113 protein-coding genes, 1 tRNA gene, 1 other RNA gene, 3 pseudogenes, 3 riboswitches and 1 other annotated feature (1 of these 122 running past the window's edge) are annotated in these 106,593 nt (G+C 29.9%); of the genes and pseudogenes, 9 read left to right on the forward strand and 109 right to left on the reverse strand.

From position 1 onward, the window contains the following. The 22 genes and pseudogenes from HBE96_RS21630 to HBE96_RS27040 form a co-directional block, all read right to left on the reverse strand. Window positions 1-229, reverse strand: partial view of a sigma 54-interacting transcriptional regulator gene (locus HBE96_RS21630; RefSeq protein WP_169299776.1) — the beginning only. The gene continues 2,804 nt to the left of window position 1, outside the view; 229 of the gene's 3,033 nt are visible here — the first part of the coding sequence; its start codon is at window positions 227-229; its stop codon lies beyond the left edge, outside the window. Window positions 230-625: 396 nt separating this feature from the next. Next, window positions 626-1,504, reverse strand: coding sequence for an ROK family protein (locus tag HBE96_RS21635; RefSeq protein WP_169299777.1), 879 nt, complete (start codon window positions 1,502-1,504; stop codon window positions 626-628). Window positions 1,505-1,650: 146 nt separating this feature from the next. After that, window positions 1,651-2,517: a ketose-bisphosphate aldolase gene (locus HBE96_RS21640; RefSeq protein ID WP_169299778.1), complete on the reverse strand. Its 867-nt coding sequence runs from the start codon at window positions 2,515-2,517 to the stop codon at window positions 1,651-1,653. 50 nt (window positions 2,518-2,567) lie between these two features. Beyond that, window positions 2,568-3,419, reverse strand: a complete 852-nt coding sequence (locus tag HBE96_RS21645) for a class II fructose-bisphosphate aldolase (RefSeq protein ID WP_169299779.1) — start codon at window positions 3,417-3,419, stop codon at window positions 2,568-2,570. 14 nt (window positions 3,420-3,433) lie between these two features. Then, window positions 3,434-4,513 (reverse strand): PTS fructose transporter subunit IIC, encoded by a 1,080-nt coding sequence (locus HBE96_RS21650; protein ID WP_169299780.1) that lies wholly within the window; start codon window positions 4,511-4,513, stop codon window positions 3,434-3,436. Between the two features lie 48 nt (window positions 4,514-4,561). After that, a complete protein-coding gene (locus HBE96_RS21655) occupies window positions 4,562-4,873 on the reverse strand; it encodes a PTS fructose transporter subunit IIB (RefSeq protein ID WP_169299781.1) in 312 nt (103 codons plus the stop codon). Between the two features lie 50 nt (window positions 4,874-4,923). Further along, a complete protein-coding gene (locus HBE96_RS21660; RefSeq protein ID WP_169299782.1) occupies window positions 4,924-7,317 on the reverse strand; it encodes a BglG family transcription antiterminator in 2,394 nt (797 codons plus the stop codon). Window positions 7,318-7,537: 220 nt separating this feature from the next. Further along, window positions 7,538-8,077, reverse strand: coding sequence for a DODA-type extradiol aromatic ring-opening family dioxygenase (locus HBE96_RS21665; protein WP_342590215.1), 540 nt, complete (start codon window positions 8,075-8,077; stop codon window positions 7,538-7,540). A 135-nt stretch (window positions 8,078-8,212) separates the two neighbouring features. After that, window positions 8,213-9,322, reverse strand: a complete 1,110-nt coding sequence (locus HBE96_RS21670; protein WP_169299783.1) for an ABC transporter ATP-binding protein — start codon at window positions 9,320-9,322, stop codon at window positions 8,213-8,215. Window positions 9,323-9,394: 72 nt separating this feature from the next. After that, the gene (locus tag HBE96_RS21675; RefSeq protein WP_169299784.1) at window positions 9,395-10,132 is read right to left on the reverse strand and encodes an HAD family hydrolase; all 738 of its coding nucleotides are present in this window, start codon (window positions 10,130-10,132) and stop codon (window positions 9,395-9,397) included. Further along, on the reverse strand, window positions 10,125-11,639 hold the full coding sequence (locus tag HBE96_RS21680) for a CehA/McbA family metallohydrolase (protein WP_169299785.1): 1,515 nt from the start codon (window positions 11,637-11,639) through the stop codon (window positions 10,125-10,127). The genes HBE96_RS21675 and HBE96_RS21680 overlap by 8 nt, the downstream gene beginning before the upstream one ends. A gap of 11 nt (window positions 11,640-11,650) precedes the next feature. Then, window positions 11,651-12,964, reverse strand: coding sequence for an ABC transporter substrate-binding protein (locus tag HBE96_RS21685; RefSeq protein ID WP_169299786.1), 1,314 nt, complete (start codon window positions 12,962-12,964; stop codon window positions 11,651-11,653). 80 nt (window positions 12,965-13,044) lie between these two features. Beyond that, window positions 13,045-13,929, reverse strand: coding sequence for a carbohydrate ABC transporter permease (locus HBE96_RS21690; protein ID WP_169299787.1), 885 nt, complete (start codon window positions 13,927-13,929; stop codon window positions 13,045-13,047). 32 nt (window positions 13,930-13,961) lie between these two features. Then, a complete protein-coding gene (locus HBE96_RS21695; protein ID WP_243187028.1) occupies window positions 13,962-14,843 on the reverse strand; it encodes a carbohydrate ABC transporter permease in 882 nt (293 codons plus the stop codon). A gap of 226 nt (window positions 14,844-15,069) precedes the next feature. After that, window positions 15,070-15,834, reverse strand: coding sequence for a DeoR/GlpR family DNA-binding transcription regulator (locus tag HBE96_RS21700; protein ID WP_169299788.1), 765 nt, complete (start codon window positions 15,832-15,834; stop codon window positions 15,070-15,072). A gap of 181 nt (window positions 15,835-16,015) precedes the next feature. Continuing rightward, on the reverse strand, window positions 16,016-16,135 hold the full coding sequence (locus HBE96_RS27005; protein WP_169299885.1) for a UPF0175 family protein: 120 nt from the start codon (window positions 16,133-16,135) through the stop codon (window positions 16,016-16,018). Window positions 16,136-16,206: 71 nt separating this feature from the next. Beyond that, window positions 16,207-16,344 (reverse strand): annotated as a pseudogene (locus HBE96_RS27010) (UTP--glucose-1-phosphate uridylyltransferase); the annotation flags it as partial. Between the two features lie 22 nt (window positions 16,345-16,366). Beyond that, the gene (locus HBE96_RS21710) at window positions 16,367-17,590 is read right to left on the reverse strand and encodes a glycosyltransferase (protein ID WP_169299789.1); all 1,224 of its coding nucleotides are present in this window, start codon (window positions 17,588-17,590) and stop codon (window positions 16,367-16,369) included. A gap of 223 nt (window positions 17,591-17,813) precedes the next feature. Then, window positions 17,814-18,368 (reverse strand): alpha/beta hydrolase fold domain-containing protein, encoded by a 555-nt coding sequence (locus HBE96_RS21715; protein WP_169299790.1) that lies wholly within the window; start codon window positions 18,366-18,368, stop codon window positions 17,814-17,816. A 146-nt stretch (window positions 18,369-18,514) separates the two neighbouring features. After that, complete coding sequence (locus HBE96_RS21720; RefSeq protein WP_243187029.1) at window positions 18,515-18,868, reverse strand: alpha-L-rhamnosidase-related protein; 354 nt, start codon at window positions 18,866-18,868, stop codon at window positions 18,515-18,517. 41 nt (window positions 18,869-18,909) lie between these two features. Then, entirely contained in the window at window positions 18,910-19,257 is a 348-nt protein-coding gene (locus tag HBE96_RS21725) for a hypothetical protein (protein ID WP_169299792.1), read from the reverse strand. An 84-nt stretch (window positions 19,258-19,341) separates the two neighbouring features. After that, a pseudogene (locus tag HBE96_RS27040) lies at window positions 19,342-19,521 on the reverse strand (glycoside hydrolase family 78 protein); the annotation flags it as partial. Between the two features lie 27 nt (window positions 19,522-19,548). Here HBE96_RS27040 and HBE96_RS27015 point away from each other — a divergent pair. Next, window positions 19,549-19,710 carry a helix-turn-helix domain-containing protein gene (locus HBE96_RS27015; protein ID WP_425350783.1) on the forward strand — a complete coding sequence of 54 codons (162 nt, stop codon included), beginning with the start codon at window positions 19,549-19,551 and terminating at the stop codon, window positions 19,708-19,710. Here the strand turns inward: HBE96_RS27015 and HBE96_RS21735 are convergent. The 17 genes from HBE96_RS21735 to HBE96_RS21815 all read right to left on the reverse strand — a co-directional run bounded on the left by HBE96_RS21735 (window position 19,673) and on the right by HBE96_RS21815 (window position 33,974). Beyond that, entirely contained in the window at window positions 19,673-19,831 is a 159-nt protein-coding gene (locus HBE96_RS21735; protein ID WP_169299793.1) for a hypothetical protein, read from the reverse strand. The two genes, HBE96_RS27015 and HBE96_RS21735, sit on opposite strands and share 38 nt — an antisense overlap. A 36-nt stretch (window positions 19,832-19,867) precedes the next feature. After that, entirely contained in the window at window positions 19,868-20,047 is a 180-nt protein-coding gene (locus tag HBE96_RS21740) for a 4Fe-4S binding protein (RefSeq protein WP_169299794.1), read from the reverse strand. A gap of 12 nt (window positions 20,048-20,059) precedes the next feature. Next, window positions 20,060-21,010 (reverse strand): SLAC1 family transporter, encoded by a 951-nt coding sequence (locus HBE96_RS21745; RefSeq protein ID WP_169299795.1) that lies wholly within the window; start codon window positions 21,008-21,010, stop codon window positions 20,060-20,062. A 475-nt stretch (window positions 21,011-21,485) separates the two neighbouring features. Next, a complete protein-coding gene (locus HBE96_RS21750) occupies window positions 21,486-23,045 on the reverse strand; it encodes an AAA family ATPase (RefSeq protein ID WP_169299796.1) in 1,560 nt (519 codons plus the stop codon). A 308-nt stretch (window positions 23,046-23,353) separates the two neighbouring features. Then, a complete protein-coding gene (locus tag HBE96_RS21755) occupies window positions 23,354-25,552 on the reverse strand; it encodes an ATP-binding protein (RefSeq protein ID WP_169299797.1) in 2,199 nt (732 codons plus the stop codon). 64 nt (window positions 25,553-25,616) lie between these two features. Beyond that, a complete protein-coding gene (locus HBE96_RS21760; protein WP_169299798.1) occupies window positions 25,617-25,928 on the reverse strand; it encodes a hypothetical protein in 312 nt (103 codons plus the stop codon). A gap of 594 nt (window positions 25,929-26,522) precedes the next feature. Continuing rightward, on the reverse strand, window positions 26,523-28,097 hold the full coding sequence (locus tag HBE96_RS21765; RefSeq protein WP_169299799.1) for a recombinase family protein: 1,575 nt from the start codon (window positions 28,095-28,097) through the stop codon (window positions 26,523-26,525). A gap of 23 nt (window positions 28,098-28,120) precedes the next feature. Then, window positions 28,121-28,672, reverse strand: a complete 552-nt coding sequence (locus HBE96_RS21770; RefSeq protein WP_169299800.1) for a recombinase family protein — start codon at window positions 28,670-28,672, stop codon at window positions 28,121-28,123. A gap of 68 nt (window positions 28,673-28,740) precedes the next feature. After that, window positions 28,741-28,905 carry a hypothetical protein gene (locus HBE96_RS21775; protein ID WP_169299801.1) on the reverse strand — a complete coding sequence of 55 codons (165 nt, stop codon included), beginning with the start codon at window positions 28,903-28,905 and terminating at the stop codon, window positions 28,741-28,743. 51 nt (window positions 28,906-28,956) lie between these two features. Beyond that, a complete protein-coding gene (locus HBE96_RS21780) occupies window positions 28,957-29,400 on the reverse strand; it encodes a hypothetical protein (protein ID WP_169299802.1) in 444 nt (147 codons plus the stop codon). Window positions 29,401-29,540: 140 nt separating this feature from the next. Continuing rightward, the gene (locus HBE96_RS21785; RefSeq protein ID WP_169299803.1) at window positions 29,541-29,978 is read right to left on the reverse strand and encodes an amidophosphoribosyltransferase; all 438 of its coding nucleotides are present in this window, start codon (window positions 29,976-29,978) and stop codon (window positions 29,541-29,543) included. A 292-nt stretch (window positions 29,979-30,270) separates the two neighbouring features. Next, window positions 30,271-31,692: a DNA primase family protein gene (locus HBE96_RS21790; protein WP_169299804.1), complete on the reverse strand. Its 1,422-nt coding sequence runs from the start codon at window positions 31,690-31,692 to the stop codon at window positions 30,271-30,273. Window positions 31,693-31,774: 82 nt separating this feature from the next. After that, the gene (locus tag HBE96_RS21795) at window positions 31,775-32,488 is read right to left on the reverse strand and encodes a hypothetical protein (RefSeq protein WP_169299805.1); all 714 of its coding nucleotides are present in this window, start codon (window positions 32,486-32,488) and stop codon (window positions 31,775-31,777) included. Between the two features lie 514 nt (window positions 32,489-33,002). Next, window positions 33,003-33,257, reverse strand: coding sequence for a hypothetical protein (locus HBE96_RS21800; RefSeq protein ID WP_169299806.1), 255 nt, complete (start codon window positions 33,255-33,257; stop codon window positions 33,003-33,005). A 35-nt stretch (window positions 33,258-33,292) separates the two neighbouring features. Further along, entirely contained in the window at window positions 33,293-33,475 is a 183-nt protein-coding gene (locus HBE96_RS21805; RefSeq protein WP_029159055.1) for a hypothetical protein, read from the reverse strand. 71 nt (window positions 33,476-33,546) lie between these two features. Further along, entirely contained in the window at window positions 33,547-33,711 is a 165-nt protein-coding gene (locus HBE96_RS21810) for a hypothetical protein (RefSeq protein WP_169299807.1), read from the reverse strand. Between the two features lie 71 nt (window positions 33,712-33,782). Next, a complete protein-coding gene (locus HBE96_RS21815) occupies window positions 33,783-33,974 on the reverse strand; it encodes a helix-turn-helix domain-containing protein (protein ID WP_169299808.1) in 192 nt (63 codons plus the stop codon). A gap of 165 nt (window positions 33,975-34,139) precedes the next feature. Between HBE96_RS21815 and HBE96_RS21820 the strand changes: the two genes are divergently transcribed. After that, window positions 34,140-34,502, forward strand: coding sequence for a helix-turn-helix domain-containing protein (locus HBE96_RS21820; RefSeq protein ID WP_206155027.1), 363 nt, complete (start codon window positions 34,140-34,142; stop codon window positions 34,500-34,502). A gap of 26 nt (window positions 34,503-34,528) precedes the next feature. On the opposite strand, the gene HBE96_RS21825 is transcribed toward HBE96_RS21820, so the two are convergent. The 22 genes from HBE96_RS21825 to HBE96_RS21930 all read right to left on the reverse strand — a co-directional run bounded on the left by HBE96_RS21825 (window position 34,529) and on the right by HBE96_RS21930 (window position 54,549). Beyond that, on the reverse strand, window positions 34,529-34,885 hold the full coding sequence (locus HBE96_RS21825; protein ID WP_169299809.1) for a hypothetical protein: 357 nt from the start codon (window positions 34,883-34,885) through the stop codon (window positions 34,529-34,531). A gap of 20 nt (window positions 34,886-34,905) precedes the next feature. Continuing rightward, complete coding sequence (locus HBE96_RS21830) at window positions 34,906-35,211, reverse strand: DUF960 domain-containing protein (protein ID WP_169299810.1); 306 nt, start codon at window positions 35,209-35,211, stop codon at window positions 34,906-34,908. A 24-nt stretch (window positions 35,212-35,235) separates the two neighbouring features. After that, window positions 35,236-35,529, reverse strand: a complete 294-nt coding sequence (locus HBE96_RS21835; RefSeq protein ID WP_169299811.1) for a hypothetical protein — start codon at window positions 35,527-35,529, stop codon at window positions 35,236-35,238. A gap of 68 nt (window positions 35,530-35,597) precedes the next feature. Then, window positions 35,598-35,960, reverse strand: a complete 363-nt coding sequence (locus HBE96_RS21840) for a hypothetical protein (protein WP_169299812.1) — start codon at window positions 35,958-35,960, stop codon at window positions 35,598-35,600. Between the two features lie 122 nt (window positions 35,961-36,082). Next, the gene (locus tag HBE96_RS21845; RefSeq protein ID WP_169299813.1) at window positions 36,083-36,370 is read right to left on the reverse strand and encodes a hypothetical protein; all 288 of its coding nucleotides are present in this window, start codon (window positions 36,368-36,370) and stop codon (window positions 36,083-36,085) included. A 642-nt stretch (window positions 36,371-37,012) separates the two neighbouring features. Beyond that, window positions 37,013-39,613, reverse strand: a complete 2,601-nt coding sequence (locus tag HBE96_RS21850) for a tetratricopeptide repeat protein (protein WP_169299814.1) — start codon at window positions 39,611-39,613, stop codon at window positions 37,013-37,015. 215 nt (window positions 39,614-39,828) lie between these two features. Then, window positions 39,829-40,455: an HNH endonuclease family protein gene (locus tag HBE96_RS21855; RefSeq protein WP_169299815.1), complete on the reverse strand. Its 627-nt coding sequence runs from the start codon at window positions 40,453-40,455 to the stop codon at window positions 39,829-39,831. Then, on the reverse strand, window positions 40,433-42,664 hold the full coding sequence (locus tag HBE96_RS21860; protein ID WP_169299816.1) for an AAA family ATPase: 2,232 nt from the start codon (window positions 42,662-42,664) through the stop codon (window positions 40,433-40,435). Before HBE96_RS21860 ends, HBE96_RS21855 begins: the two co-directional genes overlap by 23 nt. 597 nt (window positions 42,665-43,261) lie before the next feature. Then, window positions 43,262-44,836: a recombinase family protein gene (locus HBE96_RS21865; RefSeq protein WP_169299817.1), complete on the reverse strand. Its 1,575-nt coding sequence runs from the start codon at window positions 44,834-44,836 to the stop codon at window positions 43,262-43,264. A gap of 68 nt (window positions 44,837-44,904) precedes the next feature. Next, the gene (locus HBE96_RS21870; RefSeq protein WP_169299818.1) at window positions 44,905-45,093 is read right to left on the reverse strand and encodes a hypothetical protein; all 189 of its coding nucleotides are present in this window, start codon (window positions 45,091-45,093) and stop codon (window positions 44,905-44,907) included. Between the two features lie 26 nt (window positions 45,094-45,119). Then, window positions 45,120-45,557, reverse strand: a complete 438-nt coding sequence (locus HBE96_RS21875) for a hypothetical protein (protein ID WP_169299819.1) — start codon at window positions 45,555-45,557, stop codon at window positions 45,120-45,122. A gap of 141 nt (window positions 45,558-45,698) precedes the next feature. Beyond that, entirely contained in the window at window positions 45,699-46,136 is a 438-nt protein-coding gene (locus tag HBE96_RS21880; RefSeq protein WP_169299820.1) for an amidophosphoribosyltransferase, read from the reverse strand. 270 nt (window positions 46,137-46,406) lie between these two features. Further along, complete coding sequence (locus HBE96_RS21885) at window positions 46,407-47,666, reverse strand: DNA primase family protein (protein ID WP_169299821.1); 1,260 nt, start codon at window positions 47,664-47,666, stop codon at window positions 46,407-46,409. Between the two features lie 234 nt (window positions 47,667-47,900). Next, on the reverse strand, window positions 47,901-48,596 hold the full coding sequence (locus HBE96_RS21890; RefSeq protein ID WP_169299822.1) for a hypothetical protein: 696 nt from the start codon (window positions 48,594-48,596) through the stop codon (window positions 47,901-47,903). Between the two features lie 140 nt (window positions 48,597-48,736). Then, window positions 48,737-49,807 (reverse strand): hypothetical protein, encoded by a 1,071-nt coding sequence (locus HBE96_RS21895; RefSeq protein ID WP_169299823.1) that lies wholly within the window; start codon window positions 49,805-49,807, stop codon window positions 48,737-48,739. 113 nt (window positions 49,808-49,920) lie between these two features. After that, window positions 49,921-50,085, reverse strand: coding sequence for a hypothetical protein (locus HBE96_RS21900; protein ID WP_169299824.1), 165 nt, complete (start codon window positions 50,083-50,085; stop codon window positions 49,921-49,923). A 40-nt stretch (window positions 50,086-50,125) separates the two neighbouring features. Continuing rightward, window positions 50,126-51,943 (reverse strand): flagellin N-terminal helical domain-containing protein, encoded by a 1,818-nt coding sequence (locus tag HBE96_RS21905; RefSeq protein ID WP_169299825.1) that lies wholly within the window; start codon window positions 51,941-51,943, stop codon window positions 50,126-50,128. A 162-nt stretch (window positions 51,944-52,105) separates the two neighbouring features. Next, window positions 52,106-53,092, reverse strand: a complete 987-nt coding sequence (locus HBE96_RS21910) for a helix-turn-helix transcriptional regulator (RefSeq protein WP_169299826.1) — start codon at window positions 53,090-53,092, stop codon at window positions 52,106-52,108. Window positions 53,093-53,276: 184 nt separating this feature from the next. Continuing rightward, on the reverse strand, window positions 53,277-53,471 hold the full coding sequence (locus tag HBE96_RS21915) for a hypothetical protein (protein ID WP_169299827.1): 195 nt from the start codon (window positions 53,469-53,471) through the stop codon (window positions 53,277-53,279). A gap of 27 nt (window positions 53,472-53,498) precedes the next feature. After that, window positions 53,499-54,128 (reverse strand): EcsC family protein, encoded by a 630-nt coding sequence (locus tag HBE96_RS21920; protein WP_169299828.1) that lies wholly within the window; start codon window positions 54,126-54,128, stop codon window positions 53,499-53,501. 29 nt (window positions 54,129-54,157) lie between these two features. After that, window positions 54,158-54,379, reverse strand: coding sequence for a hypothetical protein (locus HBE96_RS21925; RefSeq protein WP_169299829.1), 222 nt, complete (start codon window positions 54,377-54,379; stop codon window positions 54,158-54,160). Window positions 54,380-54,381: 2 nt separating this feature from the next. After that, window positions 54,382-54,549, reverse strand: coding sequence for a hypothetical protein (locus HBE96_RS21930; RefSeq protein WP_169299830.1), 168 nt, complete (start codon window positions 54,547-54,549; stop codon window positions 54,382-54,384). 180 nt (window positions 54,550-54,729) lie between these two features. Here HBE96_RS21930 and HBE96_RS21935 point away from each other — a divergent pair, with 180 nt between their 5' ends. Further along, a complete protein-coding gene (locus HBE96_RS21935) occupies window positions 54,730-55,074 on the forward strand; it encodes a helix-turn-helix domain-containing protein (RefSeq protein ID WP_169299831.1) in 345 nt (114 codons plus the stop codon). A 2-nt stretch (window positions 55,075-55,076) separates the two neighbouring features. Here the strand turns inward: HBE96_RS21935 and HBE96_RS21940 are convergent, their stop codons facing one another. The 9 genes from HBE96_RS21940 to smpB all read right to left on the reverse strand — a co-directional run bounded on the left by HBE96_RS21940 (window position 55,077) and on the right by smpB (window position 58,838). Continuing rightward, on the reverse strand, window positions 55,077-55,433 hold the full coding sequence (locus HBE96_RS21940; protein ID WP_169299832.1) for a hypothetical protein: 357 nt from the start codon (window positions 55,431-55,433) through the stop codon (window positions 55,077-55,079). 21 nt (window positions 55,434-55,454) lie between these two features. Beyond that, window positions 55,455-55,805, reverse strand: a complete 351-nt coding sequence (locus tag HBE96_RS21945; protein ID WP_243187030.1) for a DUF960 domain-containing protein — start codon at window positions 55,803-55,805, stop codon at window positions 55,455-55,457. Next, window positions 55,783-56,076 (reverse strand): hypothetical protein, encoded by a 294-nt coding sequence (locus HBE96_RS21950; protein ID WP_169299833.1) that lies wholly within the window; start codon window positions 56,074-56,076, stop codon window positions 55,783-55,785. The genes HBE96_RS21945 and HBE96_RS21950 overlap by 23 nt, the downstream gene beginning before the upstream one ends. A gap of 68 nt (window positions 56,077-56,144) precedes the next feature. After that, window positions 56,145-56,507, reverse strand: coding sequence for a hypothetical protein (locus tag HBE96_RS21955; protein ID WP_169299834.1), 363 nt, complete (start codon window positions 56,505-56,507; stop codon window positions 56,145-56,147). Window positions 56,508-56,629: 122 nt separating this feature from the next. Further along, window positions 56,630-56,917 (reverse strand): hypothetical protein, encoded by a 288-nt coding sequence (locus HBE96_RS21960; protein ID WP_169299835.1) that lies wholly within the window; start codon window positions 56,915-56,917, stop codon window positions 56,630-56,632. A gap of 168 nt (window positions 56,918-57,085) precedes the next feature. Continuing rightward, a complete protein-coding gene (locus HBE96_RS21965; protein ID WP_169299836.1) occupies window positions 57,086-57,418 on the reverse strand; it encodes a hypothetical protein in 333 nt (110 codons plus the stop codon). After that, window positions 57,402-57,632: a hypothetical protein gene (locus tag HBE96_RS21970; RefSeq protein WP_169299837.1), complete on the reverse strand. Its 231-nt coding sequence runs from the start codon at window positions 57,630-57,632 to the stop codon at window positions 57,402-57,404. The genes HBE96_RS21965 and HBE96_RS21970 overlap by 17 nt, the downstream gene beginning before the upstream one ends. 169 nt (window positions 57,633-57,801) lie before the next feature. Next, window positions 57,802-58,155, reverse strand: a transfer-messenger RNA (tmRNA) gene (gene ssrA, locus HBE96_RS21975). Window positions 58,156-58,364: 209 nt separating this feature from the next. Beyond that, window positions 58,365-58,838 carry an SsrA-binding protein SmpB gene (gene smpB / locus HBE96_RS21980; protein ID WP_169299838.1) on the reverse strand — a complete coding sequence of 158 codons (474 nt, stop codon included), beginning with the start codon at window positions 58,836-58,838 and terminating at the stop codon, window positions 58,365-58,367. Window positions 58,839-59,149: 311 nt separating this feature from the next. Between smpB and HBE96_RS21985 the strand changes: the two genes are divergently transcribed. After that, window positions 59,150-59,926: a response regulator gene (locus HBE96_RS21985; protein WP_169299839.1), complete on the forward strand. Its 777-nt coding sequence runs from the start codon at window positions 59,150-59,152 to the stop codon at window positions 59,924-59,926. A gap of 132 nt (window positions 59,927-60,058) precedes the next feature. On the opposite strand, the gene rnr is transcribed toward HBE96_RS21985, so the two are convergent. Then, complete coding sequence (gene rnr / locus HBE96_RS21990) at window positions 60,059-62,227, reverse strand: ribonuclease R (protein ID WP_169299840.1); 2,169 nt, start codon at window positions 62,225-62,227, stop codon at window positions 60,059-60,061. 155 nt (window positions 62,228-62,382) lie between these two features. On the opposite strand from rnr, the gene HBE96_RS21995 reads away from it, so the two are divergent. Then, entirely contained in the window at window positions 62,383-62,592 is a 210-nt protein-coding gene (locus tag HBE96_RS21995) for a hypothetical protein (RefSeq protein WP_169299841.1), read from the forward strand. Beyond that, window positions 62,576-63,091, forward strand: coding sequence for a DUF6241 domain-containing protein (locus HBE96_RS22000; protein ID WP_169299842.1), 516 nt, complete (start codon window positions 62,576-62,578; stop codon window positions 63,089-63,091). The genes HBE96_RS21995 and HBE96_RS22000 overlap by 17 nt, the downstream gene beginning before the upstream one ends. 149 nt (window positions 63,092-63,240) lie before the next feature. Here the strand turns inward: HBE96_RS22000 and HBE96_RS22005 are convergent, their stop codons facing one another. The 28 genes from HBE96_RS22005 to HBE96_RS22140 form a co-directional block, all read right to left on the reverse strand. Continuing rightward, entirely contained in the window at window positions 63,241-63,402 is a 162-nt protein-coding gene (locus HBE96_RS22005) for a class II aldolase/adducin family protein (RefSeq protein ID WP_206155028.1), read from the reverse strand. Between the two features lie 53 nt (window positions 63,403-63,455). Then, complete coding sequence (gene secG, locus HBE96_RS22010; protein WP_007060553.1) at window positions 63,456-63,692, reverse strand: preprotein translocase subunit SecG; 237 nt, start codon at window positions 63,690-63,692, stop codon at window positions 63,456-63,458. A 93-nt stretch (window positions 63,693-63,785) separates the two neighbouring features. Next, window positions 63,786-65,081 carry a phosphopyruvate hydratase gene (eno, locus tag HBE96_RS22015; protein WP_169299843.1) on the reverse strand — a complete coding sequence of 432 codons (1,296 nt, stop codon included), beginning with the start codon at window positions 65,079-65,081 and terminating at the stop codon, window positions 63,786-63,788. A gap of 453 nt (window positions 65,082-65,534) precedes the next feature. Next, entirely contained in the window at window positions 65,535-67,058 is a 1,524-nt protein-coding gene (gpmI, locus tag HBE96_RS22020; RefSeq protein ID WP_169299844.1) for a 2,3-bisphosphoglycerate-independent phosphoglycerate mutase, read from the reverse strand. Between the two features lie 78 nt (window positions 67,059-67,136). Further along, complete coding sequence (gene tpiA, locus HBE96_RS22025) at window positions 67,137-67,883, reverse strand: triose-phosphate isomerase (protein ID WP_169299845.1); 747 nt, start codon at window positions 67,881-67,883, stop codon at window positions 67,137-67,139. 30 nt (window positions 67,884-67,913) lie between these two features. Continuing rightward, on the reverse strand, window positions 67,914-69,107 hold the full coding sequence (locus HBE96_RS22030) for a phosphoglycerate kinase (protein WP_169299846.1): 1,194 nt from the start codon (window positions 69,105-69,107) through the stop codon (window positions 67,914-67,916). A gap of 212 nt (window positions 69,108-69,319) precedes the next feature. Further along, a complete protein-coding gene (gene gap, locus HBE96_RS22035) occupies window positions 69,320-70,330 on the reverse strand; it encodes a type I glyceraldehyde-3-phosphate dehydrogenase (protein WP_169299847.1) in 1,011 nt (336 codons plus the stop codon). 60 nt (window positions 70,331-70,390) lie between these two features. Then, entirely contained in the window at window positions 70,391-71,416 is a 1,026-nt protein-coding gene (locus HBE96_RS22040) for a sugar-binding transcriptional regulator (RefSeq protein WP_169299848.1), read from the reverse strand. Window positions 71,417-71,549: 133 nt separating this feature from the next. Then, on the reverse strand, window positions 71,550-72,911 hold the full coding sequence (gene rpoN, locus HBE96_RS22045) for an RNA polymerase factor sigma-54 (protein ID WP_206155029.1): 1,362 nt from the start codon (window positions 72,909-72,911) through the stop codon (window positions 71,550-71,552). 270 nt (window positions 72,912-73,181) lie between these two features. After that, the gene (locus tag HBE96_RS22050; protein WP_169299850.1) at window positions 73,182-74,267 is read right to left on the reverse strand and encodes a BMP family lipoprotein; all 1,086 of its coding nucleotides are present in this window, start codon (window positions 74,265-74,267) and stop codon (window positions 73,182-73,184) included. A gap of 281 nt (window positions 74,268-74,548) precedes the next feature. Further along, window positions 74,549-75,700: a glycine/sarcosine/betaine reductase complex component C subunit alpha gene (gene grdD / locus HBE96_RS22055; protein ID WP_169299851.1), complete on the reverse strand. Its 1,152-nt coding sequence runs from the start codon at window positions 75,698-75,700 to the stop codon at window positions 74,549-74,551. Window positions 75,701-75,716: 16 nt separating this feature from the next. Continuing rightward, window positions 75,717-77,249, reverse strand: a complete 1,533-nt coding sequence (grdC, locus tag HBE96_RS22060) for a glycine/sarcosine/betaine reductase complex component C subunit beta (protein ID WP_169299852.1) — start codon at window positions 77,247-77,249, stop codon at window positions 75,717-75,719. Between the two features lie 341 nt (window positions 77,250-77,590). Continuing rightward, the gene (gene grdB / locus HBE96_RS22065) at window positions 77,591-78,898 is read right to left on the reverse strand and encodes a glycine reductase complex selenoprotein B (protein WP_169299853.1); all 1,308 of its coding nucleotides are present in this window, start codon (window positions 78,896-78,898) and stop codon (window positions 77,591-77,593) included. Between the two features lie 71 nt (window positions 78,899-78,969). Further along, entirely contained in the window at window positions 78,970-79,434 is a 465-nt protein-coding gene (grdA, locus tag HBE96_RS22070) for a glycine/sarcosine/betaine reductase complex selenoprotein A (protein WP_169299854.1), read from the reverse strand. Window positions 79,435-79,509: 75 nt separating this feature from the next. After that, window positions 79,510-80,796 carry a glycine/sarcosine/betaine reductase component B subunit gene (locus HBE96_RS22075; protein WP_169299855.1) on the reverse strand — a complete coding sequence of 429 codons (1,287 nt, stop codon included), beginning with the start codon at window positions 80,794-80,796 and terminating at the stop codon, window positions 79,510-79,512. A gap of 204 nt (window positions 80,797-81,000) precedes the next feature. Beyond that, complete coding sequence (locus HBE96_RS22080) at window positions 81,001-81,333, reverse strand: thioredoxin family protein (RefSeq protein WP_169299856.1); 333 nt, start codon at window positions 81,331-81,333, stop codon at window positions 81,001-81,003. Window positions 81,334-81,353: 20 nt separating this feature from the next. Continuing rightward, window positions 81,354-82,274, reverse strand: a complete 921-nt coding sequence (gene trxB / locus HBE96_RS22085; RefSeq protein WP_169299857.1) for a thioredoxin-disulfide reductase — start codon at window positions 82,272-82,274, stop codon at window positions 81,354-81,356. Window positions 82,275-82,346: 72 nt separating this feature from the next. Continuing rightward, the gene (locus HBE96_RS22090; RefSeq protein ID WP_169299858.1) at window positions 82,347-82,721 is read right to left on the reverse strand and encodes a GrdX family protein; all 375 of its coding nucleotides are present in this window, start codon (window positions 82,719-82,721) and stop codon (window positions 82,347-82,349) included. Between the two features lie 83 nt (window positions 82,722-82,804). After that, window positions 82,805-82,874: riboswitch (glycine riboswitch) on the reverse strand. A 521-nt stretch (window positions 82,875-83,395) separates the two neighbouring features. Then, window positions 83,396-84,850: an aminomethyl-transferring glycine dehydrogenase subunit GcvPB gene (gene gcvPB / locus HBE96_RS22095; RefSeq protein WP_169299859.1), complete on the reverse strand. Its 1,455-nt coding sequence runs from the start codon at window positions 84,848-84,850 to the stop codon at window positions 83,396-83,398. Further along, window positions 84,851-86,191, reverse strand: coding sequence for an aminomethyl-transferring glycine dehydrogenase subunit GcvPA (gene gcvPA, locus HBE96_RS22100; protein ID WP_169299860.1), 1,341 nt, complete (start codon window positions 86,189-86,191; stop codon window positions 84,851-84,853). A gap of 1 nt (window position 86,192) precedes the next feature. Continuing rightward, a complete protein-coding gene (gcvH, locus tag HBE96_RS22105) occupies window positions 86,193-86,576 on the reverse strand; it encodes a glycine cleavage system protein GcvH (RefSeq protein WP_169299861.1) in 384 nt (127 codons plus the stop codon). A 65-nt stretch (window positions 86,577-86,641) separates the two neighbouring features. Then, complete coding sequence (gene gcvT, locus HBE96_RS22110) at window positions 86,642-87,748, reverse strand: glycine cleavage system aminomethyltransferase GcvT (RefSeq protein ID WP_169299862.1); 1,107 nt, start codon at window positions 87,746-87,748, stop codon at window positions 86,642-86,644. 109 nt (window positions 87,749-87,857) lie between these two features. Continuing rightward, window positions 87,858-87,959: riboswitch (glycine riboswitch) on the reverse strand. Window positions 87,960-88,075: 116 nt separating this feature from the next. Further along, the gene (locus HBE96_RS22115; protein WP_169299863.1) at window positions 88,076-88,915 is read right to left on the reverse strand and encodes a DegV family protein; all 840 of its coding nucleotides are present in this window, start codon (window positions 88,913-88,915) and stop codon (window positions 88,076-88,078) included. A gap of 14 nt (window positions 88,916-88,929) precedes the next feature. Then, window positions 88,930-89,397, reverse strand: a complete 468-nt coding sequence (locus tag HBE96_RS22120) for a tRNA (cytidine(34)-2'-O)-methyltransferase (RefSeq protein WP_169299889.1) — start codon at window positions 89,395-89,397, stop codon at window positions 88,930-88,932. 393 nt (window positions 89,398-89,790) lie between these two features. After that, a complete protein-coding gene (locus HBE96_RS22125; protein ID WP_169299864.1) occupies window positions 89,791-90,528 on the reverse strand; it encodes an N-acetylmuramoyl-L-alanine amidase family protein in 738 nt (245 codons plus the stop codon). A 194-nt stretch (window positions 90,529-90,722) separates the two neighbouring features. Further along, a tRNA-Leu gene (locus HBE96_RS22130) sits at window positions 90,723-90,804 on the reverse strand. A 135-nt stretch (window positions 90,805-90,939) separates the two neighbouring features. After that, window positions 90,940-92,412, reverse strand: coding sequence for a VanW family protein (locus HBE96_RS22135; RefSeq protein ID WP_169299865.1), 1,473 nt, complete (start codon window positions 92,410-92,412; stop codon window positions 90,940-90,942). Window positions 92,413-92,591: 179 nt separating this feature from the next. Next, window positions 92,592-93,740 (reverse strand): VanW family protein, encoded by a 1,149-nt coding sequence (locus HBE96_RS22140; RefSeq protein ID WP_169299866.1) that lies wholly within the window; start codon window positions 93,738-93,740, stop codon window positions 92,592-92,594. 317 nt (window positions 93,741-94,057) lie between these two features. Here HBE96_RS22140 and HBE96_RS22145 point away from each other — a divergent pair, with 317 nt between their 5' ends. Both HBE96_RS22145 and HBE96_RS22150 read left to right on the forward strand, forming a co-directional pair. Continuing rightward, window positions 94,058-95,065, forward strand: coding sequence for an alpha/beta hydrolase (locus HBE96_RS22145; RefSeq protein WP_169299867.1), 1,008 nt, complete (start codon window positions 94,058-94,060; stop codon window positions 95,063-95,065). A gap of 116 nt (window positions 95,066-95,181) precedes the next feature. Continuing rightward, the gene (locus HBE96_RS22150) at window positions 95,182-95,904 is read left to right on the forward strand and encodes a nicotinamide-nucleotide amidohydrolase family protein (protein WP_169299868.1); all 723 of its coding nucleotides are present in this window, start codon (window positions 95,182-95,184) and stop codon (window positions 95,902-95,904) included. A gap of 164 nt (window positions 95,905-96,068) precedes the next feature. On the opposite strand, the gene HBE96_RS22155 is transcribed toward HBE96_RS22150, so the two are convergent. From HBE96_RS22155 to HBE96_RS22200, 10 genes are all read right to left on the reverse strand, one after another. Further along, the gene (locus tag HBE96_RS22155; RefSeq protein WP_169299869.1) at window positions 96,069-97,241 is read right to left on the reverse strand and encodes an NAD(P)-dependent malic enzyme; all 1,173 of its coding nucleotides are present in this window, start codon (window positions 97,239-97,241) and stop codon (window positions 96,069-96,071) included. A gap of 78 nt (window positions 97,242-97,319) precedes the next feature. Then, the gene (nth, locus tag HBE96_RS22160) at window positions 97,320-97,958 is read right to left on the reverse strand and encodes an endonuclease III (RefSeq protein WP_169299870.1); all 639 of its coding nucleotides are present in this window, start codon (window positions 97,956-97,958) and stop codon (window positions 97,320-97,322) included. A 103-nt stretch (window positions 97,959-98,061) separates the two neighbouring features. Next, window positions 98,062-98,766, reverse strand: coding sequence for a lysophospholipid acyltransferase family protein (locus HBE96_RS22165; protein WP_169299871.1), 705 nt, complete (start codon window positions 98,764-98,766; stop codon window positions 98,062-98,064). A gap of 39 nt (window positions 98,767-98,805) precedes the next feature. After that, complete coding sequence (gene queG / locus HBE96_RS22170) at window positions 98,806-99,780, reverse strand: tRNA epoxyqueuosine(34) reductase QueG (RefSeq protein ID WP_169299872.1); 975 nt, start codon at window positions 99,778-99,780, stop codon at window positions 98,806-98,808. Between the two features lie 56 nt (window positions 99,781-99,836). Continuing rightward, complete coding sequence (gene epsC, locus HBE96_RS22175; protein WP_169299873.1) at window positions 99,837-100,427, reverse strand: serine O-acetyltransferase EpsC; 591 nt, start codon at window positions 100,425-100,427, stop codon at window positions 99,837-99,839. Between the two features lie 16 nt (window positions 100,428-100,443). Continuing rightward, on the reverse strand, window positions 100,444-101,352 hold the full coding sequence (gene cysK / locus HBE96_RS22180; RefSeq protein ID WP_169299874.1) for a cysteine synthase A: 909 nt from the start codon (window positions 101,350-101,352) through the stop codon (window positions 100,444-100,446). A gap of 130 nt (window positions 101,353-101,482) precedes the next feature. Then, window positions 101,483-101,718: a binding site (T-box leader), on the reverse strand. Between the two features lie 91 nt (window positions 101,719-101,809). After that, window positions 101,810-102,514 carry a spore cortex-lytic enzyme gene (sleB, locus tag HBE96_RS22185; protein WP_169299875.1) on the reverse strand — a complete coding sequence of 235 codons (705 nt, stop codon included), beginning with the start codon at window positions 102,512-102,514 and terminating at the stop codon, window positions 101,810-101,812. 256 nt (window positions 102,515-102,770) lie between these two features. Then, window positions 102,771-103,994, reverse strand: a complete 1,224-nt coding sequence (locus HBE96_RS22190; protein ID WP_206155032.1) for an Nramp family divalent metal transporter — start codon at window positions 103,992-103,994, stop codon at window positions 102,771-102,773. 17 nt (window positions 103,995-104,011) lie between these two features. After that, window positions 104,012-105,274, reverse strand: coding sequence for a magnesium transporter (locus HBE96_RS22195; protein ID WP_169299876.1), 1,263 nt, complete (start codon window positions 105,272-105,274; stop codon window positions 104,012-104,014). 226 nt (window positions 105,275-105,500) lie between these two features. After that, window positions 105,501-105,670, reverse strand: a riboswitch (M-box (ykoK) riboswitch). A 211-nt stretch (window positions 105,671-105,881) separates the two neighbouring features. Then, window positions 105,882-106,058 carry a hypothetical protein gene (locus HBE96_RS22200; RefSeq protein ID WP_169299877.1) on the reverse strand — a complete coding sequence of 59 codons (177 nt, stop codon included), beginning with the start codon at window positions 106,056-106,058 and terminating at the stop codon, window positions 105,882-105,884. Between the two features lie 135 nt (window positions 106,059-106,193). Here HBE96_RS22200 and HBE96_RS22205 point away from each other — a divergent pair. After that, a pseudogene (locus HBE96_RS22205) lies at window positions 106,194-106,466 on the forward strand (YgiQ family radical SAM protein); the annotation flags it as partial. Between the last annotated feature and the right edge of the window lie 127 nt (window positions 106,467-106,593).

Raw genomic sequence — 106,593 nt, forward strand, 5'->3', positions numbered from 1 at the left:
ATTCTTTTGTAAAATTCCTATCAGATATGTTTCTATCTTTTTTAATAATTTCTACTGCATCCTTAAGTATAAGCTCTTTTCTTCTTTGTCTTGAATCAGGTATACCATTTTCATTTCTGTATTCCGTAACAACTTTTCTTAGGATTCCAAGCTGTTTAGCAATTTCCTCATCGGTATAAGGATTTTTTTTATCTTCAGAACTTATTATTTTTATTATTTTAGATTCCATATTATCACCTACAATACTTTATAGTTCCCTTATTATTTAAACTATAGATATCCAATATCAAAATTAAATCTTACATTACTTCGATGAATACTAAAAATTTAACTATAAAAAATCAATGCCCACTTGCTACTAATGTAAATTATTATATCATCTAACTTTATCATATTTATAATAAGTAATTATAAATATTTTAATAATTTTCATAAAATATAACCAGTGATAAAATATATTTTATAATGACACTTAGATTAAAATTTTCAAACTAAAAAATCGTATTGAATTTCTCCAATACGGTCATATGCATCGTGGATTTCATTGGTGGAGGCAAAGCATAACCTTTAAAATTCGCTATTGTATATAATTCCCTCTTCCTCCACGCATACCTATAACTAACAATTAAACTAATTGTGAAGCTCCTATTAAACCAGCATCGTCTTGAAATTTTGCTAATTCTATTTTTAAAGTTTCAAGATTATGAACCTTGGACATAGTTTTTTCTTTTATAATACTAATTATTTCAGGATTATGAATGGCAACAGAGCCTCCTATTATAAAAATATCAGGATCTACTACTGCACATATATTAGCAATACCTTTAGCCATATTTTCACAAAAATCTTCTATAACTTGTATTGCTATTTTATCTTTTAAATAATATAATTCAAAAACATCTTTTGCATTTAAATTTTTATTTGATTTTTCACTAGCTATTCTTGCAATATTAGTGCCACTACATTGACCTTCTAGTCCTCCAGCATTTAAACCATTATGTGAATATTTATCTTCATTAATAATAATATTGTTAATTTCCCCAGCTGCAGAATTAGCTCCACCTATTATCTTATTATTTAGTATATATGCTCCACCTACTCCAGTTGATATTGTGATAAAAAATACCGATTCATATCCTTTGCCAAATCCATATATGGCTTCAGCAAGCCCGGCAACATTAGCATCATTATTCAATTTTGTCTTTATAAGAGTTTTTTCTTCAAAAAACTCAACAATATTAAATTCATTCCAGTCAGCTAAATTGGGAGGGTTTAAGATTCTACCTTTTTTAATATCTAATGGACCTGGACACCCAATTCCGATTCCATTGAATTTATAATCTTCTTTTTGAATATTAATAAAATCAATTAATTTGTTTAAATTTTTTACACACCCAAGATTTTTTTCATTTTGAAATTTTACCTTTTTTATAATTTTTCCATCTTCATCAAAAATGGCACATCTTAATTGCGTACCTCCAATATCAATTCCTATCTTATACATATTATCTACCTCCTTGTTCTGATATTCCTGGATAATTAACATAGTCTGTGTCCACTTTATTTCATATAATTAAATGCTGAAATGAAGTTTTCACAGACTATATTATATCTCGAAAATTATTTAAGACAATCTATTCTTATCATACTCTATTTATAATATTTTACTTTATCTTCATCATTAAATAAACTTATTTTATGATAAATTACTTCTTTCATAGCTTGTATACATGGTGGATAAATAGCATTTGGTTCACGAGCACTTAAATCTTCTGTTAGTATTTCTCGACATTTCTTATAAAATGCATCTTTTATGTCGCTGGAAATGTTTATTTTGGATATTCCTAATTTTACAGATTCAGCAATTTCATCATCTGAATTAGCTGACCCACCATGCAATACTAATGGAATTTCTACTATTTCTCTTATAGTTTTTAATAAATCTAATTTTAATTTTGGCTTCATATCTTTTGGATAAATTCCATGAGATGTTCCAATAGCAATTGCCAATGTATCTACTCCTGTTCTATCAACAAACTCTTTTGCTTTTTCTGGATCTGTATAAATTATCTTATCAGCTCCACCTTCTCCTCCATTTCCTGTTGTACCTATAGTTCCAAGCTCTGCTTCAACTGAAACATTAAGTGGATGTGCTACTTCAACTACTTTTTTAGTAATAGCTATATTTTCTTCAAAGGTCATATGTGAAGCATCAATCATTACTGATGTAAATCCACATCTTATTGCTCTAAGAACTTGTTCAAAGGTTGCACCATGATCTAAATGAATAACTACTGGTACATTACATTTAAAGGCTTCTTCTTTTACACTTGCTATAAAGCTGTCTTCTACAAATGATAGTTCGTCTGGATGTATTGCAATAATTACTGGAGCTTGCTTTTCTCTGCAAGCTTCCATAACACCTTTTAAAATCATACAACTACTTGTATTAAAGGCTGGCACAGCAAACTTATTTTCCTGGGCTACAGATAATAATTCTTTCATATTTATTAACATAATACTATTCTCCCTTTTATTTTAATTTTTGATTTTAAATATTTTTAACATTAATTTTTGTTATTTGATCCTGATAATTTAATATAATTTCTTACAATACCAATACTATCTTTTTCAATTTGATGCATTAAAACATAATAATTAACATTTGGATTCTCTTTTAATCTATCTTTAATAGCTTGGACATTTGCATTCATAAAATCACAGCCAACATTTATTTTATTAATACCATATTTAACTGCTTTTAAAATATTATTTTTTCCAGAACCAGAGCCACCATGAAGAACCAATGGCATTTTGGTTAATTCCTTAATAGTTTTTAATCTTTCAAAATCAAACTTTGGAATCATTCCCTCTGGATAATTTCCATGAGAGGTACCAATTGATATAGCTAGTGCATCAATGCCAGTTTCTTTGGCAAATTTTAATGCTTCTTCTGGATTGGTATACATGTCATCAGCTGTAAATGCTGAGCCTTCTGCACATCCCAAGCATCCAATTTCCCCTTCAACACTTACTCCCTTAGGACGGGCATAGTCTACAACTTCTTTAGTCATACTAATATTCCCTATTAATCCAAAACGTGAGGCATCTACCATTACAGAAGAAAAACCATCATCTATTGCTTTTTTTATAAACAAAACTTCCTGTCCATGATCAAAATTTAGTGATACTTTTATAGATGTTCTATTAGCTAAAGTTTTTACAATAGGAGCTATCAATTCACTATCACAATGATCAAGCAAATGTTCCTGAACTATATTAATTATAATAGGCGAATTTTCCAATTCTGCTGCTTTAATCACAGTCCTAGCAGTCTCTAAATTAAAACAATTAATAGCCATAACTGCATAGTTTTCTTTATTTGCTTTTTTCAGCATATCATTCATTGAAACATACATTTTGTTTCTCCTAATTATTTTATTTTTATACTTGATAAATCCACTTCTTCCTCTTCATCCTCTTCTTCAACTACTTTTTCTACTGCATCTTTTTTAAGGGCTACAAGTAAAATTGCTGTAATAACAGATCCAGTTCCTAAAGCAATTAAGAAACCAATTGGATTTTGCATAGCAGGTACAATAAACATTCCACCAGAAGGAACTGGTGATCCAACATTTAACAGCATGATTATTGCCCCACCAACAGCTGCTCCAAAAGAACAAGAGAAAATTACACGAAGAGGATCAACAGCTGCAATTGGAATAACGCCTTCAGTAATCATACATATTCCCATTGGGAAAGCAATTTTTATATTATCTGATTCATTTTTGGTATATCTTGCTTTTCTTATTACCCAGGATAATGCAACTCCAAAAGGAGGAATCATAGATGCACATATCTTAATAGCTTCTGGTCCATAAACACCTTGTAATAATAATCCATCAGCGAAAAGTGAAGCTACTTTATTAACAGGTCCGCCGAAATCAAATGCTGCCATGGCACCCATAATAATACCAAATATGACCTTTGATCCACCTTGCATATTATTAAGCATATTTGTAAGTGCTGCTGAAGCTACAGCTATTGGTCCGCCAATTACAAAGAACATGACTAACCCTATGACTGCAGATGATATTAACGGAATAATCATCATTGGTAATAAACCTTGTGCCCATACAGGTACCTTTAAGTTTTTCTTTAAAAAGTTTACAAAATAACCTGCAAGATAACCACCAAGCATTCCGCCAAGGAAACCAGCTCCCATAGCATTTGCTATCATACCCATTAATAAACCAGGTGCAATACCAGGACGATCAGCAATAGAATATGCAATAGCAGCACCCATAACTGCTGGCAATAATCCCATACCAAAAACCCCTAATGAAACTGCTGCCTGCCAAATAGTATAAGCCTTCTTATAATCGGAGATTAATGCTGGATTTCCACCTGCTAAATTACCAATAGCAATTAGCAAACCTGAAGCTACAACTAACGGAAGCATATAAGATATCCCTGTCATCGCATGCTTTTTTAACTCTAACTTTTTTAACATCATAAGTTCTCCTCTCATTCTTTAATCTTTATTATTTTAAAATATTTTTTACAAACCTAGCTCTTGTTGAATTTTATTAATAAGTGCTTTAGGAGATTTTATTACAATTTCTGTTGAAACATCAATAACCTTCTTATCTTTAAATCTTTCTCTACCTCCTACCTTAATATCAGCTGCAATAATTACTACATCTGCCTCTTTGATATCCTTTGGAGTAAGTTCATCTTCTGTTCCAATTGTTCCTTGAGTTTCAACATGAATTTCATGGTTTAATGCTTTTGCTGCTCGTATAAGTTTTTCTTTTGCTATATAAGTATGTGCAATCCCAGATGTACAAGCCGCTATTCCTACAATTTTCATATAAATTTCTCCTTCCTTATTTTTAATGTTTATATAATATTAGACAATGATTAAACTTCCTCTTCTCTTGTAAATATTTCATAAACCTCTTCTGGAGTTGCTGCATTTAGTAATGCTTCGCACACCTCGTCATCTCCTAGTTTTCCTGCTACTTTTGAAAGCAATCTAACATGAACGCTGTCTTTATCCGATTCAGTTACAGCAAATAAAATAATAAAATGTATGGGCTTATCATCCAGGCTTTCCCATTTAACGTCAGCTTTCGTTTTTCCAAAAGCTATTGATGTTTTGTTAACAAATTTAGATTTTCCATGAGGAATTGCTATTTTATTTCCTATTCCTGTTGCGCCTAAAGTTTCTCTATAATATACGTCTTTCAAAAATGCTTCTTTGTCAGAAAGAACTCCAGTATCATATAATAATTCCGTAAGTTCTTTTAATGCTTCATCTTTTGTAGTTGCTTCCATGTTTAACTTTATTGTTTCTTTCTTTATTACTTTAGCTAAATTTATATCCATTTCTCCCCCACCTTTGCTATTTAATGCAAAATATTGCTTTACATCTTTTTTCTTAGTACACTTTCTTAAATAGTTTGCATAGTTTTCCTTGATATCAAAATTTACAATTTCCTTCAACATGTGAGTCATTAACTCAATACTTCCCACAGCAATATAAAAAGTTAACTGTTTTTCATTATTCTCTATATCATTTATAGAAAGTCCAAGTATACATTGACTTTTATGAAACCCTAACTGTATTTTTAAATTTCTATCAATATTTATTGCATTAAAAGCAATACAGGTTTTATAATTTTTATTAATTTCTTTTTTTACATCACTTTCTGATATGTTGAAGTATACTAATTCTTCCTGCAAATACTCTCCAATAAGTTTTGTTGTAACCTTTTTTCTTTCATGTTTATTTTTATTATTAAGCAGAAAATCAGATATATTTTTAATATCGTATTCATTTAGAAATGTTGATACTAGTATATATGGCTTACTTTCAAACTCTAATGGAACTGTTGTAACTACAAAATCAATATCATCAACATTTCTGTTCTTGATTCTATTGGTGGAAATATTATCCACAATTTCAAGTTCTGGAAAGTACCTGTTAAGCTTTGTTCTTAGGAGCTGTGATGTTCCATAACCACTGTGACAAACTACCAAGATTCTTTTCTTTATATAAGAGTTCTCTAGCCCTAACTGATAATATACTGCTAAATATCCAATTTCATCCATAGGAATTACTTTTTGTTTCAGCTGATAAGATACCATGAGTGCAGCAGCTTTACACACGTTTAAAAGAATAGGATATTGTTCTCTTATTTCATTAATAAGAGGATTTGATATTTGGATATCATATTCCATACGATTTAGCATTGGTCGTATATGAAGCAATAATTTATACATTATATCCTGATCATTTGTAATATTTATTTGCAAAATTTCTTCTATACATTTAGTCATCATATTTCTAAATTCTATGGATATATAATCTAATTTGTTTAATACTTTATCTTGGCTTTCTATTACTTCCTTAATTAACCCAAATGATACAAAATACTGATACAAATAATAAACTTCAGCTTCATCTAATTCCATTCCAAAATCATTATTAATTTTGTCAATACATAAAACAGCTTCTTTGTAATGTTTTTCTGATTTAAAGTCCCCAACCTTTTCTTTTTTTAATATAGACTTTCCTGTTGAACCTCTTTCCATTGAAATTAGAATATGAGTTAATAAATTAGTGTAATATGGGTCATCTATTTTACAATTATATTTTTTTTCTAAATCAAGTAAGAGTCTATTAACATATATAATTTTATGTTTTTCAAAAAGCTCTGATAATCCATTTAAAGTAACTACGTCTAAACGCGCTGCCAATTCTTCAATAGTCTTTTCATTCTTTTTTTCGTTTGAATATTCAAATAATAATGATGAAATTGCTCTGCGTATATTAACTTCCAATCCTTTTATTTGAGTTCCTTCTACTGTTTTTTCTAATTTTAACTTAAATAAGGAAAGCCACTTTTCTATATACTTAAAATCATTTATTATACTAGTCTTACTTACATAATATTTCTCAGATAATTTTTGGATAGAAGTACTACTATTGGATTTGACCAGCATTTCTTTAATAATTTCAACTCTTCTCTCATTTATTGAAATCTTCTCATTCTTTAATTCCTGTACTTTAAGATTATTATGCAAAAGTAATTTAGCTTTTCTAACATCCTTTATCACTATTCCCACACTATGTTTCTTTTCTAACTGAACTTTATACTTATTTAAATATTGTTCAATTATTATTAAATCTTTTTTAATTGTTTTTTCCGATACGTTTAAAACTTCACTGTAATATTTAATTGTTTTGAATTGTTCCTCATCTAATAATAAGTTTATAAATTCAATTTGCCTTCCATTTAAGTTATTCATTTTTTAACCTCCTTTCTGTTTATTATCTCTAACCTTTCTATGTGTATACGATAACATGGTTTTTAATCTTGTAAAATAACAAATAAGTTCCACCCAAAATGGAACTTATGTATCATTGAATTTTAAAAATATAAAAACCGTATCAGATTCTCTCCAATACGGCCATAATACATCATAGTTTTCATTGTCTAATAACTTGTAAAACAATAATCCTTATTATTTAAAATTCAAAACATATATAACTTAGAGTTCCATATGCATAGCTTTGGTGTAAAAGCTTCGGCTTATCTTTATTACCGCTTCCCATTGCTATAAACATAGGAACTATGTGCTCTTCACGTGGCACTGCATGTTTTGCATAAAGTGCTAACTTTCTGTAGTTAAACAGAGCATTCTTGTCATTATATTCCACCCCTTCAATAAACCAGTCATCAAACTCTAATGCCCATTCTTCTGTTTTTTCTGAATTCCAATTAACTGTAGCAAGATTATGAACAGTTGAACCACTTCCAATTACTAATATTTCCTCTTTCCCTAATTTCTTGATAGCTCTTCCTATTTCGTATTGCTTTTCCATAGCTAAAAATGGATTTACTGATACTTGAATAATAGGTATATCTGCTTTTGGATACATTAAATATAAGATATCCCAAGCACCATGATCCAGTCCTCTATTTTTATCAAGCTTACTTTCAATCCTATGATTTCTTAACATAGATTGCAGCTTTAAAGCTACCTCTACAGATCCTAATTTAAAAATTTAGTAAAGTATTTTTTAGGCTTTTATAATACAGTTTATTATTTACATTTTTATTATTTCATTTATTAATTACAATGTAAATACATTTGTACAATTCTTTCAAATTTCATATTAATTTTCTAACTTAATCAATATCTAAAATATTGTTTTTTCAGTTTCAATATCAAACATATGAATACATTTTGTATCAATTGCAATTTTTATTTTGCAACCTGATTCAATCTTTGTACTTGCTCCAACTCTAGCTATAATATTACAACCTTGTAAATTCAAACGTAAATATGTCTCTGAACCTAAATGCTCAGCTATCTCTACCTGTGCATCCATAATATTATAATCTTCTTTTCCTTCTACATCATGAACTTCATAAATATGCTCTGGTCTTACACCTATCTTTATTGTCTTATTAACATAATTTAATTTCTTTAATCTCGCTGCCATATCTTTCGGTAGTTCAAATGTTTTTTCATTTATTAGACCGTATACTCTATAATTTTTTTCAATGACATTAACGTCAATAAAATTCATTTGAGGACTTCCTATAAAACTTGCAACAAACATATTTGCTGGTTTCTCATAAATAGTCATTGGAGAGCCAATTTGTTGAACTACTCCATCCTTCATTACAACAATTTTAGTTCCCATTGTCATTGCCTCAGTCTGGTCATGAGTAACATATATAAATGTTGTATTTAATTTTTTATGAAGTTTTGAAATTTCTGTTCTCATTGTTACCCTTAACTTAGCATCTAAATTGGATAATGGTTCATCCATTAAAAACACCTTAGGCTCTCTAACTATTGATCTTCCTAAAGCAACTCTCTGTCTTTGTCCGCCTGATAACTCCTTTGGTTTTCGATCAAGAAGAGCTTCAAGACTCAATGTTTTAGCTGCTTCTTTAACTCTTTTATCTATTTCCTTTTTATCTACTTTTTTAAGCTTTAATGCAAATGCCATATTTTCATAAACACTCATATGAGGATATAGTGCATAATTTTGAAATACCATAGCAATATCTCGATCCTTAGCTTCAGCCTCATTAACAAGTTTGTCTCCTATATAAAGCTCTCCTGATGAGATGTCTTCAATACCCGCTATCATTCTTAGAGTTGTTGACTTTCCACATCCTGAAGGACCAACTAAAACAACAAACTCTTTATCATCAATTTCTAAATTTACATCTTTAACAGCATGATATCCATTTTCATAAGACTTATTAATATTTATTAGGCTTAATTTAGCCATAATTACACCTTCCTTTATCTTAATAAATTACAAATTCTTTTCTATAATTTAAAACTTTAAAATTTATTATTATTACTGAAAACAATATTCAATCAGATATTCTATAGATGGATATATAACATCTGCTAATTTATTAAGTTCTTCCGCTGAACCTACTCCTGATAAAACTCCAATTGCATGACCTGCTTTCCCATTTTTTGCAAACATCATATCAATTTTAGTATCACCTACTACCGCAACTTCGTGAGGCTTTAATTTGTAAATTTTACAAAACTCATTTAGTAAATCTGGATGTGGCTTACTTTTAAACTTACCATTGTCAGTTCCTATAAAATCAAAATAATGATACACTCCTAATTTTTTCAAACAACTTTCAGTTGATTCTTCAGTATCTGCTGTAGAAACTCCTATATACATACCCTGCTTTTTCAAATTTTCAAACACCATTTTAAGATTAGCAGCAGGAATAACCTTCCTGTTGTTATCTCTTGCTATCTTATTATATTTATCAACAATACATTTTTTTGAATTTTCAACATCACCGTAGTTTATATTAAATCTATTAAAAACCTTTATGAATTCCTCCGCTATTTCTTCTGCAGTTCCATGGGCATATACTCCCGTTGAATCCACCTTTCCATGAACTATTCCAATAGATTGTAAAAGTTCTTCCTTAATATTTAACTTTGAAAAATCTATTAAATCATTACATATTTCATTTGCCAGTTCCTCTGCAACAGGAATCCACATTGAATTAAAATCTAAAATTGTTCCATCTTTATCAAATAAAAAGCCTCTTATTTTACTCAAAATTATGTCCTCCATCAAATTCTAACAAGTCTTTCCATGTTTTTAAATTTTTGTTCTTATATCCTTTATAGATAGGGTTTATAAAACCTACTAATTTTCCTTCTTTATTTCTAATATCTGCTCTTAACCAACTATATTCAGTATCCTTCCACTTAAACGCATAAGTAATAATGTTATCCTCTGTTATTGTTTTACTATAAACTCGTTTTCCATTTTCTATAAAAATTATATTAAGTTCATCTTTTACATTTGATAAATCAATTACATACTCAACAGTTTTTTCTTCACTGTTTTCAAATAGTTTTGTTAGATTACCTCCAACATTAAAGCTTTTATCTTCTAACTTTACCTTTACATCAAGCTTTGGTCCCCTTGAAACATATATCCGTCCTAAAGAAACGCCTTTTATTATTTCTGATGCTGATAAACCTTCAGCTAACACAAAGGTTCCAGGATCTCCAATTAACGAAGGCTCTCCTTCTTCAATATAAGTTTCATGGGCTAATAAATGTGAGTCACTTCCACCAATTCCCCATATTCTATAACCATCGTTCCACAATTTAGTCCATATATCCAATACATCCTCTGTAGCTTGATTGCTTGTCTCATATGATGGATCACATATTATTTCTAATGTATCAATATTTTCTAACAAAGTTTCTTTATACGTCCAAGCCCATGGAGTCATCATCGAATGATTAATTGAGCATAATCCTCCTGCTCCCTTTGTTTCAGTCATAAGTCTATTCATTCCACTGTCGGTTGAAAGACCTCCATCTGGTGTATTTAGTCTAAAATCTATCCATTTATTTATACCAAGTGCATTAAAATGCCCCTTTTGAGAAGTTATTTCCATACCTGGTATTACTAAAACATCACCTTCCACCCAGCCAGTTGATAAAATATTATGGTCTGTTGAAACAAAGAAATCCATTTCCATTATTTTAGCTTGATTTATATTCATCTTAGGTGTCATTTTTCCATCTGAAATTGTGGTATGAGTATGAAAATCTCCCTTATACCATCTTAACCCCTCTTTTTTTCTTTTGTTCCATTCATATGTATTAACACTTAAAAAACTTGTATTATCAGAATATAATGTCCATATATTTTCACCAAGAGGTATAGTACCTTCAAGATTAATATCATCTGTACCTAAGTTTATATCTATTTCATAATTAATATCTTCATTAATATTACAATTTAACTCTGGTAAGAATTTAAAGGTTTCAATTGTCCACTCGCCCTGAACTATTGGACCAGGCAGTGTTGATGCACTGCTTTGTTTGCCAGATTCATCAATAACTATTACTATAGGTGATTTTGTACAAAGAATTTGTGCCCTTATTTTTTTATTTGAATCCCATAATATCAATCCAAAACGGGACTTTTTATCATATTTTAATTCTATACTTAACCATTTTAAATTCTTATTAATAGTAAATTTATGAGTAATAACAGGTGGTTCAAATGAACCACCTAATTTTTTAAATATTTTTATACTCATTGATTGTCCTCCTATTTTGACTGAACGCTATCAAGTGCCTTTTGTGCCTCTTCTTTAGCTGCCTTCAATGCATCTGCTACAGATACATTTTCAATTTCAACCTTATCAGCTGCCTTTTTAAGTGCATCAATTATTTTACCATTTGTTGGATCAGCAAATGCTGATGAACTATGTTGTGCCTGCTTCATAGGTACTAAAGCCTGTGGATGAGCTTGTAAATAAGCCTTAAAATTTGGTTCTTCTATAGCTGATTTTCTAACTGCAATATAACCAGTTTTCATTGACCATTCACTAGTGATTTTTGCACTTGTAAAGAACTTAATAAATTCAAAAGCTGCCTTTTGTTGTTCTGAGGAAACCATTGAAGGTATAGAAAAAGACTTTGCTTCTGCTACTGGTTTTGCTTCATGTCCATTCCAAGCAGGTTGTTCGTGTGCTGCTAACTTTGTGAAATCAAGGTCACCTTGGTCTCCACTTGAACCAATATATCCTGCTGCACTACCTTTAACTACATCATCTATTGTTGCATACCAATATTCCCAACCCTGACCACCAGAGTGAATTCTCATTGTCTTATCATCATGAATCCATTTTCTAAATGATTCCCATGTGTTAACCCATTCTGGTGAATCTATAAGAACAGTTTTACCATCATCACTTAATACCTTTCCACCATTGCTGTAAACAGCATCTACTAAGTTATCTTTTCCCCACATTGGTTCCCATCCGTATACTGTTGTTTCATTACCATTTTTTACAGCCATTTTTTTAGCTGCCTCTGAAAGTCCTTCCCATGTATTTAAGGCATCTGGGGAAATTCCGTTTTTCTCAAACATATCTTTTCTATAGTATAAAACCTGCGTAGTTCCATAAGCTGGTAATGAATATGTTTTTTCTTTAATTACACCCTGTTTTACAAAACTATCAATAAGATCATCTTTATTAAAATCTTTATCTTCTGAAATATATTTATCAAGTGGTGCTAATAAATTACGCTGAGCTAGTTGTGCTACCTGAGGTGCTTCTAGAAGCACCAATGCTGGTTCTTTTTTTGCAGCAACTGCTGCTTGTAGAGCTTGGAATGTTTCTGTATAACTTCCTTGAGCAACACCTTTTACTTTATATTTTGATTGTGATGCATTAAATTGCTTTATAATACCTTCAACATTTTGTCCAAGTTTACCACCAAGTCCATACCAAAATTCAATTTCAACTGGTCCATTTGATACTTTGACTTCTTGTTTTTTTCCACATCCAACAAATGTTGATGTTATTGTGATTACAGCTAGTATTAATAGTAAAAACCTTTTCAATATTTTTTTCATTATAAACTCTCCTTAATTTGTTTTTTATTTTTTTATATTGTTGTAAAATAGTATTTATATATAGAAATGTTATGTAACACTTAGCCTTTAACTCCTGTATCAGCAATACCGTTCATAAACCATTTTTGAGCTACCACGAATAGTATTAAAAGAGGTAAAACTGTCAATGCACTTGCTGCCATAACTTCAGGCCACTTAACACCATATGCCCCTTGTTGTATGAAGAATTGTCTTAGCCCCATTGTAATTAGGTTTAATTTAGGATCTTTTATAATTAATGATGGCCATAAGTAGGAGTTATAATTACTTACAAAACTCATTAAACCAAATGTTATAAATGAAGGCTTACTTAATGGAACTAATATTCTCCACAAAATCTGCCAGTGAGTTGCACCATCCATTTTTGCTGCTTCAATAAGACTTTTATTTATCTGCATAAAAGCTTGTCTTATAAGAAATATACCAAAGACATTTACAGCATTTGAAATAATTAATCCCGTATAAGTATCAAGCAAATTTAACTTTGATAATACTACATAACCTGGAACATAAGTTACTGCTGCTGGCAGCATATATGTAGCCATTATTATTGCAAATAATATCTTTTTCCCTAAAAACTCAAGCTGCGTTATAGCATAAGCTATCATAGCTGAATTTACTACTTGTACAATTACTATTGTCAGTGCAGTAAATGTACTGTTGAATATATAAAGATCAAATGGTGCTGAAGTAAAAGCACTTATAAAGTTATGCCACTGTGGTACTTCTGGTATTAATGTTGGTGGAAACTTAAATATCTCATCCTTTGTTTTTAACGCACTGGAGATCATCCATATAAATGGGAATGCCATTAAAAAACTGAATATGATTAATGTTATATGGGATACTATATTTGAAGCTTTTAACTTTAATTTTTTAATTTCTGCTTTTTTCTTTTTTGTTTGTTCTTTTATTGCAATTTCCATACTTATTTTCTCCTATCCTTTATTCTTAATAATTAATAATGAACCCATTTACGTGACATAGTAAATTGCAGCAATGACAATACAGCTATAATAATTAACAAAATAGTCGCTGCAGCTGTTGCTTCACCCATATTAAAGTGTTCAAATGCTGATTGATAATACATGTATAATAACGTTCTTGTACTTCCTGCTGGTCCACCTTGTGTCATAACCTGTATTTGGTCATATGCCTGAAGAGCATTTATAGTATTTATAATTACTATGAAAAATGTAGTTGGTGAAATCATAGGGAGTGTTACATTCTTAAATTTTTGCCATGAAGATGCACCATCAATTGAAGCTGCTTCATATAATTCGCTTGGAACTTTTTGTAACGCTGCCATGTAAAATATCATTGTCCATCCTATGCTTTTCCATACAGTTACAATAATAACCGCAGGCATTGCCCATGATGAACTTTGAAGCCATTGAGTCTTTGGAAGATGAAGTAATGCTAGAACATAGTTTGCAAGTCCTGCTCTTGGCTCAAAAATCCATGCCCAAACTATTGAAACTGCAACAGTAGGGGTAATCCACGGTGAGAATAAGATTGTTCTATATATTTCCATACCCTTAAGTTTTTTATTTAATATTAAAGCTAGTGCCAGCCCTCCTATAATTGTAGGAATTACTGTGCCAATAGAAAAGTAGACTGTATTAAATAATGCCTTGTAAAAATCTCTATTGTTAAATAAATTAATGTAATTTTCTAATCCAACAAAATCACATTTCGGACTCATGTAGTCCCAATTTGTGAAGCTTATGTAAACCGAGTTGATCATTGGCCAAACCCAAAACACTACAAGTGGTATTAATGCTGGAAGTGAATAAAGTAATGCCAGTGATGTACTGTTTTTTATTACTGATTTTTTCAATTTTCCCTTGATACCTCCTAATTTTTGCTTTTCTGTCTTTCGTTATCTGCTACACCTTTATATTATTGATTTCATGTTTAGTTATTATTACATCTATGTTAAATTTAAGTTAAACACGGAAAAAACATGCAAAAACACGCAAAGATGTGCAAATGTAGAAATGGATAGAAATAAATAGAGATACTGAAAATAAAAAAACCAGCATTGTGCTGGTTTTTGCAAAAGTTTATTCATTTGTTATTTCGATTCCAAACTCTTTATATTTATCTAATACTTTTTTATTTAATTTGGAATCTGTAATTATTGCATCAATCTCATCAAAACTTGCTGCTTTTAGTAAGGATACTACATCAAACTTGCTACTATCAGCAACAACTATCACTTGTTGAGCTCTTTCCATCATTTTTCTTTTTATTTGTAACTCTCCAAGCCCATAGTCAGTTAATTCCTCATTAATTGATATTCCACTCATACTTATAAAAGCAGTATCTATGTGAAAATTTTTTATAAAGTTTTCTGCTAGATTTCCAACTATACATAATTCTTCTTGTCTTAACAAACCACCTGTTAGTATTATGTTATATTTTTCCTTATTACAAAATTCCATTGCTATTAATAAGGAATTTGTAATAATTGTTAATTTATCAAATTTATTTTTCATTGCTTTTGCTATTTCATGATTAGTCGTACTTACATCCATTGCAATAGATTGCCCTTCTTTGATATACCTACATGCAATTTCACCAATTTCCTTTTTTTCCTCTATATGTTTAGTTTCTCTTTCAGTAAAGTGAAGCTCCTTACTGTTAGTTTTCTCCAATACAGCACCACCATATACTCTCTTAAGCAATCCTTCTTTCTCAAGGGATTCTAAATCTCTTCTTACTGTATCTATAGATACATTAAAAAGTTTAGTAAGCGCTGAAACTTTAATAGATTTTTCCTGATTTAACATTTTTAATATTTTGGCATACCTATCTTGAGCTAACAAAATTTCACCTACTTTAATTGTATTTTTGCGTTATGTTTCATGTTTCTGCATATTTCTACCTCAATTATATACAAATATACTAGCAATAACAATACATAAAACTTATTCTCAATAACTTATTAATTTTTCAATTGTTTTGGAATCTTTCCTTATCATCTTGAATAACATCTTCATCCGAATATTAACCCCACGGAATTTTCTTTATTTTTAATGTATATATAAAATCATTTAAAGATAATTCTGCAATTTCCGCTGCTCTATCAATAGAAACTGTTTTTGCTATAAATAAGCTAATAGCTATGGATTAACCAAATTACCTATACAAATGATCACAATGCTACTAATATACTTAAAGAGATTAATGTGGTATGGTTACTCCAACACTATACCTTTTAAATATTCCATAAACTCATTCTTAAGTTCAAATTTTCTTAAAGCGTACTCTACTGTTGCTTCTAAAAATCCTAATTTATCTCCAACATCATATCTTCTATCTTCAAATTTATAAGCACCGATAATCTTTTATATAAATTTAATAATTTAATATAAAATCAGCAGCTTTAGCCGCACCGCCGCAGCTTTTTATTTTGTCTGAGTATATCTTGAGATTTTGTTTAAATGCATTGTCTTTAATAATTTCTCTGCATGTTTTTAAAAGAAATTCCTTATTAAAATTATTTATGCCTGGATTTAATGCACAGTCTATTTCAGAAGCTTTTTCAGCATTAAAATAACGTTCGAAATGTTTTCCAGGAAAAATAATTGAAAGCACTTCATTTTCAATGCATTGTACAGTGGTATTTTGACCACCGTGATGAATAGCTATATCTGTCATTTTTATAACCTTATCTGATGGAACCATATTCATAAAGTGTACATTACTACTATTAGAACTCTCATTGCTTTTAAATCCAGAGTTTCCTCCTGCTGTAACTATAACATCAAATTCTGAACCTGAAAATGTATCTAAAATCACCTTTTGATATACATCCGGCTTTATTTCACCAGCACTTAAATATACGTATATTAGTGGACGTTTCTTTTCAAAGTTAAACTCTGATTTTATAAAATTCTCAGGTGTTACTGAGCCTAAAAATATGTATTTTGAGCTGTCTTTTAAATCCTCTAGTTCAGGTATGCTTGGAATGAAAACTTTGCTGCAGTTATAGTCTTGATTAAGTTCACTTATGTTTTCTATAGTTTTTAAATTTAAATTCTTTAAGAGTTCATTATAATTTTCTGCATATCCGTATTCAGTTTTATTAGAAAATCCAAAATAAGAAAAATCTTTCCTGCCTGGAGTACCACCTGTACAAAAATAAGGTATGTCCATTTTCTTTGCAACTATAGGCATTACTGTTTCAAATTCTCCGAATATCAAATCTGGTTTAAAACTCTGTACTAACTCCATTTCTTCTTTAAAGGTATTTTTTATATATTCCTTAGAAATAAGACCTTTTAGTCTTATTACATCGCATACACTGCTGATAGAGAAATTAGGTTGTGATGAATTGCCTTTATTATCATTATTGCCACCTTGCTGTAACAACTTTTGTACATCGAACTTAGGTTTATACCCTTGTACCACTTCATATCCACAAGATGTGGCATAATCTGCTTCTCTTCCTGCAGCTCTAAATATTATTTTGCAGTCTTTCTGTCTTTTTTTTATTTCATCTGCTATGGCAATTAATCTAGTTATACTTCCTAAAGCTTCAATAGCGGCTATTCCAGGGGTAAATAATATTTTTTTCAAATTAACCATCTCCTAATTAAATTTTTCTTATCCCATTTATGAAAAAATCTATAAATGACATAATTTTATATTTTAGTTCGTTAGCTATATTTAAAGACAAACCTCCTAAATAATAATGTAACATACACTAATATATAATAGACTACTATAAAGTATAGTAGTCTATTATATATTTGTCAATATAGAATTTGGTAAACTTCCTGCTGCACTTAACTTTCTTGTATTAATGTTTACTTTTCCACTCTTCATATGCTTTTCTTATAAACTCTAAAGTATCTTCCTGTTCCTTTAAGAGACTACCATCTGCAATCAATAGTTTCGTATTCTCTGGTATAAAAGCTTCTTCTGTTTGATAATTATAGCTAGTTTTAAAATATTCATGAGGCATTCTCTTTGCTACTCTTTCTGTTACCTTTACACCAGCTTCTCTTAACATTTTTATATAAATATTACCTTCACTATTTAGCGCATCATTCTCTGCAAGAGTAATTATTGCTTCTAGAAGACAAATTAGTTGTTCTCTCGTTGCATAGATTGGAGAAATATGTGCATCTTTTAACTGCTCTAAATTTGCATATAATTCATGAGCTAATTGGAACAAAGGTAACTCCTCTTCTGGATGCCCTTTCTCAATTGGATTCTTTATAAGATCTAGATAAGGATAATTAAGAATCTGAAGCCCAATTTGTATCTCATTTCTTTCCTTTGCTAAAATACATACACTAGCTGCATAACCCATAAGTCTTTTTTTAATTGTTTCACACATATCTTTATTCATTTATATCTCTTCCTTTACTAAAAAAATGTAATTGTTGTATCTTCAATTTATTTGAATTTCTCATTTAATACTACACATTAATATATTGCTTATATAAAAATTCAAGTATTATTGAATTTCAAATTTTGCTCTCAGAAATTGTTTCCTTAAATATTTAGCTTATATGTCCCTGAGCCAAGTCCTCCAATTTTACGAACTATATAATCTTGTACACTTCCCAATGAATAATGATTATACGATATTATATTTCTATTTCCATTTGGTTTAATAGCATCCCAACATTCCCATATAGTTGTTGCCCCTTGATTTACCATATACAACCATGATGGACATTCTTCTTGTAGTAAAAGTTTATATGCTATATCTTTTTCACCATAGTTAGTTAATACATCTAATAGAATTGGTGTTCCTAAGAATCCAGTATCTAATCTGTTACCATTTTCCTTAATCTTAAATATAAGTCTATCTATAAATTTCTTATTTGCTTTGTCATTACCCATTTTAAAATGAGCTGCTAACGCATACAATCCTTGCAAATCATTTAAAATATTGCCTTTACCTCAACAATTCCAGATATATTTCTACCAAAATCAAGTACAATATCACCTTGCGGTGTTTTTATTATTTGATTAAACTTTATTCTTTCAATGCATTTTATAGACTCAGCTTCATCAGCTTTTAGCATTTCATATCCATAATCCCTTTCATAAACCTTAAAAAATTCTCTTTCTTTTTCTATGTGATTTTGTTTTTCTCCAATAAATAAATCTGAATACTCTATTTCCCCTGTATAGGCTGCAAATGAATTATCTGTTCCTATAATTGTTTTTTCTCCATCTAAATATTCAATTTCTTTTGGATCTTGATGGTATGAAAATATTTTTTCCATGTTAAATTTTTCTTTAATTGATTTAACCTCAATATCTGCTTCAATCCATTTTCCAACCCAATCTTGTAAATGAATTAATCCAACTTCGAAACTGTTGAATTCACTTTCAGAAACTTCATTATAATTATTCCATACACTTACTTTCCAAAAATATTCTTTTCTACTCTCAAGAGCTTGTCCCCTATAAGGAATGTTTATAGAATTATTACTTACAACCTTTCCTGTTTGCCATATTATTTCTTGCTCGGAATTTATTAATTTTATCTCATAAGCTGTTTAATTCTTCAAAACATTAAACTTAAGCAAGCATGTTTTTATTTATCTAAAACAAATCTTTCTGTACAAGAAATTATTGAAAAAGTAGGATATTCAGGATCAAGTCATTTTTATCATATTTTCAAGAAAAACTTTACTCTTACACCAAATGAATATAGAAAACAAGTACAAAAATAACCCATGAAAATCCAAATTTTAGATTTCCGTGGGTTTCATGATTTATTACCTGTGAAGGCTGTTCAAGCCATCTATTAGCAATCAAAATATCTGTAGGGTCTTCTGGGGCAATTCCATACATTCATCCAAACACTTCAGATAAAGAGATTTCATACTATTATCTTATTGCATGCTTGTGGCATACCGAAATACACATGCCGCAATTATTACATAAGCTTATGTCAATGTATCCAACTTCATCAATTATGGTAATAGCCTCCATAATACATGTATTTTCACATTTTCTACAGCCAACACATCTTTCAGCATCAATTTGCAAAGATTTTTTATTTTCCATAAGTACCCCCTATTATTTTACATAACCTTTAGAATCTAGTATAGTACTATTCTTTGGCAAAAGAAATTCAATATATCTAATTAATACATATAATGTTAAGGCAACCCCTACTACCTCTTGGAATCTAACCAAATATCGTAATACTGAAATAGTGTGTCCAGACTTAATTAAAAATCCATTTGTAAGCTTCATTCCTATACCGCTTATTATAAGCGGAAATGTAAATGCTGAATAACTTGGATAGAACTTTAATCTCAAAAGTTTAAATAGCATAATAATAACTGCTACATACATAATAATTGATAATATTGTTAAAAAACATACTATTTCCATGTTTTTTGTTTTAAATGAACTCATATATCCTGCTAATAATATACTTGCAGGTGCTGAAAATATAGCAAGAGTCGGTAATGTTTGCTCTGCCATTTCCTTAACTATCATAACCCTATAAATAACTATTGGTAAAAGTATTAAATAAGTTACAAATCCAAACCAAAAGGCTACTTGTCCCACACTTACCATTTCAAAAGTAGGAGCTGTTACGCTAGTAGCAGCTATACCAATATAAACTATAAACCAAGTTGGAAATACTTGTTTAACTTTAAAATTAAACACAAATTTCTTGGTAAACCACAAGATTAATATAATATGCAGAGCGACTCCTATAATCCATATTATGTAAGCTAATAATGCCGCATATAGTTTTAGATAAGTTGATAATACCATGATTCCCATAGTTAGTGTAGGAAATGTACTAGCTATTACAGGATTATCCAAACTCTCTGCTACACTCTTAGGATACTTTACAATTTTTATAATCATTAGGATAAGTAATACTGTTGATACTATACCAAATATATTACGGTATACTTCTCCATATGATTGTACAAGATTACCTGTTGCTGCTAATCCTAGTATAAGCCCTACTATAGGAACTGGATACTTTTTAAAAATTTCACTCACTAAATTATTCCTCCCCATATATATTATAATTTACATTCCTATAGGCTCATTGATTTCATTTAATTTACATATAGACTATATATGATCTATGTACTTTATGTTCTACTACTTTACATAATCTTTTATAACTTTTAATTCATTTGCCCATTTCTTTAACAACTTTCACTGTTGTATCAGTGGGACTAAAATAAAGTAAATTTAATTGTTTATCCACAATAACCATTTCCTATATAAAAGTTTCAAATTATTCTTAAAATAAGTTAATTATATTATAGCTAATTTATTATTAGGTATGTGTTTTTAGTATAATACTAACCTAAATATAATTAAGACGTCTTATCTTACGATTGTGACTTAATAATATTAAAATTATACCACGTTTTCTATATACTTTCATATTTCTCTGATACGGTAATATGTATTGTGGTTTTCAATGGTGGAGGCGAAGCACGGTAGGCGAAATCCACTATACCATCTATAAATAAATTTTTTCTATTTTACAGCTATGATTTTTCGTTTTTGAGTCGTAACATATTGCAACTAATAGTACATTTTCATGTTCTTTAATGAATTTTTGAAAATACTCCTTTTCTTTCATTTGCTTAATAGCTATATTTACAGTTTCATCTTTCTTAAGCTCAAGAACAAATGGAACATCTGTCTTTCTCCTTGGATGGAAAATAAAATCAGCAAATCCTTTGCCAGCTTTTTCTTCTCTTTCAATTCTATAAGTGTCTCTTGCACTCAAATATGCTAAAGTTACTACACATGATAGACTATTCTCATCATTATACTGCAATATCGGTATTTCTGAATTATGAATTTCATGTAAAACTTGTGCTACTGACTCAGTGTCCTGCAACACTGTTGCCTTCAACATATTTCTAGAATTTTTTATAATATCAGATACATAACCAAAAGATTCATCTTGAAGAGCTTTCTCAAATTCCCTCATTAACTCTTTATTAGGTATTTTTAAATATCCATCATAATATGATAAAAAGCCTAAAATTATCATAGCTGAATATATTTCTATTTTAGTTTTTGGCGGATCTTGTCCAGCTCTAAATTCTTCATTTATTATAATATCTATATCATAACCTGACACCATTTTAATTATATCTTCACGTACATCCATAGTATTATATTTTAAATATTCTTTGACTTCATCCATAGCTCCAGTATTGGTCCAATAACTTATACACTTTCCATTTTCAAAAGCTTTAACTACTGAACGTGGATTATATATTCTATCTCCATCTTCATTTATGTATCCATTATACCAATCACTTATTTCTACAAAAGTAATCTTACTTTGCTTGTCACACAATTCTTTTACTTCTTCCTCTATAAAGCCAAAATATCTTCCATAAAGCATATCATTTAACATAGTATACTCATCAAACATATTTAAAGCTGATGTACTTGAATGCTTCTTTATTGGCAGTACTCCTGTCATATAAGCTAATGCGACATATGACCTATCCTTTAACAGATTTCTTAAAAACTCTAAGAAATCATTTTGGTTATCTTTAAATAAATTATTATTAAATATATAATCCCATTCATCAATAATAAATATGAATTTATCATTTGTTGCATCTAGCATATCACTTATTGTAAAATACTTTTCCGGATTAACTTCTGGATATTGTTCTACAATATCATTTATAATTGAAGTTTTTATCATTTCTATATAGTCAATGTAAGTATTTCCTCTATCCGACAGCTTATTAAAGGATATACTTATTACATTGTATTTATTTAAATTTTTTAAATAACTTTCACTATTGCTTATTTTGAGATTATCAAAAATATCCTTACTATCAACATTTTTGGTATAGTAAGCTCCCAACATGTTAATAACACTTGTTTTTCCAAATCTTCTTGGTCTTGTTATACATATATATTTACTCTTACTAGATATTTTCTCATTTATTAAAGATATTATTTCTGATTTATCTACATAATATTTTTCATTGTAAAGTTCTATGAAATTTTCTAATGGTCTATTTGTATTTAAGTATATTGCCATACCACTTCTCCTTTAATAAAACTTCTCTTATTTTTAATATTATGTCCCAAAACTAATGCTATGCTCAAACATAAATTTCAAATATATTCTTGCTAATAATATACTTTAATTATATCCTATTGAGTTAAGCAAATACACTCTAATACAGAATTTTATCTAATTTTATGTAGAACTATCTACTTGGTGGAGCTACCCTCACCCAGCAAAAAACGCAACCGCCTGCAAGCAGCTGTTTAAGCCACTTACAGGCGGTCACTAATATGTATGGTGGAGGCGAAGCACAACCTTTGAAATCCACTATTTTATTGTTACTCTCCAGCTTCATTCTTATGCAAAGCGGATTCCTCATACGCTACCGAATGCATTTCTTTAATATTGCTGTATAATTTCTTTAAATACGAATCTGATAGGTCTAAAATTGGTTCATACATAAAAGAATTTATATGTATATTCTCAGGTGTCATTAAATTGACTTCTTCTAAGACTTTTATTTGACTAACATCATTATGCTCCTCTTTGTAAAGTCTGAGTAATTCGCATGTCTGATTACTAGTTATATTTTTTATTTTCTCTTCATCACTTATTCTAGTCATCATAAATTCTTCTGCCAGTAATCTAATTGCCATAGATAAAACTATCTTATTTTCTAAGTTTATTCTTTCAGTATCCTCTTGTACTATTTTTTCTGCTTCTTCAAATAAAACATTGACAACCTTTCTACTTTTAGCATTTAAATTTTTAGGTACTCTCCACACTTCATTATATATTACTTCCAAATCTGCTACAGTAATATTATTAGTACCATCTTTTATATGTAACAAACTAGTTAGCTTTAAATAATTAGGTGAATCTTTTACTTCTAAATATTCACTTAAATTTCTTACAAATGGAATTGAGGCTATCATAATTCTATCCTTACTACTAATTTTATCTTTCCATACATTAAATACGTTTTTAAAATATTCACCTTGAATAAGCTTTATTTCCTTATTATTCTTATGAACCATCAACCTGTTTTTTATCGGAATTCCTAGCCTATTTACAACAGTTCTATAAAAATCAAAATTATGCGTAAGTATTACCATTCTAAATATGCCTGATTTTAATATATCATTTAGATATTCAACAATAGCGTATTTATTCTTATAATCAAATGAATCTGCAATGTCATCAATAACTACTAATACATTTTTATCTAACTTAATCAGAGCCTCTATTTCAAATATTAAATTAAGTATATATAAAGCCCTCTTTTCTCCATTACTTAATACATTAAGTAGTGTTGACTTATCTACATCTTTATAACTTCCACTTTCATTATATTTAAAATTAATAGTTGGAGTATTTTCTTTCAAAATTACATCTTGTTGGTTAACAATTTCAACTACAAATGGCACATCAAATCTTTCGTTAAAAATCTCAACCACTTCATCCCAAGTTGTTTTTTCTTTCTTAGCTTCTTCTACAATTTTTGCTAACTCTTCCTTTGACAATTTGTACATGTTAACTAATGCCTTTAGTTCTTCTTCCTTTTCCTTTAAATAGCTTAACCAAAGTTCTTTTTTTAAACCATCTATATTATCTAAATAAGATATAATTTCTGGAGTACTTTCCAATAAAGTTCTTAAGTCCTTCATAGCAGCATTTTTCGTTAGTTTTTCATCCAACTTTTCAAATCTAGTTAGCAAATCAGCATCGTTAAAAATTTTACTTTTTTCACCCTCTAATAAAGCATCAAGCTCTTTCTTACTATTTATTTCCTTATCTTTGATTACTATTTTATTTTTAACCTTAAAAAATCCATTATCGTTTAAATTTTTTCCTATGACACTTACATTATTATGATTAAAGACCCCTTTAGTAAAATACTCAGATTTAGTTATTAATTCATCATATTTTTCTATATATTCTCTTATTAATGCTTTAATACCTTTGTCTTTGAAAAATTCAATTACTTTTTCATTTATAATTGTTTTGTATTTTATATTAATTGGAGATGAAAAATCCTCAAGCAACAAATTTATTTCCTCAAAACATTGAAATATATTTCTAGAAGTGTTACCCCATGCATTACTTATTTCTATTTCTATTTCATCTTTACTCCTTATGCCACATAATGCTGATAGTTCTTTTAACAATTCATCTTTCTTTTTTTCTAAATCAGAATGTATTTTATCGTACTCTGCTTTTAGCTCTTTGTTTACCATCAACATTGAAACTCTTTTTGATTCATAATCTTCCTTATATGATTCAATTACAAATACATCCCCTGAACTCACATCTTCTCCATTACTTTTAGTAATTAAGGCATTAGAAACTTTTTCAGTGTTAATCAAATCCTGAGGTGCTTCTTCATTTGATATACATTTAACTGTTTTAGCAAATGAAGTCTTCATTGTTCCATTAGGAGCATAAATGCTACAGGCTTTTTTGCTTGTGAAGTCAAAAGTATACTTTAATTCCTTAATACCAAAGCAATTAGCGAAATCAATTTTAATCTTATCCATGTCTATTATTCACTCCTAAAACTTAAGCAAAATAGCTTAATATCGTAAAGCTAGTATTTATTAATTATGAATATGCTCCCCAATCTCTCTTTAAAAACCACCTTATTGGATTCCAGGTAACATAATTCTTAGGTTCAAACGACTTGTCTAATATTTTTATATCAATTATTTGTGATGGCAATATTGATAAATTATGATTGCTTGACGGGCTATCTAAATCGTAAAAATGATACCTATCTTGACCGTCTTTGTATTTTCTACTTGGTCCAAAATCAAATGGTACACAAGTTCTTGAAATTACACCTTTTTCATAGGAATCAAATTTTAACAATACTAATTTCTTTTGGTTAATAGCTTGAACAAATTTTTGATACATGCCTATCTCCCCTTTATAATAATTAACTTTACAATTATATACATATTAGTTAATTGCTATGACTGTTGCATCATCCAATTACAAATTTAAATACTAATTTAACAAATTTTATATTAATTTCTATATGAACTATATTATACCATAATACCTTTAATTCATCTACATTTTTTCCTAATTCATCGGTATTTTGTAAATTTATAAATTTATTTACAATATAGGTCTTCAGCTTATTTAATCAGCTTATTAATGGTTAAAAAGACTATACACTTAAAATATAATAGCCTTTTTAACTACTATTTTTTTAATATTACTTCTAGTCACTCCATTTCTTTTTAGCAACCTTGTACAACCAAACTCCAAACATTATTCCACCTGTGAAACTTAATTCTATTATCATTTTATTCCTCCTCAAACTGCCTTCTATACTCCTTAATATCTAATATCTGCTGTGTCTACAAACTGCACTGCTAAATCTACAACAACACATGCTGTAATTCCTACAACTACACCTATTCCAAAAACTAAGTATTTTATCATAACTCTCACCTCCTCTCATAGCTCTACTACACTAGAAATTTAATATTATCCCTATTCTCACGCAATATTTCTGCATATCTTAAATAGGGTTTTCTTTCTTGCGGAAGCTCGTATACTGACAACATCTTTTTCCTGCAAAAAGTTAAAAGCCACGTTGAATATTACTTCAACGCGGTCTTTATAAACGATAACCTTATGGACATAACTTTGTATGAATTTTTTACACTCGGGTATATTTCTCTCCAATACATAGCCTTTAAACATAGCAAACATATTTTTAACCTGTTCCTCTGTAATACTTGGGATATTATTTTTAACTTCTATCTCTTTAATACTAAGTTCAAGCCTTGATTTTCTCTCCTCTAGTTCCTCCATTTTAGCCTTAAATTCGCTTTGATAGAACCCATTAGTTATTGCTACTACTATGTTGTCTATCTGCTTTCTAACCTCATTTAGCTCCCTAATCATTGTTTCAGTAGATTCCTTTTCATGCTTAGATTGTTCCTCTATATGTTTATTTATTTTTTCAACTAATATTGGAACTGCCTTGTCATTTAGGATATTTTTCTCTAGCTCCGTCAAAACAAACTCTTCTACATACTCTTTTCTTATTTCCTTATTGTCACAGCCTCTTTTTTGTACCCTGCATCCACACCTATAAGACACATATTTAGGCTTGTCCTTCGGCTTTCTTCTATTGCCCTGCATTGCTGAACCGCAATGACCACAGTATATCAAGCCTGTAAGCAAATACATCTCTTTTGCCTTATTAGCTCCAGGTGCTTTTTTTCTCACAGCCATCATTTCTTTAGCCTTTTGGAAAACTTCTTTTGTTATTATAGCTGGCATTCCACCATCTTTTTTTATCATTTCGCTTTCATCCTTTGACGAATGACTGTTTCTTCTACCAAAAGCATCTTTCTTTGAACTTTTATTAAAAACATATACTCCACTGTATTTTTCATTATCCAATATACTGTATATACTATTTTTTCCAAAAGAATTACCCATCTTAGTTTTATATCCTTTATTATTACAATAGTCTATAATCTCGCTGTAACCATAACCATTAATGTACATATCAAAAATTTTCCTAACAATCTCAGCTTCTGCTTCATTAGTTACATAATTTTTATTAGCATCAACATCATACCCTAAAGGTGGTAACCCTCCTAAGTGTTTACACTGGAGAGCATTTTCCTTCATCCCTTTCATAACTTCTCTTGCTAAATTTTTAGAATAATATTCCGCCATTCCCTCTATTACAGATTCTAATATTACTGACTCAGGACTTCCATCTAAATTTTCTGTAACACTTATTAGCCTTATGCCATTAGCTTTTAACTTTCTTTTATATGAAACAGAATCATATTTATCTCTGGAAAACCTATCTAGTTTATGGACAATTACAATATCAAATATGCCTAATGCACTGTCTTTTATCATTTGTTGAAACTGAGGTCTTTTATCCGATGTAGCAGACTTAGCCCTATCAGCATATGTTTTCAATATTTCAATATTATTCTTTTTAGCGTAATCTTCTATAGCTCTTACTTGAGCATCTATAGATTCCTCCCTTTGATTATCACTGGAATACCTTGCGTATATCACTGCTTTTTTCTTCTCTGTCATACCTAACTACCTCCATCACAATACTATATCAAAATTTTTGATAATTCTTTTTTTAGTTCATCCATAATGTAGTTTTTATCTACTTCATATTTACAATTTAAACATAGCATATCTTTATTATTTTTAAGTTTATCAAACACTCTATTTATACTTCCTTCTGTTTCTTTTAATAAGCTTTTAGAATAGTATTGAGCCATTCCCTCTATTACAGATTCTAGTATTAATGATTCTGAACTTCCATCTAAATTTTCCATAACACTTAACAGTTTTGCACCATTAGCTTTTAACTTTCTTTTATATAAAATGGAATGATATTTATCTCTTGAAAACCTGTCCAACTTATGGACAATTACAACATCAAATATACCTAATGCACTATCTTTTATCATCTGCTGAAATTCAGGTATTTTATCTGCTGTAGCAGACTTAGCTCTATCAACATATATTTTTACTATTTCAATATTGTTCTTTTTAGCATAATCTTTAATTGTTCTCACTTGAGCATCTATAGATTCATCCCTTGGGTTATCACTTGAATACCTTGCATACATTGCAGCTTTTCTTATTTGTACCATAAAAGTACCTCCTCATTTATTAATAATTTATTTAGCAAATTATGTTGTTACTTATTGATTTACACACACTATTTATTCATATGGATTAACATTAAAATCTCTGCTAAAGGTTCATAAAATGTAGTATCACTATCCTCAGTAATTTTTTCAGTTTTAGTAACCTCATAAGGTTCGTATATCCTTTTATATAGTTTTTCTCTACTTATCTTTGAATTAATTAATTCTAGTATCATTTCTACCACACACCCCTAACATCATTTCAAATATATAATATATATTTAGATTTAATTTAGAATCGCTTCTGAAATTCTTATGGCCTCTTTACCAATGAATTTAAAGATACTATCTACTGGGCAGTCTCCCCCTCCCCCTAGCTGAATACCCTTAAATCCTAAACGTCTTAGTTCATAATACGTTGCTATTTCAAAGTCTCCTATCCAATATTGCTTTTCTATATCGTTGTATAATTTCCACAACTCAATAGTTACTCCTTGTTTTTTATTAGCAATTCTCTTAAAGTATTTTTTCCCTATGTGTCCTAGTGGAACTATATTAGTTATAAATGCCTTTATTAATTTATAGCTTGCCTTGTCAGCATTATCTATGAACCATTCGTAAACTGGGTTAACTGAAATCAGGAATTTTTCAAACTCAATCAAATCAGTTGGATATCTTCTTATAAGTTCCTTTTTATATCTAATACTATTAAAAGCCGCATTTGCAATCATTTTTTATACCTCCATCAATACAGTTAATCTTCTATTGTTAATTTAGTTAGAAACTTGTCATACCTTAAAAAATTTATTTTCATTGAATTTTCATTAAATTCCTAACAAGTTTCTAACTACTATTGCTATTTATTATAGTTTTATTTTATTTTTATTACTGCTACTGGATATTCCTCATTTACAAGATATTCAACTTCATTAAAGGTTATTGATGTTTTATCACTGAAATCTAATTCAAAGAGTTCACTAACTTCATTAACTAGCTCTGTGGAATATGTTATCCCTTTAGAACCGCTTCTTTTTATATTAAACGAACTATTATTGTCTGGAAGTTTTTCGCCAATAATTACGCTATCTTCAGTGAATGCTACTTGTACTTTCTCTAAATTATTAAGCTCTTCTAATAGTTCCTTGGAAAAGGTAATTCTATTTCCTGTTTTAGCCTTAACAATAGATATTACCCCAGCTTCTCCTGATGCTCTGCTTTTGCTTTTACTGGTTGATGCCACAGCTTCCTTTAAAATATCATTTATTGAACCCTCTTCATTATTAATAGTATTTGTTACTGATTTTTCCATTTTGTATTCCTCCTAAAATTTAATTATTTTTATATCAATTTAGTATTCTACTGTATTATTGATATGAGTCACTTTAGGTTAGAGTTTGGTCTAATCTAAACGTCAGCTTTTGTTGATTTCAGTAGCTTTGGTCGCATGGTTGCATCTGAACACGATTTTCTTTTATTTTTATTATTTTTTTCTTCTTATTTTTTTAGAGGAAAACTATGACCTATATGACCAAGTCGTTGATTTACATAGCTTTCCTACGTCCAAACTACGACCAAGTTATGACCAAACTGTGACCAAGTTATTATGGATTATTAAGTTCATCATCTATTGAAAATATAAATTTATTATTAAGATTTATACCTGTCATTGCTCTATATTCACCAACTACTTTAATTCCAGTGTGATATCTAAAAGTATTGGAACGACTTGAGCTAAACTTATAACCCTTCTTCTTAGCAACAGCCTCAAACTCTCTCCAAAACTTTTGCAAACTCATTTGAGCATAGTGTTTCTCAATTCCATTTGCAACAGCCCAACTTTTAAAAGAGTTGTACACAATTTTGTTATCTTCTCTATAACTTGTATCTTCTATAGGAACAATACAATCCTCAAAGAATTGAACCATAGGTTTCTGCTCTATTTGATAGCCTTTTACCATCTCATCCATACTTTTACATTGAGAAAATTTATAGTCATTTTGTCGTAACCTTTTTAATCCTTCCATAGCCCAAAGGAATATTCCTGGGAGCTCTTCTTTTAGCTTTTCTCTTAGTTGGTTATCTCTTTTTTTTCCACTAAAGTTAGCATTAAAGGCTAATATAGATAATCTTCTAAAATAACCATAGCTCGTATCCCTAGTATTGGGCAGATTATTCATAGTCATTATTAGCTTAGCAGTAGATTTAAAGCTAAAAACAGGCTTGTTTTTTTCTTCTGCACTTATAGTATCTTCACCAACTATAGCTTTAAAGTATTGAGTATTGAAGCTTTTACCGTTCATTTCATTTTCTCCGCTTATATTAGCAGTTTTATTGTAAAGTCTTACTCTTGAAAATGGTCTACTTAACTCATTTAGCGGTATATTGGAAATATTATCTTCTCCAATCAACTGACTAAGAGTATCAACAAAGACACCTTTACCATTTTCGCCTTCTCCCAAAAGTATTAGAGCCTTTTGCGCATTAGTAGCTGTTGTTAGAATGTATCCAGCCCATTCCTGTGCAACCATTATACGTTCTTCATCTTCATCAAATACTTGTTTCAGAAACTTCTTAAATCTAGGGCAAACTGCATCAATTATATATTCTATTGGTATGCGAATTGTACTATAATACCTATAGTCATGAGGTTTCAGCTCAAAACTTTCAGTATCAAACATACCATTTACTAGATTTATTAGATTCTTATTAGAATTTAATTCACCATCATAATAAAGCTCTCTTTCCATACCAACCATATAATCTTTTTCAATGCTTGGTGTCCATATACCGAATTTTGGTTCTTGGAATATATCTCTTAACTCTTTTAAAAGCCTACCATCATCCTGTATTTCCCAAATACCATTATTATAAACATAGTAAGACTTGTCTTTTGCTGATATTATTTGATAATTATTTTTAATATATTTAGGAAAATAGTTAGGATTCCAGTTGCAAACATCTTGATGTTTATTAAGTTGCACTCCTCTTTTTTTTAATTCTTCAAACCTGTCAAATTGATTCATCTACAAATCCTCCATCTTTACTTTTTATTGACGGAGTCCCTTTTTGTGATGGACTCCGTTTAATATTAAATTACAAAACTTTTTAGCAATCTTTATATATCTCAGCATTTATATTAACTATTCTTGGGAAAACATCTCCATTATCCATTAAAATGTGTTTAACCTCACACAATCCTTTAATTTTCAAAAGTTCTCTAAGGTTTATTTTTCCCATCGGCGGTCTACCTGTTAAGTCCTTATATATTTGATAGAATCTGGACTTAGAACTACTCGATATATTATACTTTTGCTTTAAATCAAACTCTATTTCTTGTCCACTTATTATTCTGCTAATATGGAATTCAATCATTAACTTATCTTTAGCACCATATATTGTTGCTACTTGTTTATCAAGTCCAAGATTTTTAACATAAAATTTATAATTACCTTCATCTATTGGCATCTCTTGTTTAATCTCTATTTCTAAACCTGTAATCGGAGTAGATGTCCCCCTCAACTCCTCATTGTTAAAAAATGAATCAATCTCACTATTACTTCTATATTCCTTCATTACATTGTCCAAAGCGCTTTCTACCTTTTCAATTACTTGATTTTCAGGTTTTTTACTATCACTAAATATAGATGTCGATTTCGCTATTGTCTCGTCTTGTTTTATAACATTTTCTTTTACTGTAACACCCTCCTCATTTGAATTGATAATTGAATTATTAACTTCATTCATAGTTTTCATTTCCTCCTCTTTATTGATATCATTTTTTTGAATAGATTCTTGTTTCTTCACCTTTTTTAAAGCCATTTTTTATCCCCCTGGTTTTCATTTCAAAATTGTTATTTTTTATGTTGAAATATTATCATGGATAAAAAAAATATTCAGCTTTCATTTTCATTCATTTTCATATGTAAGAAATAAAAACTTTTTCCGACAAATTCGATTAGTCTATAATTACAAATGATTTAAAAAAATGTGTTATTGGAAATTAGTCAATTTAAATTATTCTTTTCTTGCTTTAATTTTCATATAATTGCTCTATTTTTCATTTTTTCTACCTACCATTGCCGTCGGATAATTCAAATATGCTTACGCCCTAATGATATTGGATTGATATTTTTTTGGATTTCTTCTTTCTTATCAATATTTCTATTTAAAAATTTTTACTCACATCAACAAAACAACAACTTATTCTATCTCTGGTGAATATCTCAAAAATAATAATTTTTCATTTTTGAACTTTAGTCCATTTATAAACAAAAAAGAAACATTGATACCTTATTAAATTAAGACATCAATGTTTCTAATTAATATTTATACTTTAATATCTTCTTTTCTTCAAAAGATACCCTGCTGATATTTTCATGTCACCAGAGCTTGTTCGATATATTCTTTTTAACTCATCATCACTTTTGTTATCCATACTATGAGCTAATCTTAATATACGGTTATTATCTTTCGCTCTCTTATCTGCTTCATTATTTAAAAAATCCAGAACCTTTTTTGAAAGCTTAACATCATTGTCATCAACAAATTCTCTCGCTATCAAATCTTTTAATTTTTTAAGTAACCCCAAATTTTCACCTCCCTTTTATCCAAACACAACTTTATCTATTCATCTACCTTTCCCGTACCATGACATTCTGGACATGGTATTTTGCCAGTACCACCGCAAGCTGGACATGACCCTTGTATTGTTACATTACTATGGTCATATGTACCATACGTCATTCCGTAGTCCTCACATTTAACTATCTTTTTACCTCTACATACTGGGCATATTTCTTTAGCCATATTATTACCTCTTTCTTTGTTTTATTTAAAATATAAATTAATTTATATATTTCATCTTCCATAATTCTTAACTATCTCTTAAGCATCTTATAGACACTTCCTATTACAAGAGCTGGTATACCAAATATAACAAAAATCCTTAAAAATATAAGACCTAAATAACCTACCAAACTTCCTATAAACATTACTAACCAAACAACTCCAAATATTAATAGTAAGCTAAATACAAGTTTCATCTTTACTCCTCCTATAGCAATTTTATTCATTTACATAATAGTGAAATACAACTTTTTCACTAATCTATTTTCTACAAAAATACCTTAATATCAATTTCTAATGCCCTTGCTATCTTGTCCAATGTTTTCAAAGACGGACTCGAACGGTTTATTTCTATATCTGACAGGAATGTATTGGAAATACCTGCCTTTTTAGCTAGTTCATATTGCTTTAATCTTTTCTTAAGCCTCTCACATTTTATTTTTTCACCTATATTATCCAAAACTACCACCCCACAATATTTATTATACGGTAATTACGTAAAAATACAATATTTTTTACGTAATTTATATAGCATTTTGCTTTTTTATCAAGCAATTTTACAAACTGCTTGAATTTGTTTATACTAAAACTACTACGTTATTTACGGAAATTTTAGGAGGTTATTATGGGATTAGGAGAAAAGCTCAAAGCTATCAGAAAAGCTAAAGGTATATCATTACAAAATCTGTCGGATGCTACTGTTAATGTGTCAGAAACCAGAATATCTATATCATTTTTAAGTGATATTGAAAACGGAAGAAGTAATCCTTCAATAGATAGGCTAAAGATTATTGCTAAAGCCTTAAATACATCAGTTTCGTATTTCATTGAAGATTCAGAAACTACCTTATTTGGTGGGGCTATTGAAGATACAGAATTTATTCCTGTGATTGAACTGCTTAGAGATTTTAAAGATTGGAACGTAGAAGATAAGAAAGAATTACTTTACTATTTAAAGGCTAAAAAGACTATTAGGGATAATAAGTAGAAAATTTAATTTGTGTGAAAGGCTTATTACTTTAGATATGCATAGATGTAACTATAAGCGTCTTTAACTGGTATTAGCTTAACAGAATAATTATAGTAATCTAATGAAATAGTGAAAATTTGCTCCATTTCGTAGCCTGTACCCTTGCAGTATTTCCGTACCCTCTCAAAGCTTGAAAGAAGCTCAAATTGGAGGTAGTTCAGCTCCTGCTGTAGTTTCTTTAGGTCAATTTTCCAGCCTGTTTTTAGCTCCATTAGAAGCTTTGTAGGATTCCATTGGTTGCAAAGATTGCCTTTACTTCCAGCCCAATCAATTCTCATGTTTCCTAATCTTTTTTCTTCATCAAGTTCAAATGTTATACCTCTTACTAAATCTTTGTCCATTATTGTTCCTCCATCATTTTTTAATATTCTTCTGCTAATAGCATAGTTGAATGAGTATTATCATCTATTACAAATATCTTTGCCGATACCACTCCTTCAGGTAGTATTTTATAAGTCTTTTCGTATTTAGGCACTTCCTGCCTATGCTCTATTTTTTGCATTGCTATATCATCAACTATTTCTCTTTTCAATTCAAATACTTGCAAGTAATCCAGCTGTTTACCTTGCCCCTTTAATTCATCTATGCAGTTCCATATGAATAGTTGTAACTCTAATGGTATTTCATTTTTTATTCCTCTAGTTATATACCTTGTATTGTCAAACATTTTTTAACACCATCCTTTAATAACTTATTTTGCATTAAATATTTCACTTAAACTTTTTATAAATTCCTTTGAAAATACTGATTTATCTATTGCCGCCTTTATTAACTGTATTAATTCTTCTTCTGTTACATCCAATGACCTTGGTATATAAGTTTGCTCTGACCTTACAGTATCCTTGTATAATGAGAATCTTATTTCTTCTCTATTTTTTTCTTTAATAAATATTTTCTCAATGCAATATGTGTAATCATCATCCTCTATCTTTCCTTGATTAAGTATTTTGCAATATTTAGTTTCCTTTATTACTTTTTCTGCCATAAGTACCTCCTACAAATTTTTGCAAATAGTAAAGCCTTAATTACCGCTGTATTGGCAATTAAGGCTCTTTAGTCAATAATATGATTTTTTAAGTTTTGTGGTAATAACTCCATTGGAATTATTAGTGATATAGCATACTCATTGTTACATAATATCAATGAGTTAGTATAATCCTTATCATTGGTGCATACTATTTTATCTACATATTCTGGTATAATACTGTCACAATCAATGTAAATCTTATCTTTTATTACTTGAAAATCTTCTTCTTTTTCTACAACTACAACATATCCTCCATCATCTTCGTACTTGTCTCTATTAGCTCCATACTCTGAATCTAGTACCTGTAGTATCCCTCCAATGACCTTTTGTACCTCCTCTGGTATTGATTTTACCTTATCCATGTCCACTAAATAAGCTAATTCTATCATTAATATTTCCTCCTCAAAAATAAAAATATCTTACCTATATACAGTAAGATTCTCATTATAATAATATATATTTATCTTCATCTTTATTACATACTAATGCTAATTTCCCTAATAATTAGCCATTATTTACTCCTATCACTAAGCTTGAATTCCCTCATAAGCAATCCTATCATCTTCATTACTCTTGAAAAATCACTGCGTCCGTTTTTATCTTTTTCCACTAATAAATGTGCAGGATTAATATACTTAATTCTGCCGTTATATTGCATTAGTATATAAACAGCTAATCTTTTATTACCATCCCTATACCAATCTACATAGCCATATCTAACTAAATAGATTGCTTTTTCATCATTAGACGATGGTACTTTATATTCTTTTAGTACTTCACAATATACTTTTTCTTTCATAACTTCTTACTGCTCCTTATTATTTACTTATTATCGTCTTCATAAATTAAATTTACTTCTCCACTTAATAATGCTGAATTTCCATAAAACTTCATTGTTCTGTTTTCATTTATAATATATTACATTTATTTACTAGCTTCACTTACATTCTTTTAATAAGTATATATAAATTATTTATATATTTTGAGGTTTATTTTGATATAAAATTACATTTTCTTTCTTAATAGAATTTCGTGAAGTCCTTAGTTCAAAATGCTACAATTGAATAATCATTAGATAATATAAAAAGTGATGAATAGTAATCAATACCATCATCACTCTTTATATTACCTGTATACTCTCAAAATAATTCTTTTATACTACTAACTTTTTCTTCTTCTGATTCCAATATTACAATGTACACTTCTAGTCCTTCTATCGTTCTATTATTTTCATAATTAGCATCTATTAATATTATTACTTCTTCTACCTCTTTCTTTTAACATTCTCTTTGAGTGTTTCAATTCTAGTTGTTCTTTTTTGTATAATTTCAACATTCTTATCCTTGCAAAAGCAAAGAGGAATACTCAAAGCTTTTAGCTCTAGTTTTCCTCCATCTTATTATTCTATGCCTATTGTATATATATTTATTAAATGCTATATTCAAATTTTTTGAATATCACATGCTCCAATTCCTTTAAATCCGTCATAAGTTCTAAATTTAACATAATCCCCAATTAAAATTCCACTATATGCATTATTTACTTTAAAATAAATACTTTTATTATTCTTATTAGCTATAAATCCATAATAATCTCTAATATAAACTACCACACCTTTATTGTTATCTTCAATATTATTAGCATCATATGAATAGTTGTGAATATATTTCTTTATTGTTTTATACAATTCACTTGGTATTTCTTGCTTATGCCCATCTATAATTTCTACAATCTTTTTTATATTATTATGATTTAATGACCTTAATTGATTTGAATATTTCATTAAAATCTCATTCATATATTCCATGGCTTCATTATAGAAAAATAAATACGCTATATCTTTTAATATATTAGTTATTACAACCAATGTTTTTTTATCCACTTGTTCCAATTGTTCTATTTCCCTCATAGCATCTTTATAGTATAGTAATTTATTCCTATAATCTCTTGTCTCAAGTTTTTCTGCTTTTCTTCTATATAATTCTCCACATCTACATGAATAAATATTTAAATCTTTTAAACTAAATTCTTTCTTTACATCTTTTAAGTTAATTAAAATTTCTTCTGCAGAATCATAATTTCCAATCATCATTAAAATTCTTGATTTTTCTAATTGCAATTGGTATGAGCTACTATCTAATTGTAATGCTTCATCAATACACTTTAATGCTTCATCATAATTTGCTAACTTTATTGTATAAAATACTGCAAATAAATATAATACAATTGCTTTTTCTTTATCTGTTTCTGTCTTTAATAATGCTGTTTTATAATTATTTATAGCTAAAAATCCTTCACCTTTTTCTGCCATTATAAATGCTCGTATTTTATATATTTCAAAATATTCAGGTGAAATTATTTGAGCTTTATCTATTTCAGCAAATGCATAATCCCATTTTCCTTTGGAACTGTATTCCAATGAGTTTATTAAATAATATGAGGCTAATCGTCTATTCTCATCATCAGTATTTGCAAAAATCGCTTTAGGACTGTATGCATCATTTTCACATCTTATTCTAACTTCTTGCAAAATTTCATTTAGCTTTTTTCTCTTTGAAAATACTTTTTTTACTATTAAATTTGAAGGAGAAAAATATAAGGTAAGATAATCTCTAGCCATGTCATTTAGATGATATTTGCCAGCTTTTAATGTTATCATATTTGTTCCTATTAGCTCATTAATTGATTTTTTCAAATTAATTTCATCTGTCTCCATAAAAAAATCTATTGCACCGAGAGTTAAAGACTTATCTTCAATTAAAAATATTTGCAATATTTCCTTTGAAACATCACTTAACTTGTTATATACATTTGACATACAAAACTCAATTAATTTTTCTTTTTGGCACAATAATTGTTGCTCTGTTACACCATTATATATACCTGACATAAACCATTTTATTGATAAAGGATTATTGTATAATTTATTTTTAGTTAGTTCAGCTATTTCATCATCTGACCTCTTATGCATATCTAACCCATAATACTGTGATAACTCTCTAAAATATGTAATTGAATCCTTTTTACACATACCTTCAAGTTTATATCTATATTCTAATTCTCCTATACCTAATCTTGATGTTATCAATACTTTTGATTTTTCAGGAATATCTTTAAAAAACTGATTCATTTCTTCTGTATTTATAGTTTCTAAATTATCTAGAACAAGCAATACAGGGAAGTTCTCCATAAACTGTAATATGTTTTCTTTGGGTGAAAATTTATCAGAAACAACAGTTCCTTTACAAAGATTTTTATAAACATCTTCTACATCTATAATTGCATCTTTTATTTCTATAAATTCTCCCTTAGACAATGTTTTAGTTTTTAGTGAAATCCAAATTATAGCTTCAAACCTATTTGAATTATTTTCAATTAGCTCATATAATGCTTTTACTACAATTGCAGTTTTTCCAATTCCACCATTACCTATTATTGATATAATCTGATTCTTCTTATTATTTATTAATTTAATTATCTCTTCTACATCCTTTTTTCTACCTATATATCCTGTGTCATCAAACTCAGGTTCAGGTAAATTATGTAGAATTTTGCTATCGTAGTCTATTTGTCTATTATATTCATTAATTAAAAGCTTGCTTGGGTCTTCATCTAATGTTATCTTTACATGTTGAACTTCCTTCCAATTTATCCAATCTATTTCTCTATTTAAAGTATTCATCACTTCAATTAATATTGCCTTGTCCCCTAATTCTAAAGGCTTAGTGTGCATAACCCTATTCCTTATTGGAATTATTTTGAAGAAATATTCCTTAAGTTTTTTAGATTTATCATTATTTATAGAATATTTCATAGGCTTTTCTGAAATTATATTAACATAGTCCCCTAAATCTAGATAATTTAGTATTTCTTCATTTTTTTCAATTTTTTTAGTGTTTTTACTTCTTAATTCACACTTTTCAATCATTTTGGGAGTAAAATCTATTTCCATTGTTTTTCCTAATATAAAGTTTTTCAAGTCATATTCTATTGCAGTACAAATTGAAAACATTACTATTCTATTACTCAAATTCAATTTCATATATAACCCTCCTAAGGATTATTATACCATAAGGAATATAAAATCAGTAGTATTTTATATTTTAGTAAATTTATTCCTAACTTATGATACAATTCATCTTACATAATTCTAAAATCATATAAAATGTAAAAAACCGCATTGGATTTCTCCAATACGGTCATTATGTATCGTGGGTTTCAATGGTGGAGGCGAAGCACGGTGGGCGAAACCCACTACTATATAAACTTCATCGCTTCCTCTAATAATTTGGCATAGTGTTCAGGCAACTTAGCTTTCAAGTATCTTGTCGAACATTCCTCAGCTCTAGCCTCTGACTGCTCAATGGTATCTAACCCAAAAAGGCTGATTGATAACGTAGCTTCAGTTGATTTAGCTTTTATTAAGATAGCCTCCTTAGTATTTACCCAAGAATAATGTTCATCAGGGTTGTCAAAGTATGGATGAACTATTTTAAATTCACATTTTTCATAATTACTATTTTTCAATTTGATTGTATCAAAAGTTCCTTTTTTCAAAATACTATTGCAATAATGGCATGCAAAGGCTAAATTTCTCTCTGTAAACATAAACTCTGGATGCAATACTGTTCCATTTCTCAATTTTCCCTTAGGCGCAATATGCTCTATTTCTGAATTACTAGTTCTTTCTAATGATAAACCACAATATGCACATTTCCCATTTTGATTTGACTTTAATTGTATTCTAATATTTTTTTTAAGAGATGTCATTTTATCATTGACTATATTCCATTTTTTGCCTTCAAATGGTTTTAATGTATTAATATAATCAACTTCATCTTTAGAATAAACTATACAATTTTCAATCTTTGGTATGAAGCTCATTTAAATAATCCTCAACTTGTGAAATTATGTTTTTTAGTGGGTCTTCATCTCTTAAAGTTAGCCTTTTTAGCTTTACTAATATATCATTAATTAAATTGTAATTCTTAGAATCTGAAGAAATCAATTTCAAAACTTTTAATAAATCAGCTTCTAAATAATAATTTCTTACTGTCTTCATATGGAATATATTATATAAAATATTTTCTGCTGACCATCCAAAGGTTTCACTATCTTCATTTTCCACAATAAATCTTCCATTATTATCAATATCAAATCTTATTATGCTTGACTGCCTAGGTGGCAAATCGGAAATAATAAAATGAGAATGTGTTGCAATTATAAAATGAGAATTATAATGACTAAAGATGTCATTAAGTACAGCAATAAATTTATATTGCCAATTAGGATGTAAACTTATTTCTGGTTCATCAATTAAAATTAATGAATTCTTTTTAATATAAGTTAATATGTTAATCATAGTAAATAAAAAATGATTTTCTCCTGAGCTAGCAGACTCAACATTATAGAAATTATTTTTTTTAATTTCAATCGTAGGCATATGTAATATATTTAGCTTTAGTAGCTCATAAACCAATTCTATTTCATTATATGTTTCTAATTGCTCTTCTTGTCCCATAAATAATTGATATGAAACACCAAATGTTGTATTTTTGGAATTTTGTACTTGAAATCCCATACTTATTATCTTATTCAAATAGTCTATATAAATTTCTATCTCATCTGGCAATATTTCAGCACTTTTTTTCCCTAATTTCTCTCTAACATCATTTTCTTTTAGCCCATTAACGCTAATGAATTCAGAATTTATTTGAAAATTTATTTTTATTTCATTATTCAATTCTAGATATTTAAGAATACTTTTAAAACCTTTTCTAAATTCTAATTTTCTAACTGACTTGATAATATTTAACACTAATCTCTTACTAATTGTGGTAGTATGTGATGCATTAGTAGCATCTCTTACTCCTAAATATTCGTAAAACTGGTTTTCTTCATCATAATCTGGATTATTAAAACTTTGAAAAGAAAACTTATCGTTTATCATATACGAAGAAGCTAGAAGCTTGGTAGGAATCTCTACTTGACTAATTGATATATTATTATTATCAAATTTAAATAAGTTTTCTGAGTTCTTCCTTAAAACTTCAAATAAATTATTACCTTTCATATATTTTAAGTTAAAGTCAAATTCAAAAATATCCTTGTTATTATACTTTAAGAAATATAACCCTTGAAATATTCTTTCTATTGCCCTTAAAGCTTGTGTTTTGCCAGTACCATTTTTTCCTATGAATATTGAATACATCGACCTATCTTTCATATAGTTATTTAAATCATGTTTAATTAAACTTCCATTCAAAAAACCACTACTTATATCTAATGAAACAAGCTTAAACCCATCATCCTGATTGTCAATCTTAACATACTTGGAAATTTCATTAAATATATTTTGATTTCTCAATATGTACTTACTTGCATACTGATTCTTTTTTAAATTTCCATATTTAAATCTTGAGGATACCCTATCGTTAAAGTACTCATAATTTACTGTAAGATACCAACCTATTTCATATATCTTATATATCTTTTTATTTTTCATTTCATTTATTATTTTTATTATTACATTGATATCAGGTTCATTATCATACCTATTTAGTTCCTCAATGTTAATGATATTCTCATGTAATAAACTATATAAAAATTGTGATGCATTTAAGAATTTAATCTCTTTCTCTTCAAATATATAATCATTTATATAGTTAATTAATTTAGACAGAAAATAAATTGAGCTATTACTAATATCTTGAGGTACATAGAAATTAGAATTTTTAGATAGCTGTGTCCACAATGAATCTAATTCAGAACTAATATCCTTAAGCCTATAACAGTCATGTTCCATTTTATTTATTTTATTAATAATAATAACATCTTCATTTAAGTTATCAAAATTAATTCTCAATGTAATCTTTGCTATACCTATCTTTTTATAATAAATATTAGCTCTAAATTCTTTTATATTCTTATTAATATATGTGTACGTAGAATGCTTACTTCCAACAGAAAAATTATTGTTTTCTAGCCATTCAAATAATTCATTGAACACCTTTAATCTTTCTATATATTCCACACCTATTTTCCATGAGATATAATCTTCAATAGATTGCTTCCATTCACTAGTCTTTATCAAGATATTCTCACCACCTTAAATGTAACTTATTTAACATTTTTTAATTCTAGTTACTAAAAAATATACATTATATTATACATATCCTTATTCTACAAAATATAATAATTTCCTCCTAATACTCCCAATATTTTTCACACTTATCGCTAAACTTTAGTTTTACTATATGTATTTTCTTTCTCTTAAATTTATATGCTAACATTTATAAAGCTAGTAAATAAATTTGACTAAACACACCTTTAGCGTATTTAATAAAAATTTAAAAGACTATGCACAAAATATCATAGTCTTTTTAACTACTTCCTTTTTAATAATGCTCTTAATCACTCCATTTCTTTTTAGCAACCTTGTACAACCAAACTCCAAACATTACTCCACCTGTAAAACTTAATTCTATTAACATTTTATTCCTCCTTGAACTACCTTCTATACTGCTTAATATCTAATATCTGCTGTGTCTACAAACTGTACAGCTAAATCTACAACAACACATGTGGTAATTCCTACAACTACACCTATTCCAAAAACTAAGTATTTTATCATAGTTCTCACCTCCTTTCATAGCTCTACTTCACTAGAAATTTAATCTTACCCATATTATTATGCAATGCTTCTGCATATCTTAAATAAGGTTTTCTTTCTAGCGGAGGCTCTTATACTAACAACCTCTTTTTCCTGCAAAAAGCTAAAGACCACGTTGAATATTACTTCAACGTGGTCTTTATAAACTATAACCTTATGAACATAATTTTGTATGAACTTTTTACACTCTGGTATATTTCTTTCTAGTACATAACCTTTAAACATAGCAAACATGTTTTTAACCTGTTCCTCTGTAATGCTTGGAATATTATTTTTAACTTCTAGCTCTTTAATGCTAAGTTCAAGCTTTGATTTTCTTTCCTCTAGTTCCTCCATTTTAGCCTTAAACTCGCTTTGGCAAAACCCATTAGTTATTGCTACCACTATGTTATCTATCTGCTTTTTAACCTCGCTTAGTTCCCTAAGCATTATTCCAGCAGATTCCTTTTCATGCTTAGATTGCTCCTCTATGTGCTTATTTATTCTTTCAACTAATATTGGAACTGCCTTGTCATTTAGAATATTTTTCTCCAGCTCCGTCAAAACAAATTCTTCTATATACTCTTTTCTTATTTCCTTATTGTCACAGCCTCTTTTTTGAACCCTGCATCCACACCTATAAGACACATATTTAGGCTTGTCCTTCGGCTTTCTTCTATTACCCTGCATTGCTGAACCGCAATGACCACAATATATTAAGCCTGTGAGCAAATACATCTCTTTTGCCTTATTAGCTCCAGGTGCTTTTTTTCTTGCAGCCATCATTTCTTTAGCCTTTTGAAAAACTTCTTTTGTTATTATAGCTGGCATTCCACCATCTCTTTTTATTATTTCACTTTCATCCTTTGGTGAATGACTATTTCTCCTACCAAAAGCATCTTTCTTTGAACTCTTATTAAAAACATATACTCCGCTATATTTTTCATTATCCAATATACTGTATATGCTATTTTTCCCGAAAGAATTACCCATCTTAGTTTTATATCCTTTATTATTACAATAGTCTATAATCTCACTGTAACCATAACCATTAATGTACATATCAAAAATTTTCCTAACAATTTCAGCTTCTGCTTCATTAGTTACATAATTTTTATTAGCATCAACATCATACCCCAAGGGTGGTAACCCTCCCAAGTGTTTACACTGGAGAGCATTTTCCTTCATCCCTTTCATAACTTCTCTTGCTAAATTTTTAGAATAATATTCAGCCATTCCCTCTATTACAGATTCTAATATTACTGACTCAGGACTTCCATCTAAATTTTCTGTAACACTTATTAGCCTTATTCCATTAGCTTTTAACTTTCTTTTATATGAAACAGAATCATATTTATCTCTCGAAAACCTATCCAATTTATGAACAATTACAACATCAAACATACCCAATGCACTGTCTTTTATCATTTGTTGGAATTGAGGTCTTTTGTCTGATGTAGCTGACTTAGCTTTATCTTCATATATCTTTACTATTTCAATATTATTTTTCTTAGTATACTCTTTTATAGCTCTTACTTGGGCGATTATAGATTCTTCTCGTTGGTTATCACTTGAATATCTTGCATATATTACTGCTCTTATCTGCTCCTGCATAACTAATTACCTCCCTTTATTAATAATTTATTGAATGAAATATGTTATTACTTATTGATTTACACATACTATTTATTCATATGGATTAACGTTAAAATCTCTGCTAAAGGTTCATAAAATGCAGTATCACTACCTTCTGTAATTTTTTCAGTTTTAACAACCTCATAAGGTTCATATATCCTTTTGTATAATTTTTCTCTGCTTATTTTGGAATTAATCAATTCTAGTACCATTTCACCACACACCCCTAACATCATTTCAGTTATATAATATATATTTAAATTTACTTTCGAACCGCTTCTAAAATTCTTATGGCATCTTTACCAATGAATTTAAATATACTATCTATTGGGCAATCTCCCCCTAGCTGAATACCTTTAAATCCTAAACTTATTAGTTCAGAATACTTTGCTATTTCAAGGTTTCCTATCCAGTATTGCTTTTCTATATTGTTGTATAATTTCCACAACTCAACAGTTGCTCCCTGTTTTTTATTAGCAATTATCTTAAAGTATTTTTTCCCTAAATACCCTAATGGAACTATATTTGTTATAAATGCTTTTATTAATTTGTAGCTTGCCTTCTCAGCATTACCTATGAACCACTCATAAACTGGATTAACTGAAATTAGGACTTTTTCAAACTCAATCAAATCAGTTGGATATCTTCTTACAAGTTCCTTTTTATATCTAATACTATTAAAACCCGCATTTGCAATCATTTTTTATACCTCCATCAACATATCTAATCTTCCACCATTAACGTAGCTAGAAACTTGTCATATTTTAAAAAAATTTATATTTATTGAATTCTTAATAAATTTCCGACAAGTTTCTAACTACTATTGCCATTTATTATAGTTTTATTTTATTTTTATCACTGCTACTGGGCATTCCTCATTTACGAGGTATTCAACTTCATTAAAGGTTATTGAGGTTTTATCACTGAAATCTAATTCAAACAGTTCACTAACTTCATTAACTAGCTCTGTGGAATATATTATCCCTTTAGAACCACTTCTTTTTATATTAAAAGAACTCTGGTTATTGGGAAGCTTTTCGCCAATAATTATGCTATCTTCAGTGAATGCTACTTGCACCTTTTCTAAATTATTAAGCTCTTCTAATAGCTCCTTAGAAAATATAATTCTATTTCCTGTTTTAGCTTTAATAATGGATATTACCCCAGCTTCTCCTGCTGCTCTGCTTCTACTCTTACTGGTTGATGCCACAGCTCCTTTTAAAATATCATTTACTGAACCTTCTTCATTATTAATAGTATTTACTACTGATTTTTCCATTTTATATTCCTCCTAAAATTTAATTAATTTAGTATTATACCGTATTATTGATGTGGGTCACTTTAGGTCAGAGTTTGGTCTAATCCAAACGTCAGCTTTTGTTGATTTCAGTAGGCTTGGTCGCATGGTCTCATCTGAACATAATTTTCTTTTATTTTTATTATTTTTTTCTTCTAATTCTTTTAGAGAAAAACTATGACCTATATGACCAAGTCGTTGATTTACATAGGTTTCCTACGACCAAGTTATGACCAAACTGTGACCAAGCTATTATGGATTATTAAGTTCATCATCTATTGAAAATATAAATTTATTATTAATTATTGCTCTATATTCACCAACTACTTTAATTCCAGTATGATATCTAAAAGTATTGGAACGACCTGAGCTACACTTATAGCCTTTCTTCTTAGCAACAGCTTCAAACTCTCTCCAAAACTTTTGATAACTCATTTGAGCATAGTGGTACTCAATTCCATTTTCAGTAGCCCAATTTTTAAAAGTTTTGTACACAATTTTGTTATCTTCTCTATAACTTTCATCTTCCACTGGTTCAATGCAATCCTCAAAGAATTCATACATAGGAGTTTGGTCTGTTTTATATTGCTTAAGCATTTCATCCATACTCTTACATGTAGAAAACTTGTAGTCATTTTCCTTTAATCTTCTTAGACCTTCCATAGCCCAAATAAATATTCCAGGAAGCTCCTGCTTTAGTTTTTCCCTTAGCTTATTGTCCCTTTTTTCTCCACTAAAATTAGCATTGAAACATAGTATTGACAGCCTTCTAAAATATCCATGACTTACATCTTTAGTATTGGGCAATCTGTTCATGGTTGATATTAATTTAGCCGTAGGTTTAAAACTAATACTTGGCATATATTTTTCTTCTGCATTTATGGTGTCTTCACCAACTATTGCTTTGAAATATTGAGTATTGAAACTTTTGCCATTCATTTCATTTTCTCCGCTAATATTAGCAGTCTTATTGTACAGTTTTATTCTTGAAAATGTTCTGTCCAGCTCGTTTAAAGGTATATCAGATATATTATCTTCACCTATTACTAATCTCATAGTGTCAATAAATACACCTTTACCGTTTTCTCCTTCACCAAGAAGTATAAGAGCTTTTTGAGCGTTAGTATCTGGTGTAATCATATATCCAGCCCATTCCTGTGCAACTTTTATACGTTCCTTATCGCCTTCAAATATTTGAATAAGAAATTCATCCCACATAGTACAATTTGCATCTGGAGTAAACTCAATAGGAATGCGTATTGTACTATAATATTTTGGATTGTGAGGTATTAGCTTAAAAGTTTCAGTATCAAACATGCCATTGATTAAATTTATTAGGTTTTTATGAGGATTTAATTCACCATGGTAGTAAAGTTCCCTTTCCATACCAATTATGTAGTCTCTTTCTATAGTCGGTGTCCATATCCCAAACATGGGTTTTTGAAACTCATCTCTTAAATACTGCAAGAATTTAACCTCATCCTGTATTTCCCAAACTTCATTATTGTACATATAGTAACGTTTATCTTTAGCAAATATTATTTGATAGTTGTCTTTTATGTATTTAGGGAAAATAATTGGGATTAAAGTTCTTTACATTGTCGTGCCTATCAAGTTCTATTCCTCTTTTCATAAGTTCACCGTATCTCTGAATTTTGTCCATCCATAATTCCTCCAAAGTATTATTTTTTATTGACGGAGCCCCTTTTCTTGAGGGACTCCGTTTAATATTAGATTCAAAACTTTTTAGGATTCCTTATATATTTCAGCATTTATATTTACTATTTTAGGAAAAACATCTCCATTATCTAACAAAACATGTTTAACCACACAAGACCCTTTTATTCCCAACAAATTTCTTAGGTTTATTTTTCCACTTGGTGGCTGACTCGTTAAGTCTCTATAAACTTGATAGAATCCAGACTTAGAGCTATTTGAAATGTTATATTTTTGCTTCAAATCATAAGTCAAATCTTCTCCATCTCTCGCACAAGTAATATGATAATCTATGACAAGTTTGTTTTTTACCCCATATTTTGTCATAACTTCTTTTTCAATACTTAAGTCCTTAACATAGAACCTGTAGCTGCCTTCATCTATTTTTGATTCAGGCTGAATTTCTATTTCAAGATTGATTGGAGTATTTGTCCCACTTAACTCTTCACTATCAAAAAAGGAATCATGTTTATTATTACTTTTATCTTTCTCCATTACATTTTCAATTACTTTGTTTTTACATTTTTTACCACAATTATCTAAAGGTGCTGCCGTTAAATTTAGTTCATCCTGTTCTATATCATCTTCCTCTTTTCTAATAATTTCTTTATTTTCGAATTCCATCATATTTTTTTCCTCCATCTCTTTTTTTATTTTTTCTGCTCGGGATTTTTCTGATTTTTTGTAAAGTTCTTGTTCTTTAGGTGAAATTTTTTTCAATGCCATTATTTATTCCTCCTTTATTTTTTATATTCAAATTGTAATAAACTATTGGTAATTCTCAATTAATTACCTTACAAATTGATTATGCTATAAAAGTTGATAATAAATAATGGGAAGAGTTTTTTCCTCTTCCCATAAATACATTAATTATCTATATCATTTATTTTTTTAATGCCACCTCCTGTATTTAAATTTCTCAATCCTTTAGAAGCATCATAATTACTTAAAATTGTATCCATCACTTTTAATCTTCCTTTTAGTTCTGGGTCTTCTAACAGGTTTAATTTCATATTTACTAGAGCTTGTTCTAACCACATAATAAGCAACTTCTCATTCTGATTATTTTCATCTAAAACAGCTTTAACTTTTTGGATAATTTTTTTATTTTCCGAACTATTTTTGATTTTTTCTTTTACTTCTAAGTATTCCAATTTTAGCTTAGATATATAATCTAAATCCGTCAAAATATCATTACTAATTAAATTTCCTTCTTTAGTGTTATTTAAATCCTCTATAGTAATTTCTTTTCCAATAAGCTTAACAAGAATTTCAAGTAATAATCCTTCAAGATTTTGAGAGAAAGCTATATTCTTAATCGCAGACTTTTCTTTGCTAATATTATTCTCATGTATTGAATTTCTTGTTAAATAATCAGTATAGCAATAAATTATGTGAGCTTTAATACTTCCTAAATATTTATTCAATTCAATTAACCCTTCAACTTTAGCAATGTCAGGCATAGTATTTATATAGAATATTATTTCTTCTAAATTGTTTTCTAAATCTTGAAATAAACTAACTTGTTCTTGAACTGCTTTATATGCTGGATGCCATTTTATAAATTCTTTTAAGTCATTATCTAAATATTTATTAACTCCTTCAACTAACTTCTGATTATATTGATACAATCCTTCAAAACTGTAATGTTTCTTATCTTTATGCCTATTATAATTTGGATGATATTGAAGTGATTGTAATAATGCTAAAAATAAACCGTTCCATTCTTTCTTTAAATCATATCTATTGCTATTTTCTTTTTTAAAGCTATATCCACTTAGCTTTTTTTTAAATATTTCTCTAAATCTAATTATAGAATCATTAAAAAAATCATCACTGAAATCAAGTATTTTCTTAACATCACTGCCAGATAAATCTTCTTTATTGATTTTATTAAAGTAGTATTCATTACTATGGTCTTCTCTTTTTCTTGCCAATAAATTCAACCCCTTTTTGCGTATAATTCTTTATCATTCAGCTCATAGTATAAATGCTAACAAAAAAAATAAGTAATTACAATTAGCTATAATTACTTATTCCAGTTATCTAATTATTTTTTAAGTATCTTATATACACTTCCTATTACAAGAGCTGGTATACCAAATATAACAAAAATTCTTAGAAATATAAGACCTAGATACCCTAGCAAGCTTCCTATAAACATTATTAACCAAACAATTCCAAATATTAATAGTAAACTAAATATAAGTTTCATCTTTACTCCTCCAATCAATCATTACTTTTGTACAAATCATTTATTCTTTTAATAACTGCAAAATTCTTTGTGATTGCTGATTAGCTTGACTTAATATTGATTCAGTAGCCTGTAACAGAACATTTCCATTTACAACATTTATCATTTCCTTAGCCATATCTGCATCTCTAATCCTTGACTCAGAAGATGTTAAATTAAGGTTATAACTTTCAACATTATTTAAAGTATGTCCTAATGCATTTTGGTATGCTCCCATTCTTGAGCGATGGGAAGATACGATTGCCATAGCCTTATCAATACTTGAAATAGCATCTTCTGCGTTATCTCTAGTTTTTATATTAATAGCTGATATTCCAATAGAGCTTGTCCTAACATCACAAAGAGTAATTCCCATTGTATCTCCACAATTTGCTCCTACTTGCAGACTTATAGTTAATGGCTGGCTGTCATTTTTACTTGAAGAAGAAGCATTTTCATATTCAGGAATTCCTAATGAAAAGCCGTCTTTATCCGCAGCTACAAATTCTTTTCCATCCCAAATTATTTTTGAAGTGCCAATGCTCCCGTTAGCCGATAATTCTTTTTGTAATGACCAGTTAACCCCATCATCAGAATTATAAATCACCGTTTTTCCTCCAATCCCTGTATTACCAATAGCGAGATATTGGTTGCCATCATATGCTATACTTGTAAACTTTGTAGAGTCATTTGAAACATTGCTAGTATTCCAGTTAACTCCGTCATTGGATTCAAGTATTCTCCCGTTAGCTTCACCAACTACAAAATGCCTACCTCCTTCGCACAAAACAGCATCTTCCGAATACCCTATAGCTCCTGTAGAATTGTGACAAGTCCAATTTATTCCATCAGTTGATGTATATATCTTCCCATAACCTTGTCCCACATATTTTCCTCCGCCAAAAGCTATGCAATCTATTTTATCTGGATTACTATATACACTCCAATCAACCCCATTAGTTGAGGTAAGTGTCTTCCACAAACCTTCATCTGAGGAATAACCCGTAGCAACAAATTTACTACCATCAAAGGTAATAGAGTTTGTAGTTGTGCCAAAACATTTTAAGTCAATTGGAGGACTTGTATTAATTGAATTACTCCAATTAACTCCATCTGTTGAATAAATAATTCCCCCATCAGTGCCAAAATGTCCGCTAAAAGCTCCTGTGGCTACAAAGACACCATTACCATAAATAACGTCTGATGGAAGTGGATTATAGGCTGATGTATTCCAATTCACAGCATCACTTGAATACATAATCTGATTTACACCACCACTTACACCTATAGCTACATACTTTCCTGTTCCATCATAAGCAATGTCTTTAGCAGTAAAATTATTGCCATCATTTACATAACTCCAATCAATATTCTTTAATGCTGGTTTTGATAATGTATTATTAGTTATTGAACTTACTTGCTGTGAAGCCAGAAGTTTTATTCCATTAAACTCCGTATTATTTGCTATGTTGTCAACCAAATTACCCATCTGTTCAAACTCTGCCTGTAGATTTTCCCTATCCTCATCCGTTAGTGTTCCGTTGGATGCTTGTAGTGCTAATTCTCTCATTCTTTGCAGTGCTGGGTCTAAGATTTCGCCCAGCCCTCCATCTGCTGTCTGAACTAACGAGACACCATCTTGAATATTTCTTGATGCCATTTCCAAACCTCTTATTTGACCTCTCATTTTTTCCGAGATAGCTAGTCCAGCAGAATCATCTGATGCCTTTTCTATTCGAAGTCCCGAGGATAACCTGCCCATAGCTTTTGATGTATTTTCCATATTCTTTTTCAATCTATTATTAGCATTTAATGCATTAATATTGTGAGCTATTATCATTTTCCCACCTCAAATTTTCAACTTTATTTTATTCTATAGATATATATTAATTTGACATCATGGACAAATTTTGTACTTTTTAAACATTTTTTTATTACTTTTAATTATTTTTGTACATTAAAAAAAGTTGCCTTTCCTAATGAAAAGCAACTTTACATCCAATTACTTATATACTTCATACATTTTCCTAATCGTTTCTTTTATTTCTTCTCTATACTCCTGTGGTCTTATTACTTCTAAAAATTCTTTTTGAGATAATAACCACCTCTTAACACCTTCTCCATATACCTCAGCTTCTATTATTGGTTTATTATCTTTTTCATCATACCTTATTACTTTTGAAGTTGGTAATCTATCAAGTATCGCTTCTAAAGAATCTCCCCAAAACTTAAATTGTATTGTCATTAATTCTCCTGTATACATAAATTGTATTTTTTTATGGAACTCTCCCTCTTCAAATCTATCTTTATATGGCATGAAAAACTTTTCTTCTGTTATATCGTATTTTTCAAACCTATCTACTCTAAAAACAATTGGATGATTTTCACTTCTTCCTATGATTTCTCCAACTAAATAAAAGTAATATTCACTAAATACTAATCCTAATGGTTTTAATTTATATTCTTTAACTATTCCATCTTGCCTTTCATACTTTACTTCAACTAATTTCTGTTTTTGAATACTAACACTAATCTTCCAAATAAAATTGATTATATCTTTATTATGTCTTGGTGGTACATAGTTAAATCTTTCATTAATAACTATCTTTTTTAATAATTCATTATCTTCACATTGAGAATTTAATATATCTAGTACTCTATCCATTTCTTTGTTTGAAAATGCTCTTGATTCTAGAATTATTTTATATAATGCAAAAATATCTTTATCAGAAAACTTGAAACCTTTGCAGTTAATCATCTCATATCCTTTTTTAATCTTACTATATACAATAGTTCTAAGATTCTTTTCATCCTTCTCTAAATAGTCTTTTAATTCTTTTATATCCCTTTGTATTGTTTTTTCATCTACTTCATATATTGTTGATAGATACTTTTTACTTCTTACTTCACCTTTATTTAATCTTTCATATAAATTTAGCATCCTATACGTTTTGGATTTTCCTTCTTTTTCTCTGTTATATTCATTCATTATATTTATGCCAGCCTCCTTCCTTACAAATATAGTATAATATTGTGTATGAGACAAAAATAGTCCATATAAATAAAAACTTATATCACTTTACTAAATGATATAAGTTAATTTTTTTAATTATTATCTGTTTATTCATACGTTATATTTCATAATTTAATAACTGAAAAACTTACAGAATAATCTAGTGACCTCTTTTCTTTAATACATACGCCGCAGCACTTTTTTGTTTTCTTGAGCCTGTCCTTATTATTCTTATGAGTCGCTCATCAGGATATTTTTCCATTTCCGCTGTTAGTCCAATTGTACTTGATACTTCATCAGCTACTGCAGACGCAATTCCTTTTATCCCTTTTTTTAACAAATTACCTATTCCCATAGTTATGTCATCTCCTCTATATTTTTATTAATAACTCAAAAATACTTTTTTTGATATTTTACCTATTGTTTTAGTAGAAGCTAAATCAACTCCTCCGCCTATAACTCCTCCAATAAGCGGAACTGCTTTACCTAGATTTACTATTCCTTTCTGTCCAAACTTTGTTAGTAGCCTAAAGCCTACAGCTTGATTTATTCTTTTTATTGTTTCACCAGATATTTTTTGTATAGCTGATTGTGTTAATTTAGTTCCTATTTTTACTCCAATATCTTTGCCTATCTCTACAGCAGCATTACCTGTTAAACACATGTATACTAAGCTCTTTACTGAATCATCTTTTATATCATATCTACCTATGTATGCTACTGCTGCTATCATTCTCATCTGAACATATATTACGCTAGAAATATTAGCAGGAATTGATACTGGCAAAGTTATTAATCCTCCTAATCCAGATAAAAAACCTGATGTTGCACATTTACCAACTTGCCAATTTATTAAACTGTCACATGCCTTTATAGAATTACCACCATTTTTATTTAGATATTCATCTGCTAATTCTTCTGCTGATAATGTTCCTGGTAATCCATTTAAAGATTTTTCATAAGCCCAATCCAATACCTGCAACATTTTATTACTTTCTACTAATTCACTCATTTTAAACTCCTTCTTCACATAACTCACACTTATTTATCTAATTTATGAAATGCCCACAAACCTTGTAATATTGGTTCTAATGTTTTATAACCAGCTCGCAATATAGCAGGTGCCATGATGATTACTATGACACTTGCTAACCTTCCTAATGAAACAACTTCCAAAATAAACCCAAGTATTCCTGTTCCCCAAACAAACTTTTCTCCAAATAGATTTCCTATAATACCATAAATCCAAAATGCTATTACCAAATTTACTCCCCCTTTACTCTTAACTTTAAAATGCTTGTTATTTTACATTTTAAGCATAGTTTATCATTTAACTTTTTTAAGTTTTCAATTGTTATATCATCATTACATACTACTATGATTTTTTTGCCGCATTTTTCGCAAAGTATTTCTCTCTTTGCTTTTATAGGCATGATTTTACCTCCAATCAACAAAAACTTAATATATAAGGTTCTGCATTTTAACATTATTCCAAACATTTTTACTAAAAACTTCATAATAATACTTATAGTATATATTTTGCTAAAAAACATATCAATAGTATATTGTGAAAAACTTGCTATCACGATAATTTAATCTTAGAGGTGGATTAAATGAATGATTTAAGCAAAATTATAGGTGAAAGAATAAGAAACTTAAGAAAAGAATGTGGGTTAAGTCAAGAGGAATTAGCATATAGGGCATCACTTCACCCAACATATATTGGTCAACTCGAGAGAGGAGAAAAGAATGCTACTTTAGAAAGTATTGAAAAAGTTACTGCTGCATTAAATATATCTTTTGAAGACTTGTTTAAGTATTTACAGATGTCCTCTAATAATAGTGATAGCATAATATTTAACAAAATATATAACCTTTTACACAATAGAACTCTTGATGATAAAAAGAAAATTCTTAGCTTGATTGAGCAACTTATTAACTGGAAAGATAACTTATAATTTTATTTTAAATATACATATATACAACTATAAGCATCCTTAGAAGGTATAAGCCTTATTGCATAATTTGCTATATCTAATGAAATAGAGAGTATTGTTTCTTTGTTATAGCCTGTACCCTCACAGTATTTTTCTACCCTCTGAAAGTTTGAAAGAAGCTCAAATTGTAGGTAGTTCAGCTCATGCTGTAGTTTCTTTAGGTCAATTTTTGAGCCTGTTTTTAGCTCCAATAGGAGCTTTGTAGGATTCCATTGGTTGCAGAGATTGCCTCTACTTCCCTCCCAATCAATTCTCATATTTCCTAACCTTTTTTCTTTATCAATTTGAAATGTTATGCCTCTTACTAAATCTTTGTCCATTATTGTTCCTCCATCATTTTTTTAATATTCTTCTGCCAGTAACATAGTTGTATGAGTATTATCATCTATTACAAATATCTTTGACGATACCACTTCTTCAATTAGCATCTTATAAGTCTTTTCGTATTTAGGTACTTCCTGCCTATGCTCTATTTTTTGTATTGCTATGTCGTCAACTATTTCTCTTTTCAATTCAAATACTTGTAAGTAATCTAGCTTCACTCCTTGTTCTTTTAATGAATCTATGCAATTCCACATAAATAATTGTAGTTCTAATGGTATTTCACTTTTTATTCCTCTAGTCATATATCTTGCATTATCAAACATTTTAACACCAGCCTTAAATAACTTATTTTGTATTAAATATTTCATTTAGTTTTTTTATAAATTCCTTTGAAAATACTGATTTATCTATTGACGCCTTTATTAACTGTATTAATTCTTCTTCTGTTACATCTAATGACCTTGGTATATAAGTTTGCTCTGACCTCACAGTATCCTTGTATAATGAGAATCTTATTTCTTCTCTATTTTTTTCTTTAATAAATATTTTCTCAATGCAATATGTGTAATCATCATCCTTTAGCTTTCCTTGATTAAGTATTTTACAATATTTAGTTTCCTTTATTACTTTTTCTGCCATAAGTACCTCCTATAAATTTTTACAAATAATAAAGCCTTAATCACCGCAATATTGGCAATTAAAGCTTTTTAATCAATAATATAATCTTTTAAATTTTGTGGTAATAACTCCATTGGAATTATTAATGATATAGCATACTCATTGTTGCATAATATCAATGAATTAGTATAAGTTTTATCGTTGCTGCATACTATTTTATCTACATATTCTGGTATAATACTATCACAGTCAATGTAAATCTTATCTTTTATTATTTGAAAATCTTCTTCTTTTTCTATAACTACAACATATCCTCCATCATCTTCGTACTTGTCCCTACTAGTTCCATACTCTGAATCTAGTACATGTAGTATTCCTTCAATGATATTTTGCACCTCATCTGTCAGTGCTTTTACCTTATTCATATCCGTTAAATAAGCTAATTCTATCATTACTATTTCCTCCTCAAAAATAAAAATATCTTACCTAATATACAGTAAGATTCTCATTATAATAATATATATTTATCTCTCTTTATTACATACCAATGCTAATTACTCTAACAATTTAGTATTTACTTAGTCCTATCACTAAGCTTAAATTCCCTCATAAGCAATCCTATCATCTTCATTACCCTAGAAAAATCACTGCGTCCGTTTTTATCTTTTTCCACTAACAGGTGTGCTGGATTAATATATTTAATCCTACTGTTATACTGCATTAATATATATACAGCTAATCTTTTATTACCATCCCTATACCAATCTACATAGCCATATCTGACTAAATAGATTGCTTTTTCATCATTAGATGATGGCACTTTATATTCTTTTAATACTTCACAATATACTTTTCCTTTCATATCATTTATAACTCCTTATAGTATTTAGAATTACTTTATAAACAAATAAAGGAATAGCATTTACACTATTCCTCGCTAATTACTTGCTATACTAATTTTTCCTCACTCCAAGACAAAACTTGATGCTAATACAAAATTACTATTGGCATTTAACTTTAACCGATATGCTTATAATGTTTTTAAAATTTCTTCAATCCTTGAAGGCATTATATTTTCTTGCTTACTCTTAGCATAAATAGTTAGAAGTATTATTTCTTTATGCTCTGTAACTACGTAATATATGGTTCCAAATCCACCACTTTTCCCCTTATTCATATCTCTGCTAGGTATTCTGATTCTAAATATTAATTTATTTAATCCTTCAATTCTGTCTCCTGAATTAGAATCATTATCAATAATAGTTAAAGTTTCTGATAAATCCTTTAATACATTAGGGTATTTTTTCTTCAGCCATTTAATATCTTTTTGAAATGTATCTGTAACTTTAAATTGATGCTGCATCTTTTTCATCCTCAAATAAAGTGTCTATTGAAAATACTTTTCCATCTTCAACATCCTTAAGTCCTTTGGCTATGTTATAGTTTACATCAATACTATCTATATCACCTAATGATTTTAATATTTCCTTAATTTTATTATATTCATCAATATTTATAACCACTGCTGTTGTCTCACCTTTGTCATTTACGATATAATTTTCATGGATTTCTAACATTTTTCTCAATCCTCCTAATGTTAATAATTATATACTCTCACTAATTACTTTATTCAATAAACTTGTATTAAAAAACCGCACTAGATTTCCAATACAGTAATATCAAATCTATCAATTCTAAATTTACATATATAAGTAAAAAACCCTCAACATCAGTCGAGGGTTTCAATGGTGGAGGCGATGGGTGTCGAACCCATGTCCGAAAGTCGTAATACTTGAGCATCTCCGAGTGCAGTCCATATTTTAACATTCCCTCTACTGAACGCCCATGGACAGGCTTTCAGTTTCAGTAGCTTCATAAATCCCGTTCCTGTGGCAAAGCTTACACAGGCTCGTTTCACCGCTGTCGGCGCCCTATCCTAAGCCGCGGTACTCAAAGGGAGGACGTAGCAGACTAAGCTGCTAATGCAAAATTATCGTTTGCGTTTACATTTAATCCCATAGTTTTTTAACGCGGGCCCACAGGTTCCCTCGACTCGCTTCTCAAATACAACATACCCCCGTCGAAACCAAGTACGCCCCCATATATAATTGGGTTTACCTAATTTTAAGGTTTTATATTGTTACGCAAACCATTGTTTTTATATTTAGTTTTCAATAAGCTAGGGATTCATCTCTCTAACTTGCATCTATTATATTACATCAAATCTATACATTAATCAATAGTAATTTTTATCTAAAAACTTTCTATAATCCAAAGAAAGAAAACATTTCATAATGCTAATTTAAAAATTAATATTTTACTCTTTCTTTCATCTGTCTATCTATATCTCTCTTTGCTGCTTTTTCAAGCATAGCATCTCTCTTATCATAATCTTTTTTACCCTTTGCTACTGCTAAATTTACTTTTACTCTTCCATTTTTAAGATATAAGGATAATGGTACTAGAGTATATCCCTGCTGAGTAGTGAATCCCAATAATCTTGATATTTCACTTTTATGAAGCAAAAGTTTTCTGTCTCTTAACGGATCTCTATTAAATATATTTCCTTTTTCATAAGGGCTTATATGAACATTACAAATGAATATTTCACTATTTCTCACTTCTGCATAGCTATCCTTTAAGTTGGCTCTGCCTGCTCTTATAGACTTTACTTCTGTTCCAACTAGCTCTATACCTGCTTCCATACTTTCTTCTATAAAGTAATCATGCCTTGCCTTTCTATTTTCTGCAAGAGTTTTGTTTGTCGATGTTTTTTTAGCCATTAAAATCACCTGCCTTACAGTTCTTACTTATTATATTATATATATAAGTCTATATCAATATACTGTATTATGCAATATATTCATATCCATACGCTTAATATAATTAATATTAACTTTTTTATATTGATTATAATCAATGTTAGTTTTTTAATTTTATGTCACTATTATACACAATAAGTTAATTATAGACTCAATTCTACATTATTGTCTACTTTTCAAAATAAGTAAAATGTTATATAATTCTATTAAAATACAAATTAGAATAACATTTGGAAGTTTTAAAATAATAAAAAAGATTGGATGTGTAAACTATGTACACTATACTACATCTTGAACAAAGTGGTTTTATAAAAAAACTAGTAAAAAATATCCTGCTTGAAAACGGTTTTAACTGTATTTCTGTAGATACTGCAGATGAAGCTTATGAAACTTTACACAATCTTAATGGTGAGGTTGATCTAATAATAACTTCCTTATTATTAGAAGATACTAGTATTGAACAATTTATGAAAACTATCAATGGCAGTGATGTAAATAGAAACATACCTGTATTCGTTGTAACTGGTAATGAATTAGAAAACACTAAAAAAAGAATTTTAAATTTAGGAGTTTCTGATTATATAACAAAAAATAATCTAGGTGAAGAGCTACTTAAACACATAAAATACATAGTTAAGGAAGATGAACTTTTAACCTGTCTAAAAGAAGCTAAAATAGCTTGCATAGACGATAGTCATTTTGATCGAGCAATAATGAAAGATATTTTAACCAAATATGATATAAAAAATGTAGATTTTTATTCATCTGGAAAAGACTTAACAGAATACAATAAACGTTATGATTTATATCTTGTGGACATAGTATTAGAGAACGAATTTGGCAAAAACATTATTATAAGACTTAGACGTGATAATATAAATTCTTCCATTATAATCACTTCATCCTTAACTAATACTAAAACTGTGGCTAGCATGTTAAATGCTGGAGCAAATGACTACATAAGAAAACCCCTTCAAGAAGATATATTTATGGCTAAACTAAAATCAAATATGAGAACTTATGCTTTAATGAAGCAATTGAAAAAATAGCACAAGCATATTGCGAAGCATTTTTAAGGGGACAAAGGACAATTAAACCTTCACTGTCCTCTATCCCCTGAAAAATATTGCTTCATATTATTTTCAAATTGTTTTAAAATTTATCCACAACTAATATAAGTATTAATCCACATTGTTACTTATTTCATTAATATCTTCTAGTTCTTCTTCATCCTTTTCAGGTCTTACTAGTTCAAAATAAATTTCATGAGCAAACATATCTACTTTAGATACTTTTATTTTTGCTTCATCTCCTAGTTTATATATATTTTTAGTTCTTTCACCTATCAAACTTAAATGTTTTTCATCATATACATAATAATCATCATCAAGACTGCTTATGTGTATAAGACCTTCTATAGTATTGGGTAGTTCTACAAACATTCCAAAGTTAGTAACAGAAGATATTATTCCTTCAAATTCTTCTCCTATTCTCTCACTCATGTATTCAGCCTTTTTAAGATCTTCTACTTCTCTTTCTGCATCCTGAGCTATTCTTTCCATTTCAGAAGACTGTTTTGATGCATATTCAACTTCTGATGTTAATCTCTGCATTCTATTATCATTTATCTTTCCATTTATAAACTCTTTTATTATTCTGTGTATAATTAAATCAGGATACCTTCTTATAGGAGATGTAAAATGACAATAGTATCTTGCTGCTAATCCAAAGTGACCTATACATTCTGGAGCATATCTAGCTTTCATCATAGAACGAAGTAAAAGAGTACTTACTACCGTTTCTTCTTTTTTGCCTTTTACTTTTTCTACTATATCTTGTAATGCTTTTGGATGAACTTCCTGTCCCATTCTAACTACATAACCCAAATTATGAACAAATTCATTGAAATGCATAAGCTTTTCTTCATCCGGTTCTTCATGTATTCTATATACAAAAGGCATATTAGCCCAGAACATATGCTCAGCTATGGTTTCATTGCAGACTAACATAAATTCTTCTATTATTCTATTAGCAATAGCTCTTTCATAAGGTCTTATCTCTACCGGCTTTCCTAGTTCATTTAGAATTATCTTACACTCTTCAAAGTCAAAGTCTATAGCTCCTCTTTGAATTCTCTTCTTATAAAGTATAGCGCAAAGCTCTTCCATAAGCTTAAAAGTGTCTACTAAATAGTCATATTTCTTTATAGTATCTTCATCGTTATCTCTAAGTATTTTAGTTACATCTGTATATGTCATTCTCTCATTAGTCTTTATTATGCTTTCTACAATATTATGATCTACAACTTTACCTGTCTTATCAATTTCCATAAAGCAACTTAAAGTTAATCTATCTACTTTAGGATTTAAACTACATATACCATTAGACAACTTCTTTGGAAGCATTGGAATAACCCTGTCTATAAGATATACAGAAGTTCCTCTTTTTAAAGCTTCTTTATCCAAAGGATTTTTATCTTTTACATAATTAGATACATCTGCTATATGAACTCCTAAATAATAATTACCATTTTCAAGCTTTTCAAGTGACACTGCATCATCTAAATCCTTTGCATCTTCCCCATCTATAGTTACTATAGTCAAATCCCTTAAATCTTTTCTTCTTGCATATTCTTCTTCTGGTATTTCATCTGGTATACCATCTGCATAAGCTTCTACTTTTGCAGTAAATTCTTCTGGTAGATTGTTCTTCTTTATTATAGTTAATATATCTATTCCTTTTTCGCCTTTTTTGCCAAGTATCTCTACTATTTTGCCTTCAGGATTTCTTCTTTTGTCAGGCCAACTTGTTATATCTGCTATAACGATATCTCCTGTTTTAGCTCCACTCCTGCTGCTCTTTGGAATAAACACATCCTGATATATTCTTTTTTCTTCTGGTACTACAAAGCCAAAATTTTTGCTATCTTCATATACCCCTATAACAGTTTTATTTGCCCTTTGAAGAATTCTTATTATTTCACCTTCACACTTTTTGCCCCTATTTTCTTCTCTAGTTATCTTAGCAACTACCTTATCTCCATTCATAGCACCATTCATATATGATGAAGGTATAAATATATCCGGCCTGTCATCTCCAGTAATTACAAAACCAAATCCCTTTGTATGCCCTTGAAGTTTTCCAACTACCAATCCCATTCTATCTGGAACACCATAATATTCTGTTCTAGTTTTAACTATTTCACCATCACTTTCCATGTCATCAAGTATTTTTTCAAAATCTTTTCTTTCGCTTTTTTTAACATCAAATACTTTTTCTAGTTCTTTTATATTCATCGGTTTATATGCCTGTTCTGTCATAAAGCTTATTAATACTTCCCGTATATTCATAAATTTCACCTCATATCATTATGACTAAGTTTAATATAATTTAGCCATATCAATTTTATATATTATTATCTTTATATTTTACCTTTAAAAATATTCAATTATATCAGTATTTATATTGGTTAGCTTTATAATATAGTAAACTTATCCAGTAGTCAATGATATACAAATTTAAACCTTATATTTGGCAAGTTGGAGGCAAATTTGTTTACTCAATAGATAATGATGATAATCGCCAATATAATTGCCCTTGTGGATTCAATAATTTCTTTAAAGTAGATAAAAATCTTCCATTTAATGTAATATTATGTTATAATTGTATAAAGTTTGATATTGCAAGGAGAACTTATTATGAAAAAAAATGTTAGAAATATAATTTTAGGGTTGGCTATTACAATGCTAGTTGGAATAAGTTCTTATACGATTAGTCTAGTATTGTTAACTACTTCAACATCACATACAAAAAATGAAGTAAAAATTAGCTGTGCAACCAACGGAAATAATGTTGGAGATACCCGATATGAGATAGCCGCAAGTATGCATTTAATGGCCAATGGTTTGATAGTGGCCGAAGATAATGCGAAAAATGGAGTTAAATCTATGAGTATGGATCAATTAAATGCTACCTATAACCTAATCAAAACCCTACCAGACGGATCTGAAAAAACAAATTTTATGGATATTATTAATAGATGGAAATCTTGTGACTTTTCTCAAATTGTATCGGATCATAACACAGTATGGAAAATATTAGGCCAAGGGCAACCAGAAAATACATTAAACGGTCGTGCTATTTCAGCCAATGAATCAGCTATAAAATCTACTATTAATCTTATTAAAAGGGGTGATTATTCAAAAAATCAATGATAGCTTTCAATAAATAAAAACAAAAATACAATTAGACAATAATTTATATAAAAAAACGCATATTTTACATGCGTTTTTTCTATTAAAGAATTTACATCTTTATACCTATTTTTAATCTTGTCCATAATAAGCATTTGCACCATGTTTTCTTAAAAATGTTTATCTAATAAAGTATTATCTATTGATCTTAATTCATTATTTAAATATATACTTCTATAAGCTATTTTCGCAACTTCTTCCACTACAACAGCATTATGCACTGCATTTTCAGCATCCGCTCCCCAAGAAAAAGGTCCCTGATAATTTAACACATAAAAAATAAATAGAGCAGACTAATTCCGCTCTAAATATATAAATTTCAATATTATTTAACTAAATTCTGAGCAATACATAAACCTGCAAATATTGCAGCAAGTACAGACGTAACTTTTATTAGCATTGCTTCTGATGTTCTTCCTTTGTTCTTTGAATAAAATGATTCAGCAGAACTTCCACCTGCAACCAATCCACTTAAACCATTAGTTTTACTAGGCTGTACCATAACAACAGCTATTAGCGCTATAGCTATTATAATCTGTAAAACCATTATAACATTTCGCATGCTTTTCACCTCCTGGTATGTTAACACATCCTATATTTTAACATACTAATTAAGCTATTACAAGGAAAAAGCTCTCGAAGTAATGTTCCATTTCTAACCTCTAATATTGTAAAATGCCTTTATTCCTCTAAACTCTCCAGCATCACCTAGCTCTTCTTCTATTCTTAAGAGCTGATTATATTTTGCCACTCTTTCACTTCTTGCAGGTGCTCCTGTTTTTATTTGTCCTGCATTTACAGCTACCACTAAATCAGCTATAGTTGTATCTTCTGTCTCACCAGATCTATGTGATACTACAGCAGTATACCCTGCTCTTTCCGCCATTTCTATAGCATTTAAAGTTTCTGTTAATGTTCCTATTTGATTTAACTTTATAAGTATAGAATTTGCTACCTTTTTTTCTATACCAGTTTTTAATCTCTGGGTATTAGTTACAAATAAATCGTCTCCTACTAATTGAATTTTGTTTCCTAATTTTTCAGTAATTAGCTTCCATCCTTCCCAATCCTCTTCTGCCATACCATCTTCTATAGAAATTATAGGATATTTTTCAACTAAATTAGCATAATAGTCAACCATTTCTGCTGGTGATAAAACTTTTCCTTCTCCAGCTAAATTATATTTTCCGTTTTCATATATTTCTGAGGATGCAGGATCTAACGCTATAAACATTTCTTTTCCTGGAGTATATCCTGCCTTTTGTATAGCCTCTACTATTACTTGTATTGCTTCTTCATTAGACTTTAAGTTTGGAGCAAATCCACCTTCATCTCCTACTCCAGTATCATAACCCTTAGATTTCAAAAGAGATTTTAAAGAATGATAAACTTCTGCACTCATTCTTAGCGCTTCACTAAAACAAGGAGCTCCTACTGGCATTATCATAAATTCTTGAAGATCAACATTGTTATCTGCGTGCTTTCCTCCATTTATTATATTCATCATTGGCACTGGAAGAACTTTTGCATTTACTCCTCCAATATATTGATATAAATCTAATCCAAGACTTTCAGCTGCAGCTCTTGCACAAGCTAAAGATACACCAAGCATAGCGTTAGCGCCTAATTTGCTTTTATTATCCGTACCATCTAAATTTATCATGATTTTATCTATTAACACCTGGTCAAATACGTTCATGCCTATAAGTTCTTCTGCTATGTAATTATTTACGTTATCTACAGCTTTTAAAACTCCTTTGCCAAGATACTTTGACTTATCTTCATCTCTCAATTCTACTGCTTCAAACATTCCTGTAGAAGCTCCTGATGGCACTGCTGCTCTTCCTATAGTACCATCTTCAAGCACAACCTCTACTTCTACTGTAGGCATACACCTAGAATCAAGTATTTGTCTTCCAACTACATCTACAATTTCAATATAATTTTTCATAAAAGCACCTCCGGAATTATTAATGTTTCCTTATTAATATATCCATATAAAGTCCTTATTATATCATTTGCATATATACAAAATTTTGATTTAATATAAAAATAATATGAAGCAATTTTTTTGAGAGGACAATTGACAGAGGACAAAGGACAGTGAAGGTGAGTTTTCCTCCTTACGTCAGAAAACTAATTTATTTTGCCAACGCAAAAAAAGATTTAAATTTATATAAATCAGCAATGTTTCGCTTTAGCGAAACGAGTCATCAAAAATTTAATTAAAGGTTTTTCGTAGCAAAGCGGAGAAAAATCATCCTTCACTGTCCTCTGTCAATTGTCCTCCGTCCTCTCAAAAAAGTTGCTTCGCAATGTGCTTAAACTGTAAAAATTGAGCTTATATAAAAAAGCTATGAATTATAGGTTTAATTTCCTAATTCATAGCTTTTGCTCACATATATTATTTAATAAGACTTTTTCCTGTCATTTCTTTAGGCACATCAAGCCCCATAACTTGAAGCATAGTTGGTGCTATATCAGCTAATATACCATTGTCCTTCATTGGTTTAGCATTTGATGCTACATATAAAAATGGTACTGGGTCCGTTGTATGTGCTGTCATAGGCTTTCCTGTAGAATAATCTATCATTTGCTCCGCGTTTCCGTGATCTGCAGTTATAAATACAGTACCGCTCTTCTCTAATACCTTATCTACAACTTTACCTAAACATTCATCTACAGTTTCTACAGCTTTTTTAGCTGCTTCAAATATACCTGTATGTCCTACCATATCTGGATTTGCAAAATTTAATATTATCATATCATATTTATCTTCATCTATTCTTTTTAAAAGTTCATCTGTTACCTTATATGCGCTCATTTCTGGTTGAAGATCATAAGTTGCAACTTTTGGTGATGGTATAAGTGCTCTATCTTCACCTTTATTTGGTTCTTCTACTCCACCATTAAAGAAAAATGTTACATGCGCATACTTTTCAGTTTCAGCTATCCTTAACTGCCTTTTGCCAAGTTTACTTACGTATTCACCTAAAGTATTTGAGTAACTTTCATTTTCAAATGCAACATCTACACCTTCCAAAGTAACATCATACTGTGTCATTGTTACAAATGTAAGATCTAAAGCTTCTCTTGAAAATCCATCAAATACCTTATCATTTATAGCTCTTGTAATTTCTCTCGCTCTATCTGGTCTAAAGTTAAAGAATATTACTGAATCCTTATCTTTTATTGAAGCTTCTGGAGATTTTTCTATAACTGTTGGAAGTACAAATTCATCTGTTTTATTGTCATTATAAGAGCTTTCCACAGCCTGCATAGCAGTACTAGCTTCTTCACCTTTTCCAAGCACTAACGCATTATATGCAAGTTGAATTCTTTCCCATCTCTTATCTCTATCCATAGCATAGTATCTTCCAGATACTGTAGCTATTTTTCCTATTCCGATTTCCTTCATATAATTTTCTATGTCTTCTATATATTCCTTTGCTGAAGCTGGTGGAACATCTCTTCCATCAAGAAATGCATGGACATATACCTTTTTTACACTCTTTGCCTTTGCAAGTTTCAAAATTCCTTTTAAATGTTCTATATGAGAATGCACGCCACCTGGTGATAACAGACCCATTATGTGAAGCGTTGCGTTGTTTTTTATTGCATTATCTACTGCCTTATTTAATGCCTTATTTTCAAAAAAATCTCCATCATTAATGGATTTAGTTATTCTAGTTAATGCCTGATATATTACTCTTCCCGCACCTATATTTAAATGACCAACTTCTGAGTTTCCCATTTGTCCTTCTGGAAGTCCAACACTTAAACCACTAGCTCCTAATTGAGTATGTGGGTAATTATTATACAGTTTATCAAAATTTGGCTTATGAGCTGCCTTTACTGCATTTCCATCTTCTCTATCTGTAAGCCCGAAGCCATCTAGTATCATTAACATTACTGGTTTCTTGTTCATATTTACCTCCAAAACTTATTAAATTAATAACTCAACTTTTTTTTGAGAGGAGAAAGTTGAGTTATTAATTCTTAATCCTTAGTAATTTACTATTGCTGCAAAATCTGCTGCTTTTAAGCTTGCTCCACCAACTAAGGCACCATCTATATCTGACTTGGCCATTTGTGCTTTTATTGTAGCTGGTTTTACCGATCCACCGTATTGAATTCTTGTTTTTTCTGCTGTTTCTTTTCCGTACATTGAAGCAATTACACTTCTAATATGAGCTATTGTTTCATTAGCCTGCTCATCTGTAGCTGTCTTACCAGTTCCTATAGCCCAGATTGGTTCATAAGCTACAACTAACTTTTCTACTTGTTCCTTTGTAAGTCCTTCTAAATCCAATTTTATCTGTCTTCCTAAAACTTCTTCAGTTACATTTTTTTCTCTTTCTTCTAAAGTTTCTCCACAACAAACTATTGGAATTAAGTTATGTCCAAACGCTTTTTTAACTTTTTTATTTACAGTTTCATCTGTTTCATTAAAGTATTGTCTTCTTTCACTGTGTCCAATTATTACATAATCTACTCCCATTTTCTCAAGCATTGAAGGTGACACCTCTCCTGTAAATGCTCCGCTTTCTTCAAAGTACATGTTTTGTGCTCCCACTTTTATGTTGCTTCCTTTAACTGCTTTTAATACAGCATCTAAACATACAAAAGTAGGACATACAACTACATCACATTTAGCATCCTTTACAAGACCTTTTAATTCCTCAACTAATTTTAATCCTTCTTCTACAGTATTATTCATTTTCCAGTTTCCAGCTATTATTGCTTTTCTCATTATAAATTACCCCTATCCTTTTTTATTTTACTATTTATTATTAAGTGCCTCTATTCCTGGTAAAGCCTTTCCTTCTAAGAATTCAAGCGAAGCTCCACCACCAGTTGAAATATGAGTCATTTTGTCTCCAAAACCTAATGTGTTAACAGCAGCAGCGCTATCTCCACCACCTATAACAGTTGTAGCATTTGCATCAGCCATAGCTTTAGCAACTGCAATAGTTCCCTTTGCAAAATTTTCAAATTCAAAAACTCCCATTGGTCCGTTCCAAACTACTGTTTTAGCATCTTTAATAGCATCAGCATAAATTTTTGAAGTCTTTGGTCCAATATCTAATCCCATGTGTCCTTCAGGAATATTGGCATCTTCTGTGGTAACTGGAGTTGTATCTGCTGCAAATTTTTCTCCAACTACATTATCTACTGGAAGTAATAATTTAACTCCCTTAGCTTTAGCTTTTTCCATCATTTCTTTAGCATAATCTACTTTATCTGCTTCAAGAAGTGAAGTTCCAATAGTGTATCCTTGAGCCTTCAAGAATGTATATGCCATTCCTCCACCGATTATTAATGTATTTACTTTTTCAAGTAAATTGTTTATAACATTAATTTTATCTGATACTTTAGCACCACCAAGTATTGCAACAAATGGTCTTTCTGGTGTATTTACAGCTTCTCCTAAGAATTTTAATTCTTTTTGAATTAAATATCCGCATACAGCAGTATCAACAAATTGTGTAACTCCAACTGTTGAACAGTGCGCTCTATGAGCTGTTCCAAAAGCATCATTTACATATATATCAGCAAGAGAAGCTAATTCTTTTGAAAATACTTCTTCATTTTTTCCTTCTTCTTTTCTAAATCTTGTGTTTTCTAATAAAACAACATCTCCATCTTTCATTTCAGCTACTGCTTTTTTAGCATTTTCTCCAACAACTGTATCATCAGCAGCAAAAACTACTTCTTTTCCAAGCATTTCTGATAATCTTTTAGCTACTGGTGCTAATGTCAACTTTGGATCTGGTCCTTTAGCTTTTCCAAGATGTGAACAAAGCACAACTTTAGCTCCTTTTCCTATTAAATATTTTATAGTTGGCATTGCTCCAACTAATCTATTTTCATCAGTTATAACACCATCTTTTAGTGGTACATTAAAATCACATCTCACTAGTACTTTTCTTCCACTTAACTCTACATCTTCAATTGTTTTTTTATTAAAAGCCATTTAAAATACACCCCTTCTTTTTAAATTACAGAATACAAAATGATTAACTTTTAGGTAAAGCTTTTCTTTCCCTTTTCCATACTTTGAAAAAGGTCTGGCCTTATAGCCCAAACTACAAAACCAGACCCTATTTATTTAATTTAACCCATTTAAATTTAAATTTCAATCTAAATTAAGTTTATAATTTCCAATGCTTGTAACTAATACTTAAATTACTTTAAGAATTTAGCAAAATGCTTTATAGTTCTAACCATTTGACTAGTGTATGAATTTTCGTTATCATACCATGCAACTGTTTGAACTTGATATAAATCTTCTCCAATTTTAGAAACCATTGTTTGAGTTGCATCGAATAAAGAACCATAAGTGATTCCAACGATATCAGAAGATACTAATTGTTCTTCAGTATAACCGAAAGATTCATTTGAAGCTGCTTTCATAGCAGCGTTGATTCCTTCAACTGTAACGTCTTTTCCTTTAACAACTGAAACTAAGATTGTTGTTGAACCAGTTGGAACTGGAACCCTTTGTGCAGAACCGATTAATTTTCCTTTTAATTCTGGAATAACTAATCCTATAGCTTTTGCAGCTCCTGTTGAGTTTGGAACTATATTTACAGCTGCTGCTCTAGCACGTCTGAAATCGCCTTTTCTATGTGGTCCGTCTAATACCATTTGGTCTCCAGTATAAGCATGAATTGTTGACATTATACCAGATTGAATTGGTGCATAATCATTAAGTGCTTTAGCCATTGGAGCTAAACAGTTAGTTGTACATGACGCAGCTGAAATTATGTGATCTTCAGCAGTTACTATATCATGGTTTACATTGAATACAACTGTTGGAAGATCATTACCAGCTGGAGCTGAAATAACAACTTTCTTAGCACCTGCATTAATGTGTGCTTGAGATTTTGCCTTAGATACATAGAAACCAGTACATTCAAGTACTACATCTACTCCAAGTTCTCCCCATGGAAGTTTTGAAGCATCAGCTTCTGCATATATTTTTATTTCTTTTCCATTAACAACGATAGAAGACTCTTTAGCTTCTACTGTTCCTTGGTATCTACCTTGAGATGAATCATATTTTAATAGGTGTGCTAACATCTTAGTATCTGTCAAGTCGTTGATTGCAACAACATCATATCCCTCTGCACCGAACATTTGTCTGAATGCAAGACGTCCTATACGTCCAAATCCATTAATAGCTACTTTAACCATTTATAATTCCTCCTAAAATTTATAAATATTTTATATATATATTAATTTAAAATTTGTTAACTATTTTATAATATTTAATATCTCTCTTGCTGCACCCTCATCTGTAATAAGCACACTATTATTATTATTTATTTCTGTAGAAATTATAGCTTCTGCTTTATCTTTTCCACCAGATACAGCTATACGGGTTTCTATATTGGAAATATCTTCAATCCTAGCTCCTATACTAGATGTAGAATATACAATTTCACCTTGTTTATTAAAATAATATCCAAAGGCCTCTCCTACAGCTCCTACCTCTTCTATTTTTTGCACTTCTTCACTAGAAAGTCCCCTTCTACGAGCCATCTGATCTGCTCTTCCAATTCCATATATTAACATATTGGCATTGTGTAAAATATTCAATATGTCTTTTATATCTTTTTCCTCAATTATAGTACTCATAGCTTTATTACTTAAATTTTCAGGAACATGAAGTAATTTGTAACTTCCTTCTATTTTATTTGCAAGGTTTGCTGCCAGTGTATTAGCTTGAATTTCAACATTTCTTCCAAGTCCGCCTCTAGCAGGTACTACCATCACATTCTTCATATTTGACATTTTAGGCATATTATCTATTACTTCTTTTATTGTAAATCCTCCAGTGATACCAATTATGCTATCAGCTTTTATGACATTTTTTAAGTAAGTAGCTGCTGTCCTTCCAAGTTCATTCATAACTGTTTTATCTTCATATATATCGCCTGGAACGACTATAACATCCTTCAACCTTAGACTTTCTTTTATAGCGATTTCGATATCTGACAAACCTTTTATTTCATGAATAAAATCTTTAAGTTTGTCAATTATTTCTTCACCGCTTTCAGTTATACTCATACCTGGAGTATTTATTTCAATAAAGTTTTGATTCTTTAGAAAGTTTATTTCTGTTCTTACTATTCTTTCTCCAATTCCTAAATTATTGGCCAATACTCTTCTTCCAATAGGTTGATTGTAGTATATAGTTCTAAGTATGTTGTATCTTTTTTCTAATAGTTCTACCAGTTCTGGTACTATTTTTTGTTGTAACTTTAATAATTGTTCCATATAAATACTCCTTTGGTCCATTGGTGTCCCACCACCTTGATTTATGTCCCACCTATATTATAAAATAAATAAATTATTTTTTAAATAGTATTTCGAAAAAAAATGTTAACAAAATGTGAACAATAGGGAGAACTTAGAATCTTTTCCTCCCTTTTGATGATTTTATTCCAATTTCCTCTCTATATTTTGCTACAGTTCTTCTCGAAATATTCATATTCCTATCAGTCAATATATCACATATAGCTTGATCTGATAATGGTTTTTCTTTATTTTCTTCTTCTATTAATTCTTTTATAGCATTTTTAATTATTTTAGCAGAAACATCTTCTCCTGTATTAGATTTATATAATCCAGTAGTAAATAAATCCTTAATCTTTATAGTTCCTCTTTTAGTATATATGTATTTTTCTCTTATTGCTCTGCTAATAGTTGACTCATGCATATCCAAACTTTCTGCTATTTCTTTTAATGTCATAGGTTTTAAATATTGATCACCATAATCGAAATAATCTCTTTGAAACTCTAATATTTTTTCCAAGACCCTGTATATAGTACTCTTTCTATGTTGTATACTTTTCATTAAAAATACAGCGCTGTTTAACTTTTCTTTTACATAATTCACTGCATTTTTATCATTGTCATTTTGAATTATCTCTTTATACATTGTATTTATACTAAGCTTAGGTACAGCAGAATCATTCATAATTATATAATATTCGTTATCTATTTTCCTAATTTCAGCATCTGGCACTATGTACTTTACATCTTCTCCTGTATAAAAGCCTCTTGATGGTCTTGGTTGTAATGATTTTATTATATCTCCATAAGCTTGTGCCCCTTTTACATTCATATCTAATTCTTTTGCTATAACATTATATTTATTTTCTGCCAAAAGCTCCAAAAATTTATCTACTATTGTATATATTTTTTCATCTTTTAGTCCTTTTCTATCTATTTGTATTTTTAAGCATTCCTTTAAATCTCTTGCACCTATACCTTCTGGATCTAAAGATTGTATGGTTTTTATGCAATGCTTCGTAAGCTTTTCTGATATTTTAAGCTCTTCCATAATTTCTTCATCAGAAATATCCAAATATCCTCTCTCATCTATGTTCTCAACTATATATAAACAAACAGCTTTCACGTAATCCTTTTCAGCTAAATCTCTTATCTGTTCCTGCAAATATTCTTTAAGTGACTTTTTCTCTGAAATAAAATTAAAAGGAGAGATTTCTTCTTCATCACTTTTTTCATAATTACTATGGCTATAGTTATCAAATTCCAAATATTTAATTAATTGTTTGTAATCAAGTTCATTTCTATTTTCATTATCTTTTGCATTACTTTTAGTCTCTATAACAGGATTTTCCTGCACTTCTTTTTCAACATATTCTTGAAGCTCAAAACTAGACATCTGAAGTAACTTAACTGATAATTGCATTTCTTGAGTCATTACTAACTTTTGTTCTTGAGTCAAACTTAAACTAAAATCCATATTCATATATCCACCCCATTTCCTTTATATTTTAGTTTTTCCTATAATTTATTATACCATGAAAAAAATAAGATATAAAAATAACTTTAAATATTAGGAACTCAACTTTTTTGAGAGGACAATTAAAGGTTGATTTTTTGCTAACGCAAAAAAATCCTCCTTCACTGTCCTCTGTCCTCTTAAAAATAATGCATATGAAAAAGAGCTAAGTAATACACCTTAGCTCTTTTTATGTTTCAAATATTTAAATAAAAATTTATGTTTATATTACTATATTGCTGGTGCTGTAAAAGTTGCTGCTTCTTCCTTAGTTGTTGGTACTTTTATCTTTCCATCAATTATTGCCTGCTTATACTTTGCAACTAAATCTAATACTTCTTTTGGTACATTTTTCTTTGAACTATCTGCTATGTCAACACCATTCTCTTTTAAACCATATACTTTAGTTGTTCCACCTTCAAATTTTGAATCTTTAGCAAGACTCTTAAGAGTATCATAAGTTGCAGTATCTACTCTCTTCATCATACTTGTAAGTATAACATCATCATATATTGGCTTTTTAGTACTACTATCTACTACTGCAACAGCTTGATCCTGGTCAACTCCTATAGCCCAAAGCTTTTTATCTGGTTTACTCATAGCTTTAGCTACTTTGAATAATCCAATACCAGTTCCACCAGCTGCATGGTAAATTACATCACATCCACCATTGTACATACTAGTTGCAAGTTCTTCACCCTTAGCTGCATTAGCATAGTCATTAGCATATCTTATATCAAATTGTATGTTAGGATTTACAGTTCTTGCTCCAGCCATATAACCAGCTGCAAATCTATTGATTAATTCGAAATCTTTACCACCAATAAAACCTAGTTTGTTTGTCTTAGTTGTTTTAGCAGCTATAATTCCTGTTAAGAAAGAACCTTCCTGCTCTTTAAAATTAAGTGAAACAACATTTTTCAAGTTAACTTCTGAATCTATTATTGCAAACTTTTTATCTGGATATTTCTTAGCTATAGCTTTCATCTGATCTGCCATTTGATATCCTACACCAAATATTAATTCTGATGAATTATCTACTAAAGCTTGAAGATTAGGTTGATATTCATCCTTTTTCTTTGATTCGATAGCTTTGTAGTCTATATTTTTTAGCTCATCTTTAGCCTTTTTTATTCCATTATCTGCAGATTCATTAAATGATTTATCATTTAATCCACCTTCATCAGTTACAAGACCTACCTTAACTGTTTTTGAAGCTGATGATCCCCCTTGACTTTGGCTTGAACCACAACCCGCAAATAATGAAACTGCCATTACTGCAGTTAAACATATTGCCGATAATTTCTTCTTATTCATTTATAAATTACCTCCCAAAGATATATTTTGTATAGCACTAATATATTCTACAAAAGGTTAAGTTTTCCCTGCTTTTGTAACAAATATTTTTGCATTAAATAATTTTATAAACTTGCTCAATTTTAAAGTTAGCAATGTTAACTGACCATTTATAGATATATGAAATATCTTATGAATATTTAATGTACTTTATACAAAACATAAATCGAATATGATCACTATCCTATATATTTTTAAGGGGCTATTGCACTAATTAATGTGTAAGCCCCTTAAATTATAAATCATTTATATCCTGTTTTCTTTAGTAATTCTATAGCTCTTTCTTCATCATTTTCATTTACTAGTATCACAGGTCCTGTGCATCCCATGCCACTTTCTGAATATACATCTTCTCTCCATAATACTTTACATGCCTCTTCAAGATCCAATATATCTATACCAGGTATGGCAAAGGTAACTACCTTTTTAGCTGGAATCTCCACCTTTTCTGATACTATTGGCTTCTCCTTTGATAATAATTTATCTATAATATTCTTTAAACCTGATGTACTTGCTAATTTAAACTCAGTTGATGCTTTTGTAAGTACATCATTTTTAGCACAAGTTGCACAATATCTTAATGCTTCACACATAAGTGGCGCTCCTGAAGCACGGGAAACTATATTTATGAGTTTATCATAATCTTCACCTATACCTGGTCCATAACCATAACCCAAAGTTTCATAATTTCCACCTGTTGTAAATGATGAAAATATTTTAACCATAAGGTTTCCTGTTAAAGAATCACATACCATAACATCTGGTGTTCCTGCTAAAATATCATTTCCTCTCATTACTGCTCCACCATCTGCCCTTAAAGATTCTGCAAACTTAATATCATATCCACCTTGCTGAAGTTCTTTTAAGGATCTCTCCACAGTTCTTGCTCCATCCACATTAAGTATTCCTACAGTAGGTTCTTTTATACCTACCGCCTTCGCTACCGCAATTCCAGATATAGCATTCTTTATCATGCCTTCTACTCTATTGGTAGAGGTAGTTCCTGTAGTTGTTGCAATAATTAGTTCTTTTCCTAAAGCTGGTGTTACTAGCTTTCCAACCGTAGAGACTCCTATTGGAAAATCAAAGTGCTGGGTTACACAACCATCCAATTGCTTTTTTTCTAAAAGTTCTACCATTTTTTTATGCCCGTCTTCTGCATTCTCAGCTTCTACTACTTCCAAATCACAATCAACTTTAGGTCCTATAAGCACTACATCAAAATCTCCGTACTTACTCTTAGCCATTTCAGCTGCCTTTACCATTTCTCCTATGCCATGTTCTGATCCAAAAGTTGTAAGTCCTATTTTTACTTTTTTTGAAAAACTTCCACTTTCAATACCTTCTGCTATTTCATTAAAGACTTCAGCTACTATTTTTTTTGTGCTATCCAAGGTACTCACCCCCTTTTTATTTCATAATCTGCTCTGCAAATTTTTTCATTTCTTCTGCTATCATCTTTTTGATTTCTTCCTTAGAAGCACTACTACTCTCTTCCACTAGTCCTGTATTTTTCTCTACAAGTATTGAAACTCCATCAAATAAATTTGTCATTCTTCCTAAGAAAAGACTTCCTTTTCCTATAACCATAAAATTCTTTAGTGTACCATTCATTATATGATCTATACCATGACCTATTATTGGAACTCCTGATGGAATATGTCCTTGAGTAGGTGCAAAACCTGGATATCCATGTTGTTTTACAAAACTAGGTAACTCTTTTCTATCTAACTGACCACTTTTAACTGCTAAAGCTCCTATCATTTTATAGTTTTGTGTTGGAACATCACCTGCACCTGCTGGTTCAGTTATATCAGGTGTTTGCATTTCCGGAGCATATTTATCTACATCTGTAATCTTCATTCCATTGTTTGTTAAAGGATTTAAAACTAACGCTTCTATTACAGCTTGAGGTGCTGCACCATGCCCTATAGTATGTCTTCCTATTATATCGGTTCTAAGTACTGGACTTACACCATCATTTTCTGACACGAGTACTGCAAATCCGCCTATACAATCTTCAAGAACTGGTATTTCCTTCTTTATATGATCCTTGCCATTCATACCAAGCTTTGCAGTACATCCTCCTGCAAATATTATTACATTTTTATATATTCCTGATTTTACAAGTGCAGAGGCTGTTATTAAAGCATGCGTTGGTCCTGCACAGAATCCTCTCATATCAACTCCTGTAGCACCTTTTATTCCTGCTATTTCTCCACAAGCTTTAGCTACATTTCCGCCACCTCTTTGGTTCATATCACCAATGGCTTCTTCTGAACATTCTATCAAATAACCTACTTCATTTACATCTACTCCAGAATTCTTTACAAGATGTAATAATGCCAAAACTCCTGATGCCTTAACTACAAGATTTTCAAGCATTACATGAGATGAAAGATTGCTATCAAATTCATGTGCTCTCTTAATACATCCTACAATTTTACCATTTTCGTATAAAGCATCTGCTACTTTATTATTTACCAATTTTTCTATAACAGCTTCATCTTCCCCTGATTTTAATTCTTCTGCCTTTGCATTTAAAATTGGATGTGCTTTAAACTTTTCCTTAACTGTTTCAGTAAAAGACTTTTCAAGAATTACTAAATCAAATACATCTGAAATCTTTAAAAGTCCATAGAACTCATCTTGAGGCATTATCTCACCAAATTTTCCAAACCTTGATGAACCTTCAATATTATTTGTATGCCATGGTCTTTTTAATTCACTTAATTGTTCTGGAGTTATATTTCCTATGTATGTTTGATTTGGTGCATAACCCACTGCATCTTCAAAAGATCTTAGATGATTTTTTAATTCTTTCAAGTACTCTGAATTTGGGTTTGTTTGCCTTTCTAACGTTTGAGTAGTACCATTGTGTATTACCATGTCTGGTGTATTTACCAAAATATAAGAAGCTTTTTTTACAACTGGGAAACTCATTTATAAACCCCTCCTTATTTCTAATTGAACTCTATAAAATTAGCCTAATTAATATTTTTAGAGGACATTTGACAGAGGACAGAGGACAATGAAGGTAAGTTTTCCTCCTTACGTCGGAAAACTAATTTATTTCTAAAGCTTGTTTTGCTAACGCAAAATGAGCTTTAAACTTATATTAGTCAGCAATGTTTCGCTTTAGCGAAACGAGCCGTCAAAAGTTTAATTAAAGATTTTTCGCAGCAAAGCGGAGAAAAATCATCCTTCATTGTCCTCTGTCAATTGTCCTCTGTCCTCTGAAAAAGTTGTGTGGCATTATGCTTTTTTCAAGTACTTAGTGTCTTTTACTTTTCAAAAACTGTTTGTTTGTCTACTGGTGTTTGTAGAGCTTTTAATGCTCTATCTACCAAATGATATCTTAATTCAAACTCATCCTTAGCATCCAATGATGGATTTCCAAGTGGATGAGGTATTGCTATTGTAGGAACTATTCTGTTGGCTCCTACTGTTAAAGATATTGGAACTACTGTACACATGTGAACTATTGGAAGTCCAGCACGTTCAATTTCTTTTACCATTGTTGCACCGCAACGTGTACAAGTTCCTCAAGTAGACGTTAATATAACTGCGTTAACTCCATCAGCTATTAATTCTTTAGCTATATTCTCTCCAAACTTTTTAGCAGAAGCAACTGCTGTTCCATTTCCAACAGTGGAATAATAGTATCTGTGAAGAGAACCTATTTTTCCTTCCTTCTCCATCTTTCTTAAAACATCCACTGGAAGAACTCTATCTGAATCTGTATTAGCATACGTTGGGTCATATCCTCCATGTGCTGTTTCATTAGTTTGATCTGTTAAATTTTCTATTCCTTCTATGTCATACTTTCCACACTTTGAAGCACTTGATGATTCAATATGATCTGGGTTTCCTTTTGGAACTATACCACCAGATGTTACTATAGCTATTTTTGCTTTTGTAACATCTGCTACTGGAGCAACAGGATCTACTCTATCAAATACAGGCATTTTAAATTCTGTAACGAATTTTTCCCCACTTATTTTCTTTATAAGCATATCAACAGCTCTTTTTGAGCCTCTTTCTTCATGGAAGTAATTTTTTCTTATTCCTCTTTCTATAAAATGCTCTTCTTCAGGTGATCCTATTTCTTCACCTTTAGTAAGCTTTAATGCCAAGTTTACTATTTTAGGAAGAGCATCTCTCATGCCAGCAGCACTATTTTTAGTTTCTACTATGTATATATCTTTTTTATATAGATCCACACCTGGGTTTTCAATATACATAGCTGAAATTACTGGTATATTTAACTTTTCTGAAACTTCTTTGGCTATAGAACCACAAGCAACACCATATCTTCCAGCATTAAATGCAGGTCCTGCTATAAATAAATCTGGATTGTACTTTTTAATCATATCTAATACTGCAGCCTTAGCCTCTTTTTCATTTTCGTTATAATAAGAATCACCGCACACTACTGTAGCGACAATTTCAGCATCACCTTTTTTTAACAATCCATTAAGTCCCATTCCAGGACCTACAAAACCTTCCCTAATTTCTGGCTTCACATCTGCTTTTTCTTCTCCACCTATACCGCCATAAAATTGATTTATATAATGAACAACTTTAAGCATCTAATATTCCCCTCCTTTTTAGGACTTTCACATATTTAAACTATTTTTTTTAAATCAATGATTTTCACTAATTAAAATTTTGAATACTGTTCTCTTACTGTTTTAACTTCTTGAATAATAGCATCTACATCAAGAACCATCTCCATCATTCCGCACTGTTCATCATAAACAGCAGCATCACATTCATCCTTTATTTCTGGTTCAACCATATGATAAACTGCCAAACCTAATTCTACTCCAGCAAGTGGTCCTGCAAATGTTGGATCTCCAGCACTTACCGTTTCTGCTGAAAGTCCTGAGGCCTCTGCTTCTGCTCCTCCAATTACTACAACTACATTTTCTGCACCATGTTTTTCAGTTAAATCTTTTACTCTTTGTTGGATCTCCAGATCCATAGCACCTGCGGCTGTTCAAACAAAGCATTCTGTTGATGCAAAAATAATTTCTGCTCCAGCTGATTTAACACAAGCTTCAATAGCTGGCCCTGGTATTCCATCTCTATCTCCTACTGCTATAACTTTTTTCCCTTTTAACATATATAATCACCCTTCTTCCAAAAATTTTGTAATAAAGCCTATAACTTAAATTAATAATCCTATAATCTTTGCAATTTAGAATCCCTTAGCTGTTAATTTATTAAATCCAACTTCGCTGGTAGCTCCAGTTATAACTTGAATTTCAGCTTCTATAGAACCATCTTCTCTTAAACTTCCTACATGTCCTCCAGCTATTACATTTGCTGCTTCTACATGCCCTATTATTTTTTTCATTGGTGGTAATACAACAACTTCATTAGCATTTCCTGCAGTAACTACTGCATCACCTTTTGGTGTTGAATCAGCTAATGATTGTGAACTCCCATCCTGTCCTGCATATTCATCTGTAATCAATATAGTCTTTACATCCAAGTCGCTTATCTTGTTACAATTCATAACTAAATCTGCATCTGGGTTACCAAATCCTTCTTCTGATATAATTACAGCATCAGCTCCTAGATACTCTACTAACTTAGCAGTATAATTTGAAGATCTTTCCTTATCTGCAAGGTAAACATTTTCATTTGTTATTATGCATCCTAAGAAATTATAATCTTTTCCATGATGCTCATATAAATCTTCAATTATTGGATGATTCATATGAACATAAGTTGGATTCTTATCACAAGCAGATACACAATTTCCACTAACGATAGCTCCATCAAACATTTCTGTTGGATATATGAATGTTGGTATTATCTTCTTTGCATCTACTCCATAAACATATGTGTCATGTAAAAGTCCCTGACTTTGAAGCATATAAACATATATTACCTTTGGAAGATTAGGATATTGTTTAACCTGTTCTAATAATGGCAATGTTTCATAGGTTTTAATTTCATCTGGTTTTACATCTTTTCCAGATTTGCCAATATAAGTAGCAGCCTTAAATCCAACCATTCTTACTGCTTCTTCATGGTCATACTGATTAACCCCTTCTTTTGGTTCACAAGTTATTACTAAATTGTTTGTCTTTGAAAATGGAGTATATTTTGCTCCCTCTCCACTCATATCTATTATGCCTTCCTGAAATCCAACTATTTTACCAGTAGTTACCACAGCTGCACCCTTTAATACATGAGTTCTTCCTGAACCAACCATATCTACTTTGCTTATAAATCCTGGGAATATTCCACCTTTGCCTTCTACCTTAACTCTTGGCTCAATAACATCTTTTACAGGTATTATTCTTGTTTCTTCACCTGGTTTTGCAATATCAAACTCAATGCTTTTAAGTCTTTCATCTCCACCTACTTCTTTTAACAGTTCTTCTTTATTTACATAAAGAATTCCACTTTCAACTTTTGTTTCAGCTCCAAATTCAATGTCCTTAACATAAATTTTTCCAATTTCTAAACGCAAAGTATTCACCTCCAAATTTATTTCAATAGGTAAAAAATTTCCTATTGTTATCAATAATAATAATTGTTACAGTTGTTAACTATTTTAATTTTTAATAGTATTAAAATTGACTTGTATTTTTTATTTATATATATTAGGCTTTTAATGAGCGTTATTTAATTTTTGACAAGATGATGATTTTTATCTAAATCTTGTCTTTTTTTATTATAATGTGTCATAATATGTTTTTATAAAGCTTTCTACATCCTCTAAGGAAGTAATTTTATCAGCAGTAATTGTGTTTTCTTTTTGACCATTTCTATAAATTATCATTGTTGGTAGTCCTAATACCTTTTGCCCTATGGCAAGTCTTCTTGCAGTACTTATATTTAAACTTGAAAACTTTATTTTGTCCCCATACTTTTCTTCTAATCCATGAACCCCCGGCATAAGTTCTTTACATATTTCGCATTTATCTCCCCAAAAATCAACAAATACTGGTTTTTCAGTGTAAGTTAAAACTTCACCTTCAAAATTCTCCTTGTTTAATTCAATCATTTTTTAACCTCCTAAATATTTTATTTATGTTCTTCTAAATAACGTTCAGCAATAGTTGCTGCTATAGCCCCATCTGCTGCTGCAGTTATTACCTGCCTTAATGATTTTTTTCTTACATCTCCTGCTGCAAACACTCCAGCTACATTAGTTTGCATATCTTCATCTGTTATAATATAGTCTTTTTCCATATCTAATTTTCCTTCGAATAGAGATGATATTGGATCATATCCTACAAATACAAAGCATCCATCTACTTTTAATTCACTAGTTTCCCCTGTTAACTTATTTTTTAATATAAGTTTTTCTAATATTTCATCGCCTACAGCTTCTTCTACAGTTGAATTCCAAATAAAATCTATTTTAGGATTAGCAAAAGCTTTTTCTTGTAATGATTTCGCTGCTCTTAATGCATCTCTTCTATGAACTACTGTAACCTTTTCTGCAAACTTTGTAAGATATATTGCTTCTGTTATTGCAGAGTCTCCTCCTCCTATAACAGCTACATCTAAATCTGTAAAAAAGTCAGCATCACAAGTTGCACAATAAGAAATTCCTTTTCCCCTAAGCTCAGTTTCATTTTTAAAGCCTGAAAGTTTAGGATTTGCGCCTGTAGCTATTATTATAGTTTTTGCTTCATAAGTCTCCTTTTTACCTTTTACAACTTTCACATCGCCTTCTAAATTTACTTCTACTATTTCATCTTTAGTAAATTTTGTTCCAAAATCCTCTGCTTGTTTTTTCATTCTTTTACTTAAAGTTGTTCCTGTACATTCCTCTATGGAACCTGGGTAGTTTTCCAATTCATCTGTAGTTGTTGCCTGACCACCATATTTTGCTCTTTCAATAATTAAAGTATTCATCCTTGATCTTGCTGCATAAAGTCCTGCTGATAATCCTGCTGGTCCACCTCCTATTATTATAGTGTCATAAATTTGTGCCATAAAATTACCTCCTGCCTTTCAAAAATTTAATACAGAAAATTCCCAATTTTAAAAATATTTTTAGTTAATAAATCACACTAATGCATGATTTATTAAATCATAATCTATAAGCTGAAAATCTTCTAATATCTGCTTAGACCAATTGGGCAAACCATAATTTTTTAAAAATTTTTCAGTAGTATGTAGAGCTTCCTCTATATAACCTAAAGATTTTATGTCAACTGTACTGTCATTGTCTTTAGATATAACCACTGTTCTATATGGAGTTTCATTAGGTTTAATGCTACTCATTAAAGGATGAGTTAACAATTTATGCCCTTTATGAATATAATCTCTAACCTTTGTATAAACATTAGTAGTAGCACCTTCTATAAAATCTACTTTGTATTCATTACCTAATTTATCCCTACTCATAGGATTGTTCGTAATAATTATTGCCTCTTTCACTACTTTTTACTCTCCTTTTGCAAAAATTGGATATGATCAAAGCTTTACTTTACAAAAATAAAAACAGAGACATAAAACTTCCGTTTTATGTCTCTGTCTTTTAACCTGAGAGATTTACTCCTTCGGTGCTTAATGCTTTCCAGAGATTTGTCCGTTTTCGGTCCTTTTGCCTGAGAGGTTCATACTATTACGGTAAAATAATACTTACTCCTTCGGCTATCCATTTAAGGATACTATATATTAAAATATATAGCTAAGTAAACTTTTTAAGTTAAACTTTGTTAAGTTTTCTACTTAATCTCCCGAAAACATCATCCTAAATATTAAAATTTGTTATACACTTTTTTTCTATTATTATTATATCTTATATCTTAATTTTTTTCCATGGCTTATGTAAACATTTTCTATTGTATTTTATTATAGTACCCATTTTGTTTTTTAATACATCGTATACATTTTTTCCCTATTTTAATACTACCTTTTACATCTCCAATATTCCATATTGAAACAAATTACCTTTCTAAATATTAATATAATGCATTTTTAAATAATAAAAAGAACATTTGCTTATAATAAATTTCTACAAGCAAATGTTCTTTATAGAATATCTCTTATTACTGCTACCTATCCTTTCACAGTTTTATAAAAATACTTTCTTTATTCAAATTACAACTCTATTTATTATATTTTACTATAGGTTTTCTAGCTGCCTTTACTTCATCTAATCTTTTAATTGGTGTATTATGTGGTGCATTTGTTAGTAATTCAGGATTTTCCTTAGCTTCTTTAGCTATTTTTATCATAGAATCTATAAAACCATCTAAAGTTTCCTTGCTTTCTGTTTCTGTAGGTTCTATCATTAAAGCACTATCGATAATTAAAGGAAAATATATTGTTGGTGGATGATATCCGTAATCCAGCAACCTTTTAGCTACATCAAGAGTACTAACACTTTCAGGTGCATCCTTTAAGCCTGCCATTGCAAATTCATGTTTACATACACTGTCTATAGGTTGATTATAATAATCTTTTAATTGACTCTTTATATAATTAGCATTTAATACAGCTATATCACTAGCCCTTTTAAGTCCTTCTGCTCCCATTGTAAGTATATAAGAGTAAGCTTTTACTATGACATTAAAGTTACCATAAAAACTTTTAACTTTTCCAATAGAATAAGGTCTGTCATAATTTAAAATATACTTTTCCTCTTTCTTTTCTATAACAGGCACAGGCAAAAATTCAGCCAAACTTTCTTTTACTCCTACAGGACCGCTTCCTGGTCCTCCACCTCCATGTGGTGTTGCAAATGTTTTATGAAGGTTCATATGAACTACATCAAAACCCATATCCCCAGGTCTAGCTTCTCCCATAACAGCATTTAAATTTGCGCCATCGTAGTAAACAAGTCCTCCTGCTTCATGTACTAAATCTGATATTAATTTTATATTAGTATCAAAAAGACCTAATGTATTTGGATTTGTTAACATTAAACCTGCTATTTCATCATTTAGTACAGATTTTAAAGATTCTATATCTACAAGTCCTTTCTTATCCGACTTTACTTCAACTATAGTGAAACCAGCCACATTAGCACTTGCTGGATTTGTTCCATGTGCAGAATCAGGAACTATAATTTTTGTTCTCTTTAAATCCCCTCTTTTTCTATGATAAGATTTTATTATCATAAGCCCTGTAAGTTCTCCATGAGCACCTGCTGCTGGCTGTAGTGTAACTTGATCCATTCCAGATATTTCTGAAAGTTTGCTGCTTAAATCGTACATTATTTCAAGGGCACCTTGTACTGTATCCTCACTTTGGTACGGGTGGATATTTAAAAGTTTAGGATTAGAAGCTATGTCTTCATTTATTTTAGGATTATACTTCATAGTACAAGAACCTAAAGGATAAAAACCATTATCTACTCCATAATTTTTGTTTGCAAGAAGCGTAAAATGTCTTATTACATCTGGTTCACTAACCTCTGGAAGTTCTGTATCTTTTGATTTTAGCATTTCCTTAGGAATTAAATTTTCAATATCTTCACATTCTATATCACATTTAGGAAGTGTATAAGCTACTCTTCCTGGCTTTGAAATTTCAAAAATCAACTTGTTATATTCTTTCATTTATACTCCCTCCATTACACTTACTAATTTATCAATATCCTGAGCTGTCCTTTTTTCTGTTACACAGAAAAGAAGTGCATTTTTATAGGAAGTATAATTTTTACCTAAAGGATAACCTCCAAGTATTTTATTTTTTAATAATTCTTCATTAATACTTGATGGTTCTGCTTCACTTGTTACTGCAAATTCCTTAAAGAACGGTTTGTTAAATAAAGGTTTATATTTTCCTGACTTAGTAATTTCGTTAAAAGCATAATGGGCTTTCTGAGCGCTTTGATAAGCAACTTCTTTAATCCCCTGCTTTCCCATAGTCGTAAGATATATTACTGCAGTTAAAGCATTTAAAGCCTCATTAGAGCATATATTAGAAGTTGCCTTTTCTCTTCTTATATGCTGTTCTCTTGCTTGAAGCGTTAAAACAAAACCTCTTTTTCCATCTAAATCTTCAGTTTGTCCTACTATTCTTCCTGGCATTTTACGCATAAGCTTTGATTTAGTTGCCATAAATCCAACATATGGACCTCCAAAGCTTATACTGTTTCCTAAGCTTTGTGCTTCTCCAACTGCTATATCAGCGCCTAATTCTCCTGGAGATTTTAATATTCCAAGTGATATAGGGTCAACACTCATTATAAGTAATGCTTTATTTTCATGAGTAACCTTTTCTATTTCCGTTACATCTTCTATTACTCCAAAAAAGTTAGGATTTTGTACTATAACTCCTGCCGTTTTATTATCAACAGCTGATTTTAATTTTTCTAAATCAGTAACTCCATCTGCCATATCTATCTCTACTATTTCTATATCCTTAAACTTTGTATAAGTTTCTAATACTCTTCTAATTTCTGGATGAACAGTTTTAGACACTAATATCCTTTTTTTCCTTGTGCTATCAGCTGCCATTAAAGCCGCTTCTGTACAAGCTGTTGCTCCATCATACATAGAAGCATTGGCAGCATCAAGTCCTGTAAGTTCGCAGATCATACTTTGATATTCAAATATAGTCTGCAAAGTTCCCTGGCTTATTTCTGCCTGATATGGTGTATATGCTGTATAAAATTCTGATTTTGAAACTATATGTTTTATCAAAGTTGGAATATAGTGATCATAAGCTCCTGCACCTAAAAAACAAGTAAGCTCATCTGTGCTTAAATTTTTATTAGCTAGAGTATTCATATATTTTAAAAGTTCTAATTCTGATAACCCTTCTGGTAAATTTAAACCTTTTTTAAGTTTTATATTTTCTGGAATATCTGAAAAAAGATCTTCTAATGAACTTACTCCTATACTATCCAGCATTTTCTTTTCATCATCACATGTAACAGGTATATATGGAAACATATTATTCCTCCTTACCACACAAATCTTCATAAGCTTTACTGTCTAATAAGCTATTCAACTGGGATGCATCTGAAATTTGGACCATTATTATCCAATTTCCATATGGATCCTCATTTATTAATTCAGGTGAATCGTCTAACTCTTCATTTATTTTAACTACTTTTCCGCTTATAGGCATATATATATCTGAAGCGGCTTTTACAGATTCAACTACTCCAAAAGCTTCTTCTACAGCTAATTCAGAATCTACTTCTGGAAGCTCAACAAATACTATATCCCCTAAAGAATGTTGTGCAAAATCTGTAATGCCTATATAGGCTTTATCTCCTTCAACCTTTACCCATTCATGATCTTTCGTATATTTTAAATTTTCTAATATTTTCATTTTTATTCCCCCTACCCAATATAATTTTTAAAAAATATTCTTATGTTTCAACCAATATTATTAACTTATTTTTTATAATTCTTTTTATAAAATTTCTTATCTATTATTTCAGCCTTAGCACTCTTATTTCTAATTACAATTTCTATTTCTTTTCCTAAATTTGCATATTCTGCTTTTATAAGAGCGAGTCCTATATTTTTATTTAAAGAAGGTGATTTATATCCAGTGGTAACATAACCTATTTCCTGTCCTTCAATTTGAACTTTGTAGCCATGTCTTGGAATTCCTCTATCCTTCATTTCAAATCCTATAAGTTTCCTTTTTAATCCTTTTGATTTTTGTTTTAGTAGTGCTTCTTTACCTATGAACTTGTCCTTATTTAATTTAACAAAAAATCCAATGCCTGCTTCCAAAGGGCTTATATCTTCAGCAAGTTCATTTCCGTATAAAGGCAAACATACCTCAAATCTTAAAGTATCCCTGCATCCAAGACCTACTGGTATAAGTCCATCCTCTTTTCCAATTTCCAAAAGTTTAACCCATATATTTTCTCCATCTTTATCACTACAAAATACTTCAAAACCATCTTCACCTGTATAACCTGTTCTTGATATCATACAATCGATGTTGTTAACCTTTACATTTCTTTTGCAATAAAAAAACTTTATATCGCTTAAGTCCACGTTAACAATCTTCTGTAATATTTTTTGAGCCTTTGGACCTTGAATAGCAAATTCGCAGATATTAGGCGATATGTTTTCAATGCTTACATCAAAATTTCCTTTGTTATCTATCATCCATTTAAAATCTTTATCTATGTTTCCTGCATTGATAACTAAATAGAAATAATCATCAGCATACTTATATACTAATATGTCATCTACTGTTCCTCCATGTTCATAGCACATAGGAGTATACAATGCTTGATTATCCTCTAATATAGAAGCATCATTAGTAATTAAATTTTGCACAAACTTAAAGGCATCTTTACCTTTAATTTCTACTTCCCCCATATGCGATACATCAAAAATTCCTGCTGCATTTCGTACTGCTTCATGTTCAACAATTATACCCTGATATTGAACTGGAAGTGCCCATCCAGCAAAATCTATAATTTTGCCTCCATACCTTGGATAGACATTAAACAATGGTGTTTTTTTCAATTCCCCCATAATTAATCCCTCCTTAAATTATAAAAAAAAGAGACATAATGATATTTCTATCATCATGTCTCTGTCTAACATAATTAGTTATGTAATATAACCTTACTATTCAGAGTTCCATCCAGTATAGATTTCTTTGCCTGAGAGTTTTTATAAAAAATGATTCCTTTTATATTTCCCCGACGGCCACCCACTTAAGGATATCTCTCTATACCTTCATCTGTCTTTATTTAATTATAACTTAAAAACTCCTATTACATTATATTACATTGATGGGATTTTTTCAACACATTTAAAAAATTCAGGATGTTTTTATAAATATAACTTTAGAGTATATTAAAAATCTTCTACAAAAAACACGCCACAAGCTCCTGCTCCTGCATATACACCAACTACGCATCCAACTTCACATTCAATAAATTCTTTATTTTTATCTTTTAAATCTTCTCTTAAAATATCTAAAATATCTTTATTTTCTACATGTAAAAGCACAGAAGTTTCTCCTTCTTTTACACCTTGCTTATCTAAATAATCTAGTATAGCCCTTATAGCTTTTTTACTTCCTCTTACTTTATCTTTTACAATCATTTCCCCATTTTCTACAGCCAATATAGGTTTTATACCTAATATACTTGCTATAGTTCCAGTAGTTTTAGATATTCTGCCGCCTTTAATTAGATTGTCCATTGTTGCAAATGCTAATGCACTTTTAACATGAGGAATTAAATTTTTAATTTTCTCTTCTATAGCATGTATTCCCAATCCTTCATTTTTTAATGAACCTGCTTTCATAACTATAATACCAAGACCTGATGTAACATTTAAACTATCTATTACAATTATATCTTCTGTCTCTAATGCATCTTTAGCTATACAGGCTGATTGATAGGTACCACTTAATTTAGATGAAATATGTATAGATATTATCTTATATCCCTGGCTAAGATATTTTTTATAACATTCCATAAACCTTTGTGGATTTACTTGTGCTGTTCTTGGAAAATCCTTATTTCCATCCATTTTCATCAGCAGTGTATGTAAATTTATATCTACACCATCTTTATAAGTTTCTTCATCAAAGCTTAAAAGAAGTGGAAGTACCTCAATACCATACTTTTCTATTATATTTAATGGAAGATCTGATGTACTATCAGTTATTATTTTTATTTTTTCCATACCTTAATTTCCTCCTACTTCATGGTCGGAAAATCCATTTGTCTTAATGCCTCATATACAGTTATAGCTACTGTGTTAGATAAATTTAATGAACGAGTCGTAGTATTTATCATAGGTACTCTTATGCAACCCTCAGGATTACTTTCCCTTATGCTATCTGGAAGTCCACATGATTCTCTACCAAATACGATAAAATCTCCTTCTTTAAATTTTACTTCGTGATAAAAATTGCTTCCATGAGTAGTAGAAAAATAAAAAGTTGAGTCCTTATATTTTTCTCTTAATTCTTCGTACGATTCATAAACTTGAAGATCTAGGTATTTCCAATAATCCAATCCTGCTCTTCTTAGATGCTTTTCATCTAAACTAAAACCTAGAGGTTTTATTAAATGAAGCTTACAATTTGTAAGTACACAAGTTCTTGCTATATTACCTGTATTTTGTGGTATTTCCGGCTGAAACAATACTATATTTAAATTCAAAACAATACCCAATTTTCTGCAGCATAACACAAAATTCACTTGATTTTAAGCTGTAAATTGGGATTCCACCTACCTTTCATTTTACACTCTTAAATTTATCCTATGACTACCATCCGTAACACTCATTCTTTAGATGGGAGTTACCAATTAATATGTTCTGGATAAGTTCTTCTAAGATTCAGATGTAGCAACATATTTTTCATAAGTAAACTCCATATGAGTCTAAGGATCACTTAATAATCATTTTAAATAACTATGACAAACTACTTAAACATATTATCTCATAATAACATAAGAACAAAAAGGTGTAAATATGATAGATTTCATTATATTATTCTAATTAATACCGAACATATTCCAGTTACGAATTTAAATATAAAATATTTAAGAATCTTAATCTTGTTTTAAATATTTTATTATACCATCTGAAATATTTTGAGATAATCTTTTTAAAACTTCATCTTTACAGAGCTTGTCTCTATCTTCATTATTAGTTATAAATCCACATTCAACTAAAGCACAAGGTATCTTACTATATCTAAGTATTGCCACATTTTGTTTTTTTATTCCTTTACTTGTCCAATTATCACTCTTTACTGCTTCCTTTTCTAAGATATTAGCTAATTTAATCCTTTCTTGTTTTTCATAACCCTGCACATCATAATACAACGTAGTTATTCCTTTAAAATTTGGATCACTAATTGAATTTACATGTATAGATACAAACACAGTTCCAGATGAAGCATTTACTCTTCTTCCTATTTCCTTTAAAGGAATAAGTTCATCTTTATTCCTTGTAAGAACTACTGTATACCCTTTACTTTTTAAATATGACTCTGCATATTTCACCATTTTCAATGTTAAATTTTTTTCATATAAGTTTTTATAACTTGTACCATTATCTATTCCTCCGTGACCTGCATCTAATACTATTGTATCCTTTTTTAAATGCTTATCTACTTTAGTAGTTTCTAATTTGTTTGTTCCATTTTTCCCTACAGCCATAACTACAGGTTGAGATCCCATTATTTTACTTTCTTTTAAATTTATTGCAGCTTTTCCAAATAAAAGAAGAATTAAAGTAAAAAAAATACAGGAAAATGTAAACCTTTTTCTATTTGCTATCCTCATGTTTTAATCCCCTTATAATTTTTTTATATAATGTATTTGTTTTTGTTAAATACCGCATAAAATTCTATAATAAAATTATTCATTATTAGTTATTGCTACGCATATATATTATAGCACTTATTGTAAAATTATTCCATTTATTTGATATATTTTGTACAAAAAAACTCTATGAAATTAATTCATAGAGTTTTTCATGGTGCGGGTAACAGGATTTGAACCTGCACGATTTCTCACTAGAACCTGAATCTAGCGCGTCTGCCGTTCCGCCATACCCGCATATCTATATTATATTTTCAACCTAATAACCTCATTTTACCATATATTAATATTTTATGTCAATTTGTAAAAATAATAATACTAAAAAACGCCGCAAAATCATTTATATTCATACAAACAATTTTGCGGCATTTATTAGTTTTTAGGTGTACTTGGTGGGGTGCTTGACTGAGTGGCTGCTGGAGTTGTTGTTGGAACAGCCACTGCCGGTGGCACTACTGGTGGTGCCGTCTCTGGTTTTTTAATTCCTCGTTTTACTACTCCCTCTACTGGTTCATAGTAATCATCTGCAATTACATCTTTACTAATTAATTTTCCATTTTGTGTTGTAGTTTTTGTTACTTTAACCTTATAACCTGTTGAATAAGGTTTTACCACTTCTGTTTTTCCTTCTGGTAGAGTAGCATCATCTTCATATTTAATATTTGGCTCCACAGTTTGATAAACATCTGAATTTACGTCTGTTACTATCCCTTCTAAAGAATTATTAGAATATATACTAAATCTAATAACACCACCTGAAGAATCTCCTTCTATGTATATAGGATACTTTAAAGTGTTTTTAAATTTATAATCTAAACTGCCATAATCTACTGTAGCATCCATGCCTAATTTTACATAATGTGATGGTAATGTATGATGCGTTCTCTCTACTGACTTTATATTTGCTCTAATAACAGCATTGTATAAAGTAGTTGACACCTGACATATTCCTCCACCAAGACCTGAGTCTACCTGATTTCCTATAATTACAGGTGCAGCCTGATATCCTTTTTCCGCAGTTCTTTCTCCCACTATATCATTAAAACTAAAGCTATCCCCTGGCATCAATACTTTTCCATTTATACTTTTTGTAGCTAGAACTATGTTATTTTCTCTTTCTGGTGAAGATATGCTTCCGTATTCTGTGCTAAACTCACTTAATTTACAATTAATATTCGAAATCTTATCTCCTGTTATTTTTGCATTTACTGCTCCCATTGGTGCCTTTATATTAACGTCTTGTTCTATTTCTCCATTAATTTTGGTTGCAAGTTCTTTTTTTAACTTATCTTTTTGTAGCTTTTCACCTTTCTTTTCCAAAACTATTTTGATCTTTCCCTCACTAGTATTTAAAGTTGCATCTACAGGTTCTTTATTTACATCCTTTTCAATACTATCTATTAATTCATTTATAGGTTTTTGGTCATATATAAATTTCAAACTATACTTTTTAGCAGGTGAAAACTTTATAAGTGCATACTTTTTTAAGAAGTTTGTATTTTTACCATAATTGAACGCTTGATTTATAGCTCCATCTATATCGTACTTAGGATTTATTTTTGAAAATTCTAATGTATAATTCTTATCTGAAGTTTTAATATTTAATTTCTTTTTTATAATTCCGCTTTTATACTTCTCTTCTATAATATTCTTCGCTTGTTCCTTTGTTTTTCCTGACAAGTCCTGATTTTCAACTTTTACTCCTGGATAGATACGATTGCTCCAAGCTTTTGCAGTATTATACTGATGTATTACTAGTATTACTGCACATACTAATATTGCAATACTAATTGCTACTTTTTTCAAAAGTACATTTTTCTTCCTGCCTTCATCTTTTTTTACCATGGAATCACCTCTTCATCTGATACATAACTTATGCTAATATTAAAAAAAACAAGTGTAAGTTAAACTTATAAATAGTTTTAACTAATCTTAAGGTAGAATCAGATATTGAAGCCTTTACTATCTTAAGTAAGTATTATTTACACATGTTTAATTATACTATAAAGGAAAATTTATTTAAATTAGTTTTTCGAAGAAGAATTAGAATATAAATTAAACACTATATTACTATTTGCTATATATGACTGTATATATACAGGATACTGTAATGTATTCTTAAATTTATAATCTATATTCCCATAATCTACCGTAGCATCCATACCCTGTGGTACGTAATGTACTGGCATAGTATGATGTTCTCTTTCTATAGATGCCATCTCTGTTTTGTATACAGCATTATATAAAGTAGTAGATACCTGACATATCCCTCCACCTAACCCAGATTCAAGTTTATTTCCTATTATTACTGGTGCTGGTTCATACCCTCTAGCTTCTGTCCTTTCCCCAACTATATCATTAAAACTAAATATGTCTCCTGGCATAAGTATTTTGCCATTTATACTTTTAGTAGCTAATACTATATTATTAGCCCTTTGAGGTGAAGATGCTCCAAAATTTGTAGAATAAGTTGCGATTAGTGAATCTACACCTTTTAACATATCAGCATTTATCTTAGCTGATACTGTTTTAACCTGTGCATTAACATTACTATCTTGTCCCACATTTCCATCTATCTTACTTAAGGTTTCCTTTTCTAATTTATCCTTATCCAACTTTTTTCCACTTACTTCAGGAACCACACTAAAATTATTATTTGCAAACTGTAGTGTTGCATTTACAGGATCTCTATTAACTTCTGATTGAACTTTATTAATTAGCTCCTTTATAGGTTTATCATCATAAGAAAAGTTCAATTTGAAATTTGCACCTTTTTCACTTTTTAACAAGAAGTATTTTTTCAATATGTTTGAATTTTTTCCGTAATTAAAAGCATTATTTACTGCATCATCGACATTATACTTAGGATTTATTTTAGAATAGCTTAACGTATAATTTTTGTCCTCCACATTTATATTTACATTTTTCTTAACTATCTGCTTAGAGAAATTGCTTTCTATTATATCTTTAGCCTGTTCTTTTGTTTTTTCTGAAAGACTTACGCCTTCTACAGTTACTCCAGGATATATAAAATTATCACAATACTTAACATAATTATAGTGATAAGTAATATAACCACTGCAAACAGATAATAAAATTATTATAAGTGCTACAAATGGCATTATAAGCTTACTTTTTTTTGCAGTTCTCCTACCCTTTCTGTTTCTTCTCATACTTTAGTCCCCCTAAATCATACACTGTTATTATACTATAGAATTATTATTTTTTGTATTTTTATAGAACATTTATCGGAAATATTCATTAATATATTTACTGGTATACACATGAACATATGGTTAATTTTATCTGAAACTTTCATATTAATTTATACGAATAATATCATTATTTTTTATAGTATCCCCCCATACATCCACACTTTTTATTAATGCCCCTACAAATTCCAAGTTAACATAGCAAAACTAAAGTGTTATAATTTAATAGTAAATTACTAAACTTTTTAACTTTAATTAACGGAGGAAATCCTTATAAAATGTATGAAGTTTCTAATATGAAAAGTGAAACTACAAAAATCAAAGTTAAAGTCAAAATTAAATCAAGTAAAATTAGAGAAATGATTGTAATTTCATTAATTTTTATTTTTACTATAATCAACTTATCTGGTTTCTGGATAGGTAATTTTATTTATACTGAAGCCTGTCAAAATCAGACTAGCAAAGGTGTTTCAAATTTACATGAAATATATAAAAATACCTTTGATGATAACAGATTTTTAAAACTCTCCAAAGATGAAGTGACTATAGATTCTCCATATGGCTATAAACTTAGCGGAACTTATATACACAATCCCACTAAAACAGAAAATACAGTAATAATTGTACATGGCATAAGAGGCAGTCGCTGGGAATCTTTAAAATATGCTGACATTTACCTAAACAAGGGATATAACGCCCTTGTTTATGATTCTAGATTTAGTGGTGAAAGCGGTGGACATGATATAAGCTTTGGCTTTTATGAAAAATATGATTTAAATCAATGGATAAAATGGGTACACGATAAAAATCCAAAAGGTATACTAGGAGTTCATGGTGAATCCATGGGTGGTGCAACAGTTCTTCTTCATTCAAAACTTAATGAAAAAAATCATATGGTTAAGTTTTATGTATCTGACTGTGCTTATTCAAATTTAGGAGATTTATTGATTTTTAGATTAAAAAAAGATTATGGCATAAAGAATAGGTTCCTTGCATCAACAATTGTTAATTATACTAATATAATTACCTATGTGCGTTCTGGCTTTACATTTTCTGAAGTATCTCCAATAAACTCTATTAAAGATGCAAAAACTCCTATACTGTTTGTACATGGAGATAGTGATAGTTTTATTCCATTTTCTATGAGCAATGATATGTATTATATAAAACCTGGAAAAAAATCAATATATATTGCACCTTACAGCGGACATGCTCAATCCTATTTATACAATAAAAAAGATTATACTCAAAAAGTTTATGACTTTATAGATAAGAATGTAAAATGAAAATATATACAAGTTGTGCAACCACATGCTGCACTATATATCATATGGAGGTAAAAAGGTTGAGTTAATTCTTTTCATCACGTTTTGTGCCTTCATTGAAAGGAATGATTATAAAAATGAAAACTGAAATATTAAAATCTAAAGTTCTAAAAATATGTGGTATAGATAAGAATATCCTGATAGAAAATTTAAAAGATATAATGAATAATAGCACAAATCCTACAATAACCATCTGTAACGAAAATTGTGAAATAACACTAACAATTACTGCAAAATGTTCTACAGAAGATGAATCTATATCCTTTATAGAAGCTGCCACAAACAAAATACGCAGGAAAATTGGCGATAACATATATGGCGAAGGAGAAACTAGCCTTGAAGCTGTAATTGGAAAATTACTTATAGATAAAAACCTTACTATTTCTACTGCTGAATCTTGTACTGGTGGATTAATAGCTTCCAAACTAGTAAACTACCCTGGCATATCTTCTGTATTTTTGGAAGGGGCAGTTACTTATAGTAATGAAGCCAAAATGAATAGAATAAATGTTAAGAAAGAAACTCTAGATAAATTTGGTGCAGTAAGTAAAGAAACGGCTTATGAAATGGCAGAAGGTATTGCTAAAACTTCTGGTACTAATATAGGTTTATCTACTACTGGCATTGCAGGTCCCGGTGGTGGAACAAAAGAAAAACCTGTAGGATTAGTATATATAGGTCTATATATAAATGGAAATGTTATAGTAAAAAAACTTCTTTGCTCTGGAAATAGAGAAATGGTTAGAACAATGTCTACCATTTCAGCATTAGATTTATTAAGAAAAGAACTAATTAATTAGACTTAATAGTTTGAAACTTTATTAGAGGGGGCTCAAAATGCATATACATACATTTTGAGAAGCCCTTTTTCTATAGTATAACTAAAACTTCGCTTTTTCAAAACACTTTATGGAACTATTATTTTTAGATTATATTAACGGTATATAAAAAATTTTAGTTATCCTTAAATCCTTGCTACTTTCATTTCCCTTGCTATTCTTTTTACTTCCTCTGCTACAGATTCACATACTCTTTTATCAAAAGCATCTGGAATTATGTAATCTTCTTTTAACTCTTCATCTTTTATTAAATTAGCTATTCCCCTTGCTGCAGCTAGTTTCATTTCATCATTTATAACCTTTGATCTTACTTCTAAAGCTCCCTTAAATATTCCAGGGAATACTAAAACGTTATTAATCTGATTTGGAAAATCTGAACGTCCTGTAGCAATTACCCTTATGCCTGCTTCTTTAGCAACATCAGGCATTATTTCTGGTGTTGGATTAGCCATGGCAAAAACTATACCATCTTTATTCATTGATTGAGCCATTTCCATTGTAAGCGCTCCTGCTGCTGATACACCTACAAATACATCCTTTCCTTTTATTACTTCTTCAAGAGTACCCTGTTCTTTATTTCTATTTGTAACTTTAGCTATGGCCTGTTGTGCTGGATTTAATTCTAAGTTTCCTTCTACTAATGCTCCTTTTTTATCGCACATAGTTATATTTTTGGCACCTGCTTTTAAAAGTAACTTACATATAGCAATACCTGCTGATCCTGCTCCATTTATTACTATATTAGCTTCTTCAAGTTTTTTCCCTACAAGTTTTAATGCATTATACATTCCTGCAAGAACTACTATAGCAGTACCATGCTGGTCATCATGAAATACAGGTATATCAAGTTCTTTCTTTAATCTTTCTTCTATATAAAAACACTCTGGAGCTTTTATATCTTCAAGATTTATTCCTCCAAAAGTAGGTGATATAGCCTTTACAATGTTTACTATTTCATCTGGGTCCTTACTGTCTAAACATATTGGGAATGCATCTATGCCACCAAATTCCTTGAATAGTAAAGCCTTTCCTTCCATAACAGGTAATCCTGCCGCTGCACCTATATTTCCTAATCCAAGTACTGCACTTCCATTAGTTACTACAGCTACAGTATTGACTTTCATAGTATACTCATAAGCAGCATCGATGTTTTCAGCTATTTTTAAGCAAGGTTCTGCAACACCAGGAGTATAAGCTATTGACAAATCCTCCTTAGTTTTTAACTGAACTTTACTCTTTACTTCTAATTTTCCTCTGTTAGCTTTGTGCATCTCTAGTGCTTTTTCTTTAATATTCATTGTTATAATTACCCCTCTCAAATTTAAAATTTATGCGAATTATATAATGTTATAAACCTCTAGCCTTATTAACCTTAATTAAGTAGTTGTATCAGCTCCACTAAAATATTCACAATAAAGTGCTAGTGGGCATTTTTCACAGTCTGGTTTTCTAGATTTGCAAATATTTCTTCCATGCCATATTAAATAATGGTGAGTATCACTCCACATATCTCTAGGTATATTTTTCATAAGCCCATTTTCCACTTGTTCTGGTGTATTGCCTTTTGCAATTCCAAGTCTATTAGATACTCTAAATACATGGGTATCTACTGCTATAGCTGGTACTCCAAACGCATTAGATAAAACTACATTAGCAGTTTTTCTTCCCACACCTGGAAGCTTTAAAAGTTCTTCCATATTATTAGGTACTTCACCTCCACTTGCTAAAATGGCTCTAGTAGCACCTAATATATTTTTACTTTTATTCTTGTAAAAACCACAACTTCTAATTTTCTCTGACAATTCCTCTTCTGTTAAAGTTATCATTGCTTCCGGCGTATCATATTCCTTATATAATTTTTCTGTTACCATGTTTACCCTTACATCGGTACATTGTGCCGATAATATGGTTGAAATAAGCAATTCATACGGCGACTTAAAATTAAGTGCACACTTGGCATTTGGATACGTTTTTTCCAATATTTCTAAAATTTTATCTACATTTTTTTTATCCATTTTATCACCTACAATTGATGAATTTTATTAAAAAATAATCTATATCTTTAAAGTAAAGAGATAGATTATTTATAAACTTATTTAGTTAGTTATTTATAATGTATCATTTTAACTGATAAACACCTCTATAAGACTCAGGAAGAAGCTCTGCAATTTTTTCCATCATAAAATTCACAACTCTTTCTTCATAAGTATGTTTATCTTCATTTTCATCCTTTTTTGGTACTTCTATCTGTTTTCCTATACTTAGTGTAACTTTAGCATAATTAAATTTCTCTAATCCCATATCCTCCTTATTAATAGGCAATAATTTATCTGTTCCATGGATTCCTAGTGGTACTATGGATGCTTTACTTAGTTTCTGTACTAAAAAAACACCTCTTTTAGCTTTTATCATACTAGAAGTCCTACTTCTAGTACCTTCAGGAAATATAAGTACATTATTGCCTGCCTTTAATGTTTTTACAATCTTAGATATAGAATCTTTATCTGCTGTATTAGGTTTTATAGGTATAACCTTAGTTATATTAATTCCTAAATTCGTTAAAGGATTTTTCGAAAGCTTTATTCCTGCTACAAAAGTTATATCCTCTTCTTTAAGCACATTATTTATAACTAATGCATCTGAATTACTTAAGTGATTACATATAAATAATATAGGTCTCTTTACAGTTTTTAAGTTTTCCAGACCATTAACTTGAAGATCTGCATACTTTTCAACATATCCATATAACATCTTTTTACATATCCATTCCAAAAGTCCTTTAGGAAGATAACCTATAATTTTAGCCATTCCAGGAGAAATCATAATACAGTCCACCTTTCCATATTATCTGTACAATATAAATTATAGTTTGAAATGCTGTAAAAGTCTATTATAATAATTTTTTACATAAGGCGAAGTAATTTCCTTTATATCTACATTCTTATTCATACTCATCATATTAATTAAAGTGTTTCTTTGTAATATATTTTTTCCACGCCATCCACAAGAACTTTTCGAATACTTTTTTAGAAAAGTTTTCTTATCTATATTTGCCAGTTCATGCAAATCTACTATTTCCATAAAATCATAAGGTTTAAATTCTTCTATATTAGAAAAACAAATTTCCTTATTAAAAGGACATATTCTTTGACAAGTATCACATCCAAAAATTCTTCCCTTTAGCTTGTCAAACCACTTATCCTCTATTTCTTTTTTTTGGCTTATATACGAAAGACATATATTAGAATTATTTTCTCCTTTTACAGCTCCTGTAGGGCATGCATCTTCACACAAACTACAATCACCACACTTGCACTCCATAGGTTCATCTTCTTCTATAGCAACATCTGTTATTATCTCTCCCAAAAATACATACGATCCATATTTCTCTGTAATAATCATATTATTTTTTCCTATAAATCCAATTCCACAGAGTTTAGCTATATATCTTTCTGGCAGTGAATTACTATCTACAAAATATACAGCCTTACCTGACATTTCTTTTTCTATAAAATTGCAAATCTTTTTTAAATACTCAGATACTACCACATGATAATCTCTTCCTTTGGTATACTTTGAAAAGTTTATACACTGCTCAAAATCATTGTTAAAAAGATATGGAAATGCAATAGAAATTATAGTTTTGCCATTTTCCATATATATATGTGGATTTATCTTTTTATCTATATCCTGCTCTTCAAATTCATTTGTTAAAAGCATACTCTTTCTATATTCAAAATAGTGCTTTAATTCACTAAAAACTCTGCAGCTTGTAAAGCCTACTGTATCCAATCCTATTTCCTTACAGTAATTTATAATCATATCTTTATAATTCAACTACTTGCACATCCTTTTTCAATATAATAGAGTACAGATAAATCTGTACTCTATTATTATATTACCATTTCATTATATATCTTTTTACTGTGTCCTTGGTAGTCTTTTATTTCTATTATAGGATTAGATTTGTTATATATAACCCTTACTGGTATACCAACTGCTGTTGTATTGGATGGAACATTTTTAAGAACTACTGAGTTAGCACCTATTTTTACATTATCTCCAATATTTATAGGTCCCAAAACTTTTGCACCTGCTCCTATTGTAACATTATTACCTACAGTAGGATGCCTTTTCCCAGTATCCTTACCCGTTCCCCCTAAGGTTACTCCATGGTAAAGAGTTACATTATCTCCTACCTCAGCTGTTTCTCCTATAACTACACCCATTCCATGATCTATAAATAAACCTTTTCCAATTTGAGCACCAGGGTGTATTTCTATTCCAGTAAAGAATCTAGATATCTGAGAAATAAGTCTAGCCATGAAGAAAAATTTCTCTTTATATAAAAAGTGAGCCATTCTATGATGTATAAGAGCGTGTATACATGGATAAAGTATAAATACTTCTATTGGATTTCTAGCCGCTGGATCATTCTTCATAGCACTGTCTAAATCATATTTTAATAATCTAAATGGATTCACTTTTAACACTCCTTTTTTAATAAAGTCCCATGGATAAATACTTTTCTCCTCCATCTGGGGCAACAGTAACTACTTTCTTTCCTTTTCCTAACTTCTTTGCAATTTTTATAGCTGCTGCTATATTTGCTCCTGAAGATATACCTACTAAAATTCCTTCTTCTCTTGCCATAAGTCTTGCATACTCGAAAGCTTCTTCATCGGATATAGTCATAACTTCATCTACAAATTCTTTCTTGTAGATATCTGGAACAAATCCAGCCCCTATTCCTTGTATTTTATGCGAAGATGCCTGTCCTCCTGATATTACAGGAGATTTTTCTGGTTCAACTGCAATTATTTTCACATGTTTATCTATTTCCTTTAATCTCTTTCCTACACCTATTACTGTTCCACCTGTACCTACGCCTGCTGTAAACACATCTATATCTTTTAAGTCATTAATTATTTCATCCGCAGTAGTTTCATAATGTTTTAATGGATTTGCTTCATTCATAAACTGTTGTGGCATATAATATCCTTCTTTTCCTTCCGTTATTTCTGATGCTTTTTCTATAGCACCTTTCATTCCTTTAGCTCCTTCTGTAAGAACTAACTCCGCACCATACGCTTTTATAGTATTTCTTCTTTCTACACTCATAGTTTCAGGCATTACAATTATTACCTTATACCCTTTTAATTTTCCTATCATTGCAAGGCCAATTCCCATATTTCCACTAGTAGGTTCAACTATAGTATCTCCCTTTTTTATAAGTCCTTCTTTTTCTGCTTTTTCTATCATACCTAAAGCGGCTCTATCCTTAATACTTGCTCCTGGATTAAACTTTTCAAGTTTTACATATACCTCTGCTGAATTTTCATCAATTATATTATTAACTTTAAATAGTGGTGTTCCACCTATCATTTCTATAGCATTATTATAAATCATTTTATTACCTCCATTAGCTTTTATTATATATTTTTACTTATTTGTTCTATTTTTACACTTGAGTGGTATATTATGTCAAAAATCAGATTTAAAACTTATTTTAGGCATCAAAAAAACTTCATCTCTATATAAAAGAGACGAAGTTTAACTCCGCGGTTCCACTCTAATTAGATCAATAAAGATCTCACCTTATTCAAGCACAGCGCTATGCTCTATCACTATAACGGGTGAACCCGGTGCAGCCTACTTAATTCGGTACACTACTCCAAAGGGCACTTCACTTAAACTTCCTTTAGAAACCTTTCAGCTATAGTTTCCTCTCTTTAAAATTTCATTTAAGTTACTTTCCTTTTTCAAAGTATTTCTGAGTGTTTTACTATGATTTCTATATTTCTATTATATTATTATTTTTAATTTTGTCAATATATTTTTTTAAGTTAAATTATATAAATTTTTTCTATCTACAAAATCTATGACTTCCTATAACCTTAATTAATGGTCTTGACCATATCCAAGCACTAGTTGCTGTGGATGGATTGAAATAATATACTGCTCCACCTGAAGGGTCCCATCCATTTAAAGCATCCCTAGCTGCCCTTATAGAATTTTGCTCCATATTTGCATGTACTTGACCATCTACTATAGCTGTAAAAGCACCTGGTTGATAAATAACACCTGCTATGGTAGAAGGAAATCTTGGATCCCTGGTTCTATTTAAGATTACTGCACCTACTGCTACTTGCCCTTCATAGGGCTCTCCTCTAGCTTCTCCATTTATTAATCTAGCAAGTAATGTTACATCTTGATTACTTGAACTATTACTATTTGCTGAAGCTGCAGTACCTCTGTATATACCTAATGCTCTAAGTGTAGAGTCTCCTATGACACCATCTACTTTCAAACCATTCTTAGCTTGAAATTTTTTAACTGCTATAAAAGTCCTGTAACCATAAACACCATCTATGCTACCATCATAATAATACCATGCTTTAAGTTTACTTTGTATTTGTGAAATTGTGCTTCCTGTAGAACCATAATAATAGGTTATAGCATTTACAGCATTATTATAGGGCGCCACATATAAAGATGTAGTAACATATGTAAATATAATCACAAGTACATAAACTAATTCTCTCTTATAATTTAAAAATTTCTTTATCATACAAACCTCCTTTATTTAATATAAATCTATAGCTTCTATTTTATATGTTTAGTGTGCTCACTAAGCCATAAAAAATACATTTAAAATAGTGTTATGAAAAATTGAAGTTAGAAAAAAATATAAAAAAGCGACTTAATTTAGTTGATATTAGACAGTTAACAGTGATTGTCCACTGTTAACTATAAATCGTCAACTAATTTAAGTCGCATTTTGCTTGAACTATTATAGAAAATATACAAATAATTATTTTTATTTCTTATATCAAGTTTCCTGTAAAAGCTAATATCGTAAGTACTATTATAAGTAAAACTGTAGCTTTTGCAATAAAGTTTTGAATTGTACTATTTACGTACTTACCCATTACTTCAGTATCATTTACAAGCTTTATCATAAATATAAGTACTACAGGACATAATATTCCCGCCAGCTGCTGAGTTACCAGTATTATATTTATTAAAGAGATATTAGGTATTAAAACTATGATTGCACTTATAGCAATCATAAATAAAAACAATCCGAAAAATACAGGCGCTTCTTTTATTTTATTATCAATTCCGCTTTCAAAACCAAAAGCCTCACATACAGCATAAGCTGTGCACAAAGGTATAACACAACAAGCTAAAAAAGACGCACCAAAAAGTCCAATTGCAAACAGCATAAATGAATAATTTCCTGCTAAAGGTTTTAAAGCTGATGCTGCATCTTGAGCACTATCTATAGTTATTCCTGCTTTAAATAAGGTTTCTGCAGTACATACTGTTATAAATACTGCTGTTAGTATAGCCCAAATTGTTCCAATATAAACATCCATTTTTTCATATTTGTATTCTTTTATAGATATTCCCTTATCTACTATAGACGATTGTAAGTAAAACTGCATGTATGGTGTTATGGTAGTTCCCACCATTCCTATAAGAACTAAAAAATACCCCTTATCAAACTTAGCATGGGGTTTTACAATGCTTGCAGCAACATGACCCCAATTAGGTTTTAAAAGAAATGCAGTTATAACATATCCAAAAAACGTAAGTGTGAGAAGTAAAAATATCTTTTCCGCTTTTGAATAGCTCCCTTTAGTTAGCATAACCCACATAACTACTGCAAATATTGGAATTGTTATGTACTTGCTTATATTGAATAATTCTAAACTAGCAGCAATTCCAGCAAAATCACCTATGCATACACCTAAATTTGCAATTATAAGTACAAACATAGCAAAAAAAGCCCATTTTACTCCGAATCTTTCTCTTATTAAGTCTGAAAGCCCTTTTCCTGTAACTACTGCCATTCTTGCATTCATCTCTTGAACTACTGCAAGACCTATAGCTATTGCAAACATTGCCCAGAGCATGGAGTACCCATAATGGGCTCCTACTACTGAATAAGTAGCCACTCCTCCTGCATCATTCCCTGCATTTGCTGTAATAAGCCCCGGGCCTATTATTCCTAATATCATTAAAAACTTATTCTTGTTCTTCAAGTTTAAACACCTTCTTCCTATCCTACCTTTTTAAATCTCTTTCTCCATGTTGGAATTAATATATCCTCTACTATATCACTCATTATAACTACACCGCATAATCTTTCGTTATCGTCTACTACAGGTAAGGATAGAAGATCATATTTAGAACACATTTCTATAGCTTCATCTATATTCTCATTATCATTTATCTTTACTGCATCAGTTATCATTATTTCCCTAAGCTTATCTTTAGGATCCGACATTATAAGTGTTTTTAAAGATACGACTCCTTGAAGCTTTTCCTGCTGATCTGTAATATATATATAATGCGATACTTCGTCTTCTGGATTTGTTTCTCTTAAAAGTTCTATAGTTTCTTCAACAGTTATATTTATATTAAAATCTATAAAATCCTTATTCATTATACTTCCTACAGTTTCTTCTTCATACTGCATAAGAGTTCTTACTTCATCAGCATCTTCTTTTTCCATAGCTAAAAGAATCCTTTCAGCAGTCTCCTCATCAACTTCATCTAATATATCAGCAATTTCATCATTTGGCATACTATCTAATACTTCATCTCTTTTAGATTGACTTAAATTTTCAATAATATCTGCTTGAATATCAGGTTCAATTTCTTCTAAAATATCTGCTGCAAGATTTTGATCTAGACTTTCAAAAACTTTCTTCCTATAATTTATATCCATATCCTCAAAAATATCCGCTAAATCAGCTGGGTGAAGCTTTGATAATTTTTTATAGGTAACAGATAGTTTTAAATTATTATTAACCATTTCTAACGATTCTACATTGTCCCAAATAATAAGACTGTCTGCTGGTTTTTTGTTAAATAATTTATAACAGTTTTTAACCATAGCTTCTACACCAAGTCTTCTCCCTAATGCCAAAACTCCTGTATCTACAGCTACTACTCTAAATTCTCCAGCTATTTCTGCAATTCTTAAATCATTAACTCTTACAAGCTTCTTGCCATTAATATCTACAATTTGTCTATCCAATAAATGTTTTGACAAAAGATATGAATATTTTTGTAATATTATTTCTCTTACACCTTCACCTTTTATTATTATTCTGTCATCATCTTCGTAAAATATAATATTTTTGAATTCACAGTTAAAAATTTCTCCATCCTTTTTTATTTTGTAACCTATAGCCCTAGGAAGACCATCCTCTGTAGTTACATAAATATCATAAAGTTTTCCTATACAATCATTAAATTCATCATAAATCTTTTTGTGAAGAACTTTGCTTAAAAAGAAAGCAGATAACTTTTTCATAAATATTCCTCCTCGCTTAATATAGAGGGATATTTATGAAAAAGTCATAAGAATTTTAGAAATGAAAAATTAAGTTTCATTATGATTTTATATAAAATGTCCCTCTACATCTTTCCATATTTAATTTTCTTTTTAAATTTGACCGACCACCATAAGGGCCACTTTCCATCTATCGCACCACCTTAAAATAAAATAAAGGAGTCCCCAAAAGACTCCTTTAATAAACTAAAACTTCTTCGTCCGAGTTTTAGCACTATATAGCTTTGGACTTTTATTAAGTCCAGCTACATTAAGTAAAACCTTAATTCGGTAATACCTGTTGACCCATTGGCATCTCTCGATGTTTCCGGGCAGTAGCGTGTATCTATATAGGAGCCTCACCTAACATAAGTAAACTTATAATTTGATTTTACATTATTAATTATAGTACAAATTCATAAAAATGCAACCATTTAGCAGTAAATTTATTTAAATTTACGTGTTTAATTATTTTATTTCTTTATTAATTCATTTTCCTATCGTTTTTGAAGAATTTTTACTATTTTCTAAAAAAACATATAAATCATAGATGCATATAATATATCACTGTAATACATTATATGTATTACTACTGCCTTATGTTAATACATATTTTATGTAAAATTAATATATCTATATTTTCTTCAGTATATCTATCTAACATTTCAAAACTTTCTTCATTAACTCCTAATACTTCTATAGTAGAATTATTAATTACAGTTAAACTTATTATACTTTTATCTAATCTTAGCACCCCCTTCTTCATATAATTTTTAAAACAATATTAGATTTACTTTCCATAAAAATCAATAGAAGTATTTTTAATTTGATATTCATATTTGATTCTAGTTATGCTAATATAGGACTTAGAAAAATTGTAACTGAATGGAGCATTTAAATGATAGTAAATAAAGAATTTTTACCTATTAGTAAAGAAGATATGAAAAAGCGCAATATAGACCAACTAGATTTTATAATAATTACAGGTGACGCTTATGTAGACCATCCTTCTTTTGGTACTGCCATAATAGCTAGAGTTTTAGAAAATGAAGGCTTTACTGTTGGAATCATAGCTCAACCTGATTGGAATAATGTTGACGAATTTAGACGTCTTGGTAAACCTAAATTAGGTTTTCTTGTAAATTCAGGTAATATAGACTCCATGGTAAACCATGTGCGACACGTTGCGTAGTTAAAAGTTACGCCACATAAAAAAAATATAAGTTACATGTGTAACTTATATATTATGTAGAACTAATTTCTTGATTAGTCAAATAATAGAGTAACGTCTTGAAGGGCTA

The organism is Clostridium muellerianum (genome assembly GCF_012926525.1).
GTDB lineage: Bacteria > Bacillota > Clostridia > Clostridiales > Clostridiaceae > Clostridium_AM > Clostridium_AM muellerianum.

Coding starts and splice junctions, on each gene's coding strand:
- HBE96_RS22030 (WP_169299846.1), bottom strand. CDS start 69,107: ATGGCTTTTAATAAAAAAACAATTGAAGATGTAGAGTTAAGTGGAAGA.
- HBE96_RS21820 (WP_206155027.1), top strand. CDS start 34,140: ATGGGATTAGGAGAAAAGCTCAAAGCTATCAGAAAAGCTAAAGGTATA.
- HBE96_RS21690 (WP_169299787.1), bottom strand. CDS start 13,929: ATGGAAATTGCAATAAAAGAACAAACAAAAAAGAAAAAAGCAGAAATT.
- HBE96_RS21790 (WP_169299804.1), bottom strand. CDS start 31,692: ATGAATCAATTTGACAGGTTTGAAGAATTAAAAAAAAGAGGAGTGCAA.
- HBE96_RS21735 (WP_169299793.1), bottom strand. CDS start 19,831: ATGTATGGAATTGCCCCAGAAGACCCTACAGATATTTTGATTGCTAAT.
- trxB (WP_169299857.1), bottom strand. CDS start 82,274: ATGGCACAAATTTATGACACTATAATAATAGGAGGTGGACCAGCAGGA.
- HBE96_RS22135 (WP_169299865.1), bottom strand. CDS start 92,412: ATGGTAAAAAAAGATGAAGGCAGGAAGAAAAATGTACTTTTGAAAAAA.
- HBE96_RS21890 (WP_169299822.1), bottom strand. CDS start 48,596: ATGGCATTGAAAAAAATTTCACCTAAAGAACAAGAACTTTACAAAAAA.
- HBE96_RS21920 (WP_169299828.1), bottom strand. CDS start 54,128: ATGAGTGAATTAGTAGAAAGTAATAAAATGTTGCAGGTATTGGATTGG.
- HBE96_RS21970 (WP_169299837.1), bottom strand. CDS start 57,632: ATGTTAGAAATCCATGAAAATTATATCGTAAATGACAAAGGTGAGACA.
- secG (WP_007060553.1), bottom strand. CDS start 63,692: ATGCGAAATGTTATAATGGTTTTACAGATTATAATAGCTATAGCGCTA.
- HBE96_RS21845 (WP_169299813.1), bottom strand. CDS start 36,370: ATGAAAGAAAAAGTATATTGTGAAGTACTAAAAGAATATAAAGTACCA.
- HBE96_RS22145 (WP_169299867.1), top strand. CDS start 94,058: ATGTATGAAGTTTCTAATATGAAAAGTGAAACTACAAAAATCAAAGTT.
- gpmI (WP_169299844.1), bottom strand. CDS start 67,058: ATGAACAAGAAACCAGTAATGTTAATGATACTAGATGGCTTCGGGCTT.
- HBE96_RS22080 (WP_169299856.1), bottom strand. CDS start 81,333: ATGATTGAATTAAACAAGGAGAATTTTGAAGGTGAAGTTTTAACTTAC.
- HBE96_RS21905 (WP_169299825.1), bottom strand. CDS start 51,943: ATGATAATAGCTCACAATATTAATGCATTAAATGCTAATAATAGATTG.
- HBE96_RS21640 (WP_169299778.1), bottom strand. CDS start 2,517: ATGTTAATAAATATGAAAGAATTATTATCTGTAGCCCAGGAAAATAAG.
- HBE96_RS21750 (WP_169299796.1), bottom strand. CDS start 23,045: ATGGCAATATACTTAAATACAAATAGACCATTAGAAAATTTCATAGAA.
- HBE96_RS22125 (WP_169299864.1), bottom strand. CDS start 90,528: ATGAGGATAGCAAATAGAAAAAGGTTTACATTTTCCTGTATTTTTTTT.
- HBE96_RS21755 (WP_169299797.1), bottom strand. CDS start 25,552: ATGGATAAGATTAAAATTGATTTCGCTAATTGCTTTGGTATTAAGGAA.
- HBE96_RS22140 (WP_169299866.1), bottom strand. CDS start 93,740: ATGAGAAGAAACAGAAAGGGTAGGAGAACTGCAAAAAAAAGTAAGCTT.
- HBE96_RS21940 (WP_169299832.1), bottom strand. CDS start 55,433: ATGGACAAAGATTTAGTAAGAGGCATAACATTTCAAATTGATAAAGAA.
- HBE96_RS21805 (WP_029159055.1), bottom strand. CDS start 33,475: ATGGCTAAAGAAATATGCCCAGTATGTAGAGGTAAAAAGATAGTTAAA.
- HBE96_RS21830 (WP_169299810.1), bottom strand. CDS start 35,211: ATGTTTGACAATACAAGGTATATAACTAGAGGAATAAAAAATGAAATA.
- HBE96_RS22165 (WP_169299871.1), bottom strand. CDS start 98,766: ATGATTTCTCCTGGAATGGCTAAAATTATAGGTTATCTTCCTAAAGGA.
- gcvH (WP_169299861.1), bottom strand. CDS start 86,576: ATGAAAATATTAGAAAATTTAAAATATACGAAAGATCATGAATGGGTA.
- HBE96_RS21680 (WP_169299785.1), bottom strand. CDS start 11,639: ATGAGTATAAAAATATTTAAAAAATTAGGTGGTTCATTTGAACCACCT.
- HBE96_RS21720 (WP_243187029.1), bottom strand. CDS start 18,868: ATGGGTAATGACAAAGCAAATAAGAAATTTATAGATAGACTTATATTT.
- HBE96_RS21900 (WP_169299824.1), bottom strand. CDS start 50,085: ATGAAACTTATATTTAGTTTACTATTAATATTTGGAATTGTTTGGTTA.
- HBE96_RS21770 (WP_169299800.1), bottom strand. CDS start 28,672: ATGGTACAAATAAGAAAAGCTGCAATGTATGCAAGGTATTCAAGTGAT.
- HBE96_RS21855 (WP_169299815.1), bottom strand. CDS start 40,455: ATGAGCTTCATACCAAAGATTGAAAATTGTATAGTTTATTCTAAAGAT.
- HBE96_RS22115 (WP_169299863.1), bottom strand. CDS start 88,915: ATGGAAAAAATAAAAATAATAACTGATAGTACATCAGATCTTCCATTA.
- HBE96_RS21760 (WP_169299798.1), bottom strand. CDS start 25,928: ATGTATCAAAAATTTGTTCAAGCTATTAACCAAAAGAAATTAGTATTG.
- HBE96_RS21810 (WP_169299807.1), bottom strand. CDS start 33,711: ATGAAACTTGTATTTAGCTTACTATTAATATTTGGAGTTGTTTGGTTA.
- nth (WP_169299870.1), bottom strand. CDS start 97,958: ATGGATAAAAAAAATGTAGATAAAATTTTAGAAATATTGGAAAAAACG.
- HBE96_RS21885 (WP_169299821.1), bottom strand. CDS start 47,666: ATGTACAATAATGAAGTTTGGGAAATACAGGATGAGGTTAAATTCTTG.
- HBE96_RS21995 (WP_169299841.1), top strand. CDS start 62,383: ATGATATACAAATTTAAACCTTATATTTGGCAAGTTGGAGGCAAATTT.
- eno (WP_169299843.1), bottom strand. CDS start 65,081: ATGAAAAATTATATTGAAATTGTAGATGTAGTTGGAAGACAAATACTT.
- HBE96_RS21960 (WP_169299835.1), bottom strand. CDS start 56,917: ATGAAAGGAAAAGTATATTGTGAAGTATTAAAAGAATATAAAGTGCCA.
- HBE96_RS21775 (WP_169299801.1), bottom strand. CDS start 28,905: ATGATACTAGAATTAATTAATTCAAAGATAAGTAGAGAAAAACTATAT.
- HBE96_RS21785 (WP_169299803.1), bottom strand. CDS start 29,978: ATGGAAAAATCAGTAACAAATACTATTAATAATGAAGAGGGTTCAATA.
- HBE96_RS22195 (WP_169299876.1), bottom strand. CDS start 105,274: ATGAAAAAGTTATCTGCTTTCTTTTTAAGCAAAGTTCTTCACAAAAAG.
- HBE96_RS21875 (WP_169299819.1), bottom strand. CDS start 45,557: ATGATTGCAAATGCGGGTTTTAATAGTATTAGATATAAAAAGGAACTT.
- HBE96_RS21870 (WP_169299818.1), bottom strand. CDS start 45,093: ATGATGTTAGGGGTGTGTGGTGAAATGGTACTAGAATTGATTAATTCC.
- HBE96_RS22050 (WP_169299850.1), bottom strand. CDS start 74,267: ATGAATAAGAAGAAATTATCGGCAATATGTTTAACTGCAGTAATGGCA.
- HBE96_RS21715 (WP_169299790.1), bottom strand. CDS start 18,368: ATGAATAAAGATATGTGTGAAACAATTAAAAAAAGACTTATGGGTTAT.
- HBE96_RS22200 (WP_169299877.1), bottom strand. CDS start 106,058: ATGAAGAAGGGGGTGCTAAGATTAGATAAAAGTATAATAAGTTTAACT.
- HBE96_RS22150 (WP_169299868.1), top strand. CDS start 95,182: ATGAAAACTGAAATATTAAAATCTAAAGTTCTAAAAATATGTGGTATA.
- HBE96_RS22040 (WP_169299848.1), bottom strand. CDS start 71,416: ATGGAACAATTATTAAAGTTACAACAAAAAATAGTACCAGAACTGGTA.
- HBE96_RS21635 (WP_169299777.1), bottom strand. CDS start 1,504: ATGTATAAGATAGGAATTGATATTGGAGGTACGCAATTAAGATGTGCC.
- HBE96_RS21865 (WP_169299817.1), bottom strand. CDS start 44,836: ATGCAGGAGCAGATAAGAGCAGTAATATATGCAAGATATTCAAGTGAT.
- sleB (WP_169299875.1), bottom strand. CDS start 102,514: ATGATAAAGAAATTTTTAAATTATAAGAGAGAATTAGTTTATGTACTT.
- HBE96_RS21685 (WP_169299786.1), bottom strand. CDS start 12,964: ATGAAAAAAATATTGAAAAGGTTTTTACTATTAATACTAGCTGTAATC.
- HBE96_RS21850 (WP_169299814.1), bottom strand. CDS start 39,613: ATGAAATTGAATTTGAGTAATAGAATAGTAATGTTTTCAATTTGTACT.
- HBE96_RS21840 (WP_169299812.1), bottom strand. CDS start 35,960: ATGATAGAATTAGCTTATTTAGTGGACATGGATAAGGTAAAATCAATA.
- grdC (WP_169299852.1), bottom strand. CDS start 77,249: ATGAGTTTCCCAGTTGTAAAAAAAGCTTCTTATATTTTGGTAAATACA.
- gcvT (WP_169299862.1), bottom strand. CDS start 87,748: ATGGGGGAATTGAAAAAAACACCATTGTTTAATGTCTATCCAAGGTAT.
- smpB (WP_169299838.1), bottom strand. CDS start 58,838: ATGGCTAAAAAAACATCGACAAACAAAACTCTTGCAGAAAATAGAAAG.
- HBE96_RS21740 (WP_169299794.1), bottom strand. CDS start 20,047: ATGGAAAATAAAAAATCTTTGCAAATTGATGCTGAAAGATGTGTTGGC.
- HBE96_RS21930 (WP_169299830.1), bottom strand. CDS start 54,549: ATGCCTATAAAAGCAAAGAGAGAAATACTTTGCGAAAAATGCGGCAAA.
- rpoN (WP_206155029.1), bottom strand. CDS start 72,911: ATGGATTTTAGTTTAAGTTTGACTCAAGAACAAAAGTTAGTAATGACT.
- HBE96_RS21650 (WP_169299780.1), bottom strand. CDS start 4,513: ATGTTAAAAAAGTTAGAGTTAAAAAAGCATGCGATGACAGGGATATCT.
- HBE96_RS21835 (WP_169299811.1), bottom strand. CDS start 35,529: ATGGCAGAAAAAGTAATAAAGGAAACTAAATATTGCAAAATACTTAAT.
- rnr (WP_169299840.1), bottom strand. CDS start 62,227: ATGAATATACGGGAAGTATTAATAAGCTTTATGACAGAACAGGCATAT.
- HBE96_RS21645 (WP_169299779.1), bottom strand. CDS start 3,419: ATGTATGTTTCAATGAATGATATGCTGAAAAAAGCAAATAAAGAAAAC.
- HBE96_RS21950 (WP_169299833.1), bottom strand. CDS start 56,076: ATGGCAGAAAAAGTAATAAAGGAAACTAAATATTGTAAAATACTTAAT.
- HBE96_RS21725 (WP_169299792.1), bottom strand. CDS start 19,257: ATGGAAAAAATATTTTCATACCATCAAGATCCAAAAGAAATTGAATAT.
- HBE96_RS21880 (WP_169299820.1), bottom strand. CDS start 46,136: ATGGAAAAATCAGTAGTAAATACTATTAATAATGAAGAAGGTTCAGTA.
- gcvPB (WP_169299859.1), bottom strand. CDS start 84,850: ATGAAAGAATATAACAAGTTGATTTTTGAAATTTCAAAGCCAGGAAGA.
- HBE96_RS22155 (WP_169299869.1), bottom strand. CDS start 97,241: ATGAATATTAAAGAAAAAGCACTAGAGATGCACAAAGCTAACAGAGGA.
- gap (WP_169299847.1), bottom strand. CDS start 70,330: ATGGTTAAAGTAGCTATTAATGGATTTGGACGTATAGGACGTCTTGCA.
- HBE96_RS21765 (WP_169299799.1), bottom strand. CDS start 28,097: ATGACAGAGAAGAAAAAAGCAGTGATATACGCAAGGTATTCCAGTGAT.
- HBE96_RS21955 (WP_169299834.1), bottom strand. CDS start 56,507: ATGATAGAATTAGCTTATTTAACGGATATGAATAAGGTAAAAGCACTG.
- HBE96_RS21910 (WP_169299826.1), bottom strand. CDS start 53,092: ATGAATGAATATAACAGAGAAAAAGAAGGAAAATCCAAAACGTATAGG.
- cysK (WP_169299874.1), bottom strand. CDS start 101,352: ATGATTTATAATAATGCTATAGAAATGATAGGTGGAACACCACTATTT.
- HBE96_RS21780 (WP_169299802.1), bottom strand. CDS start 29,400: ATGATTGCAAATGCGGCTTTTAATAGTATTAGATATAAAAAGGAACTT.
- HBE96_RS21965 (WP_169299836.1), bottom strand. CDS start 57,418: ATGCAGCATCAATTTAAAGTTACAGATACATTTCAAAAAGATATTAAA.
- HBE96_RS21795 (WP_169299805.1), bottom strand. CDS start 32,488: ATGGCTTTAAAAAAGGTGAAGAAACAAGAATCTATTCAAAAAAATGAT.
- gcvPA (WP_169299860.1), bottom strand. CDS start 86,191: ATGTTTCCATATATACCTGTTACATGTGATGATGAAAAGAAAATGCTG.
- HBE96_RS21655 (WP_169299781.1), bottom strand. CDS start 4,873: ATGAAAATTGTAGGAATAGCGGCTTGTACATCTGGGATTGCACATACT.
- tpiA (WP_169299845.1), bottom strand. CDS start 67,883: ATGAGAAAAGCAATAATAGCTGGAAACTGGAAAATGAATAATACTGTA.
- HBE96_RS22000 (WP_169299842.1), top strand. CDS start 62,576: ATGAAAAAAAATGTTAGAAATATAATTTTAGGGTTGGCTATTACAATG.
- HBE96_RS21915 (WP_169299827.1), bottom strand. CDS start 53,471: ATGGGAATAGGTAATTTGTTAAAAAAAGGGATAAAAGGAATTGCGTCT.
- HBE96_RS21670 (WP_169299783.1), bottom strand. CDS start 9,322: ATGGCTAAATTAAGCCTAATAAATATTAATAAGTCTTATGAAAATGGA.
- HBE96_RS21985 (WP_169299839.1), top strand. CDS start 59,150: ATGTACACTATACTACATCTTGAACAAAGTGGTTTTATAAAAAAACTA.
- HBE96_RS21945 (WP_243187030.1), bottom strand. CDS start 55,805: ATGAAATATTTAATACAAAATAAGTTATTTAAGGCTGGTGTTAAAATG.
- HBE96_RS21660 (WP_169299782.1), bottom strand. CDS start 7,317: ATGAATAACTTAAATGGAAGGCAAATTGAATTTATAAACTTATTATTA.
- HBE96_RS21935 (WP_169299831.1), top strand. CDS start 54,730: ATGAATGATTTAAGCAAAATTATAGGTGAAAGAATAAGAAACTTAAGA.
- HBE96_RS21825 (WP_169299809.1), bottom strand. CDS start 34,885: ATGGACAAAGATTTAGTAAGAGGTATAACATTTGAACTTGATGAAGAA.